The organism is Cardinium endosymbiont of Dermatophagoides farinae (assembly GCF_007559345.1).
Lineage (GTDB): Bacteria > Bacteroidota > Bacteroidia > Cytophagales > Amoebophilaceae > Cardinium.
Window position 1 is genome coordinate 1 of sequence record NZ_VMBH01000001.1, and the last position, 115,343, is coordinate 115,343.

Genomic DNA, 115,343 nt, shown 5'->3' on the forward strand with positions numbered 1-115,343 from the left:
CATTTATCTGGACTTACATCAGGGGCTAACTCGGCCAATGATATATCCTTCCATGAGGATTATGCAGAGATGTTGGGCTATACGGAAGAGGATATTGACAACCTATTTCTTAGCAAGGATAGAATTGTTCATCCAATACTTGAAAGATTGAATAGAAAAAATACTCAGGAAGAAAAGTACACGTTTATTCAATTAAAGCAAGCATTAAAAGATTATTATAATGGTTATTGTTTTACAGCTGATAAAATGGTAAGCGTTTATAATCCAGATTCTATATTAAGATTCTTCTATGCAAAAGATTTTGAGAATTCCTGGTTTAACTCTGGTAGTCCTACCATCCTATTGCAACAAATGAAGCAAAATATACATCGGTTTAATATGGATTGGGATAAATGTAGTTTCCCAATAGATAAGATCAGGTTTAAACTCGTACATCCTTCTCTTCATGAAATGCCTTTGCTACCCTTGATGTACCAAACTGGATACCTTACAATGGATCTTGACCCATCTCATGTACAGGATAAAAATAACCTGACTTACTATTTAAAGTTTCCTAACCAGGAAGTAAAATCTTCTTTAAAGCTTATATTAGCTGATTTTATCGTTCAAGCGCACCAGGAAGCAGGAAAGGCATGTAGCGCATCTGTTTTAGATGCTTTAAGAAAAGAGGCATGGGTTTCTTTTCTTAACATCGTGCGAAGCGATTGTTTAGCAAAAGCGGGTTACCGTTTTTTAGATAAAACCGAAAAAAGCTTTCAGGGTACTTTATATGCGTTTCTCAATGGTGCTTTCCATGAAATGCATCATACAAATGCTAGCGCCGAAAGAGATAGTGCAATAGGCCGTTTGGATATCGTTATGGAAGATCAGTACAATGAAAAAAAAACTGTATATATCTTCGAGCTAAAAGTAGACAAACCAGCCTTAGACGCTCTGGAGCAAATACATAGTAAAGATTATAGCATTCAATATGGAACCTGTCATAAAAAGGTGCTTATAGGCCTAACATGCGATGCTATAAAGCTCAATATTATTGAGGCAACTATTGAAATACATCAAAAAGATGATAAAAATGACTTTCAACTGATGCCACCTAAAAATTTTGCCGTTAATTCCATTGGTTATTTTCAAGAAGTAACATCAAAAGGTATAGAAGCCTAATACTTCTTTTTTACCATCTTGATCTATGCCTAATAACCTGAGTTCGGGATTTAGAGTATTGAAGAAAAATATTAAAAAAAGCCCCTTTGTGTTTTAAATTTGGAAGTAAAGCTATGAACCAAATTAACATTACCAAAGAAGCCAATTATGAGTTTAGCAAAATTAGTTGAAACATATTACGTTGTAGATGAATTTCTCAAAGAATTCATTCCATATATTGAAAAACGCTTGTTAACCAAATCGAAAAGAAAACCCACTAGATCTTGTTCACTGAATTTGAATGAAATAATGACCATTATTATGGCGTTTCATGTATTCGGATTCAGGAATTTTAAGTCCTATTATATTCATTTACAGCAATTTCATACTCGTGATTTTGGAAACTGGTGAGCTATAAACTGATTTACAATATATGTAATCCAAAACTCACGTTAAATTATTTTTTTATAGCGTTTCTGTTGAAACTTCACACCATTATAGTCTACCTACCACAACGGCCTCATACTATAGACCTGTCACAATATCCTAACAGTGCAAAATGTTAATGATAGTTAGTAAGACTGTCTCTATTATTGCATAATAGCATTTTTAAGTTTTAAATAGTATTTAAGCAAACAAAAATACATATATTTAAATGGCATAGATGTTAGTTTTAAGTTTGATTGCTATAATGTATGCAATTACTTGCTATAATATATGTAATATAGAACTGATTGAAAATTATGATACAAGAAAAAAAAAGAAGATATATTGCGGTATTTGATATTGATGATGCATTATGCCGAGTGATTGAACAAACAGAAAAGATAGAATTATTAAAAAAGTATAGTCCAGAATGTCCAATTATTACATACATTCATAATGGGGATAGGTTTAAAGGTGAGTATACACATATTTTCTCACCTTATCTAAACATTTTATTCGAATATTCAATAGAAAAAGGGGTGCGTATTGCATTTTTTTCTTCTGCTATTAAAGAAAGAAACATATCGGTTATCCCTGAATTACTGATCTCATTTTGGGATGAAGCCCAATATCAAAAATTAAAGTCAGGCAGACAATTTGATATTTTCTCTCGAGAAGATCTGCGTTATTGTGTAAAAGATTTAAGTGTAGTGATCCAAAAGGATGAATCATTGTTAGATGCTGTTTTAATAGAAAACGATCCTAGTTACACTGCTTATGATCAGGAGCCATGTATCTATGTTATTGATTTATTTTCATCATATCTAAAGGAAAGGTGTAAAGAAGAGGAAAACTTTTATCATTTTTCAAAAAATAGTTCGTATTATATTATTGGATTATTTAAAACTCATTTTGAGTACAAAAAATATAAAAATTTACCTTTCAGAGTAGGATTAGATCAGATTTTACCAACAGATCGAAAGGAATATTATAGTTTTTTTAAAGAACATCCATTTGCACATAAAATGATGCGTATAGGCTTAGAAGAGGTACAAAAAAAAGTGCCTGATGCTATATTATACAAGTCCATAGAGGTTGCAGAACAGTCACCTATTGCTACAGATCAATCAGAAGTCAAAATTTCTAATGAAACCAAATATGAATCCTTTGTCAGGAATTTGATCATAGGGAATATACCGTTATCCATTCGCTATCTATCAGAGCATTTGTTTGAAACGTTTGAATGTTCTCAGATCACAGACGAAAAACAGCTAGCAGAATGTTATCAAAGCACGATTTTGAATCTAATAGAAAGCTTGAATGTCATAGATGATATAACCATTGAAAATGGAGCTAAAATCTATGATGTATTCATTACATCTACAAAGAAATCTGAGAATTGGCATAAGCCAATAGCCGTGTTACTATCACTTATCTATGAACCTAATGAAAAAGAACTGGAAAACACCGCTAAAATAGCCCTGCAGGATATTCAACCTCAAGTTGATATGAAAACATCATCAGACCGTTATATATCAATAGTAGGTGTAGGGATTGCTTTTTCAACTAATTCTTTGTTAGCTGCGTACACTTTATATAGAGTGTGGAAAGGTTAATTTAACAAATATGTACAACAGATGGACAAAACTACAGTAATAAATTATGACCCCAAAGGAGATTTTTTCAGATCTTAAGTCTATATTTTTTTAAAAAAATAATAATTTACCCTAATATATTTTTTTAATAAAAAGTTATGTCCAATCACTCAGGAGGTTATCAGTTAAATGATGTATTAATATTATTAGATTCCTATCAATTTTTTGAAACTCTTGAAAAAGAAAAAATCCTATCTCTTATAAAAGGTATACAGAAAATAGGAGAGGAACATGATTGCAATAATGGAGAAACACTAGATAGTATAGGAAAAAAACTAGGAATCTGCTACTATTGTATAGAATTTGCAGATCAAATGGATGACTATGGTATTTGTACTAAATGTAATAGACTGAAGAAATAGGACAAAAATCTTTTACTTTATTTTCTGTATGGTTTAGTTTCAAAGTTATAAAATAGAACACTCAGATGGGCAGAAAAAAAATTAGGCATTTTAGTTTGGAAGAAAAGACTAAAATAGTATTAGCCTTACTACAAGAAGATTTAACGTTAGTTGAGCTATCGTCCAAATATGGCGTCACTAGCAAAACGCTGCAAAATTGGAAACGTCAGTTTTTAGAGAATGCCTCTATAGCCTTTGATCCATCCAAGGTTGTTAGTGTGTATAAAGAAGAAATTAGTGCACTTAAGCATCAAAATGATGAACTTGCAAAAGCCTTAGGAAAGACTACAGTTGAGCGAGATTGGGCAGTCGGAAAGCTAAAGAGCTTGGATTCCTTAAGTAGTCGGACTCTGTTTTTGTGTGCGTTCATCCAATGGCGTCAACTTAAGGAATTGTTTGATTAACAGATTCTTCTAAAAACATGATGTCGTTTTGGCTTGTTGACCTTATCCCGGCTATATAATCGTCCGGGTCGTATTTTAACTTTAGCCCTTATACAAGCTCTATCGAAGAGTGCTTGAAAGCTTTTAGCCGAACAACGACCAATAAGCACAAATCTTCTTGAAGAAATTTATGATCATAAGGTATCAGCTGCTGAAATAAATTCCTGTATACCTTATTAGGCATAGATCAAGATGGTAAAAAAGAAGTATTAGGCTTCTATACCTTTTGATTCTACTTCTTGAAAATACCCCATAGAGTTAATAGCAAAGTTTTTACATGGCGTCACTTGAAAAGTATGTGACTCATCGCGTTGATGTACTTCAATAGCTGCCTCTGTAATATTGAGTCTTGTAGGATCGTATTTTAGACCTATAAGAACTTTTTTATAACATAAATCATATTGAATGCTATAATCTTTACTATGTATTTGCTCTAGAGCGTATAAAGGTGGTTTATCTACTTTTAACTCAAAAATATAGATAGTACTTTGATCATTATATTGGTCCTCCATAACGATATCTGTACGCCCTATGCCACTATCTGTTTCAGCACTGGCCCATGTATCATGGGTGGTATGGAAAGCACCATTCAGAAAGGAATATAAAGCACCCTGAAAGCTCCTTTCTGTTTTATCCAGAAAACGATAACCTGCTTTGGCCAAACAAGCACTACGAATGATGTTAAGAAAAGAAATCCATGTTTCTTTTCTTAAAGATTCTAAGATAGAAGTACTACAAAGCTTTCCTGTTTCTTGTTGTTTTTGAGCGATAAACCTGGATAAGATCAGCTTTAAAGAGGATTGAACTTCTTGATTAGGAAACTTTAAATAATATGTTCTATTATGCTCATTATCAAGTTTATCTATACATTCATCTTCTAAATGATCTTTGACAGGATCAAGATCCATGGTAAGATAGCCTGTTTGATACATTAATGGCAGTAAAGGTATCTCATGGATAGAGAAAGCTAAGTCTTTAAATTCGTTTTTTTTAATTGGGAAACTGTCTTTCTTCCAATTAATATCAAATCTATAGATGTTTTTTTGTATCTGTTTTAGTAAGATCGTAGGGTTACCTGAATTAGACCAATAATTACCAAAGTCTTTTTCGTAAAAGAATTTTAGTATAGAATCTGGGTTATAAACCCCCTGCCTAGCACTTCGAGTAAAATAATACCCATTATAATAGTTTTTTAATTCTTTTTTTAATTGATCAGTTGTATAGTGCTTGTTTTCCCTATACTCTTTTTTTATATTGTCTATAATTGGGTGAATGTTTTCTGATTTCCCCTTAAAAAATAAGCTATTTATATCCTCTTCCGTGTAGCCCAACATTTCTGCATAATCCTCATGTAATGATATGTCATTAGCCGAATTAGCCCCTGATGTAAGGCCAGATAAGTGAAATTTAGTTACGCCCGTTACAAAAATAAATTTACAGTCCTTCTGGCGGCTTTTTAAAACTTTGAAAAATGAACTAAGAACAGAAAGCATTTCTTCATACTGCTCCTTTTCGCAGGAAATGAGTGGACTATCATATTCGTCGATTAAGACGATTAGTTGAGATTCATAATTACCACCTAATTGCTGCAGTGCTCTAATCAAGTCACTAAGTGAGTCGTTCACGGTTGGTGACCCAATGATAGGTTGTATCTTAGATTTATCTATATCATAATCATCGGCGATGTCGTATAATTTTTTTACTAAACTAGCCTCCAGTGATAAGCCTGTTTTGAAACTTAACTCAGAAAAGTTCAACCAAATGACCGGATATTTTTTCCACTTATATTTTTTATCTCTATAAATAGCACATGTTTTAAATAATTCTTTATTCCCTTTTGCTATTTGGTCTATCGTATCTAGGAGTAGAGATTTACCAAACCTACGTGGTCTTATAAAGAAATAGTAAGTTCCCTCATCTTCGAATAGTTTAGAAATATAATCAGTTTTATCTGCATAGAATCCAGCCTCTATCATCTGTTTGGCGCTAGATTTTCCAATAGGAATGCGTACACCTCTGGCAGCAATTTCTTGTTGCTCCTCGTTCCTTAATCCTTTATCTCCTTTTTTAGAATCCATATTCTATTACTTTTATTTAGAGGTATATAATCGTGTTACCAACTGCAAGGTAGATAGTTTTTATAGAATTTAATCGACCTGTTTTAGCTGCTCTACTTGTTTAAGAGATAAACCAGTAATACGTACAATCTTTTCTACGGTATCTCCTTCTTGTAGCATTGCTTTGGCGATTGCTATACTTTTCTGCTTTTCCCCCTGTTTTTCCCCTTGGTTAAATATTATGACATTGTTTTCTTTTTGCAGGTCTATTATGTTCTGGAGTTGGGTAATTTGTTCCATAAGGACTGCTTCTGCCTCTGGATTAAGTAAATATTTTGTACTGTATTGTAATTCTTCCATTATATACTGATCCTTAAGTCTATAATAATGATTCGTTTTACCGCTCTTACCTTCTAAGATAAGATGGTCGATCACTTGTATACCCATTATCTCTCCTATACGTATAACATTTGAGGCACCTAAACAACCACTAGGATGATTGTGAATTAGAATAAGGCTGACTGCTTTTTTTTGATAAGGTATATAAAATATATCCTTTAGAGGAACCAATACTCTGTAGGAGGAACCTATACCCAGGAATTCTATATTGACTATTATTTTTTTTATGTCCAGTGCAATCGTCCAGAAATGTTCTTTGGTGAGATCTATTTCCTTATCACGCGTTATAATATGTTGCATTACTCTATGGGCCTCATAAGAGTTATGAATAGCAATCTTATTCTGATTTCGTAGGCGAATAATCATAATCGTTAAGATATAACTTCAATAATAATCAATAAGCATTATACAAGTCTATTGATCTGATCCGGAGATAAACCCGTTGTTTTAGAAACTTTCTCTAGATCATATCCCTCTTTAAGCATAGCTTTAGCTATTTCTAACTTTCCTTCTATTTTACCAATATTTTTTCCCGATTGCTCAGCAGAGGCCATGTTTTTAGCCATATCGCTTATCTCTTTTTTAAGTCTTTTTTCCATCTCATGGCTAGGGATATACTTACAACTTTTATATATCTGATCCATTAATCCATGATCCTTGAAATCATAAAAACTATTTTCTGTAATAATGAGATGATCTAATAGTTTAATACCAACTATCGCTGCTGCTTGGTGTAAACGGTCTGTAACATCTATATCCTCTTCTGAAGGGGTTAAATCGCCTGTTGGGCAGTTATGAATCAGGACAATACCAAAAGCTTTCTTTTGTAAAGGTATACTCAATATGTCTGCCGGTTCATGCACTACTGTAGCATAATTCCCCATTCCACAAAGTTCAAGATTTAAAATACTTGCTCCTTTATCTAAAGCAGCCACCCATAAGTTTGCCATACTGAGATCTGGCTTATCTGGTTGTGATAACAATGTAGACATCAAACCAAAAAGATCATAAGCATCCACTGGAGGTTTGACGGTTCCTTTCTTTTTTTTAACTGACATAATGGTAAAGAAGTAAGATAAGTATGCTAATATGAGATATAACTCAACTAATTTTTCTATATTTTAGTTATTTAATCAAATAAATAATTATTCAGTTAAATAACTAATTCTGTCTGCTACGTATCGAAAAACTTCTTCACATTTTTTAGTTAATCCAATATAACGTGTTTCCGTAATCGATCTACCCATCTTAATGATGTCTATCCAGGATCTATGCTTCACTGATTTTCAATTGTTCAATCGTACCAAAACGAGACACATAAAACCAGAAACTCATTGTTTTTAGTATATCAGACAATATGTACACCCTTTCTATCCTACTTCTTGAAAATAACCAGTAGCATTAACAGCAAAGTTTTTAGGTGGCATCACTTGAAAGGCATGTTGCTTATCACGTTGGTGTACTTCAATAGCTGCTTCTGCAATATTGAGCTTTACAGGATCATATTTTAGGCCTATAAACACTTTCTTATGGCATAAGTCATATTGAATGCTATAATCTTTACTATGTATTTGCTCCAGGGCATATAAGGCTGGCTTATCTACCTTTAATTCAAAAATATAGACGGCGCTTTGATCATTATATTGGCCCTCCATAACGATATCTGTACGCCCTATGCCACTATCTGTTTCAGCACTGGCCCATGTACCATGGGTGGTATGGAAAGCACCATTCAGAAAGGAATATAAAGCACCCTGAAAGCTCCTTTCTGTTTTATCCAGAAAACGATAACCTGCTTTAGCCAGACAAGCACTACGAATGATGTTAAGAAAGAAATCCATGTTTCTTTTCTTAAAGATTCTAAGATAGAAGTACTACAAATCTTTCCTATTTCTTGTTGTTTTTGAGCGATAAACCTGGATAAGGTAAGTTTTAAAGAGGATTGTACTTCCTGATTCGGAAACTTTAAATAATAGTCCGTTGGATTTTTATCTTCTCGTGTGTCATCTTGAAATCCATTAGGATCTAGCGTAAGATAACCCGTTTGGTACATTAAAGGGAATAAGGCTATTTCGTTAAGAGCGTTTGCCAGGTTTTCAAAGTCTAGCTGATTGATGGAAAAGCTAGAGTTATCCCAATGGATCGTAAATCTATCGATATTATTTTTGATTTGTTGTAGTAAGATAGCAGGATTACCAGAGTTGGACCAATAGTTACCAAATGATTTATCTCTAAAGAATTTTAATATAGAGTCTGGATTATAAACGCTTACCATTTTATCAGCTATAAAGCAATAACCATTGTAATAATCCTTTAATGCTTACTTTAGTTGGCTAAATGTGTATTTTTCTTCCTGGATCTTCTTCCTGTTAAGTTTTTCAAGTACGGGATTAACAATTATATCCTTGCTAAGAAATAGGATATCTATATCTTCTTCCGTATAGCCCAACATCTCTGCATAGTCCTCATGCAAGGATATATCATTGGCAGAATTCGCCCCTGATGTAAGTCCAGATAAATGAAATTTAGTTACGCCTGTTACAAAAATAAATTTACAATCCTTCTGACTGCCTTTTAAAACTTTAAAAAACGAACTGAGAACAGAAAGTATCTCTTCATAATGATCTTTTTCACAAGAAATGAGTGGACTATCATATTCATCGATTAATACAATTGGTTGAGATGCATAATTACTACCTAATTTTTGCAATGCTCTAATCAAGTCACTCAGTGTGTTGTTGACGGTTGGCAACCCAATGATAGGTTACATTTTAGATTTATCTATATCATAATCATCGGCGATGTCGTATAATTTTTTTACTAAACTAGCCTCCAGTGATGAGCCTGTTTTAGCACTTAACTTTGAGAAATTCAACCAAATAATCGGATATTTTTTCCATTTATAGGTTTTATGCTTATAAATATTACAACCTTTAAATAATTCTTTATTCCCTTTTACTATTTGGTCTATGGTATCTAGGAGCAGAGATTTTCCAAACCTACGTGGTCTTATAAAGAAGTAGTAAGTTCCCTCATCTTCGAATAGTTTAGAAATATAATCAGTTTTATCTGCATAGAATCTAGCCTCTATCATCTGTTTGGCGCTAGATTTTCCAATAGGAATGCGTACACCTCTGGCAGCAGTTTCTTGTTGCTCCTCGTTCCTTAATCCTTTTATCTCCTTTTTTAGAATCCATATTCTATTACTTTTATTTAGAGGTATATAATCGTGCCACACACTACAAGGTAGATAGTTTTTATAGAATTTAATCGACTTGTTTTAGCTGATCTATTTGTTTAATAACCTGAGTTCGGGATTAGATTATTGAAGAAAAATATTAAAAAAGCCCCTTTGTGTTTTAAATTTGGAAATAAAGCTATGAACCAAATTAACATTACCAAAGGAGCCAATTATGAATGTAGCAAAATTAGTTGAAACATATTACGTTGTAGACGAATTTCTCAAAAAATTCATTCCATATATTGAAAAACACTTGTTAACCAAATCGAAAAGAAAACTCACTAGATCTTGTTCACTGAATTTGAGTGAAATAATGACCATTATTATAGCATTTCATATATTCGGGTTCAGAAATTTTAAGTCCTATTATATTCATTTACAGCAATTTCATATTCGTGATTTTGGAAACTTGGTGAGCTATAAATTGATTTACAATGAGTCTTTAGTTTTAAGTGTGTAAATATTTTTTAGGTTGTTTATTTACATAAACTAAAATAATTTACACACTTAAATGGACAGACCCTCTATCTATTACAAATTTTTGCAAACAGTGTATCTTAAATACGTTTTTCTTGTTTTAAACGATTCCACTCTCGAATAAACAAACCTGTTCTTAAAGAATTATCTGAAATAATAATCTCCTGTAGCTTACAGGTTTGAAGAATTACTTTAATAAGGCTAGCTGATAAAGGAATTAGTTTTAAAAAAACAGGTTCAATAGAAAGCTTTTTTTGCCAAATATGTATAGGCGTTGTTTGTATAACTTGATAAATTTTAAAAAACTGTTCTGCAGAGACACTTTTTATATTACTACTTGTTTGAGTGGTTAAAAGGTTATAGTGGCATTTGTATAACATGAGTAATGTGCGAAAAGCACCAGAGCTTCCAATGAGTTGACGTGGTTTATACAGCTTAGTTTGAACAAAAAGCGGCGCTAACGCAGTGCAGTAGTAGGTTTCTAAACGGTCTACTTGGAGGGGGTAATAGGGTCACTATAGACAAATTGAGCAGCAACACGCCGTATGCCTAGTGCAAAACTTCTTTCCCATAGTGGTTTTAGATGGTCAAAGATAATGCACTCAACGCTCCCACCTCCTATATCCATAATTAAACCATAACCATCTGTTAATGTAAAACATGCACTAATACCATCATAAATTAAAGCAGCCTCCTCTATACCAGAAATAACTTCTACTTGAATGTCGGTTTCAAAACGAATGGCTTCAATAACCTCAGCTGCATTAGGTGCATCTCGTAAGAGACTTGTGGCCTTTGCAACAATAAAGTGCACCCCATCTATATCCAACCTTTTTTTAATAGCTACGAGGGTATCTACAATATTTCTTTGTTCCTCTAATGAGATATGCATGGCATACAAAGGCTGTTGTACCATAGCTTTGGTAACTTTTTCTTCATAGAGTACGGTATAGGTTTCCTGATCAATTGCGCCTACTAAAACGTTTATAACATTTGTACCTAAATCAATAACAGCTAACTTTGACATATCTTTAAGCTTAAAAAGCTGTTTTTATTGCTTATTGTATTGAATATTGAATAAAGCAAGCTAAATAACTATTTTCTTTTCTAAAAATGAGATGCTCCATTTTAGATAAAATGTCATATCAAAGGTTATCTTATTTACTATTCTACCATAGCCTGGAATAAAATAGTTCGACAGCCGATCATCATTGTTTTCCTTGCAATGCAAAAGATGGGCTAGGCCAAACTGCATACCTCCATAAATTTGAGGCAGCAACCTAAGCTCAGAGCCGCCAACAAATTGAATCCAACCTGCTACAAATGGCTTAGCGGGTATCTGGCCATTACAAAATGTAATAAGATCAAATCTGCTTTGCCCGTAAGCGATACCAAAATAAGCATTGGTAAGCTGGTTGAAGGCTATTACATATAAAAGGGCGGCTACACCATACCTGCCTTTTGACTTATACTTTAATTGATTGCCACAGGCTATATCTTTAGGTTGATACGTGGCATACCCAAGGTCAATAGATAGCTGTATGGGTCCAGAGAAATCGAGGTCCACCCCTCCTTCATAACGCTTTTGTCCACCAGGCCAGAAATTGTATAGGAGTGCCAACCAGTTTATTCTTACCCCAAACTGCTGTAAAAAGGGGGTATAGCTAGGTGTATGGATGGGTGTAGCAACAAAAAAGCGCTGCAAAAGGTCCATCACATTGCTATGTGCTACTTTGGCCAATGGTAAGGTGTTTTTTTCAAGCTGTTCACCAGCTGCTTCCAAAGATGCATCAGCTAATTCCAAGGCAGGGTCTGCTTTTTCTTGGAGACTATCAGCTGGAATGCCACTATGTGGGCTTGCACGCATAACGGTAACACTTAACCATATATGGGTAAGGATAATGAGTAAGGTTCTTATTTGTAATGCAGATTGCATGGTTACTATATCAATATTTAAGTGTAAACTCAATGGTTATCTTCAAGAATGGCTGTGACCCATCTCTCTTTTTGATGCATATCCTTATATAGGGATATTTGCTTAAAATTTGCCAGGTGTAGCAAATCTACAATCTTTTTACCTAATGCCTCATTGATTTCTAAACAGAGTGTGCCATTTGGACTTAAATGACGGGCTGCAAGTTGAATAATCCGTCTATAGAATAGAACGTGGTCAGCATCCTCTACAAACAAAGCCAAATGGGGTTCATAGTCTAGCACATTGGCATGCATCAACGTTTGCTCTTGCATGCGCACATAGGGAGGGTTGCTAACCATTAATGACCAATTGGATGCAGGCAGTGGGTCGGTTAGGATATCAAACTCTATAAAACGAACGGCTACACCGAGCTGTGCAGCATTATAAGCAGCAACTGCTAATGCCTCTTTACTGATATCAATAGCAGTTACTACCGCCTCTGGAAACCGCTGCTTGAGGGTAATGGCAATACAACCACTACCTGTCCCTATGTCTAGGATAGAGGTGGGATTTGTAAGATGCTGCATTAAAAATGTTACCCATTCCTCTGTTTCTGGCCTTGGAATAAGTACAGCAGGGGTTACCTTAAAATGGTTGCCAGCAAAATAAGTAGACCCAATAATGTATTGAATGGGCTCCTGCTTTTTTAATCTATTTAAGGCCTCTACAAGCTTTTGCTGCATAGTAGGGGAAAGGGTACACAATGGATTGAGCATATAGTCGGCGACATCAACGTCTAAATAGGCATCCAACAGCTTTTGAATGATAGCACGGCATTCTAGTTTGTTTGGTATGGCCAACGCTAGCGCTTGGCACAATAGATCTGAGAGCACCCGAAGTGGTATGGAAACCATAGCGGCTGGTGCATTAGAAAATAGATTCATTGGATGCTTGCAATACACTTTGCTGGGTTGATAAAATGGTCTACTGCGACTACTTGGTTTTTTCTAGCCTATAATTTAAAGTAAATATAAAAAGTTAATCTATTTGAGGCCTACAGACAAATCTCAAAATGACAATTTAGCAATCTAGCGATGAAAAAAGTTCAATAGACCTTCTGCAAAACCTATTTGTGATCAGCAGTTTTTAGGAGAAGCGCAGTCGAGCACCGCAGAATACTAAATGTATTTGAGGAGCATAGACAAGTGCCAAAATTGCCATTTAGCAATAGGGTTTGCAGAAGGTGTAATGGTATAAGCTGTGTGCGCCTATGGCTAAGGTGTATAAAGCATAAGACCTTCTGTAAATGGTCTAAAAGAGACGAAGTGCTTACTATTGCATGATCTAAAATTAGTAAGTTTGAATTGGTTTTTGTAATATTTTTTATAATATTGCGATTTGTGTTTTTACCATCTAGCCATTATCTATTATGTTCATGCATAGACATAATCAATCCAACCTGGTGGCCTATGAGGAGGGCAAAACTGCTATTTTAGTAGCCCTTGTTACCCCCCAGCAACCTTGGGCTAAAACAGAAGAATATCTTACAGAACTAGCCTTTTTGGCAGATACCTGGAGATTGAAAATTGTTAAAAAATTTATCCAAAGGTTAGACTATCCACATGGCGCTGCTTTTGTAGGCAAAGGAAAACTAGAAGAAATAGCTGCTTTTACAAAAGCAGAAAAGATTGCGTATGCTATTTTTGATGATGAGCTTTCGCCCTCACAAGCGCGCAATCTGGAAAAAGTACTCTCCTGCCAGATACTTGATAGAAGTTTATTGATTCTTAACATCTTTTCTATGCGTGCCCAAACCAAACAAGCGAGAACACAGGTAGAATTGGCACAGTATCAATATTTATTGCCAAGGCTGACCAGAATGTGGACCCACCTCTCGAGTCAAAAAGGGGGCAGTGCAGGCATGCGTGGCCCTGGAGAAAAAGAATTGGAAACGGATAGAAGGATTATTCAACACAAGATTACCAAGCTGCGTGAAAAATTAGCAAGCATCACACAGCAATGTATAACCAGACGTAAGGGGCGGATTGATTTAGTTCGTGTTGCATTGGTAGGGTATACTAATGTGGGGAAGTCTACTTTGATGCAGCTGTTATCCAAGTCAGATATTGTGGCTGACAATAAACTATTTGCTACAATAGATGCGACTGTGCGTAAGGTAGTATTAAATGGCCACGCTTTCTTACTAACGGATACGGTAGGCTTTATTCGCAAACTACCTCATACACTGGTGGAGTGTTTTAAGTCTACATTGGAAGAAATTAAAGAGGCAGATTTGTTGCTGCATATAATAGATGCATCACATGATAGCTTTCAAGAGCAAATAGATGTAGTCAACCAGACTTTAAGGGAAATAGGTGCAGATAATTTGCCAAGAATTTTGGTATTCAATAAGATTGACATCATTGAAGAAAACAAGGAAAGTATAGCAGAGGTTAGGCAAGGGATAGGTGAAGTTGCTTTAAGAACAGAAAGATATAGTAGCGATATTGGTGGGTATCCTGCAATTTTTATCTCTGCAACAAAAGGGTTACATATAGATCTTTTAAGAGAAGCGATTATAAAAGAGATAGAACGGGTGGAGGGAAGCAGATATATAAAGGTTAGTTATTAGCAAGGAATTTTTATCCTTACTTTTTGCTTAAAGTCAAAACGCTGATGGAAAAAGTTCCTGAAAGCACACCTCCTTACTGATTTATCCAGATCTAGTATCCAGGACCTTTTATAGACTTTTTCTGGGCTCTTTACAGCCTATTTAATGGCTCTGTCCATTCAAAATCTACTATTTCTTTTTATTTTACTTTTGACGATATGCTGTATTAGATCATTGCTTAACTTTTCAGTATATAGCGCTGCAATAGCTTCTTTATCCTTTTTAGAAACCTCTTCTGAGGCCACTTGAAGCCTATTGATTCGCTCTACCAACTTCCCCATAGTCATGATATTGTTATTTTTTAGGCTTTCTAGTTGAAAATACTTAACCGGGTCATTTTTGTAAAAATTAGGATTAGATAGCGTTTTATCTATCTTTTTATTTTGAACCTCTAGATTTTTAATCTATTCTTTGTAGATGGGGATCAGGCGATTATTGCATTCTTTAGCTGCTATTTTGATTTGATTTGAGTGATGCAATTCTCTTTGTATATCAGCACAAAGTCCATTTAAACTTTTTGGGGGCTTTTCGCTTAGGAAATTATTCCTTCTATTGATGCAAGAATCTAGCCCACCTAAGAGGGACTTTTTTATGAAGTATGAAAAAGAATAATCTCTTCTAAGCTTACTGGTGTTATCCACACTAGGTATATAATCACTCGGATTGAAGCTAATACCACTTATTTTTTCTGATATACCTAGCACTACTTTACCATATTTAGCGTCAGAAAGGTCTTTAAATAATAATTTACTTTGGTTTTTAATAGAATTAGCTTGTTCTACACGCTCTTTTAATTTTCTCATGCTATCAGCTGCATCCTTCATTTGTGCTAAAACATTACTAGAAGTGTCTACTTGTTCTTCCATTAACTGGGCTGTCTTTTCTTCTGGAGATAAACCCGGAATCCACTTTTTTAATCCATTAGGAAGAATTTTATTAAGCCCTGATTTTATCTTAGCGCCTATACTTGCAGTAGAGGTTAAAGGCAATAATAAGCATAAACCTATTAATCCATATTTTTTTATATTCATTTTTCTATTGGTTTAAGGAGTACTTTTCTTCTATTTTCTATGGTTACTTTTTGCTCATTTTTAACCGATTTAATGCCATCTGCTACCATTCTGCTGATCTCCCTGATCCAAGAATGGCTACTGCTACTAGCTGCGCTGCTGAGCAATTTGTTTTGGGCTTGGTCGATGAAAGGATGTAAATTTTCTGCCAACAACCCAACCATATAATCTGAGTCATACAAACCTATAGCAACTGGAATGGCATTTTTACCAAATTCAGCTGTTTCTAATTTGGAAAAAACCCTTTCTTTGCCAAAAGCAACGATGCCATAAAAATGCACCTTTTGGTATCTCTTGACCTTTGTAAGAAAAAGCTTCTTTAACACGTATTTTAATACTTCTCCCATGTTTAAGTGCTTGGCTCCCATACACATAGCCTGAAATAAAACTATTTTTTACTTTTAAAGTCTTTTTTCTGCCTTTTCTTTCAAAGGCTATTGGGAAGTAGTTTTTCTCCTGTTTTGGAGCAGGAACTGACTTATTGACTTTTTGCACTACCTGCTTAGGCTTAATGGCAACTTGTTGAGATGATTGAATAGGTTCCAGTACAGCAGACGCTGGTTCAACTTTTGATACCTCTTGATTGATATTTTTTGCCATATCTTCAAACAAAGAACAACGTTTCTGATCCGATTGAAAACGACCAGCTCCTTTAATTCTTTGATTCGTTTCTTTGGTAATCGATAAAGGTTCTGCTTTTTCGAGTAGCTTACAGGGTTTATAAGGAGGGGCTACAAAAAAATCATGCCAACTTTTTGTCTTGCTCACATCCCTTAGCATAACCCAAATACAAACCAACAACCCAGCCAATCCAAAACCTACCTGCTTTTTGTTCATGGGCATTAAACTTCTTCTTTAACCAAACAGGGTATACTTAGCAATAATCTATTTGGTAGATTCAAGCTTAAATCTCTACGTCCTTTTTTCTCTTCAAAACGAACGACTATACCTGATTTTTCTACTTTGTGTCTAATAACAAAAACCATTGGTACGATTGCTCCTGGAGCTACTACCATGCGCTTAGGCTTTAATTTAATAGGAATGGGTGTTTTGTCTTTGTTATTGCCTAAAAAGTAAACATTACCTGCTTTGTAGTGATAAGGAGAATTATTTTTCAATATAAATTTTAAAATAATCTCTTCCCCTGTACTAATGGCATGGCTCAAAAAAACAGCCTACTTTTTGTTTAGTTTGATGGAAACGCCTAATATTTGATTCTTCTTGCGCTACATATGCTAGAGCTTTTGTTAAACTTTCGGTTAAAGGTCCATCTATCTCCCATTTTTCTTCTTTTGCTATCTGTTTAACCTTATGATGGGTAAGATCATACATCGGTTGTATCCCAGCATCATAGCTAACTGTGCCATAGAAGACATCAACTTTTTCATTCTTTTTGCCTTCATTGGATAGATAAAATACCGTAATCGTGGTCTTACTGGTTCCAGGGTGTTTGACCTTGACTTCTAAAAACCTACCCTCTTCTTTGGATACATACTCTTGATCTCCATTGCCAAAAGAAATCTTTTCAATGGTACCACTTAATTCTAATAAAGTGGGATATTTATCAGAAACTTTGATATTCAATGCAAAAGAAGTATAATAGAACATCAAAAATATTAAAAAGCTACTTTTCTTCATTGTTTAAAAAGGTTAGATCGGTGATCATTAACCCATATGGATTTTTACTACACCTAGCCGTTGGTTGCATTTCTAATGCAATCCCTTGATGGTAAGTATGGGTTTTGACTTTCCTTGGCCAGTTAAAAATTTTAAATCTGTCTGAAAGTGGAGCTCTGTCCTATATGGATAGGATGATGTATCAGTAACTAGGTGTTTAATAGCAACCGTAGTTACCCCATTAGACTCCTTGTATACCTGAAACAAACTATCATCAGAAAATAGTTTTTTAAAGGTAACTCTAGATGCATTATTCATCACGGTTAAGGCGCGTTCAATGTTTTCCTGGTAGTTGTTTTCGCTATGGGCAAAGCCATCCTGGATGAAACGAATAGAAAAGTTTTCTATTTCAAAAGCTTCTCTACTGTTAGGAGTAGGATTATCTTTTCTTATACCCACATGTGTCCCTTCAAGGGTAGCAAAATAAACCAAATCACTTCTGTGCTGTTTAAAGACCAAATAGCCCAAAAAAGAAGATAAACCTCCTAAGGATACAGCAATAAAAATGACCAAGAAACGCAATAGGTTAATGATATTCCCATAATGATAACTGTTTAGCTTATTAATAGCTTTATTATTTTCCAACGTCATATTATTATCTATCATATTTTATGTATCGTTCCGTTTTCCACTCATACCACCAGCCGCCAGTAATAAATCAACCACTTCTTCATGCCGATCTTCTGATGCAATATCAAGAGCTGTTTTACCCCATTCATTTTTTTCATTTACTAAGATACTTGGTGTTGAAAGTAGGGCTTTAGTTACCTTTACATGTCCGTTTGCTGATATCATATGCAGAGCTGTTTCACCATATTTATTTTTCACATTAATATCAACACGTGGATCTGAGCATAGCGCTTTAACAACCTCTAAATGACATTCATTTACTGCTCTATGAAGAGGAGTATATCCAAGAGAATTATCTTTTTCATTTACTAAAATATTTGGTGTTGAAAGTAGCCCTTTAACTTCCTCTATACGATTGTGTTCTGCTGCACGATGAAGAGCGGTTTCACCATATTTGTCTTTATCATTGACGTCAGTTTGACCTTTTTCAAATGATTTGTATTGCTCACCATTGCGATGTTTAAATTCAGGTCCATCATTACAGGAAGCAGTAAGAAACGAAAGGAAGATATATATTCCTGTAATTATATAAGAATATATAAAGTATGATGTGTTTTTTATGCGCATAATCATTTCTATTTATTTGTTTAAATAATTTATTATAAATTACGTTTTTAATTGTATAACCCTTTTTCCCATTAACTGGCCTTACGCAATAAGGCATCATTTATTTTCTGGTTACTGTTTCCTTCCGTTTTAGTAAACGGCTAGCTCCGTAAACTATAAACTGATTATTAGTCTTTGCTTCTCCTAGCGTAAAAAGACTGTTGCCTACCATATTGCCTATATATAGAGCAGTGAGTGGACCTACCATAAGATACATCAGGCAAGTAGCAATAGCTGCACCGATACCATCTATATTGTTGAACTCTAAGCAAATCAATGAATAGTCTAGTAAATCAATCGTTACACCCCACATTAAAAAAGAAATTAGCATATTGAACCAATAACCAACTATCCCGCTAAAATTGCCTGGTAAAAGGCTAGCAACAATGGCCAAAGGACCAACCTGTAAGGTGAATAGGATTGCTTGATGACGGAATATAGAGATGCTTAAACCCATCACCTTAGATATGGATTTGAACAAGCCAGCAGTCCAATTTGAAAATACATTTTTAATCAGCTGCCATATACCAATCTCAGGATATTCTGATAAACCATCCGGTTTAACCAAATCATGCCAATCAAACCCCTTCATAATCAAAGCAGTTAGTTTATCTAGCATATGAAAAATATCCAAATAAAACTGCAGCAGTAGAAAGGTAAGAGTCAGTGTTAACAGACTGGTATAACAGGATTTTAACAACTCGGAACTGCTTAAATGATACTGAAAATAATAGACCATTAAACGTATCAATAAGAAAGGTAATAGCAATAACTTAACCATTCCAACCATCTTGGTAATGGCGATATCCACCATTAGGTTTTGTGCTTCTAGATTAGATGATGAAGATAAAATACCTTGAAAATGATTAGACATAATACTTTTGTTTAGTATGGTATACCCATTCTGCAATGCCATCTTCAATGTTGCCATGTTTTTTGGTCAAAGCAGCTATTTTATTTCTTTCCGATGGAGCAGAGGTAAACATGGCATGTTCCCAAAGAGAGGGTTCTAGTAACCATACATGGCTCTTTCCCATTTCTTTAATAAAGATTTCTCTATAACCACCTGGACCATTTTGTCTGCGAAGGCTGGCATATTTTGACATATCTAAGTCATTCATACCTAAAAAGGAACCAATCTCTTCCCTGCTAGAGGATTTTTCGTTGTATAGCAGAATAAAAGTAGCGGCATTGTTTTTAATGGCACTGGCGATCTTAGATGACTTGATTTCTTGAATGTCTTGCGTAATGATGCGAATAGAGGTTTTTGTCTTTCTACCTTTCCTATAAAAAGATTCTATATGCTCGCTAGAAGCATCATCCAAATTCGTCCAACCTTCTTCAATATCTATAAACTTGATGGCATCTGGATGTCCAGCTACCATCTCAAAAGCAAAGTCAAAAAGAATCTGAACGACTAATGGATAGAGTTTGCTATTGTTTTTAATAGTTTCTAACTCAAAACAGACCAATCTATGGTCGACTAAATAGTCTTGCGATAATGCATTGAAATGATCTTTGTAGATGCCATGCGCAAATGGCTTTAAAACAATAAAAAATTCCTGAAAAGGGAACAATTTTTCTTTTTTTAAGATCAATAATAGCTTTCCCATTAGCCTCTACCAATGCTTGTAAATAATCATAAAATCCCGTTAAGGTAGGGATAACTGCTTCTGATAAATCGCTATAATAGGCACTAATCCATTCAGAAAGTAGAGATTTTTCTACTTCACTCATAGGATTTTCATTCAGATCTCCCTTCCACATTTTGCCAATGAGTTGAACCAGAAAGATGATTTTGCTGCTATCTGGCAGGTATCTGCTTGACCCGTTAGCTGGAAATAAAAAAGGATTTAATCCTAAAGATTTTTCTGCACTGAGTTCAATATATTTTCCACCTAAAGCGCTAAATAAATGACGATAGGTTCCGCCACTGTCAATGACAATCACTATATGACCTGCTTCAAATCGATCTTTAATCATTTTGCCATTAAAAAAGGATTTTCCAGATCCAGAAGGGCCGAAAATAAAGGCATTTTGGTTGTCTAAATCGGTATTAAATGGGTTGAAATAGATCGGTTCTCTGTATCTATTGGCTAGCAAAACACCTGCTTTATAGCCTGTGAAGGGGGTGGTACTATTCATATGGGCAACTGCTGTTAACAAAGGAATAGGTATACGCCTATATACTTGATTGCCATTTCCTGGTAAAGCCGTACAAAATAGATTAGCGGTATCGATGGTTTCTAGATATCCGCGCATGCCTATCCTGGAAAAAGCAGCTAGTACCTGGGAACTATATTGATGAAGCCTGTCTAAATCAGTCATACCAAAGGGTATGACTAAAAAAGATAAATAGACAATGGTTCATCACGTTGGCGAAGGGTTTGTTCGAAATCGGCCATTTCACTACGTATATGCTTAATATTTTGAAGCTTTCGTTCATCTAGTTTAGTGGCTTCACTCCAGGCAAATGCGTTGAAATGTTTTTTCAAAAAAGATTCAGAGTCGATCATACGAATGACTCTAGAAATGATATGAGGAAAATTTAAACTACGTCCGATCCCTTTTGTTAAAGGGACAGATACGCCTTCCATTGTGGCCAAATTTATCCAGCACTGTATAGCTAGGTTCAGAAGCACTCTCCATTAAAGAGATTACTTGCGCTTTTCTACCCGCCAATAGGACACATTCCCTATCTTTGACCAAACCGCCATATAATGTGCCCTCAGTATCTTCAAAGTTTAAGGACAAGCATCTATGTACCAGTCTAGAAAATTCAATAGCAGAAAGAGGGGTTAAAGGAAGATGGGTAGATACACTTTGAAGAAATTGGGATGCTTCTTTCTTAGCTATTGTTAACCGCTTTGCTAAATGGGCAAATGGGTTTTTACTAAAACTTTTTGTCTCATCTCTAGAATAAAAAGTAGAGAGTGGCGCATATTCACTATAAAACCCAGGAAATGAAACTATCATATAGGACTCATGGCGCAGTATAGAACGACCCTCTGTATGCATGACCTGTTTTTGTGTAAAAAAATCAAGTGCATCACTATCTATGGATGGATGATGCCAACTATCTGGCCAGTATATGTCTACCTGTTGTAGCAGACTGTTGCAGGGTAATACCTTCATGCTATTAGAAAGCATAGTAGTCCAGTCTATATAATGCTGCTCTGTGTACTGTTCCTGAAAGGCTAAAGAGGCTTTAAATGGAACAGAAATAGTCCCATCTGCAGTTATAGCCATATCATCATGAAAATCTATAGAAGGAAAGACCCTACTTAAGTCTTCTTTCTTGTCTTTCTTTGAGAAAAGCATTTATTTTAAATTTTGTCCTAAAATTATCTACGGTCACATGCAAAAAATGATAAGCAAAAAGACTTGATAACCAAGTAGGATTACTATGTCTTAGAAATATTTTTACCAAAAAAGAAACAATACCCATTAAACTGGTTAAAGAGATGGTCCACATACGGTTGTAGTGCAGCTAACCTTCACAATAACACGAAATAATATAGGTCAGGCAGCAAATGCCTAGCCAAACTAGCGCTTCTGGTAGAGAAAAAGGGCCTAAAAAGCTTTTCTCTTTTAAATAGGGATTATGAACTAATTTTTGCATGGAAAATTATATTTTTATCTGATTTACAGTTTAAAAAAATTAGAAATCATATCATACAAAGGGCCAACTGACGAAAAAAATACAATGGAGTGAGGCTATAACACTTTTTTTAATTAAATCTGAAAAACAGAATTTGGTAAACCAAAAAAATAATTCACAGACTTAAGTGGCTAGAAAGGCCGTTCTGGGATCACGTTTACAATCCTTATTCCGCTTCTTATATTTCTTATAAATTTTATAGCCGCCATAGGCTACACAGCTTACACCTCCACCTATTATCGCTGATGGAACTACTATAAAACCGGTCAATGTCAATGCGTATAGTAGTGTTGAGCTACCGACGATAGCCCCTATGGACCCTGCAGCATCTAACCCCGTTATGATAGCTGCCGTAGCAAAACCCACATTACCTCCCACTAATTCGCCAACCACTACGCACTCTTCTTTACGATTACCTAGCTCCATTTTATATTTTTTATTTTTTAATCTCTGCATACCCTCCTTCCTTGTGGTTTTTACCACTTTACTAGTGTGTATTATTGTTTTTGATATACCCTCCTCATTGCGCGTGTTAGCACTACTGCGATTGTTCATACAAACCTTATGGTTTAAAGAACATGCTGAAATATTCGATAAAATACAGATTATTACCGAATGCCAAATAATGAAATGTTTCATGCTCATAATAAATTATTTTTGTTTTTATTATAATTATGTACCAGTAAGTATGCTAGATAATTACCATTTATTATTATAGCACTTAATTTTCTATTGAGCAATACTTTCAATCATCTGCATCGATACATTTCCGAATACGCTACCATTTATGTCAATATACCACTACAGCTGATGGGCAAGCTATAGCAATCGAACAAAACGCACGCACTTGGAAAAATATGATGGAACATAAAATAAACAAATGGATAGATTACGCAGCTGCTCATGCAGTAACTGAAACAGGTCACTAGATAGGTAAAAGAGGAATGCTAAAAAAAAGGTTAAAAAATTCAAGAAAGTTCAGAACAATTTGATAAAAATTGATTAGATTCATAGATAGAGCCATCTGGTAAAGAATAAAAATAAAATAGACACCATTTAATTATTTTAATTATTATATCATGAATCGATTTGAAGAGTTAAAAACATTAGTACTTTCATTAGAGGATGAGTTTCATAAATTCTACGAGAAAGACAATAAAGCAGCTGGAACAAGGGTTCGTAAGGGTATGCAAACATTAAAAAAAATCGCACAAGAGATTCGAACAAATGTGTCGATATCGAAGGCGTCCATAGCCAGTCCAAAGGATTCAGATGGTAAACAAGCCTAACAAATCATGTTAAAAGCCAAGGTATTGTGTATACTGCCTTTTGCTTGATGAAAGGAGTTTTTATCTTACTTTTTTCTTGATTAAAAAGCAGCTAAAAAAACAATCAGGCGCTAATAAATAAAACCGCCACAAGTGCACCCTTACAGTTGGAAAAACAGAAGCTGCTCCGGAGCCCTCTCTGCAGACTGTTTTTCTTTTCATCTGTAAGCTGCACTTTTTAACCACAATTTTTTCCAAGTCCGTCTTCTTGTCTTATCCTGGGGCTAACATGGCCATACGGCTGAATGAATGACCTATCCTTTATTTGATATATTTCCAATCCCCCGAATTCAAAATTATTAGGTTTTTTTATCAAAATTTATTATAAATGAAATAATAATACTATTACAATATAGTATTATGCAAAATTATGCAAGCAGTCTACTCGTAAAAAGGGAATGAAGTATTGGACTATCTAGCATAATTACTGGTAAATAACTACAACCAATAACATGAATTCATTATGATTGCGAAACATTTCATTATTCGGCATTCGATAATAATCTGTATTTTATCGAATATTTCAGCATGTTCTTTACATAATAAGGCTTACATGAATCAATCATCTTTTAAGAGTGATGTGCGTTATAGAGGTAATAGTAACAATAGAGATAACGAGACGATTTCTTTAATACAGGAGGAGTCTACAATTCAGCAGGCAAAAGGGACACAAAACGGGTTATTAGTCACCCCTAACGGGTTAACACTCACTCCTAAAGCGCGGTCTCAAGCAAACGGTGCAGCGATTGGCACAGTTGGAGGCTTGATGATTGGGGGGGTACTTGCGCCGTTGTTTCCGCCCATAATACAGGTAACGACCTTCATAGGAGGTTGGGGAGGTGCCTGGATAGGGGGTCTAATGCACAATAACTAAGCCAACAAACCTAAGCAAGAGGCACCAAACGAGAATGGTTAACTATTACAGAAAGGATGATGTATCCTACTGTTTCTCGTCATAAAAAAGTTGTGGTTAGAAAGCACACCGCTACAACTGAAAGGAAAAACCGTTCAATTGTAGCCAGAGGGTAGCTTCTGTTTTCCTGGTGTGCTTTCAACAACTTTTTTCAAGGGCGCTTGCGTTTTTGTTACTTTTTTATCAAAATGAAGATTCCATCTATTCTGCTGTTGCATTCGCTTTAGCAGAGACTAAAACATCATAGGCTTTTTTAGAGTTTACAACCAAGTTTTCATAGCGCCGCATACCGGTTCCAGCAGGAATCAAATGACCTACAATAATATTCTCCTTTAAGCCTTTTAGCTTATCATACTTGGCACTAATACCAGCATCACTCAACACCTTGGCTGTTTCTTGGAAAGAAGCTGCAGATAAGAAACTTTCGGTAGCCAAGGAGATTTGTGTAATACCTTGCAGCTTTGGTTGCGCAACGGCCAACTCTACCAGCCTTGCTTCTACAGGAAGCAACCCTTGCTGCTTCAGCTTATCATTCTCTTGCAGCAGCCTACTAGAGGAAACAAATTGCCCTTGTTTAAATAATTTAGAATTTCCAGGATTTAGAACAATAGACTTATCACGAATCCTATCATTCTCTTCAAAGAATTTAACCTTATCAATAATTTGCCCATGCAACATGGTCGTATCGCCTGGATCAATGACCTCTACCTTACGCATCATCTGCTTAATGATGATTTCAATATGTTTATTATTGATTTTCTCACCTTGTAAACGGTATACGTTTTGCAATTCGTTCATGATGTATTCCTGTGCAACCAATGGTCCTTTTGTAACCAAAAGGTCAGCAGCAGCTACTGCACCATCCGTAATCACCTCCCCTACTTTCACATAGTCGTTGTCTTGGACCAAGATATGTTTAGACAATGGAATCATATACTTGACCTGTATGCCCTCTTTAGATTCAATAAAAATTTCTCTATTGCCTCTTTTAATGCCACCATAGGTTACCACGCCACTTAACTCACTAATAAAAGCAGTATTGGCAGGCTTTCTGGCTTCAAAAAGCTCCACTACACGGGGCAAACCACCTGTAATGTCTCGAGATTGATTAATGATACGAGGAACCCTAGCCAGTACCTCTCCTTTATGGACTTTATCGCCTATTTCTACGGCCAACTGTGCTTTTACAGGAAGTGTATAGGAGGCAATGGTTACACCGGCATCATCACATAAAACCACACTTGGATGTTTGGTTTTATCCCTAGACTCAATCATTACTTTGGCTTTACGGCCTGTTTGCTCATCAAACTCTTCTTGATAGGTAATACCCTCCTCAAGACCTAGGAAATTAACAACCCCATCTTGAGTAGCCAGTAATACAACGTTATAGGGATCCCAATGGTAGAGCTCTTGATCGTAACTGACCATTTGATTGTTTTTTACCTTAAGATGGGAACCATATGGCAAATGGGTACTGGTTAATACTTTTCTTGTATCACTATCTAAAATTTGCAGCTCAGCCGAACGGCTCATAACGACTTCTACAGCCTGGCCACTTGCATCTACATAACTTGTAACGATCAGGTCTTCAAAATTGACAATACCTGCATACTTTGCTTTGACCTTAGCATCAACGGTAACATTAGAGGCAATACCGCCCACATGGAAGGTTCTCATGGTAAGTTGTGTACCAGGCTGCCCAATAGATTGTGCCGCAATAACACCCACTGCCTCTCCAACGGATACCATATTACCTGTAGCTAAGTTGCGACCATAACATTTTACACAAACACCTTGCGATAAATCACAGGTCAACACAGAGCGTACAAAAACCTCTTCTAAGCCAGCTTCTTCTATGCTAGCAGCCATTTGCTCATCAATGCCACCTCCACAGGCAACCAATAAGGCGCCTGTTTGGGGATGCAAAATATCTTCCAAAACCACACGTCCCAGAATACGTTCTGAAATGGACTCAACTACTCTATTTTCAACTTTTACAGCAGTTACACGAATGCCTTTAAGGGTACCACAGTCTTCTTCAATAACGGTTAAGTCTTGTGCTACATCTACCAACCTTCTGGTTAGATAACCTGCATCAGCTGTTTTTAAGGCGGTATCAGCCAACCCTTTTCTCGCACCGTGTGTAGCGATAAAATACTCAATTACATTCAGTCCTTCTTGGAAGTTAGAGATGATAGGGTGTTCAATAATCTCGCCTACTGCGCCTTGTGTACTCTTTTGAGGCCTACCAATCAATCCTTTCATACCGCCTAACTGACGAACCTGCTCACGGGAACCTCTTGCACCAGAAATCATCATCATGTAAACGGAGTTAAAGGCATCTTGGTCTTGCTCTAACTGCTCCATCAGTTGATTGGTAATACGGGTATTGGTTCTGGTCCAAACGTCGATAACTTGATTGTATCTTTCATTATCGGTTATTAAACCCAACATATAATTACCCCAAATGGACTCAACCTCTGCAGTGGCTTGGGCAATTAACTCATGTTTATTGGCTGGTATCTTTACGTCACCCAGCCCAATGGTCATGCCTGCCTTAAATGCGGTATTAAAACCTAACGCTTTAATATTATCTAAAAATTCTACGGTAACGACTGTACCAAACTTACTGTACATATCTGTTACAATGCGCTGCATGTTCCGCACATTAAGGGTTTCATTCACAAATGCCATACCAGCTGGACAACATTCATTAAATACCACTCTACCAACTGTAGTCTCTATTAAATCAGCATCTGCATGGGCAGTAGGCAGACGCAGCTTAATATAGGCATGCTTAGAAACTTTTTCATGGGCCAATGCAATCAATACTTCTTCAGGGGCATAAAAGACCATGCCCTCTCCTAATACTACATCATCTGGGGTGCTGCGTTTTCCCTTGGTTAGATAATGCAATCCTAAAATCATATCACGAGATGGAATGGTAATAGGAATACCGTTGGAAGGATTCAATACATTATAGGATGCGAGCATCAGCAAGGAGGCTTCGGCAATGGCTTCTTGTCCAAGGGGACATGAACGGCCATTTGATCGCCATCAAAATCGGCATTGAAAGCGGTACAAACCAAAGGATGCAATTGAATGGCTTTCCCTTCAATCAATTTAGGCTGAAAGGCTTGTATCCCCAATCGGTGGAGGGTTGGTGCGCGGTTAAGCAATACAGGATGACCTTTGAGTACATTCTCTAATACATCCCAAATAACAGGATCTTTTTCCTCTATTAATCTTTTGGCAACTTTTACCGTTTCTGCTACGCCACGCTCTATAAGCCTGCGTATGATAAAAGGCATAAATAGCTCAACGGCCATCTCCTTTGGTAGCCCACACTCATGCAACCGCAACTCAGGCCCTACTACGATAACAGATCTACCGGAGTAATCGACGCGCTTACCAAGCAAGTTCTGTCTAAAACGACCCTGCTTGCCTTTCAACATGTCTGAAAGGGACTTTAATGGTCGAACACCCTCTGAAGCAACAGAATTTACTTTACGAGAATTATCAAATAGAGAATCTACAGCCTCCTGTAACATACGCATCTCATTGCGTATGATGATTTGAGGTGCCTTAATGTCTAATAGCCTTTTAAGCCTATTATTCCTAATAATAACCCTTCTGTAGAGGTCATTTAAATCAGAAGTAGCAAACTTACCACCACCTAGTGAAAAGAGCGGACGGAGCTCAGGAGGAATCACCGGCAATATCCGCATCACCATCCATTCTGGACGGTTCTCTACTTTTTTATGGACATCCCTAAAGCCTTCTACAATCTTTAGCCTTTTAACGATTTCTAAACGACGTTGTTGAGAAGCATCGGTCAGCAATTGTTCTCGTAAATCAACTGAAAGCTTCTCTAAGTCAAGCCCTTTTAAAACGGCTTCAATGGCTTCTGAACCAATTAGGGCAATAAACTTATTGGGATCCGAGTTGCTGAGTAATGCATTATCTGGAGGCAACTGATCTAAAATATCCAAGTATTCATCCTCGGATAGCAGATCCATAGCAGCTATACCATCTTCCTTTTTGATACCAGGTTGAATCACTACATAACGCTCATAGTATACAATTTGTTCAACTTTTTTAGTAGGTATGCCGAGCAGATAACTAATTTTACTAGGCAGCACCCTAAAGTACCAAATATGGGTTACGGGTACCACCAATTCGATGTGGCCAACACGTTGCCTACGCTGCTTTTTTTCTGTAATTTCAACACCACATCTATCGCATACAATGCCCTATAACGAATGCCTTTGTACTTACCACAATGGCACTCCCAATCTTTTACAGGGCCAAATATGCGCTCACAAAATAACCCTTTGGTTTCTGGCTTATGTGTCCTATAGTTAATGGTTTCTGGCAGGGTCACCTCTCCTGATGAACGAGATAAAATCACCTCTGGAGAGGAAAGACTGGCAATAATACCAGAAAACTGAGTAGATTGTGCCCTATTTCTTTTAAACTTCATATGGTTAAACTTGCTAAGCGATCATGTCAAAATCATGTCAAACTGGCTATTACGATACATTATACAAGTGTAATTTCAAGACCTAGCCCCCTTAGTTCGTGAATCAATACATTAAATGATTCAGATAAATTAGGTTTTGGAATGTTATTGCCTTTTACAATTGCTTCATAGGCTTTAGACCTGCCGACTACATCATCTGATTTGGTATTGAGCATTTCTTGTAACGTATAGGCAGCGCCATATGCTTCTAATGCCCAAACCTCCATCTCACCAAATCTTTGACCTCCAAATTGGGCTTTACCACCTAATGGTTGCTGGGTAATCAAAGAGTAAGGACCTGTGGAACGGGCATGCATTTTATCATCTACCAAATGGGCAAGCTTGAGCAGATATACTACACCAACTGTCACTTTTTGACTAAATGGAATACCGGTCCCTCCATCATAAACGGTTGTTTTACCAAAAGCAGGTAAGCCAGCTTGATCCAATTCATTGGAAATCTGATCTAAAGCCATACCTTCAAAAATAGGATTGACATAGCGTTTTCCCAATTGATAACCAGCCCATCCTAGTACTGTTTCATAGAGCTGACCTAAGTTCATACGAGAAGGCAATCCGAGTGGACTCAATACGACATCTACCGGCGTACCGTCTGCTAAGAATGGCATATCTTCTTGTGGTACGATCTTACAAACAATACCTTTATTTCCATGCCTTCCAGACATTTTATCGCCAACCTTTAGCTTTCTTTTTTCTGCAATATAGACCTTAGCTACCTTGACAACCCCTTTGGGTAACCCATCCCCTGCCTCTAATGTAAACCTTTCACGTTTAAAACGTACAATACATTCTGTGCATTTTTTAATATAGTTGGCTATAATACGCCCGACCAGATCATTTTTAGATGAATCAGCCGTCCAATTAGTAGGCAACAGATCGCCAATTAGATTGGCTTCTGCCGGAACATTATAAAGGGACTCATCTCGGTACATATTTTTAGCAGGGAAGAGCTTTTCAGTAATTAACTGAGTGGTAAGCTTGGTACCTTCTGGAATAATCTCATCGCCAAATTGATGATAAATACCACTGGTCACTACTCCATCTAAAACAACGGATAACTTTTTAATGGCTATGTCACGCAATTTTAGCAATTGTTTGGCATGTGTCTTTTTTAATAGCTCCAGCTCTTTTTTAACTTTCTCTTTACTTTCTTTATTTCTTTCAGGACTAGAGAAAATTTTAGTATCGATGACAATACCTTCCATACCAGATGGAACCCTTAAAGAGGTATTCTTTACATCCCCTGCTTTATCACCAAAAATAGCTTTCAAAAGCCTGGCCTCTGGGGTAACATCTATCTCGCCCTTTGGGGTGATTTTTCCAATTAAGATATCTCCTTCTTTAACTTCTGTGCCTACTTTAACAATGCCATGAAGGTCTAACTTAGCAATCGCTTCTTCACTAACATTTGGAATTTCATTGGTCAACTCTTCTGCACCAAATTTGGTGTCCTTTATCTCCAGCACAAATTCTTTGATATGAATAGAGGTAAATACATCATCCCGAACAATACGTTCAGAAATGACAATACCATCTTCAAAAGTATACCCTTGCCAGGATAAGAAGGCTACTTTTAAATTTTTACCCAGCGCGAGCTCCGCATCCTTAGTAGCATAGCCTTCGCAAAGGACCTGGCCTTTTTCTATACGACTGCCTTTAGAAACGATTGGCGATAGGTTAATACAAGTACTTCGATTGGTACCTCTAAACTTATCCATGGAATAGGTTACGGAAGCTTCATCAAATGCAACAAGGGCTTCGTCTTCTGAACGATCATATTGGACCACAATTGTATTACTATCTACATAAGTCACCAGACCATTTCCCTCTGCAGTAGGCAACCCTCTAAACTCTTTGGCTACTCTTTTTTCTACACCGGTACAAACAATGGGTACATCTGGCCGAATCAAAGGAACGGCCTGACGTTGCATGTTAGAACCCATCAACGCACGACTGGCATCATTGTGCTCCAAAAATGGAATCAAAGAAGCAGCAACCGAAGCAATTTGACTACTGGATACATCCATATAATTCACCTGCTCTGGCTTTACAAGGGATACTCATCTCCATTGCGGACTTTAACACGGCTATCTAGTATAGCGCCATTTGCATCTAAACGCACATTAGCTGGGGCAAAATTAGCATTTTCTTCTTCTGCAGCATTAAGGTAACAGATTTCACCACTCAGGTTAACTTTCCCATCTTCTACACGCCTATAAGGTGTTTCAATAAAGCCCATGTTATTTACACGTGCATACATACAGAGCGAGGAGATCAAACCAATGTTTATACCCTCTGGTGTTTCAATGGTACATAACCGCCCATAATGAGAATAGTGTACGTCACGGACCTCAAAACCGGCACGATCTCTAGAAAGTCCACCAGGCCCTAGCGCAGATACCCGGCGCTTATGGGTAATCTCTGCCAGTGGGTTCACTTGATCAATTAACTGGGAAAGTGGATTGATGCCAAAGAAAGAATTGATAACAGAAGAAAGTGTGCGCGCATTGATTAAGTCTGCAGGCTTAAATAGCTCATTGTCTCTAATGTTAATGCGCTCACGAATGGTTCTAGCCAAACGAGAAAGCCCCACACCAAATTGGGTAAAAAGTTGCTCACCAACAGAACGAACCCGGCGATTGCTTAAATGATCAATATCATCTACTTCTGCCTTACCATTGACTACCTTGATGAGGTAATGAATAATTTGTATGATATCTTCCTGTGTCAAGACACAAGTCTTTACTGGAATGTCTAAGTTTAATTTTTTATTGATCCTATAACGGCCTACTTCACCTAGGGTATATCGCTTGCTGCTAAAAAAAAGGCTTTCTACCGTTTCACGGGCCGTCTGTTCATCAGGGGGTTCCGCATTACGCAACTGACGGTAAATTTGCTCTATTGCCTCCTTGGTATCATTGGTATTATCTTTTCCAAAGGTATTATAGACTAGGTGATAGTCGGCATAAGCTGCTTCTGATTTATGCAAGATAATAGAAGAGACACCTGAAGATAGGATGATTTCTATAGCAGCTTCGTCCAATAGCGTATTGCGCTCTACAAGGACTTCATGGCTTGCGCGTACATATTCTTCACCAGTTTCTTCATTTACATAAGGTTCCTGGCAACTTTCTAAAACCCGAGCAGCTAATTTACGGCCTATATGCTTTTCTAAGACTGCTTTGCTTGCCTCTACTTCATCTGTAAGACCAAATATATCTAAGATATCTTTATCACTACTATACCCAATGGCACGCAACATAGTGGTAACCGGAATTTTCTTTTTCCTATCTAGATAGATATACATCACCGAATTGATATCAACTGAAAATTCAATCCAAACACCTTTAGCAGGAACTACTTTAGCAGCGTAAACATTAGACCCACTAATGTGCTTATTCTGAAAAAAGAAAATACCAGAGGACTTATGTACTTGAGAAACCACTACACGCTCCACACCGCTTAAAATAAAAGAACCCTGATCGGTCATATAGGGCACATTACCAAAAAAAACCTCTTGCTCAACGCCTTCATATTTTCCAGTATGCTCGTCGTTTTGCAGCAAGCGTAACTTTGCTTTCAAAGGGACATCATAGGTCAACCCGCGCTCAATACACTCCCGGGGCGTATATTGGGGAAGCTCTAAATTATAATCAATAAACTCCAGAATATAGTTCCGTTTAGAATCTTCAATAGGAAAATGCTCCATAAAAACTTTATAGAGCCCTTCACTGGTTCTATTTTCTGGACTAACACCCAGTTGAAAAAAATCTCTAAAAGACTTTAACTGGATTTCAAGCAAATCAGTATAATTTGCAGGGGCATCAGCAGAAGGCATATGGCAATTTTGTTTACTAGATTGTTTTTTCTTCACGAAGGTGCTACAAGTTTATAGTTTATAGGAAGCAAGAAAAAGAAAACAGCCCCCGGCTACATTAACATTCAGCAGGCCAAACACTGAAAAAAGCAAAAACAGACAAGATGTATGGCCGGAGCTAAATAGGTAACCTTTAACACCCCAAAAATATAGTATATAGGGCAGCTGCCTACTTCAATTCAACCTCTGCACCAGCTTCTTCTAATTTTCTTTTAATAGTCTCTGCTTCTTCTTTAGGCAGGTTTTCTTTCATCGTGCCTGGTACGCCATCCACAAACTCTTTGGCTTCTTTCAAGTTCAATCCTGTTATTTCTTTGATCAGTTTTACCACAGCCAGCTTAGAAGCACCTGCTGATTTTACAACCACATCAAATGTTGTTTTTTCTGCCACCGCTTCAGTAGGCGCAGCAGGACCAGCTGCCATCATCATAGGAGCTGAAGCAGCAGGCTCAATACCATACTCGTTTTTCAAAATATCAGATAGCTCATTTGCCTGCTTAACCGTTAAATTAACAAGCTGTTCGGCTAAAACTTTTAACTCGGTCATAATTTATAAATGTTTATACAATTTAGTATAGATACAAAAACAGAGAAACTCTCTGAGCCTTCTCTGGAAACGCTACTTCTGCTGGTAATTTGCTCGTCAATCCGGTGCTCAAATCCTCACGTACATCTAGTACGCTGCGGTTTTGCACTCCGTGTCTCCTACAAATTCCTCAGCATAAGCGCGTTTCGAAAGAAGTCTCTTGTTATGCGGATGCTAAAGTTTCCACCACTCCCATTAAACGTTTGCCTCCAGATTGAATCGCAGCCACAACATTTAAAATAGGAGCTTTTAAAAGCATCATGATGTCTCCCAAAATCTCTTCTTTTGATTTTAGGTTACTCAACGCATCCAAGTGCGCTGCGCCAATAAATAGATCACCATGAATAGCAGCAGCCTTTAACACAGGAAGACTTAATCTTTCAGCTTCCAAAAAAGCTTTTAACATTTTTCCGGGGGCACGCCCACTGTCATGGCTAAACAAAATACCAGAAAATCCCTTCAATACACTTGAAAAAGAAGCTGCATGGGCTACACATTTTTCAGATCGCTCAAGCGCCTTCTGTATTAAAGTGTTTTTAGCTATTTGATAAACTATATTTTGCGCAGCACAACTTTTTCTAAATTTGTTTACCTGTTCCACGGTAAGACCCATAGCGTCTACCACATAAAAACAGTCGAAAGTAGAAAATTTTTCCACTAGACTTTCTATAACCTGTAATTTTTCTTCTCGTTTCATTTTTCTAAAGCCCAAGGGCAATGCTCCTATCTACGAAAAAGCCTCTACTCATCGTGCTAGAAAGACTAATACTATTTATATAAAGCCCTTTTGAGGAGGCAGGCTTTAACTTAACAATCGCTCTTAACAACTCTGTGACATTCTCTACGATCTTTTCCTGAGCGAAAGATACACGGCCTACACTGGTATGTACAATGCCATACTTATCCACCTTAAAGCTTACCTTTCCACTCTTTACTTCTTTCACCATCTTAGCCACATCCATGGTTACGGTACCTACCTTAGGATTAGGCATCAACCCACGAGGACCTAATATTTTACCCAGCTTACCGAGTTTAATCATAACGGTTGGCATGGTGATAATGACATCTACATCTGTCCATCCTGCTGTTATCTTCTCTATATAGTCATCTAACCCTACATAGTCGGCACCAGCCTGTTTGGCTTCTTGTTCTTTATCAGCTGTACAGAGCACTAAAATTCTGCAGGACTTACCTGTTCCATGTGGAAGGGATACGGTTCCCCTTACCATTTGATCAGATTTTTTAGGATCTACACCCAAACGAACCGCAACATCCATGGAAGCATCAAACTTTGTAAAAGTATTTTTTTGCACCAGCTGCACGGCTTCAGTTAGGTGATAGACCTCTTTGGAAGCACTTGCTGCACTATGTGTATTCCTTTTTTGAATGGCCATTTTTATATCTTTTATTTAACCCAAGGCTTTTTATTTAACCCAAGGGGCAGTACCTTGTACCGTAACGCCCATACTTCTTGCTGTTCCAGCTACCATACGCATGGCTGCATGTACATTTAAGGTATTTAAGTCTGGAAGCTTATCGGTTGCAATTTGCGCAATCTGCTCCCAACTAATACTGGCTACCTTACGCCTATTGGACTCAGGAGACCCCTTTGTAATCTGGGCAAGCTTCATAATAGCAATAACAGCAGAGGATGTTTTAATGATAAAGTCAAAGGACTTATCTTGATAAACGGTAATGATTACAGGTATAATTTCCCCTTGTTGATCCTTTGTTCTAGCATTAAACTGCTTACAGAACTCCATGATATTGATACCCTTACTACCCAATGCCGGGCCTACTGGCGGAGATGGATTGGCTGAACCACCTTTAACCCGTAATTTTACATAACCTAAAACTGGCTTAGACATAACTTATATGAATTTTAAGAGTAGACTTCTTTCGAAACGCTAACTTATGCTGAGGAATTTGTAGGAGACACGGAGCGCAAAACCGCAGCGTACTAGATGTACGTGAGCATTTAAGCACCGGCTCGGACCCCTGGATCACCGCGCAAATTACCAGCAGAAGTTAGCGTTTCGCAAAAAGTCTATTAAAAAAGCTTTTTAACCTGCGCATAACTTAACTCTACAGGGGTACTCCGCTCATCAAAAATTTTAACAACAACATTTAACGTTTTCTTTTCTTCAAAAATTTCTTGTACTTTTCCAGAAAAGCCTGCAAAAGGCCCATCTATGATTTCAACTACTTCTCCTAAAGAAAAAATAGCGCTTAACTTCAGATGGCTAGGCTCAAGACTATTGGTTTTACCTATAATGCGATCAACTTCCGTTTGACTCAATGGAACAGGTGCACTACGCCACCCCCTAACACCTAAAAAACCCAAAGCACCGGTTATACTTTTTAGCAACTGTACAAGAAGACCATTTGACAAGTCTGCCTGCAAAAATATATAACCAGGAAATAAATGTCTATTTTTTACATATTTTTTCCCAGCACGAACCTCATATACCTTTTCATAAGGTATCAACAGCTCGCTAACAATAGACTGTAAATTGTTTTTTACAAGCTCTGCCTGCAGATTAGCCTTTATTTTTTCTTCTTGCTTAGCGACTACTTTAAGCACATACCACTGTAACGCATTCATTCAACTCGTCCATTTTTTAAAAAGCATTATAAAACCACACAAAAGCTTTTTTTAAAGACCAATCCATGAGCCCAATAAGAAGCGCAAATATCAAGGAAGCTACAAGCACAAGCATAGCACTACCTTGTAACCTATAGTAAGAAGGCCAAGTAATCTTATACCTTACTTCTTGTATCAGATTCTGTATAAATATCTTTGCTTTTGACATATTATTTAATGCACGGGTGGAGAGACTCGAACTCCCAGCCTATGGTTTTGGAGACCACCACTCTACCAGTTGAGCTACACCCGTATTGTTTATACCATAAAATTAAAAGCAAAACCAAACCGCTTTAAAGCGCGGGATAAACAAACAACAAGAGAAAAAACCAAAACGAATTATTCAATAATTTCAGTAACACGCCCAGCACCAACTGTTCTACCCCCTTCACGAATTGCAAAACGCAACCCTACTTCCATGGCAATACTGTGAATAAGCGTAATCTCCAAATTAACATTATCACCTGGCATAACCATTTCAATTCCTTCAGGCAGCTTTACTTCACCTGTAACATCTGTTGTTCTAAAGTAGCACTGTGGCCTATATTTATTAAAAAATGGTGTATGACGGCCTCCTTCTTGTTTGGTTAATACATAGACCTCTGCTTTAAACTTACTATGTGGCTTCACGCTTCCTGGCTTGCAAACGATCATACCGCGCTGAATAGAAGACTTATCAATACCACGCAGCAACAGCCCAACATTATCACCAGCTTCACCTCTATCCAAATTTTTACGGAACATTTCCACGCCTGTAACGGTAGAAGTCAACTTATCAGCCCCCATACCAATAATCTCAACAGGACTACCTGTAGTAATTACACCCTTTTCAATTCTACCGGTTACAACGGTTCCACGACCTGTAATCGTACATACTCCCTCTACAGGCATTAGAAAATCTTGATCTACCAATCGTACAGGAAGCGGAATGTAAGTATCTACTGCCTCCATCAACTCCTCAACCTTGGCTTCCCACTGCGGCTCATCATTTAAAGCGCCAAGAGCAGAACCATGAATAATAGGGGTGTTATCACCATCAAACTTATAGGCACTCAAAAGCTCCCTAATCTCAAGCTCTATCAATTCAATCATTTCAGGATCATTTACTAGATCCACCTTGTTTAAGAATACCACAATACGTGGGACACCAATTTGGCTAGCCAAAAGAATATGCTCCCTCGTTTGGGGCATCGCACCATCTGAAGCCGATACTATAAGAATGGCGCCATCCATTTGGGCAGCACCTGTAATCATATTTTTAACATAATCCGCATGACCTGGGCAATCCACATGGGCATAATGCCTATTTTTGGTTTCGTATTCTACGTGGGCAGTATTAATGGTAATACCTCGCTCCTTCTCTTCTGGGCAGCATCAATGGCTGAAAACTCTTTTTTCTCTGCTAACCCTGCTTTAGCCAAAACGGCAGTAATAGCAGCTGTGAGTGTTGTTTTTCCATGGTCAACGTGGCCAATTGTACCAATGTTTACATGGGGCTTTAACCGATTAAATGTTTCCTTTGCCATAGTTTATAATTCTTTAGATTTTTCAATATAATAACTTATTCACCCAATATATTTTTGGATTTACCCAAAATTAACCTCTTTAGATCTATTCCAAAATGGAGCCAATGACGGGACTTGAACCCGTGACCTCTTCCTTACCAAGGAAGCACTCTACCACTGAGCTACACCGGCCCTATAGAAACCAAAGAGCGGGAGACGAGGATCGAACTCGCGACCTGAAGCTTGGAAGGCTGCCGCTCTACCAACTGAGCTACTCCCGCTTTACCATAGACTGCGTCTACTACCGCCTAGTGGGGAGAGAAGGATTCGAACCTTCGAAGCTTACGCAACGGATTTACAGTCCGCCCCAATTGGCCGCTCTGGCATCTCCCCTAAAAAAAAGATAGAAAAATAGCATAGCCACTATGCCAAATAATTCAAGCAAGTCTACGAAAAATATTTTGCCCGCGCAAAAATAAAATAAAGTAAAATACAATCAATAAAGGACTTGCTTTAATAATTTAGAAGCACCAGACCCACACGCCTACTCGTAAAAACGATCTATAACAGATCTACATAAATACCAAGGGAGAAAGGCTTGAGTGAATCGGAACCACTAGGACCTTGCTTTTCCTCAAAAAGGGAGGTACAATAAAAAGCGCCTGTTAACCCAAAACGACCATACCCAACCCCAGCTTGAAACGCCCAAGCATAGGGCTTAAGATTAAAGCTTCCCTCCTCAACGCAAGAAGCAGCTGAATCACCAAATTCTTTGTATTCGACAATGGTAGAAGCAGATCTACGAAAGCCAAACTTAACACCCAACCAAGTATGAAACCCTGCCTTAGGATCATCTAAAACACTATTAAACCGCAACCTAAGCAACAAGTCAATAAAGGAAATTTTAATAGCAGAATAAGCATATTTTTTATCCGAAGTATTGTCTAAATCTTCACAATCTGTATGCGACTTTGTCTTTCTTTTAAGCGTTGGATAAGCCGTTTCATCACCACGCTTTTCACCAGCAAAAGGATAGAACAAGCTACTCCAACCAATCCCTGGACAAAGGGCAAAACGAGATTGATTGATGCGAATGGCATATACAAAAGCCATATCTTTACGAAGCAAACTATTCCAATCTATTTTTTTCATCTTATGAAACTTTCCAGATGAATTGTCCCCTAGATTGTATAAGTAATCCATTCTTACAGAATCAGTGATAAAACTAAGATAATTTTCCACAGATGACAGATAAATATCAGAATCATCGTTTGCTGTGTTTTCTGTGGGTACAGGAGCAGGAGCAGCAGGAGCAGGAGCAGCAGAAGCAGAAGCAGAAGCAGAAGCAGAAGCAGAAGCAGAAGCTGCATCATCTAAAGGAGCTGCATAGCCAACATAGGAGGCAAGAAAAAAGAATAATAGCGGAATGATTTTTTTTTTCATGTAGGTTAAAGATATTATAAGGGTATAAATGCTACTTAACAAAGGTACTTTTTTTTTTAAATATGTCAAAACATTACCTTGAAATAAATTTTTGTTTATTAAATTTGCATAACCACCATTAAAGGGTAGCCCCTTTTTGAAACCTATTTGTGATCAGCAATTTTTAAGAGAAGCGCAGTCACCAAAATACTTAGATGTATTTGAGGGGCATGGATATGGACAAGCTTCGACACCAAAATTGCCATTTAGCAATAGGTTTCAAAAGGGGGCTAATGGACTTGTAGCTCAACTGGATAGAGCACTGCACTACGGATGCAGCGGTTAGGGGTTCGAATCCCTTCAAGTCCACAAGGTCATTCATTGAAGGGTGTGGGCTTAAAGCTTCCACCCTTAGTAAATCTTTCTAAAGGGATAAGGAGGTTTTCTATTCAAGCAATCAATGCTGTCAACTTAAGGCATTTATATCACATTTTTTATTGATCACGAGGATGATGCCTATCATTTATATCTTAAAGTAGTAAGTAGTACATTATAAGTAGCTTTTTTATTGATCACGGGGATGATGATGCCTACCACTTTTTGCTTGATCAAAAAGCGGACAAAAAATCAAGCGCTGATGAAAAAAATTGCGGAAAGCGCACCTTACAGCTGAAAAAACAGGAGCCGTCCTGCAACCCTCCCTGCAAACTGTTTTTCTATTCATCTGTAAACTGCACTTTCTGATCGTAACTTTTTCCAAGGGCGCGTTTTTACTTGTCGTCATACGTTTTAGGTGGTCAGAAGACTGAAAAAATAGAAGTTATTAAGTTATAACTTATAATACGCAATCAAGCAATCAAGTTAAGACCTTAGTGTGCTGGTGGCCGCCAATAAAGGAATGCGGCGCTTCAGAAAAGGGAAAATCTTCTAACAATTTGTTTTTCAGCGGATCAGAAAATCAGCCTGTTCGAAGCCCGTGAAGCGGGCAAGCTCTGATTTTTCCGCTGAAAAATAAATTGTTTCATTATCTTTTTTGTGTGCCAAAGGCCTTTATCGGCGGTTACTAGCAAAGAGAATACTAAAAAGGCCTTTATCCAGCGGCCACTAGCAAAGAGAATACTAAAAAGGTCTTTATCCAGCGGCCACTAGCAAAGAGAATACTAAAAAGGCCTTTATCGGCAGCCACTAGCAAAGGAAAAACTACAGTTGTAATGCGTGGAGATAAGACCATAAGCGGAGGGCTTGGGTGTCTGCAGTTACTGCGCGACCACTGTGCCGAGTTGTTTGGCAATACTGCACTCGGAAGCTTTAAGCAATTGGTGGACTTGCAGTAATGCTACTTCCTCATCTGCAGATAATTCTTGTTTGAGTGTTTCTCTGTTTTGTTCAATAAGCTCTTGTACCAAGCGAATCTTTAGCCGAAGGATCACTTCTAAACTTATTTTTTGTGCATGCTGGCCCTCTTCTATGGTATAAATGCCATACTTTTTGATCCAAGCTTCACTAATGTCATGAGGGGAAGCGGTTAAATCAATGGCTATTTTTCTAATGGTTTCCTCCTTACTATCCAAACAACACTGCATATCTACTAAGCCGCCTTGCTGGAATACCGATTTACAGTATTCAAAAAGCACTTTGCAATCAGTAGATCTAAAAGCTACATCACCTAGTTCTAAGAAAATATATTGATACAACCACCGTTCCTCAGATAGTTTGGTGGCACCATAGGTCAACAAAACACGCATAATTTCTCGCTCATAGGCTTCAATACTTGCGGTAAGCTTACTGGTCAAAGGAAGATTTTTTTGATCTATATATGGGTTGCTTTTTTGTCTACCATATTGCTTGGGAAATGTTCTTTTTTGCTGCCATACGGGAGTAGTTGCATGACGCAATGCATGATAGGTGGTAAAAAGCAGCTCCTCCTCTATAGCAAAAAGCTTGCTGCATTTTTTAAGAAATAGAGCCCCTTCTATTTCATCTGGAATGGCTACCACGCTTTGCACAATCTCGCGTATAGCTCTTGCTTGCGCTACTGGGGTCTGTTCAGTAGACTGGTTTAGTAGAAAACTAGCTTTAAAGGTAATAAAGTCTTGAGCAGAACAATTGATATAGTGATTAAATGCATCTGTTCCTACCTTACGCAGGTAACCATCTGGATCTTCTCCTGAAGGCAGTAAGATGACTTTTACTTCAAATCCTTTTGCTAAAAACTTGTCTATACCACGAAAAGCAGCCTGAATACCAGCTTGATCTCCATCAAAAACCAGTGTAACCTTAGTGGTAAAACGACATAGGGCGTCTATTTGTGGTTCGGTCAGTGCCGTGCCAGCAGAAGCGACTACCTGCTCTACCCCTGCTTTATGAAAGGCCAATACATCCGTATACCCTTCTACCAGATAACAATTATTTTCCTGCTTAATGGAATGCTTGGCAAAAGAAAGGCCATATAACAACCTCCCCTTTTGGTAGATAAGGGTTTCGGATGAGTTGATATACTTAGGGCCATCTACCTCCTTAGACCTCTTCGAAGACTCGATTGCTAAATGGCCATTTTGGTCTCTACGCTCCTCACATACAGCCGAGTATGCTGGCGACTGCGTTTCTCCTAAAAATTGCCCATCAGAAATAGGCTTGGCAAGAGGTGCAATAGCTATATGACGCGCACCAAAGGCAACGACTTGTCCACTGCTATTGTGAATAGGAAACATCAGCCTGCCTCGAAAACGGTCATAAACTTTGGTGCCATTTTGGACCACCAGCCCGGCTGCAACCAATTGTTCCAGCCTTACTCCTTTTCCTATGGCAAATCTATAGAATGCATCCCAGCTATCAAGGCTATACCCTAACTCAAACTTTTTTGCTATTTCAGATGGAATGGCCCGTTGGGCCAGATAAGTTAGGGCTACTTTAGCTGCTTCTTCATGATGCCACAATAGATTTATGTAATAATCTTTAGCTGCATTCAATAGAATATAGAGGCTTTCTTTTGCTTGGTAATCCTGATGCGCGCCATCTGTGGCTGATGTAATGGGTATACCGTATCTTTGGGCAAGGTAGGTAATCGCCTCTATAAAGGTAGACCCTTCTATCTGTTGTATAAAGGTTATAATATCCCCAGAAGCATCGCATCCAAAACATTTATAAAATCCTTTCGCAGAAGAAACTGAAAAAGAGGGAGTATGCTCATCATGAAAAGGACAACAAGCCCAAAAATTTTGTCCTTTTTTTTTAAGGGGCAAAAAATCAGCAACTACCTCTTCAATACGTGCAACACGCTGAACAGCTTGAATGGTTTCTTGACTAATGATCATAGCAGCCAGAATGAACTAAATACAAAAGGAATGGTTAACTTTAGACCTTCTTCAAAACCTATTTGTGATCAGCAGTTTTTAGGAGAAGCGCAGTCGAGCACCGCAGAATACTAAATGTATTTGAGGAGCATAGACAAGCTTCAACACCAAAATTGCCATTAGACATAGGTTTTGCAGAAGGTCTTTTTTCTAAGGCGCATTTTCTCTTTACTGCTTAGCAGTAGCTACTGCTATTTCCTTTCAGTTGACGCTACTGACTTGAATAAAATAAATACAAAATTAACTACTCTTGCAAAAAATCCAAAAGCTTTTGTAGCCAAGCAGACGGGCTAACTAACTATCTTTATCTTTGTCTTGCCTTTTACTTTTATCTTTACAAATCTTTAGTGCCTTTCTGGCGGCTTTTTCTAAGGCCATTCCTATTTCTGGGTCCAAGTATTTATTGGCTAAGTTAACATCTATAGAAAGGGTTTCTTGCGCCATATGTACCACCTCTGGCAAATGGGTATAGCCTGAAGCATGACGTAGATCATAGAGCCGTTCGGCCAATTTGATAAAGAGCACAGAAAGCTGTACTTGCTCTTCCTTGATCGCTTTCTCTAATCGATTTTCCAGACAAAGTAAGGAAGGATGATCTAACGCTTGGTGCTTATCGATACCTAACACATTCAATACAAAAGCATAAACACCCAAATTATAGTGATCCCTCACATAAGAAAGGGGCAAACAAGTATGACGGACCAATTCATAGAGCAAAGAGGCATAAATTACTTTAGGAGAATTAAAAACCCATTCTACCACCAACTTGGCAATCCCTACCACACGTACATAAAACAATTGACCCGAGGCATGCCGCTTAAAGCCAAAGTGTTGCCGCAGTAATAAAAGTAAACCGGAAATGGTACCTAGATCAATAGGATCCATGTCATGCGAAAATTGAGCAACATGGTCATGGAACTGCATCAATTCCATCATGGAATCAGCTTGTTCTTTAGGAGTAACAGGGGTTTCTGAGGTTAGGCAATCTATAGGTAGTTTAGTGGTCATCTTATCACGAATTTCTATAACATCAACAGGCAATACCAGCAACATAGTGGGATCCTGCACTTGAACAGCATATTCCAAATAGCCATAATGGGCACCCACAATACTAGCTATGGTTTCTTGTTGAAGATCTATGGATGGTGGTACATCTTGTTCTCCTGGGGAGGCCGCAGCATCCTCCCGCTCTTCATAAAGGTCTTTTGACTTTAGGAAGCAGTTGAGCAGCGGTAGTAGCCCGACTGATTACTAAAGCCGTAGCTTGAAAAAACATAAATGAAGGATAACTGCTCTCAATCAGATCTACTTGCTTAAACTGCAAAATAGTGGTATGCAGTTGTATTTTAACAAGTGGTGTAATACCGCCCTCTAGCTTACCAATACGTAAAACAGCTTGCATCAATAAGTAGATTACTTGATGGATATCGCATATGATATAAGAAGATGGCCAGCCACTAGGCTCTTGTATATGCTCTACAAACAGCTTAGGCGGATGCGCCACCTCTTGAGACAAAGTAAACTCCACCTTACGCATCAGCTTATCTAACGTAATCTTAGCAGGCCGCAGGAGTGCATGATCTTTGGCCTTTGCTCTTCTATTGAAATAGGAGACCCAATCATATAGTTTATTGATAATACTCTGGAAATCTTGCTTATAAAGGGGCATGTTGCCATCTAAAAGTGAGACAGATTGTTCAATTTTACCTATTACTTGTTCTAAAATAGAGCCATAGCGCTTAGAGAAGAGAGATTAAAGTTTGCAGATGGAGCCATAGACAAATCATAGAGAGACTCCTTTAGTTTTTGGGATAGCCTAATCTTGTTTTGATTTTTTAAATAAAGATTCTGAGCCATATAACCACCTACTTTGACTTTAAAATAAATAATAATCGTAACCACTAGTAGTGTGACCATAAACAACGGAAATAAAGCGGATAATACAGAGAAGGGCAATCGAACAGCAATAGGATAAAGGGTTACGAGTAATACAGTTACTACAACCCTTATGCCCAGATAAATCGGCAATACCCATAAGATTACAGCATAATGGGCCAAGGATAAAGATGCACTAAAGATCGGGTCAGCCAGATGCTACCAGTACCAAAGTAGATTTAATGGAAGATAAAAGACGCAACCTATTAGCCAACATAAGCCAATCAACCAGCCTGGATTGGTTTGGCCAAAGAAACTTTTATAACGTGTAAATACACCGTAAGATGTAAAAAGAGCACCCAGCAGACCTTGGCATATCCCCAATAGACACGATCTGGTTTAATAAACCAATAGCCCAGAATAGCAGTAGCAATCATATAAAGACCCGTTAAGCGCAACGTACTATCGCTGGGCCTTAGCCTAGCCAATGTAACTTTTCTATTGGCCCATGCATTTTTAAGCGCCTCTTTTCGCTCCGCGCGCTTGCGCGCATAGGCTTGTTGCATTTGCTTAAACCCGTTATCCGGTTCAACCCATCCCACGCTTTTCGGTTGTTTGAGTAGATAATGGCCAGCCATCATAGCCAAGCCATTGACTACCATAGCAAGGAAAGAACCATCCATACTTGTTAGCGGTTCAACCCATTTTTTCCAGACTACAATAGTGCATACACCTGTCGCTATGCCAATCAAAGCGGTACGTGAGGTGCCTCGAAAGCCAAATATGGCCAATATAAAGGGAGCAGTTACCGTAGGTACAAAAATAGCAAGCCCCAATAGAGCAGTTGCAATAGGTCATTGCAGTAAAAAGCTACGATCATAGCGAGTAAACCTACCACTAGGGTAGCCCATCTTGCTATTTTAAGCTGCAGCGCATCAGTGATTTCTTTTTGATTGTATAGGCTTTTCACGATATCATGGCTGGCCATAATCGCACAAGCATTTAAAGAAGAATCAGCTGTAGACATCGCCATAGCCAGCAAACTAATGGCAAGAAATCCTTTAAAAATAAGCGGAATATGGTCTACTAGATGGCTCCAAACCTCTTCTTTTGATAAATCGGGTGCGCCTACAAAAGCAAATAGACCAATAAGAATGATAAAAATGGATATAACAATGCTAAAGATGGTAGTATAGGAAAAAACTTCTTGCGCCTGCACGGGACCAGAAGACATATAGACCCGCTGCATAAGCTGAGGCAGTATAGAGGAAACGATCAAAGATAGCAGCAATAGAAACATACCCACTAGTTGGGTATTAAAATGGAATAGATTACTGAATTGAAACTTAGCTTGGCCTTGTAACATAGGAAGGATGTTTGAAACTGGCTGATCTACCTTCAGAAAAATAAACCAAGCTAAAAGCGGAATAATAATGGCAAAGGTTATAAACTGCAATACATCTGTAAAGGTAACCGCACGAATGCCACCAAATGTAGAATAGAAAGTAAGCAGTAAGGTAGCAAGGATAGGCATTATATAGGGATTAGCTACCTTTAAACATATGCCAATAGCCTGGGACATTACAGTAATCTGCATGGTAATAATAACGATAGCATTACAGATGCCAACTATAGCAGCTATCATCCTTGGATATCTACCATAAAATATTGCCTATGGTCTCAGCCATAGAGAAGTGCTGCATAAACGGCCCCATACGCAAGGCTAATCTACCAACAGCCCACAAACCAAAAGAGGATAACAACATAATAACGATCCACCATAAGCCAATACGATAGACATACTCAACATTACGCACTAGCCCTCCACCTCCATACAAAGTAGCCAACACGGTAAAAACTAGGGTAGCAGTAGTAAACTGTTTGTTACCTACTGCATATTCTCGAAAGGTGGTCTTTTGCCTGCTAAAACAAATACCTACCAGCAAGGTAAATACCAAAAAAGCAGCTACTATAAATATAGACATGTCAAAATGTATCATACAAATAAGCTGTTCATAAAGATTAAAAAATAGTTATATAGCCAACATTGATTTTTATAATAAGAATTTTTTATTAAAAAAAACAAAGAAAGGAAGTATTTGTATTACTTTTTACTTGATCAAAAAGTAGCATAAAAGTCAAGCACCAAATGGTATCACTATACAAAGCGTTGGCGAAATACTTCATAGAGTATGATGCCAGCTGCAACAGAGACATTAAAAGAAGCAATAGGGCCTTGCATAGGAATGCAAATATGATGGGTAGCCTGTCTTAAATGCTTTACCGCTATACCAGTATCTTCTCCGCCTACAATCAGTGCAATAGGTAATTTTAAATCTACTTTATATAGCAACTGTGCGGCCTGTGCATGGCAAGCGAGTATGGTCAATTCGCTTTCTTGTAAGTAACGTAAGGCCTTACTTAAATCAGCTACGCGACAGATGGGCAATGTTGCGAGTGCACCTGCTGAGGTTTTCATAGCTGCACCAGCTAGTGCAGCACTGCCTTGTGTAGGCAATACCAAAGCATCCACATCCATACAAAGGGCAGTACGGGCAATGGCTCCTATGTTATGCACATCCGTTACCCCATCTAATACAACTAGTAACGGGGCTTTGCCTTTTTCAAAAGTAGCCTGCACCACAACGTCTAAAGGGGTAAAGGCAATAGGTGAGACAACCGCTACGACACCTTGATGGTTGCCACGCGCCATACGATCTAATTTTTCAACTGGCACATAACTAAAAGGAATTTCATGCTTACGCACAAGGTTGTATAGCGCCTTTGAGCGGGCCGTTTTAATATTGGTTTGAAAAAAAACTTTTTCAATGGCTTGGCCAGCAAGTATGGTCTCTATTACTGCCCTAGAACCAAAAATAAAGCTTAATGGAGCAGCAGCTGCTTTTTCAGAAAAGGAAGCCATAATAGCAAGGGAACTTGTATGCTGCTTTTTGCTTGATTCAATAAGTAATCCAAAAAAATCAAACCCAAAGCAAAGCAGGGAAAGTTGCGGGGATAGGACTCGAACCTATGACCTTCGGGTTATGAGCCCGACGAGCTACCAACTGCTCCACCCCGCGATAAAACCTTAAGAATCAAGCGATAAAATTTATCCGTATGACCAATACATTTATCTGCATTACCAATAAAATTTATTTGCACCGCCACTAAATTTATTTGTATCACCACTTGAATCATTACAAATTTATATGCTTTTTTGTAATATTGCAAATAGATTATTCTTATATTTTTATGTCTAAAGATAAAAACGATTATAGGTCTGGTTTTGTAGCCATTATTGGCAAACCCAATGCGGGCAAATCTACTTTAATGAATTTATTGATAAATGAGCAACTGGCCATTACTCATTCAAAGGCACAAACGACACGCCATAAACTCCATGGAATCGTTTCTGATGCGCATGCCCAAATTATTTACATAGATACACCAGGCCTTATTGCACCTGCTTATCCCTTGCAAACGGCTATGATGGAGGCTGTAGAGGTTGCGCGTGCAGATGCTGATTTAATCATCTGGCTGGTAGATGTAAAAGACCTAGAACAGGCGCTTTATGAAAACCATACTAAAAAACCGACCCTATTGGTGCTGAATAAGGTTGATTTAATCACAGCCAATCAGCTCAATGCAACAATGGCCTATTGGAAACACCATTATCCAAAGTTAACCATTATACCTATATCAGCTATAAAAAATGAAAATATCGACCGGCTCATCAGGCATATTGTTGCATGCTTACCCAAGCATCCTCCTTATTATCCAGAAGCAACGCTAACAGATAAGCCAGAACGTTTTTTTGTACAGGAAATCATACGTGAAAAAATCCTAGACCAATACCATCAGGAAATACCCTACAGTGTAGAAGTGGCAATAGAGGATTTTAAGGAAATGGAAAGCTTGATTAAAATTCGATCGATTATACATGTAGAAAGACCAACCCAAAAGGGGATTATAATTGGTCAGCGAGGAGCGGCGCTAAAAAAGTTAGGGATAGCGGCCAGACAAGCATTGGAAAACTTTTTTCAGAAGAAAATCTTCCTGGAGCAGCATGTCAAGGTTACGCCAAACTGGCGTAAAAGTGGATTGCTGCTTACACGATTTGGCTATCCAACTATTCCAAAAAAGAAAGATTTAAGATAATGGACCGCTTTCGAAGGCTATTTGTAATGAAGATTTTTTCTCTTACTTTTTACTTAATCAAACGGATGATGCCTACCACTTTTTGCTTGTCATTTTGGGGCAGCGTGGTCATACAGCTGAATGGACACCCTACAAATTCCTGACCACAAGCGAATTGAAAAAGAAATCCTTTCAAAGCAATGGATCATACCCACTCCCTCCCCATGGATGGCAACGAAGCAGCCTACGTAGGGTAAGCAAGGTGCCCTTTCGGATGCCATACCTGGAAAAAGCTGCCTTTGCATAACAAGAGCAACTGGGTTGAAAACGGCATACAGGAGGGAATAAAGGTGCCACGCAATGCTGATAAATGGAAATAGCAAAGCAACAAAAACGGCTAAGGAATTTGGAAATTTGCATATCCTTACAAAAATAGTACCCATTCAAGGTAGTGGTAAAAAAGGCATTTTTATGCTATTTTTTGCTTGTTTTTTCTCTCTCGATTCATGCAACAAAGCCACTACAAACCGGAACCATTTGATTTTTCTGCACAGAATGAATAACTTTGCTAATCTTTTCTAAACTAGCATACCTAGTATAGAGGGATCTATATATAGATAGCAGCCCTATGCATGCTAATCTATAGAAGTTGTTTTAATCCTTAACCTTTTAACATTAAAATAATAAATATATATGATTTATAAAAATTCAACGCTTATTCGTTCAATTATTGCGGCATCTTTCTTACTCAATACTATAGCATGCAGCAATAGCGGTGGAAACCATTGGGGGAGGTCACCAATGAGACAATCACGAACAAAGAAAGAGAAGAAACGTATAAAGGAAACAATGAAAACGCAAAAAGACAGAAAGATGACGAACTAGCGACGCTAGTTAGACAAAAAGCAATGCAAGACAATATAAAAAAAGGTGAAGTAAAGTAAATCTAGATTTAGATGATCAAATTCCCTTAGGACATCACCTTAAGGGGAAATATTTTATTGTAACTATGTGTATGGGCCATTAGTATGGCCCATTGCTACTGGTCGCCGATAAAGGACTTTGCTACACAGAAAAGATAATTAAACGATCTGTTTTTCGGCGAGAAGATCTGCAAGCCCTAAACAGCAACTACCCAGCAGTATGGATAAAAGTATAGACCTTTTTTCCCTCCTTAACATAGCTGTTATGTTTCTCTATAGCTAGCTGAGTCGTTGGAGTTATATAACCCAGAATTTCACCATTTTTTTCTTTATCCTTCAGGAACTTTTTTAGTGACTCACTTACACCTAATTTACCACCTATTCCTGTAGAAATAATAAATATGGCTTGTTTAGGATCAGGATCTTGTTTACGATTAAGTTCTATATCCAACAATTCTTTAAAAAACACTTCAGGTACACCATCTTCTTTATTATAACGACCATTATCATTAAACCTATGTTTTATCGCCTCTAGGGTTTTAGGAAAATTTTTCTTTGTTAGGCTTCCATAAAAATTAGGAGTTAAGACCCAGTATTCTGAATTGGTGCCTATAATATTGTTTTCAAATTTTGTAAAAAAATCATTTACCTTAAAAGGGGTTTGATGAGGCGCAGGATGAAAACGCAAAGCCTTGAAACCACATTTGGTAATCGTACACTTCTCTTTATCCAAATTATCCTCTGAAATATTCCACACAGCCATTTGGGATGGCCAACTTGATTTTTTTGTTTTTCCGAAGGGCAAGATGATGCCACCAATAGGACTAACGGAATAATAGCCATTACAGGCTTCTTCAAGAAGGATAACAAGGATATAAAATAACGCATCAACAAAATTGAAAAATAGAGCGTGGTAAAAAACAGTGCACTAAACCTGAGTGCTTCCCCAAATCTAAAAAAAATAAGTCAAAAAGGAAATGTAACCTTGCTTTTTGATCAATTAAAAGGTAAGCAAAAAAATCAAGCTGTAGACCTTCTGCAAAACCTATTTGTGATCAGCAGTTTTTAGGAGAAGCGCAGCCGCCAGAATACTAAATGTATTTGAGGAGCATAGACCACAAAATTGCCATTTAGCAATAGGTTTTGCAGAAGGTCTTGTTTTCGCTATTCAAAGGGGTAAGTAAATAAAAATCTATTTGCAACTCCATATAAGCCCTGGTTTTTTAGAAAAAAAGACGTACTATTGTGAAATAATATTCAGTCTATTGCCAGAATTTCCCTGTAACAATAGATTAGCTTTCCTAAAAGCGGGCCCATAGCTCAGTCGGTTAGAGCATCTGACTCATAATCAGCAGGTCCCAGGTTCAAGTCCTGGTGGGCCCACATCGTTTACCAATAGACCTTCTGCAAAACCTATTTGTGATCAGCAGTTTTTAGGAGCAGCGCAGTCGCCAGCATACTAAATGTATTTGAGGAGCATAGACCACAAAATTGCCATTTAGCAATAGGTTTTGCAGAAGGTCTAAATTTATAGCGCCCTAGCTTTATTGTATTGTGAAGCCTCGCTTGAGCCATTTTTTTATATTTAACGTTTAAACCCGTCCGCTTGTAACAGTATCCGCTATTGTGTTTTCCGACAGCTATAAACAGGCACCGATTGCCATTTATGATAGTGGTATAGGTGGTTTGGCCATTGCCAGGGTCATCAAAGCAGGCTTACCAGAGGAGTCGATCCATTATATCGGAGATACTACAAACCTACCCTATGGTGAAAAGCGCGCAACGGCACTACGTGGCTATATTGCGCAGGTAGTAAACTTCTGCTTGCATAAAGGCTATAAGCTGCTGGTAATGGCTTGTAACACTGCCACTGCTGCTGCAGATGGTTTTTTGCCATCTTACCTTAAAACCGTAGGCGCAGACATGAATATCATTAATGTCATTGACCCAGTAATCACCTATATCACTGAAAACAACCGTTACAACCAGATAGGTCTTATAGGTACAACCTATACCGTAACACAGGGCATCTATGCAGAACGCTTGCGTACCACTGGCATTACCCTTACTGCGCTGGCCACTCCCCTACTGGTTCCTATGGTAGAAGCTTGTTTCAATGGTGGCAAGATAGATCATCTTTTATTAGATTGTTATTTAAAGCAAATCGGAGCTATAGATGCGCTGATCCCAGCTTGTACCCATTATATCTTTTTAGAAAAAGCCTTAAAAAGCTTCTTCAGCAGACGCTATGCAAAAAAGATTGAAGTGATCGATGTAGCAAAACTTACCGCATTAAACGTTAAAGCATGGCTAACTGCAGCAAACCTTTTAAACAACACCAAAAAAAAACGACCCGATTGTTTTATGGCAACTACACTAACCCCAGCTTTTAAAAATGCTACTAAAAAACTATTTGGCGCAACCCCTATGGAAATAAACCTGGCAGACGCTACTAGATCAGGAGATTTTAAATGCATGGATGCATCGTGCAAATAGCGTCTCTATTTGACTTGCTTATACTTATACTGTTTATACCATCTATCCATAACCATTGGTAAAATAGAGTAACCATAACAACTTCATAACCAAATGTTCCAGTTTAATTTTGCCATTTACCTCACCATCTTACTTTCTATCGTTATTGGTTGTGATAATTGCAAGAAACTTAGTGATACCACTTTTACAAGCTCAAATCAAGGCAATACCAAACCACTAATTGCCTTGTTTCATGGGTTGGGCTCCGGTTCCTACGCTTTTGATAAACTGGTACCTGAACTTAAGAAAGCTTTTCCTAGTGTTGAGGTGATTGCTTTGACCAGTTTAGAGAACGGTGAAACTTACTCTTCTTCTATAAGAAACCAAGCTACTATTTGCTTCGACGATCTTTTAAAAAACATATCTATCTTACCAAAGAGACCTACTCTACTAATAGGGCATAGCCAAGGTGGTCTTTGTGCTTATAGTATGTATTATATATACAAGAAGCGATTAAACGTAAAGGGGATTATTACGCTAGCCACGCCATGGGAAGGGGCACCTGCCCTTAATTCAGATCACAGACCGTTCTTAAAACGTTTGCAACATCCTCATGTAATGAGTGAAATGCAAGAATTTTCAAGAGCCCGTGGTAAAGATGCCAATTGGCTTCAAGAAGATCTTATAGAATGCGTAAATAAATTCCAATTTTCAGGTTGTAGTAAAGGAGCTGGCGATTTAAAACCAGGAAGCGAATTTTTAAACTGGGTTCAAAAAAGGCTTCCTAGTGCAGAAGTTCCTATACTAGCTATAGGAGGGGAAGGAAATGACTTTAGGGTATTCCTACCTGAGGAAAGCGATAATGACTTTAAAGTTTTACGTAACCTATGGACCAAAGTTATAGTGGGCCAAACGCATCATAACAAAGCACATGACATGATCGTTCCATTGTATAGTCAACTTGCAGAAAATATCGCACCGTATAACAGTGAAGATTGCACAAAAGATAACAGTGTAGATTTCACAAGATGTACTATTTCAGATGCCATTCATGATGGCTTTTTAGGGCTACCCGCTAAAAAAGTGTCCAAAAATATACTCCACCATCCTGAAATGTTCGAAAAGGTTAAAGATTTTGGCAAAAAGGTATTACACCCGCACGATTCAAAATTGCAGCAACCACAAAATTTGGCAGCAGAGGCTGCTTGACAAACCATTTTTCCAAGGGGGTATTGTTGTTTGTTTCTCGGGTAGCGTGGCCATACAGCTAAGCCTACCCTACAGCTCAGCCCAAGCCTGACGTACAAATTGCGCCAGGGAACGAATATGGGCACTGCTAAAATCAAAAGCAACTCCAGCGGTTTCATAGACTGTACGCATGGATGCGGTATGGCCTAACTTTAATGCATTTAGGTAATGATCCAATGCTTGTTTGGGGTTTTCTTGTGCATGCTTCCATACGCCAATGGCACCAAGTTGCGCAATGGCATATTCAATGTAATAGAAGGGTACTTCAAAAAGATGGAGTTGTTTTTGCCATAAATGGCGCTTTACCTCCTCATAACCGGTCCAGTCGGTTATGCTATCTGAAAAGTTACTAAAGATACGGTCCCAGTTGTCTGCTCGTTCTGCTAAGGTATGACCGGGATGTTCATAGACCCAATGTTGAAAAGCATCAATAGTAGCCATCCAGGGTAAACAACTGATCACATGGATCAAATGGTCTTTTTTGGCACGGTTGAGCGCTTCTTGACTGGTAAAGAAAACATCCCAATGGGGCATGGTAAGCAACTCCATAGACATGGAAGCCAACTCTGCAATCTCTGATGGACAATGCTTAAAAGCATTTAAGGTCAAGCCATGTACTAAAAAAGAATGAACGGCATGGCCGCCTTCATGAAACATGGTCAACAGGTCACTTAGAGTGGAAACGGCATTCATAAAAATAAAAGGTACCCCGCTCTCATCTAATGGATAGTTGTACCCACCAGGTGCTTTTCCCTTCCGGGAAGCTAAGTCCAAATGACCCATCTCTTGCATGGTACGCAAACAATCTCCTAAAAAAGGATCCAACCGCTCAAATACCGTAATCGTTTTCGCAACCAGCTCTCCCACATCAGTAAAGGGACGCAATGGCTTTCTGCCCGCTATATCTACTGCATGATCAAATGGTTGCAGTGTGGCCAAACCTAGCTGCTTTTTTCGATCTGCTGCTAGTTCATTGAGTAGCGGTACGATTTCCTCTTTGATCGCTACATGAAAGGTAAAACAATCCCCTGGAGTGTAATCAAAACGATTCATGGATACAAAAGCATAATCTCTAAAATTCTTGAAACCAGCATTTATGGCCAATTGATGGCGTTGTTGAATCAACTTTGAGTAGAGTGCATTCAGTGCATCTTTATCTTGTAACCTCCGTTGGCATACCTTATCATATACCTCTTGTCGAAAAACCCTATCTGTAGATTCTAAATGGGGTGCAGCTTGCTGCAACGTGCAAGTTTTTCCAGCTATCTCTACCATCATCGCACCTGAAATCACACCAAATTGCGTTGTATTAAGCTGAATCTCGGCCTGAATGGGTATATTTTCCACTCTGTAACAACGCAATTGATTTTCAATCTTTCGAAAAAAGATGTCATATTGGGTTTCCTGACGCAATAGATCAACCCCTTCTGCACCTAAAACTTTTTGATGCAATTGATCTGTAACAGCTGCTACATGAGGCGCTATGGCAGTAATATAGTATTCATAACGACTTTTAGCAGTCAAATCAGTAGTATCGCAAGAAGTATGAATGTAACGCCATCCAGCATCTTCTTCTAGCACCCCCTCTAATTCGCTTCAATCGGCTAAAAACTGCTTGAGCCCATCCAATGAAGCAAGGGTTCTAGCAAGCAAATCACTATAAAAAGGTTGAATAGAAGCCCAATCTGTTATAGCATAATCTACTGGTAAAAAAGTACGAATATATTTTTGAATCATTGTATAAAATTTATAGATTATATTTTTTAATAATTATTTTATTTGTAAATAACAAACTAAATCCTTCAATATGCTGTATAGTATCCTTTTAATTTTTATTCTTTCCTGTAGTCAATCAAGTTATATTATATGTATCACATGGTTCCTTGGCTAAGATCTATTACCAAGCCTACAAAAAAAAATTATGCGCATGATGCGCAACCCTCAAATTATCCGGACAACTATCCTATACAAGGAGAGTCATCTTATCCATTACATACTGCAGTCTCTCAAAATGAGCTTATTAAGGTTCAGATCATACTAAATGAAGATAAACTTAAATATAAAAATACAGATAGACCCTGCATAAGGGTTAACCAAACAGACAACGAAGGTTATCTTCCTATACATTGGGCACTGAACAAAAAATTCTCATATAAAACTGGAAGGGCAGCTGATAACAACTTAAAGATACTGAAGTTACTGTTAAAATATCCTAACAGCAGCCAAGGGGATAAGCAGAAGATGACGGTCCTCCATTGGGCAACAAAAAATAACCTTCCAAATTCAGTAGCGCTAATATTGGAGCAATATAGAAACAAACTTCCAGATTTTATCAATCAAAAAGATCAAGACGGGCTTACTGCGCTACATTATGCAGTAGACAAGGATGAAAAAGAAGAATATAGAAAAAAACGGATCCAAATATTGAATACACTATTAAATGATCCTAAGGTTCAGATCACAAAAATAGATAAAGATGGCAAGACTGCTTTGCACCAGGCAGTCATAAACAATAATCTAGAAGCTGTAGAAGCAATATTGGAATATTGTAGAAACAAACCTGAAGACCGCACCAATCAAAAAGATCAAGAAGGCTTTACTCCGCTACATTATGCAGTGGATAAGGATCAACAAGGGGCAATATAGCCAAGCACATCTCCAAATATTGAATACACTATTAAATGGTCCTAAAGTTGATAGCATGGAAACAGATAAAGATGGCAAGACTGCTTTGCATTGGGCAGTGGCAAACAATAGCCTAGAAGCTGTAAAAGCAATATTGCAATATGCTAAATCAAATTTGCAATCATATAAAAATTTATCAACCTGAAAACGCATATAGACACAGAAAAGGGTGAAGGCGGTTGTGCTGCTATATATTGGACAACAGGTCCAGCATGTTCAGCAGAAGACGAGTAGTCTTCTCGAACAATAAGTTTAGAAATATTCAAGTTATTACTGCCTGAATGGAAAATGGGTGAGCAAGATAGCCAGGGGAATACCATTGCGCATTGGATCGTTGCGCGAGGCCGCAATGATATGCTTAAGGTGCTCATTGAGTATAAAGTTGACCTGAATATAGAGGGTAAAAAAGGGGAAACTATTTTGCATGCCATGATAACAGCAATGGACTATGCCATAACCAAAGGGGATTCTCTGCTGATGCAATACCTATACTACAAAAAAGATAGTATACTGAATCAGCTATTAAGCTTACCACCATCTAGGATAGATTTCAATAAAGAAGATCAATTCGAATATACCCCCCTAGCATTAGCACTGAAGCTTAACCTTTACAAAGAAATTATTGAAAAATTAAAAGAAAAAGAGGAAGAGGGCTTACCTTTTAAAAAAAGGAAGAAATTTAAAAGCGCTCATGAAAGCTAAAAAGGATAACAATTCAGAAAGACTTGCTAAAACCATTTGAATAATCCTTTCGTTATCCTATATTTGTACGTATTTATAAAGCATATAGAAGCATGGCAAGAATTTGTGATATAACAGGGAAAAAGCCCATTGTAGGGAATAATGTATCGCATGCAAATAATAAAACCAAGAGATGGTTTTATCCAAATTTGCAAAAGAAGCGTTTTTATATTCCAGAAGAGGGTATTTGGATTCCATTGAAGGTTTCTACTTTTATTATCCGTACCATTAATAAAAAGGGAATTCATGCGGTGTTAAAAGAGGCCAAGCAGAAGGGGACGCTGTCCAAGAAATACCACTGGTTGGTCTAAATGGCAATCACTTGAAATCTCATAAAAAGTAGTAAAGCAAAATGGCAAAGAAAAAAGGCGGTAGGGTTCAAGTAATCTTAGAGTGTACAGAGCACAAAAGCAGCGGAATACCGGGTATGTCGCGCTACTGTACGGAAAAGAACAGAACGACTACTACTGCACGAATGGAACTCAAAAAGTATAATCCTATACTCAAACGACATACCCTTCATAAGGAAATTAAATAATCATTAACTATGGCAAAGAAAGTAGTAGCAATCCTTTCTAAAGGAGATACGGTTAAGTTGACCAAGCTGATTCAAGTAAAAAGATCAGCAAAAACAGGAGCTTACACTTTTCGCAGCAGAATTGTACCCTCTGAAGCAATAAAAGAGATTCTATCTAGCAGGGCATAGCCATGCGTATTTTTTAGCTATAGACCGCTTTCAAAACCTATTTGTGATCAGCAGTTTTTAGGAGAAGCACAGTCGAGCACCGCAGAATACTAGATGTATTTGAGGAGCATAGACAAGCTTCGACGCCAAGATTGCCATTAGAAATAGCGTTTTGAAAGGGGTCTTATCCTATTTGTTTATTGCCTAGCATGACCATTGGCTAAGCAGACTAGTTACTTGCTATGGGTATTTTTGATTTTTTTTCTAAGCGGGCGGCCTCTAAAACGCATTTAGTGGAAGAGCTGTCCAAGACACGTCAGTCTTTTTGGAGTAAGTTTTCTAAAATTATTGCTGGCAAGTCTACGGTTGATAGTGAGGTATTAGATAGGTTAGAGGAATTGCTGATTGGTTCAGATGTGGGCGTATCTACCACGCTTAAGATTATAGCTGCTATAGAACAACGTGTAGCACGGGATAAATACCTTACCACAAATGAGCTAGATCAAATTTTACAGTCTGAGACTGAGCAGCTTTTACATATTGCGCCCAGCACCCCGCAGGATCCTATTGCACCCACTCATCCGCATATCATACTGGTAGTAGGGGTAAATGGTGTAGGTAAAACTACCACTATTGGCAAACTGGCTGCACAGTTTATAGGTCAAGGAAAAAAAGTGACGCTGGGTGCTGCAGATACCTTCCGTGCAGCAGCAGTAGAACAGCTTACCATTTGGGGCAATCGTGTAGGGGCAGAGGTGGTAGCACGAGCGATGCAGTCAGACCCTTCTTCTGTTGCACATGAAACGGTACAACAAAGCATACGGAATAATACAGATGTGGCCATTATAGATACAGCCGGCCGATTGCATACCAAAGTACATCTTATCAATGAACTCGCTAAAATTAAGCGAACCATCCAAAAGTGCCTTCCTGGTGCGCCACAAGAGGTATTACTGGTACTGGATGGTACAAATGGGCAAAATGCCTTTCTTCAAGCGGAAGCTTTTACAGCTGCTGTAGCCGTAACCGGAATCGTTGTAACCAAACTAGATGGAACCTCTAAAGGAGGTATGGTGCTGGGCATAGCAGATCAGTTTGCTATTCCAATTAAATATATCGGTGTAGGCGAAAAAATCGAAGACTTAAGGCCTTTTGATCCCCATACATTTATTAGTTCTTTATTTCAGAAATGGTAAATTGAGCTAAGGGGTTACCTCTTGCTCACTATATTTACTGGTTAAACTAACATCTCCAGATTGTTTACGAACGAGATCATAAGTTACGTAAGCAGTTAGAACTGACTTTCCAGAAAAAGCAATACCGCATCCTATTACTTCTTTTACATGGGGATATTGTAATAACTCCGTATGATAGGCTTGTTCTTCTATTTGCGCTAAGGCAAGTTTAGAGGCATTTTCTAGTTCTTCTTCTTTCCGAACTTGCTTAAATTCTAATAGCAGCGCTTTTAAACCTTCTTGTTTAGGGATTAATAGCAGATCATATCTTCCAAAGCCACTTTCTCGATTCGACCGTATATAATGGGTTCTACCCAAGCTGGCTAGCATAGCCAAAACAAAGCCATGATAGAAACCCTCTGATTTTCTTGCAACATGGGTATCAAAACAACTAACACTTTGCAATAAAAAGCATCTTAATGCTTGTGTAAAACAAGGTACATTACCAGTTATCAAGTGATCTAAAAAAGATTCATATTCATCTACTTCATCAAATTGATTACTGAGCCATTCTCTAAAAAAACGATTATAAAGCGTATGTACTTCTTTATTAGGAATCAACAGTTGACAATCATGTAATCCATTATATTCATTAAAGGCAACAGTCTCAAACTTTAAATAGCCAGCAAATAAGAGTAAGCTCCATAAAGCGTTATCATCTCTTCCTAGTAAATCAAAAGATAGGTGTTTATCTATCGGTACAGAAAATGATGCTCCTTGCATCAATCGCTCAAACTTAGACTTAATTCCTGATCCAGAACGAAACAATAGTTCCTTAACTAAATCATTATTACCCGTGTTTACCCAGTAAACATCAAAACGACCGGATCTATTGATGCAAGAAATAATAGACCAGGGATTATACATGACTAAACCACCTACCTTATAGCCATTATACCAATTTCTTACTGCTTCCATAGAAGTACCAAGATCTTTTGCCTTAAATAAAGATTCAACTTCTACTTCTCTAAAACCAAAATGGCTACTATATGCGTCATCCAAAATAGTATAGGTCTCTAGATTATTCAAACCAGAAAGCATACTATCTTTGGAAACACGTAATATACCGGTTAAAATACCTTTCTCTAGTGCAGTATTGTCTTTTAAAGCAGCGCTAAATAGATTACGCATCAATGCCACCATAGCATCCAAGTATGCCTTATTGCCATAAGCTTTATTAAGTGGCGTATCATATTCATCTATTAGCATATAAACCTTCTGACCATGGTGTTGGTAAAGGCATTGACTTAATAGTTTTAAAGCATTTTCTAATACTTGTTGATTGGCTTGCCTATTGCGAATCACATAGAGTTGCTCTAATTGTAACGCATTGATTTTATCACTTGTAAATAGATAGAGATGGAAGCTATAAAGTTCGAGTATCAATTCATAGACCGCATTATAAGCCCCTTGAAAATCAGCTGCGTTCACATCTTTAAAACTGATCATAATAACCGGATGCTTGCCTTGATGTTCCCTAACATACTTACCACCTTCTAACTTGCCAATGGCTAAATCATCAAATAAACCTGCTGTAGTGATACCATTCAATTCTGATGCAAAAAAATGTTGCAGCATAGACATATTGAGTGTCTTACCCCAACGACGAGGACGCGTAATTAAGGTAACCTCATCACCGCTTTTGAGTAAATCAGCAATCATGGCTGTCTTATCACAAAACAGGTAATCATTAGATAGTAACTTATGAAAGTTACTGACACCAATGGGTAATTTTTTCATGATTAGAAATTTTAAGGTTTATTGGAAATGGATGGCATATCCTGCTTTTTTTAATTTAGGAAATGTATAATCGTATTGCACATTACAAGGTAGTAATGCTTAACCAATAGCCTATAACCCAAAGCTACAACATGGCCTCTAGATAGCCTTCTGGAAGCTGTATGGTAACCTTTTTTTGCATTTCATCCACATGAATCAAAAATGGCTTACAATAAGGAATCAATAATTCTTTCGCAAGGTAGTTAACGGCCATCATATATTGATCCCGCATACAATATATGGCTTCTATTTTACCCAATTGGCCCAATACAACTTCTTCTACGAGGCCATCTACTAAACTATAAGGCAGCGTAGCTTGCACCCATTTGGGTTTCAGGGTGATTGGAAGGAATAAAGGTAGATTGCGGAGTGCATAAGCTGCTGTTTTGGATTGAATAAGATTTAGGTGTACAATCGTTTTTTGCTCCGTAGAGATAATATTTTTAATGGAATAAGGCACTTTTATAGCATCTATCTCTACAAAAAGTGCGGGTAGCTTGACCAATTCAGTATGGTTGAATGGATATAGAAATGAAGCAACTAGACCGCCGTCTATTCCAATTGGTTTTTTAAATGAACCAATTTGAAAGTATTGCTCATTTTGAATGGAGTCGTAAAAAAGTGCTATGGGATATAAGGACATGTTTCAAAGGAAACTGTTTTTCTATTCATCTGTAAGCTGCACTTTCTGATCGCAACTTTTTCCAAGGGCGCGTTTTTTAAAACGTCACTTAGTCGGTATCTGTTCAAACCAGTGGTAAAAAGGCATTTATATCACATTTTTTCTTGATCACCAGGATGATTATGCCTACCACTTTTTGCTTGATCAAAAAGTGGACAAAAAATCAAGCCCTGTGCAAAAAGTTGCTAAAAGCAGCGCTTAGAGCTGGAAAAACAGAACTCGCCCGCTATGCGGGCTCAGACATGCTGTTTTTCTATTCAGCTCTAAGCGCTGCTTTCTAAACGTAACTTTTTACAATGGGCGTTTTTCTTTTTTTGGAGTATAACATTGCCAGATGGCTGAATGGATACCGCACACAAACTGATTACCTTGAATGGAATGGATTATAGGCTACTTCATAATGACTTTATTACAGCCCTGCCCCTACTATTAAGGGCAAACCTACGTCATCATAGCCTTTTCAAGGCATACTTTTTTTTCATAATGTGGAGCTGGAGGGAATCGAACCCTCGTCCGAACAAGAAAACCGCAACGCTTTCTACATGCTTAGTCGCTGTTTATTGTCGGCGCAACCAAGGTCAGCAACAGACCTAATGTTGCACTTATACGCGGTTATGCTTTATGCCACCATCACGTACCTGGTGACACTAGTTCCATGCATCGATGCCCCTATGCTGATCCCATAGAACAAAAACCAGCGGGACATATCCTTCTTAATCTATCGATTAAGCAGCCAAACGCAATGCGTCAGCGCCTTCTTCCTCTTCTTCTTCTCGTTTTCTTCTTAGACTTAAAGTAAGAGTCCAGGCCTTAGGAAGGATAATAGGCAGACCATCGTTGCCATTTATGCACTGTGTAAGTTTGATATGAGAGGTAATACTTACAACACCTCGCATGCTTACATTGGATTTAACCTTCCCGTCAATTCCAGTCAACCCCAATGTGTTGTACACCTATTATTGATATAATCACCTAAGGTTATATCAATTTAATATTTTTTATTGGCTTCACAAAATCTTTAGCAAAAAAAAGGAGGCCTTGGCAAGGTAGGGATCTAGATCAAATCTCTCTAGATCGTTCTAAATCTCTTTCTTTAATAGCCTGACGCTTATCATATAGTTTTTTACCACGTGCTAGGGCAATGGCTAGCTTAGCAAACCCGCGTGGGCTGATAAACAATTCTATAGGAATAATGGTAAGCCCTTTTGCTTGGTTTTTAAGTAGTTTTTGCAGTTCTTTTTTCTGTAACAACAACTGACGGTCACGTTTTTCTTCATGATTATAGATGTTACCATGGCTATAGGGGGCAATATGCATCCCCTTGATCCAAAGGGCCCCTCGATTGAAATAACAATAGGCCTCCTGAAGCGATGCTTTGCCCATTCGAATGGACTTTATCTCTGTACCTTGTAAAATAAGGCCAGCAGTATACCGATCTAAAAAGGTATAGGAAAAATGGGCTTGCCTATTCTTAATGCAAACTTGTAATGGGGTCTTCTTACCTGACATAGGTTTAATAAAGAAAATAGTCTGTATGGTCTTATATAGATGGTCCAAATCTAAAAAATAAAATTGTAAAAGACGCGATACACAAGACCTTCTGCAAAACCTATTTGTGATCAGCAGTTTTTAGGAGAAGCGCAGTCGAGCACCGCAGAATACTAAATGTATTTGAGGAGCATAGACAAGCTTCGACACCAAAATTGCCATTAGAAATAGGTTTTCCAGAAGGTCTACAATAGACTACTACAAGCCAAGTGCTTATGATCATATCACCTGGCCAAATCAGTAAATTTTAAATGGGCAGTATCGCATTCTATAAAATTATACTATATTGCAATAGTTTCTAAAAAACACTAAAATAGTTTTTATATACTGCCATGATACAAAGACCTTGGGTGCAGCATTATCCCGCTTCAATCCCAGATACAATTGATACTTCTAGGTATAGCTCACTCGTCCATTTCATGGAAGAAATTTTTGAGCAATATAAAGACCTGCCAATGTGTGAAAACATGGGCAAAGTGCTGAGTTTCCATGCAGTAGATAAGTTATCTAAATCTTTTGCAGCTTATATTCAGCAGCATACCAATCTATCAGTAGGATCACATGTAGCCATTCAGCTACCCAATCTATTGCAATATCCGATTGCTGTATTGGGCATGTTGCGTGCTGGGTTAGTAGTAGTCAATATCAATCCGCAGTATACCCCTTCTGAAATGGCCTACCAGCTGAAAGATGCTGGTGTACGCGCGATCGTTGTACTGGAAAACTTTGCCCACAAGCTGGCTGAAATCTTGCCAGATACATCTATTCAAACCATTATCGTTACCAAAGTGGGTGATATGCTTGGCTCGATAAAAGGGAAATTACTCAACTTTGCCATCAAACATATTAAAAAACTGATTCCTGCTTACCACCTGCCACAAGCCATCTCTTTTAAGGAGGTGTTAGCAAAAGGGAAAGAGACTATTTTTCACCCTGTTGCCTTAAAATCTTCCGATACTGCTTTTTTACAATATACAGGTGGAACCACAGGGGTATCAAAAGGAGCCATGCTATCGCATGGGAACCTTACCGCTAATTTCCAACAATTAGAACCTGTCATGCGCCTTTTCTTAAAGGAAAAAGAAGAGCGGACAATGATTCCACTGCCGCTTTATCATATTTTAGGATTAGGCAGCCTATTTGCAATGGCTAAGCTAGGCGCAAAATGTTCACTGATTACAAATCCTAGAGACATCCCAAAGTTTATAAAAGAATTGCGGAAACGTAAGCCTACTTGTTTAATAGGCATTAATACATTATTTGAAAAGCTACTGGCACATAAAAATTTTAAAAAACTAAAGCTTACTGCTTTAAAGCTTACCATAGCAGGTGGCATGAAAACGCAAGACAAGGTTAAAAACCAGTGGGAACACCAAACCGGAAGCAAGCTGATGGAAGGGTATGGACTAACGGAATGTTCGCCTGGTGTCTCCACCGATATGATCAATGGCATCCACCATATGCCGCTACCTGGCACATTTGTAATCATAGCGGACGAAACAGGTAAAGAGGTGCCCTATGGAACAGCTGGAGAACTACTCATTAAAGGCCCCCAACTGACGCAAGCCTATTGGCAAAAACCGATAGAAACAGCAAGCGCTTTTGTGAATGGATGGTTTAAAACAGGCGATATAGCCACTATGGATGAAAATGGATTTGTATCTATTGTAGACCGCAAAAAAGATATGATCAATATTTCTGGCTTTAACGTATACCCCAATGAAATAGAACAAACCCTCATAGGGCATCCAAAAGTATTAGAGGTAGGTGCTATTGGCATAACTGATGTCACACTAAAAGAAGCCATTAAGGTTTTTATTGTGAAAAAAGATGCAACGCTTACCGCTGAGGAAATCATAGCCTATTGTAAAGCCAAAATGACCCGCTATAAGGTGCCTAAATATGTGGAATTTTGTAATAGCTTACCCAAATCGCCTATAGGTAAAATACTCAGGAGGTTGTTAAAGGGATAGATCAAAGGGTTTATATGCTATACTATTTATTCAAGTATCTACATGCTGCCTTTCAATGGCCCGGAACAGGTCTATTTAAGTATATCTCTTTTCGAGCGGCTATGGCTACGCTTAGCTCTTTTACCATCATTTTTCTAGTAGGACAGCGCTTTATAGGCTACTTAAGCAAAAGAAAGATAACGGAATCCAATCGAGCATTGGGATTTAATGAAGCCACAAAGAAAATCAACACCCCTACTATGGGGGGGGACTTATTATACTGGCAACCGTGGTGCCCACCTTGCTTTTTTCAAAATTGCATAATGTATATATAGTCCTACTATTAATAACTACTATTTGGATGGGATTAGTTGGCTTTTTGGACGACTACATCAAAGTATTTAAAAAGCAAAAAAATGGGCTCAATGGATGGATTAAACTATTAGGCCAAATAGTCTTAGGCCTTATTGTAAGTACTACGCTTTATCTGCATAAAGACGTAGTGATACGTGAGCTACCTACAATAGCACAGGAGCTATCTATTGGTGTAGCCACTCAAGCGACTCCCTCTGGATATAACGATATAAAATCCACCAAAACAACCATCCCTTTTTTAAAAGGCAATGAGCTGGATTATGCACAAATAACAGCCTGGTTGCTGGGCAATGCAAATTATACATGGATCGTTTATATGGCCATTGTAGCTTTTATTATTTCTGCTGTATCAAATGGCTCCAATCTAACAGATGGCCTTGATGGATTAACGGCTAGCACCTCTGTAATCGTTGGTACTACACTAGCCGTCCTTGCTTACTTATCTGGCCACATTATATTTGCCAAATATCTAAATATCATGTATATCCCAAATTTGGGAGAGCTTACTATATTTTGTTGTGCATTTGTGGATCATGTATGGGCTTTCTTTGGTACAATGCTTATCCTGCACAAGTCTTTATGGGTGATACAGGCAGCCTAACGATTGGCGCCATTATTGCCGTAGTAGCCATTTGTATTCGAAAGGAACTGCTGATTCCCATGCTATGTGGTATCTTTCTGATGGAAAACCTATCAGTGATATTGCAAACCAGCTATTTTAAATTTACCAAAAAGCGTTACGGAGTGGGTAGAAGAATTTTTAAAATGGCACCACTCCACCACCACTATCAGAAGTTAGGATGGCATGAATCAAAGATTGTAACGCGGTTTTTAATCCTTAGCATTTTATTGGCTATTGCTACCTTGGTAACCCTAAAAATCAGGTAAAAATTAGCATCTATTCAAGTCAGTATGGAATCTTTCTCTTACTTTTTGCTTGATCAAAAAGTAAGCAAAAAATCAAGCGCCCTTTGGAAAAAGTTCCTGAAAGTGCAACTTTCTGATCATAACTTTTTCCAAGGGCGCGGTTTTACTTGTTTTGGGGATAGTAGTGCTAAAAGAAAGCAAGTGGCTAATACAAACAACAGCTATCATGTGGGCATCTGACAGCAATCACCGATTAGGCCTAAATCAATTGGGTTAAAGTTTTGCTTACAGAGCGGACAGGAAGGTTTATTGAATTGGTAGAAATATTTTAGGCAGAGGGATCGGCACCATTTGCATAGGGAAGGAAGACAAGGAGAAGGAATCTCATGAGCAACCCATGCCCTGATACATTCATCATGAAAGACATGCGCAGGATGACATGGAAGAACTATCAAACTACCTTTCAGGCGAGATAAGCATATAGGACATTCGTTTGCCTGTTGTTTGATCTCCTCCTTTAACAACTCTTTCTGCGCTGTATTTAATTGTGCAATTAAACGCTTCAGTATTTCTACAGGATTCACTCGAAAATTGTGCGATTGATCTAGACAAGCAAGCATATAAGAAAAAAACTGTACAAACTGTCTAGGGACAATTTGAGCAGCTTGCAATTCGGATACAAAAACAAGCGCATCAGAAAAACACTTTACAAACTGGATAAGAACACTTGAGGCAGTTTGTAATTTGGCTATAGCATTAAAAGCAACAGAAACAAACTGAAACATACAATCGCTCATACATGCTTGTTTCTGTTTCATTTTTTGTTCCGTCAACGCTCCGCTCATGTAAGCAGTTCTAATATAATTAGCTAGATCATCCTGTAGCTTATTTAGAATTTTACAAAAATTAATGATCAGCTTGCGCATCAGCTCGCGTTGATCATCTGATAGATCTACCTGATCATAGGTAGTACTACGCATTGCTTGAAGACGAAAGCTATCTTCTTTTTCAGATGAGCTGCACGCTTCCTTTTCAGACCAACCAGATGACTCACTGCCACTAGAATAGACAGCTCGAACCGTTTTCAAACAACAGCCTCCATTAAAAATGATGCAACCCAACAGCGCTACAATGGTAAAAAGTTGCCTTGAGTATGTTCTATGTTGCATATAGCCTATTGACTTATACCTTAATTGGTTTGGCTTGCCTATCTGTTAAGCAGATTAGGTTACCTCTTGAATGCTAAAAAAGTTGAACAGTTGCTCAAAGCAACGCCTACTAATTAAAAACAGTTAATTTTTTGTATTTAAAAAAATATTTTGATATAACCAAATTAAGCTTAAAAAGCTGGGCCGTCTATTCCAATACAATAGACCTTCTTCAAAACCTGTTTGTGATCAGCAGTTTTTAGGAGAAGCGCAGTCGCCAGAATACTAAATGTATTTGAGGAGCATAGACCACAAAATTGCCATTTAGCAATAGGTTTTGCAGAAGGTCTAATTAAAATACAAGCTTCCCTTATACAGGATCCGATTTATCCAGGCAGCTATCACATGCTCCTCCCCCATTATAATCCTGTTGAGCCAACGTCTCCACTTCCTCTTCATCATCCTCTTCCTCTAAACCATTCTCTTCCAGAGGTTCAAGTATCTCTTTTTCTAACACTCCTTCCTTATTATCCTTATTATCCTCCTGTTCCTCTGCATCATTCGTCAAAGGATCAAGTGAATCTTCTACTAATCCTAGCGTGCCTCCCTCATCATCCTCTTGTTCAGCCACCGTCACTACCTCTTCTGAATCATTCTGTGCAACAGGTTGAACAGGTATTTGTTTCGTTTCTGTATTCACCTCCTATCTACATTCGATACTTCTTTACCTAGCCCTTGCCCAGACTTTTTCTGATCCAGCTCCTGCGGCATCGGATTTGGCATTTCTGGAGCCGATTTTTTGTTCGGATTTATATGTATAAATTCCTCATATACAACCACAAAAGATGAACACAGATCTGTATCAGTTGCTTGTAATACCTTGATAGAATCATCTAATGGGAGTTCCCGATCCACTTCCACCGATGGACTGGATGGCGGCGGTGGTGCATAACCACCACTCCCCCTCTCTGCCCTTTATCACATTTCGCTCCTGCATCTACATCCAAAACCTTCTGAACTGGATCTGAGGATGTATTACTATCTTTGTTTTTAGCTGGCGTATACTCAGAGAGATGCGCTTTCCCAGCGCTACTATCTAGATTATCTTTAGGTGGCCAAAATTTGTCTTGAAATCTTTCGAAACAACTCTTTCCGCTTAAAACGAGCAAACCAAACAACACTAGCGTGTAAACAATATGTCTGGAATAGGTTTTATATTGCATATAGATTTTGATTTATAATTTTGAGACATCTTGCCTAACTGCTTCAAATTAAAAAGCAGCGCCTTCACTGCAAAAAATACCAGTTATTACTAGACCTTCTGCAAAACCTATTTGTGATCAGCAGTTTTTAGGAGAAGCGCAGTCGAGCACCGCAGCATACTAAATGTATTTGAGGAGCATAGACAAGCTTCGACACCAAAATTGCCATTTAGCAATAGGTTTTCCAGAAGGTCTAATGAAATTATAAACGAGTTATCCTAGCTATAATTCTAATCATAAAATTCCACCTTAACAAATAAGTTTTAAAAAGCAACCATCCACTTAAAAAAGTAAAAGCTAGCCTTGAAAAAAAAATATTTTTAAACGTAGTATTTCACTGGAATGGTTGTATACATAAAGAACTAATGGTTGAGCAGCTATTGTGAATCATCTCATGATCCTGTAAATTAGCAGCTGTCGTAGTTCCAAATGGAAAGCTACCTTTCACCCATTCGCAAATCGCAAAAGTAGATGGCCCTATTACCCAGTCTTGTAAAAGGCATGCGCGACTACAGCACCCTTCAGGTTCAGCGGCGCAATTATATGCTTTCTGTTATTCAGTCTATTTATGAATGCTATGGCTTTGAGCCACTAGAAACCCCTGCACTGGAAAGCCGTGCAACCCTTATTGGAAAGTATGGCCAGGAAGGGGAGCAGTTGATGTTTAACATACTCAAATCTGGTAATTTCCTAGAAGGAATAGAAACAAGCGCTACAGATTACAAAAAATTGAAACCGCTCATCAGCGATAAAGGGCTACGCTACGATCTAACGGTGCCCTTAATGCGTTATATTGCAACGCATCAACATGCATTATGTTTCCCATTTAGACGCTATCAAATACAACCTGTATGGCGCGCAGATAGGCCCCAGAAAGGCCGCTATAGAGAGTTTTTACAGTGTGATGCGGATATTATCGGGAGTAACGCTTTATTATGTGAAGCAGAAATCTTAAAATTAATCTACGATGTATGCACCAAACTGGGCATACGAGATTTTTGCATCAAAATCAACCATAGAGGTGTGCTATCGGCTATTGCTGATCCAGAAAAAGAAAAAGTATTTTGTACCATTGTAGATAAATTAGACAAAATTGGTTGCAAAGAAGTTATTGCTGCCTTAGCAGCAGCAGGCTTTAGTAGCGCAACAGTTGCATCACTTACGCTATTGCAAAAATTTAAAGGGAACAATAATGAGCTATTGGCACAGCTGGCAACAACTATTGGCCATACAGATGCAGGAGCAAAAGCCATAGAGGCATTAAAAAGCATACAAACGCAAGCGCATGCGCTTGGCCTACCAGATGGCATCTGTTGTATTGAACCAACCTTAGCAAGAGGGTTGGCTTATTACACTGGACTCGTGATGGAACTAACCGTGGCTGGTACACCACTAGGAAGTCTAGGTGGAGGGGGAAGGTATGAAAACCTTGGAGATCTATTTGGGACAACTGGATTGGTTGGTGTAGGATTCTCTTTTGGAATCGATAGGCTATATGACCTGATGGAGGCACAAAACCTCTTTGAGCCGATTGCCACCTACACAATAGAGGTGCTGCTGGTCAACATCGAAGCAAAAGTCGAGCCACAACTGCTCTACCTATTGAATCAGTTGCGTCTAGATGGGTTTAAGGCAGCGCTATATCCTGAACGGGTAAAAATAAAAAAACAACTAGCTTATGCCGATAAAAAAAATATCCCTTTTGTGATAATACTAGGAGAAACAGAATCCGCTATGAACCACTACACGCTAAAAAATATGGAAACAGGGGTACAAGCACATTATAGCTGGCCTGAACTCTGTGCCGCATTAAGAAGCGCCTTAACATGTTAGCTATGGATGCACTTTGGACCATTATTATTGCTGCACTGGCTGGTATCAATTGTGCTTTAGTAGGCACCTATTTGGTCTTGAGAAAAATAGCCATGATGGGAGATGCCATTGCCCATTCCACACTACCAGGTATTGTATTGGCCCTTCTGATAACTGGCTCTAAAAATTCGCCTATATTAATCGCTGGAGCAGGTATAACAGGCGTACTGGTGACCTTTTTGATCGCATTTTTAGAAAAAAAAATAAAGATACAGGCAGACGTTGCCATAGGCATCAATTTTACTTTTCTCTTTGCTTTAGGTGTTATTCTCATCTCCTTTTTTAGCAGAAAAATAGACTTAGACCCAGAGTGCAGCCTATATGGAGAACTGGCAACCGTTCCATTAGATGTTTGGCGAACCGCTAGTGGTGTAAACCTAGGCCCCAAAGCATTTTATATTCTGTCAGCCGCTTTAATGGTCAATTTAACCTTTCTGATCATAGGGTATAAACAGCTATTTGTAAGCACCTTTGATCCACAATTTGCCCAGAGCATTGGCATACACACGACCCGTTGGCACTACTGCTTAATGGGGATAACCTCGTTGACAACCGTTGCTGCCTTTGAAGTAGCAGGAGCGATTTTAGTGGTTGCCCTTTTAATTGTTCCAGCTGCAAGCATATATTTGGTTACAAAATCTCTTAAACGTTTATTACTTTATAATGTATTCTTTGCTATATTAACCGCCATTAGCGGCTATTATATCAGCTTCTGGTTGAATAGCTCTATGTCTGCTACAATGGTTACCATAACAGGATTGTTATGCTTAGTTGCTTTTGTATTTTCCAAAAATAATTAAGATAATCACGAGTAGGCCAGGTAAGGAAGCGATCTGGATCATCCAGTTTTGAGGAAGTATTATTTTTATTTCATTAAACCATTAAACCAATATATACCATGCATATAACCGGAAGATTATTTGAAATTAATCCACCACAACAAGTATCTGAATCATTTAAAAAAAGAAGTTTTGTGGTAGAATATGTAGAGAATCCGCAATATCCAGAATACATCTCCTTTGAATTGATTCAGGACAAATGTGACCTATTAGATGGCTTTACAGAGAAAGACGAAATAACGGTTCATTTTAATCTACGGGGCAGAAAATGGACCAATCCAGAGGGTGTTGTGAAATACTTTAATGCTTTGCAGGTATGGCGTTTAGAAAAAGCTAATAAATCAAATGAAACGCCTCATCCATCTCCTACCGATGTAGAGGATGATTTGCCGTTCTAAACATAAGGAATTGTTATTTTTACTTTTTTCTTGATAAAAAGATTTGTGTCTTACCTTTTGCGTGATCAAAAAGTAAGCAAAAAATCAAGCGCCCTTGGAAAAAGTTGCTGAAAGCACAGCTTACAGATGGAAAAACAAGAGCCGTCCTGCAGCCCTCCCTGCAAACTGTTTTTCTATTCATCTGTAAGCTGTGCTTTCTGATCGTAACTTTTTCCAAGGGCGCGTTTTTGCTTGTTTTTCGGATAGTAGTGCTAAAAGATTGAATGGCTACGATACTAGAGGGTCATAAGCGGAGGCACACTAAGAGTCTATAACATAGTTGCAGTAATGGATGGTATGCGCAGCTTTCAGCGTAAACTTTACCAATGCTTTTTAGTAATAATGGCGCTCAGATCAATGGATAGCATATGGATACCATTATGATAAACTGATATTTTTTCTTATTTAAATTTATAGTATTTATTAGAAGATTTATTAAAAAAAAGTATAAATTTGCAGTGTAAGGGATGGTCCCATCTAGGCTTCTAAATAAAAATAGGGATTAGAAGCAGTAGCCGGCTCATTCTATTTTTTAATTGTATATTACATATACCGTGCACTTAATAGGAACAAGGGCCCCTATCTTTAGGGCGCCTGCTGTGATAGATGGTGACAAAGTCATAAATGACTTTTCACTGGAGCAGTTTTTAGGAAAAAAAGAAGTACTCTTTTTCTTTTACCCAAAGGATTTCACTTTTGTCTGTCCTACTGAATTATTGTCCTTCCAGCAACATTTACCCCAATTTATAGAACGCAATGTAGCACTGGTTGGTTGCTCTACCGACACAGAAGAGACCCACGCTGCTTGGTTAGACACACCCAAAACAAAAGGAGGCATCACCGGCGTAACCTATCCATTGGTTGCCGATACGAGTAAGACCATTGCTTCTAACTATGGTGTTTTAGGGGGGGACTGGAGCTACAATGAGCACAATCAATTGATTTTCACAGGAATTCCTGTAGCTTATCGTGGAACTTTTTTAATCGATAAAGAAGGCATCATACGTTATATGGCCATCAATGATTTGCCACTAGGCAGAAATATTAGTGAAATACTACGTATTATTGATATGTGGCAACATGTCATTCAGTTTGGAGAGGTTTGTCCAGCGAACTGGGCAAAAGGCAATATGGCCATCCAAGCTACCACTGAGAGTGTATCCAACTATCTAACCCTAAACACAGAACTATGAAAAAACATGATCAACAGCCTATAAAAACATTTTACAACACCATAAAGTATCTGACCAGTTTTAATTTTATACTTTATATTCTAACTAAATAAAAAATACAATGAGCACGAAAAAAGAATTTGGCAACATGCGTGGAATGATATTTCCCATTCACAAAAGTGAGTTACGTAAGTTTTTGCCAATGGCCTTTATATTTATCCTCATATCTTTCTGTTATGCGCTTACACGCTCCCTTAAAGATATGAATATCCTCAAGGAAATGAATGCTACAGCCATTTACTGGCTAAAAGCAGTAGCCATTACGCCTAGTATGATTTTCTTTACCGTTCTTTATGGAAAAGTGAGTCGCTCTACAGGTAGGGATGGGAGGTTCAATGCAGTTATGATTTACTTCCTTGCTTTTTTTACCCTTTCACTGGTTTTTTTACTTCCACAAAAAGAGCTATTGCAACTCAATACACTCTCTAAACTGCTTGAAGCAAAGTTTCCGAGTCTTATAGGGCTTTGGGGAGCCATTTGCCATTGGCCTATTTCCCTCTTTTATATTCATGCTGAGGCTTGGGGACTTTTGCATTAAGTGTAGTGTTTTGGACCTTTGTAAATGAGATTACTGCTGTAAATCAAGCTAAAAGATTTTATAGCTTTTTAAGCATGTTTGCTGCTGTTGGGAGCATTCTGGCTGGATTTATTCTTAAGCTGGATAATGTGCGTACCAATTTCGATCAAGGTTTAAAGTTTGTGATTATAGCGATTATTTTGATTCTAGTAGTATACAACTACTTTACTTCAGATATAAAAGCCAATCCAGCTTACTATCAGATTGAACAAAAGCCTAAAAAAGTCAAGGTAAAAATGTCTTTTATAGACTCTATGAAGTTCCTAGCTCGTTCTAGGTACCTGATGCTGCTTTCTATATTGGTGATTGGTTACGGATTAGTGATTGCGCTTTTTGAAGCAGTACAAAAAGCACAAATCCAGCAATATGTAAAAATTACTGGAGACAATACCATTTATGCAGGTATCTATTCAGACCAACAAATTGCAGTAGGGGTGCTATCTATTTTAGTAACGCTTTTCCTGGCTACGCCTATACTAAAAAGGGGATGGCGCTTTGCGGCATCTGCTACACCGGTTACAGCATTGGTGATGACGGCTTTGTTTTTTACCTTTCTTCGATTTGGTGATGCTTTGGATGGTTTTTTAAAGAGCTTTAACGTGACTGCTTTACATCTTTCGGTTCAAGTAGGGCTCTACAATGTGGTTTTGATCAAGTCGGTTAAATATGTTCTTTTTGATCCAACCAAAGAAGCAGTCTATATTCCATTGGATGAAGAAACTAAGGTACGTGGCAAAGCAGCTGTAGATGGTGTAGGCTCTCGTTTGGGAAAGAGCTTAGCATCTGTATTGGTTACTACTATGGCTACGCTACTTGGTGGTGGTGATATCGCCAATATTCGTACGCCTATTGTGCTGATGATTATAGCTGTGATTGTATGTTGGCTTATAGCAGTTCGAACCCTAGGAAGGCTAAAAACAGCAGCTGAAGAGAAACATGAAGTAGAGGTTACAGGTGCCAAAACGGTACAAGTAAGTAAATAATTTCTACTTATTGCTTGATCAAAAAATAAGCAATACATTAAGCCCCTTGGAAAAAGTTGCAAAAAGCATGGCTTACAGCAACGCTTTCCAAGGGGAATTTTTTATGCTTACCTTTTTCTTGATAAAAAAGTAACAAAAAATCAAGCGCTGATGGACAAAGTTCCTGAAAGTGCAGCTTACAGATGGAAAAACAGAACGCGCCGCGCTACGCGCGGCTTCAAAGGAATCTGTTTTTCTATTCATCTGTGCTGCACTTTCTGATTATATCTTCCAAGTAGTTTCTATATCCTTGATCTGACCTAATACCTTCAGTTATATCTAATCTATCTAATGTTTGATTGAGATAGTAGGCCCTGAATTATTATGTATTTATTTGTTAATGAGTATAAAAATGGTCATGTTTACATATATAAAGTAACCAAATTATGCTTAATTTTAAGTTGTCCAACCATTTCTTTACTCTAGGACTCATGCCTTTAGCATATAGAGATAAGATCTTATCATCTAGACCAGGAATTCTTGTTTGGCGCTTGGGCAATAAAATAGGTTCAAAAGTGGATGCTCTATATCTCTGGGAACCTCAACTGATATAACCCCATTATCAGTGATAACTTCCTTGGTAGATAAGCCATTACGTGCATTTTCTGAATCACTACGAGCATATTTATTATAACCTAAATGGGAATCCATTTCTGATTCTAACGCTTTTTCTACAAGACGCTTGCTTAACTGTTTGAGTAAACTTCCTTGATCAAAAAGGGTCGATAGGTCTACGCCTGAGTCTAGCAATACATCTATTGCTTTGCTGATGACATCTTTGGCTCTCTCTTTTCTTTTCATTGTTGTAAGTGCTTAGTTTACGTAAATATACAACCTCAAAAATATTTACATACTTAAAACTAAAGACTCCACAGCTCCGATTTTAAAAGGCTAATTTCTCTTTGAAGTAGGCTAATTTCTGATCTTAAGCAACTAACTAACGATCTAATAAACTCCATCTAATGCATAGATATAGACAAACGATAGCTAAACCTAGCAATTTAGCCAAACTTTAACAACTGCCTATGACCACTACCGTGAACGGAAACAGCAATCATTTTGATTTATAAATTTTTTACAATACACTTGCAAATCGGGTTAAGTTTTATCATTTGTATTTTAAAACTTAAACCTATTTTTTTTAAATTAAAAGTTAAATTTACTATTATGAGTACTATTATATTAAAAAAGCTATCCTTAGATAGAATTTTCTATACAATATTATTGACCTTATTGCATATAGGTTTTTCAAATTGCAATATATCAAAATCGCGTATGGACCAAGATAAAGGGTCATCAAATAACAGTCCTTCAACTATTTCAAATGATCAACCAAGTACAACAAACAAGAAAAATAGTTTAATATGTATCAATATTGATTCTTTTCTTATTGATTTTTTTTCCCTGGGTCCTAATGGGAAGAGATAAAAAAACAAAAGCGTCTTGCTAATATAATCTCACGCAAGGGTAAGCCCAATTTTTATGTTTATATGAATGACACTCTCCCGCCTCGTTATGAGCAATACAAAAATAAAGATTATGACCAAAAAGCTGTAATAGGAACAACCGAAAATTTATTCGGCGACAAAAAGATTAGGTTTCGAGACGAGAATGGTCTAAAGCAATTTATTAATAAATTATTAAACGAAGGACATAAAATTGCCATTACCACTTTTTGCGGATTTCCTCATGCAATAATTAGTATGTCTAGAAAAATTGGGATTATCTAAAGATCAGATAGCAAACATACCTATAATAGGAGGATTTAAGGGATCGAATGAAATAACACGATTCGGTGAAAGTCATTCAAATTTAAATGCACACTTACGCGAAGCTTGGAGGGTATTATTTCCTAATGAACGCATATGTCAAGCTAATATTGTGCTAATAAGTAACAACATAGATAATTTTAGTGTGACTAATGGTGAATACCGGTGTATCCACATATGCGACGAAGAATCAGCTATCAAGGCTTGTTCGGGAAAAACGTCTTCTTTTTCTAATTCTATAGAAAATGGATTTTGGGATAAAGTACATGATCTAATAAAAAATAAAAATTAGCAAGGTACCATAACGAAATTTTCTCCTAAAATATTTTTCATAAAAAACGCATAAGATGCGTTTTTTATGAAAAAACATAAGAAAAATTTACATGTTAAATTAAAAACTGAAAATCAATTAAATAGTATTCCAATACATTCCTTAAGTTGACGCCATTGAGTGAACGCATACTACAGAGGGCGCGTTTTTGCTTGTTTTCCGGATAGTATGGCCATTGGTATATAAATCCCTGATGATTTAGATTTACTAACGGTTAAATCTTACGTTTCATTAAATGAAATTATCCACCTACACAAACGCATGGTTTTTGCGCTTACTGTTTGTAGCATCTATGCTTATATGGTTTAGCAGGCTATATCTATCGAATAAAGCAGCTGTAGTTTACCAAGTAACGCCATTAGATGGTGCAGACTCCAGGGCGCTAATGGATGCAGCCACTTTAGGGAACAAAAAACAGGTAGCGGCGCTGCTTAAGAAAGGGCTACCTATCAATACAAAGGATCAACAAGGAAATACTGCATTGATCTATGCAGCCCAAAAGGGGCACGAAAAAAGCGTACAACTATTAATCGATCAGGGGGCCCTGACCGATCATAAGCTAAAATTCTGGTTACATCAAAAAATATTATTATGGGTATATTCCATACGAAACAAAGCTAGAAAATTACGCTAGCTGGCATGCTGGATGTCTAGCTGAGACATGGTCATTGAGTATTTCCGACCTTCAAAAGGTCCTCTATACAGGAACGAGATAAACCAGTAAGAAGCATAATATCTTCTATAGGATAACACTTTTTAAGCATAGCTTTAGCTATCTCTATCTTACCCTCTATCCTACCTTCTATCTTTCCCTTTTGAAGGCCCATTTGTTCTCCTTCTTGTCTTAATGTTTCGGCTACTGACATTGCAATTTTCTTTAATTTTGGGTTAGATTGCTTGATCGTTTCTAGTAAATCTGGGTTATTATCCAATTTTAACATATATAAAAAACTGCATCAGCATAGCTAATATAATCTTTTTCTAAAAAATCGACAATTAAATTTATTCGATCAGCAAACCATTGATTAAACGAACGGTAGATGCCCTGTTTAAGCACCATCGCTGCAAAAGCAGCCTTTTTATAGTTAAGCAGATCATTTTCAGATGTACTATACAAATCAACCAAATGAAAACGGTCAAACATATACGATTGAGCTAATTCAGGATCTGAAAACATTGATAATAGACTATTTGAACCTTTATATACTTTATCGCCATTATAGATGCATACATTTAAGATAACTGGAAGGGCCATATTTCCATTTTCTTTTAGGTGTTGACGTATTAACCGAACATTGTATTCTAGAAATTTTAGTGGCATATAGAGGTCCTCAGTCGATTGATGTTCGCATAAAAATATAAATAACCTTTTTGACCATTTATATTGGTTCTGAATACTAAATCAGATTCCCCTCTTCTACCAACTGGATGATCAACAAAGCTTTTATCCGTTAAATGCAACGCTTCCTGATCTATTTTACTAAGTAGGTCAGAAGATATATTAGCAGATAGAAAATCTAACATAGCTTCTTTATTACAGAAGGTGTTCTTAAAGACCCTATCATGGGGCTGATGCACCGAATCTTTCTTATCCTTTTTCTTGTCTTTTTGCTTACTCATGTGATCAATATTTTACAAAAAATTAGTAGAATTAAAAATAATGCTATTTCTGAAAAATAAAATAATACTTCGAGCACGTTTTTTTCTTAAAAAGCCATATGGCTCAAAAGTTTATTGAAAAATTAGACCTTCTGCAAAACCTATTTGTGATCAGCAGTTTTTAGGAGAAGTGCAGTCGCCAGAATACTAAATGTATTTGAGGAGCATAGACCACAAAATTGCCATTTAGCAATAGGTTTTGCAGAAGGTCTAGTGTAGATTCAGAGGTAAGATGGACAAAAAAGCATCTTTATTTTACTTTTTCTTGGCAAGAAAGTAAGCAAAAAATCAAGCGCTGATAAAAGCACAGCTTACAGATGGAAAAACAGGAGCCGTATACTACGAACGCTTTGTTGAATGGTATTTTTGTTTAAGCCCCACCATAATCAAAGAACCAATGGTAAGCAATAAGTTGGTTAGCAGCAAGGGCTTATCAGCAGTCATGGCAGCATAAAGGCTCCAGCTAACGGAGGAAACAGTTAGATTCAAGAGCATCAACATGGAGACGTCATGAACAGATTTAGTTCTATAGGACTGGATAATCTGAGGAAGAAGTGACATAACTGCTGTAGATGAACCTATAAAGGCCACAGTATCTAAAAAGGAAATAGCACAAAAATTCATCGATACAACAAGAAGAATTAGCATCTATTTTGTACCAGGAGCGGGGATCGAACCCGCATGGCCTAAGGCCACAAGATTTTAAGTCTTGCGTGTATACCAATTCCACCATCCTGGCGAAAACGCCTGCCACTTTTTGTTTGATCAAAAAGTGGACAAAAAGTCCAGCCTTGTATTAAAAAGAACACGCATTAGACCTTTTTCAAAACTTAATTTATAATGGTAATTTTGTGACCTATGCTTCTCAAATACATCTAGTATTTTCTAACTGCACTTCTTCTAAAAATTGCGCACCACAAATAGGCTTTAAAAGAGGTCTAGCTTAAAAAGTTAAGACGAGCGAGAAACGGGACTCGAACCCGCGACCCCGACCTTGGCAAGGTCGTGCTCTACCAACTGAGCTATTCTCGCTTATAGGCTACACAATAGGTCGAATTTAGGTAAAGATTCTTTGTTTTCAAAATAGCTGCCCATTTTTAGGACTAGTTTTTAATGCTTTTAACCATATTTTTAAGTTCATTCAATTTTAATAAGGCTTCTACTGGAGCAAGGGTATTGATATCAATAGCATCTAAAAAGGCTTTAAACTCGGTTAGATCTTCGTTTGGACCAAATAGTTTGAGCTGATAGTGCGCTTTTGGGATCTTTTCTACAGGCATTTTGCCACCTACCACCGATAGGTGTGCCAATACTTCCCTGGCCCTTTCCACAATAACAGCGGGCATACCGGCCATTTGAGCAACATGAATGCCAAAGCTATGGGCACTGCCCCCAGCTACTAGTTTATGTAGAAATAGAATCTTCTGATCTATTTCTTGTACCGCTACATTAAAATTCTTAACCCTAGGAAGCGCTTTTGCAAGCTCATTTAACTCATGGTAATGGGTAGCAAAAATGGTTTTAGCCCTATAATCAGGATGATTATGTAAATATTCTACCAATGCCCAGGCAATAGAAATGCCATCATAGGTACTGGTACCACGTCCTATCTCATCCATTAATACCAAGCTACGATGGCTAAGGTTGTGCATAATACTGGCTGCTTCAGTCATCTCCATCATAAAGGTAGATTCCCCTTGGGCCAAGTTATCTGAGGCACCTACTCTTGTAAAGATTTTATCTACTATGCCAATGTGTGCCCAAGCTACTGGCACAAAAGAACCGATTTGGGCCATTAATACGGTTAGGGCAACCTGACGCAATAGGGCTGATTTACCAGCCATATTAGGCCCTGTAATGACTATGATTTGTTGTGCGGATGGATCTAAGCTAATATCATTAGGCGTATAGGTTTTATCTACTGGTAGCCGCTGCTCAATAACAGGATGTCGGCTTCCTTTAAGATGCAGTAGGGTGCCATCATCTATAATAGGCTTGGTATATTGGTGCTGAACGGCTTGCCTGGCAAAGGAAAGATAGCCATCCAATTGCGCAATATACTTTGCATTGGACTGAATCTGTGGAATATATGCTACTGCTTCCGCTACTAAGGCTTGATAGAGCTGCTGCTCCAACAGCTGTGCCGCTTCTCCTGCATGTAGGATCTGTTCTTCATACTGTTTTAACCCTTCGGTGATGTAGCGTTCGGCACCTGCTAGGGTTTGTTTGCGCATCCAGTCTGCCGGTACTTTATTTTTATGGGCATTGGGCACTTCAAGGTAGTAGCCAAATACACGGTTATAAGAAACCTTCAGCGAAGGAATATGGGTCCGCTGGCTCTCCTTTTGTTGCAGCTGAACCAAATAATCTTTACCCTCGTAAATGATTGTATTAAAGGCATCCAACTGATCGTTGACATGTGGCCGAATGAGTCCGCCTTGATGGGTGAGTATAGGTGGATCATCTTGAAGGGTATGGCCGATGCTTTCCACCAAAGCAGCACATCCATGGAGTTGTTCATTTAGTTTTTGCAATAAAGGAGATTCGGTAGCTTGTAACGTGGTTTGTATGCATTGCACTTGTTCCAATGCCCTTTTTAGGGCTACCATTTCCCGTGGATTCACTCTACCCACTGCTACTTTGGAGATAAGCCGTTCTAGGTCACCTATTTGCTTGAGATGGGTGACCAATAATGCTGCCAACTCGGTATCCTGTACAAGGTATGCTACTATATCCAACCGTTTTTGAATAAGCGCCACCTCTTTAAGCGGAAACAGCAACCATTTTTTAAGCAATCGCGCCCCCATAGGGGTAACCGTTTTATCTAGTATTTCAATGAGCGAGGTCCCCCCTACCTGCTGCGGCACCATTAGTTCCAGCGCTTTAACGGTAAATGGATCCATCCAAACATAATGATGTTCCTCTAGGCGGACAATTGAACGAATGTGTTTGATTTCTTTATGTTCCGTTTCCGATAGATAGTGTAAAATAACCCCAGCCGCTACAATAGCCACCGGGTAATCTGCGATGCCAAACCCTTTCAAAGAGTGGGTTCCAAAATGGCTATTCAGCAACCCATAGGCATAATCAAACTGAAACACCCAATCTTCCAGCGCAAAGGTATGCAAATCACCTTTGGCAAAATCATTCCATGGTCGCTGCTGTTTTTTATTAAAAACAACTTCAGATGGCGCCAAGTGGTGCAATACCTTCTGCATATAATCCGTCTCACCTTGCGTTACAAAAAATTCCCCCGTAGAAAGATCTAAGAAGGCCATACCCAGCACTGCTTTGTCAAAAAAAATAGATGCTAGGTAATGATTCGCCCTTTTATCCAGCACCGCGTCACTAAGAGAAAGCCCAGGCGTCACCAATTCCGTAACCCCTCTTTGCACAATACCCTTGGCTTGTTTAGGATCCTCTAATTGATCACAAACCGCTACACGGTAGCCAGCTTTTACCAATTTAGGCAGATAAAGATCTAAGGAATGATGCGGAAAACCAGCCAATTCCACACTAGCAGCCGACCCATTTGCCCGCTTGGTAAGCGTAATACCTAAAACTTTACTAGCCGTAACCGCATCTTCCAAAAAAGTCTCGTAAAAATCACCGACCCGAAAGAGCAATAATGCCCCAGGATATTTTTCTTTAATGGCAAAATATTGCCGCATTAATGGCGTTGGCGCAACTGGTTTTGACATAGAAATGTAAAAATATAGTTTAAAACTAAATTAAAGTGTAGTAACTTTGGCATAGACGCAAGGATCCAAAGACCTTCTGCAAAACCTATTTGTGATCAGCAGTTTTTAGGAGAAGCACAGTCGAGCACCGCAGAATACTAAATGTATTTGAGGAGCATAGACAAGCTTCGACACCAAAATTGCCATTAGAAATAGGTTTTGCAGAAGGTCTCAAGTTTACAACCGCAATCTAACTTAAAATTGTAAAACATTCAGCTGTAATTTAGTTTTTTTAGCCTGAATTCCTTATAATGCAGTAAAAGGCTTCTCGTCAGTTTAAATACAGGGGGGCGTGTGATCTATTAAAAAAATTCAATCAAAAAAAATTATGAAAGGGTTTAATATAAAGAGTAGATGGTCTGGTTTTTTGGCAAAGGGGATAAAGGCTTTATTGCTATTGCTTGTGTTGCAAGCTGACTGTTGTGGCCTTAAGTGGGGGCAAGGTGGAATAGCAGCTCATACAGTAAACAAGATGAGTGATGAACAGTTTAAAGACACAGTGGGGAATATTGAGGATGTTAGTTATTGGATGGATGACAAAAAACGGCTCATGTTTTATGCTGCGGCAAAGTACGGTAAGCATATTAAATTACAAGAAATACTAAAAAAGTATATCCAAAAGGTAAAAGACTTCGGGTATAAACATAAAAATGAAGAATTTATTAACACACCTGACTTAACAACAAAAAAAACAGCTATTGAGGAAGCTATAAGAGAAGGACATATCGACGTAGTTAAAGTTTTTATCAAATTCGCTGGAGATGCATACAAAAACTTTATTCATATTGATATTAATAAAGTCGGCAAGGGTGGAACTACATCCTTGGTAGCGCTTCAAAATAAACAGGCTAAAATAGCTAAAATTTTGTTAGAACAGCCTGATATTGACATCAAGACGATAGATTCAACTTCAGGTGACACAGCCTTGCATTTAGCCATTAAAAACAAGGACAAGTACAAGGACATAGCAAAAAAACTGATTACTCGCTTTAAGGAAGAGGCCCCAGACTTATTATTTGCACAAAATAAAGATGGAGACGCACCGTTGCATTTAACGATGCAATATAAACTACGAGATCAACAATCAAATATGCAACCAGATAAGGAAAGTGTATCATTTATATTAATTAATGCAATTCCTAAGGAAAAACTTTGGATAAAAAATAACCAAGGTAAGACTGCTTTAGTTCTAGGGATCGAACATGAACACAAGGATACGGCACTGTTGATCCATGAGATGTCATCTTTAAACGAAATATTTAAACTACTGGATAAAATTGCTAATCCAGCTAAGGCAGCTTTTTTTATTGCAGCACTTTATCGAATAGGGCAACTAAAAAATGCAGATTCATCTAACGTAGTGCAGAAAGTGAACAATTTTTTGAAAGAAATAGTTACATCGAAGAAGCCTATCTATGTATCCAACATGGGTTCAGAGCCCACCTCTAATAAGGAAATTAGAATTGCAATGTTTGCGTGTGCTATAAAATTTCTAAATAACAACCTAGGAAAAGAGGAATTAAAGCCTATTTTGGAGACTATTTTAAATGATATTAATAAACGAGAGGTTACACGTAGGGTACAAGGCGGAATCAGTAAGAAATATGCTGATAAATTGCGCAATATAGTCAATTCAAAAGGTTCTTCAACACCAAGCCAGGATACCATAAAATCAATAGAAAGTCCTGCTATACCTATAGCAATGCCTGCATAAATCCAACACTACTTTCAATAAATAAAACCAGCCTTCCAATTTTTCTATCACCTAGAAAAACTGGAGGATTCAACTGAAAAACCACGTTATAGGTTTATATGTGCGGTTTCAACAGAGGCGGTACAAGAAATAATTTATACAATTATAAAGGTAGCGCTTGCTTATAAAAGATAAACCTTTAGCGTTATTATTCCTTTCCATTATGGGTTCCTTGGCTGCATCCGGCTGGTCTCCAATCCACAGGAGAGGCAACGAGATGGTTCTGGATTTTAAAGCCCAGAACTGCCTACAAAAGATGTAAGCCTTGTATAGGCTAAGAAGAGATCGAAAAACTTAATGACCTAGTTAAGGCTTGCATAGAGAAAAGAAAGCTGGCCCAACAATTGGGCAGCAACCGGGGTAGACCTTATAAATATTCAAGAGACCTTCTGCAAAACCTATTGCTAAATGGCAATTTTGGCATTTGTCTATGCTCCTCAAATACATTTAGTATGCTGCGGTGCTCGACTGCGCTTCTCCTAAAAACTGCTGATCACAAATAGGTTTTTGCAGAAGGTCTATATTATAAGCAGGCATAGAGAATAAGGCGAATAATTAGTTGAAAAAATCATTTTAAAAGACTATATTTGGCACCTAGTGCTAGGTCCTTTGCACCATACATATTAAGTTGCCCCTGGGCAAAGGGCAATTTAGCATACAAAACAGTAACTAAATAGGTTACATCTAAAAGATTTAAGCTAACTTGTGCGACACTTAGTGCTGCTTTCGATTCAGTAAATAACCAAACCACCTATGACTATGCAACATAACACACTTCTATATCGCTTTTTTTTTGACCCGCTTGCACATGGTATTGCCTGTATGGTAGTGGCCTACCTAGTTGCACCTGCTCAATTTGTAAAAGTAGTCTATCAAGAAACAGGCCAAAGCTATTCTGCTATTATTACAAATTGTATACGTGCTAAAAATTTTAAATTCTTCTTTTCTGGAGCACATATTTATGCACTGCGACAGTTTATAGCGGCTTTAGCTTTTGGGGTCTCACAATGGCTTTTTCTTTGCTCTACTGACTATTATCCGATAACCAATTTTACGCTATTGGTGATCTGGGAGTGCTTCTTAGCTGGAATGGTAGAAACGGTTGTGACCATATATAGCGAAACAAAGGAAATTGCTGCTAACAAAGGGGCTTTAATGAAACGAAAAGAAAAGGTTATGGATGTCTTAACCCCAATCCTATTAAGGAATATATTAAGTGCCTCGGCATGTATATTGGCCTATGAATTTACAAAGGATATACATGGAATATGGATGAATATGGTGGTTAGTACTTTGTTGGGTATAGCTGTATCTGCTTTAACGATGCCATTTGACTTGATCGCTACACAGAACTGCGGATCAGAAGTGCCTATGACTTGGATCGGTCGATTAAAACATAACATTACAGTAGAAAAAAATTTTCTTGCAATCTTTAATGGGCTAACCATGCGCATTGTGCAAATCGTTCCCTATTCTGTTGCCCATAGCCTTGTGATGCTTTTCTTGGGACAATCATAAGAAGGGGTGTGTATGCTTTTTTCCTGAGCAAAAGAATAGACCTTCTGGAAAACCTATTGCTAAATGGCAATTTTGTGGTCTATGCTCCTCAAATACATTTAGTATGCTGCGGTGCTCGACTGCGCTTCTCCTAAAAACTGCTGATCACAAATAGGTTTTGCAGAAGGTCTAATAGCGATGCATGCGGGAACCATTTAATAAATTAAAAATCAATATGAAACAAGTAAGTGCCCTACTAAAAAAATGGCATCCTACCCACTGGCGCATTAAAGGTAATGGGCTGCAAAAGTTTTTTTGTATGGCGATCTTAATGTTTCTGATCTTACTGAACCAAAACTTAATTCGTGGCATAAAAGATAGCCTTGTGGTTACCTTAATAGGGGCGGAAGTATTGAGCTTTATTAAGCTATTTGTTGAAATGCCCGCAGGTATTTTATTTGTAGTCATCTATACCATCTTATGTAATAAGATGACTACAGAAAATATCTTTAGGGGCATTATCCTTTTCTTTCTCTTTTTTTTTATGCTATTCGGCTTTTTTTTGTTCCCTTATCAAGAGCTATTGCACCCTGATCCTTGTATGGTAGATGATTGCATTAGCCTTTACCCCCACTTTAAATGGTTTTTTGTTATGTGGGGCAAATGGACATTGGTACTCTTCTATATGATAGGTGAACTTTGGCCTATGATCGTTTTTACGCTGCTCTATTGGCAACTGGCCAATAAAATAACCAAAACGGAAGAAGCGGGTCGATTTTATTTCTTTTGTAACTTGGTTGGACAAGCCAATCTGCTGATCTCTGGTAGTATCATGGTCTATTTTTCTAGTAGCGATCATTTTTTATTGCCTTTCCTAGGTGTAGATAAAACGGAAACAGCACTGAAAATAGCTGCGCTTATGGTAATCGTTGTACTCTTGTGCCTCTTTATCCTATTTTTACACAGATATATTGAAAAACATATCGTCTATGGGCAAACCATACAAGCCAAGAGACCTACTACCCTACAACTGGGGCTATATAAAAGTTTTAAGATGATTTCCAGGTCTAAATACCTTGGATTGATCTGTGTATTGATGATCTCTTACTCCATGGTTATTCATTTAATAGAAGGACTTTGGTTCCACGAAACGAGTCTTTTATATAAGAAGGATCCTACAAGTTTTATTACCTATCAAGGCAAGGTCTTATTCTGGACGGGTATTTGTACGCTTATTTGTTCTTGCCTAGGTAGTGCGATTATTCGGAAGCTCAGTTGGTTAGGTGCTGCACTGGTTACACCTATTGTAACGCTTGTAGTGGGGAGCTGTTTTTTTCTTTTTATAATCGCAGCCCATTTTAACTTTATATCAGATGCTATAATGGGTATATCAACTTTAGCTGCTATCGTAGCGATTGGTGGCCTACAAAATGTATTGGCTAAAGGAACAAAATATTGTTTTTTTGATGTCACCAAAGAGGTGGTCTATATCCCTTTAGATCGTGAAATGGGCACAAAAGGAAAAGCAGCAGTGGATATATTAGGTGGGAAAATAGGAAAATCTGCCGGGGCCGCTTTGCCAGTGATCTGTTATACTATTTTTCCTGGTGCAAAACCAAATGAGTTAGCGCCATTTTTAATGGTAATGTTTTTTGTAATTTGTATCATTTGGATTACAGCAGTTGGCATGCTCTCAAAAAAATACCATAGCTTGATAAGAAAGACAGACTGCCTGATGCTCAGCCAAGATTAGATAAATTATATCAAGCCACAAAGTAATCTACATTTAAGCCTATCATCATGCCTAAGCAACAGAGCAGCATGAATGACCTTGACCATTAGCCTTTGAACAAAAAAATCAAATCTTGTATCTTAAGGCTACAACTGGCACACTAAACTTAACTGACAACTATAAAGCCTGAGGCGATTGCAATAAACATTAATTATTATAAACCTAACATCTTCTCATCATGAAAAAATTACCAATTGGGGTTAGTAACTTTCAAGAGTTGGTACAAGGAGATTATCTTTTTTGCGATAAGACAGCTATGCTTTCTGAATTTCTGAGCAAAGGAGATAAGGTTACCTTAATTACGCGTCCCCGTCGTTGGGGAAAGACACTAAATATGTCTATGCTGCAACATTTTTTTTCTTCACAAGTGGATGGGATAGGTACAGCAGGTTTATTTGATAACTTAGCTATTGGCAAGATAGAAAAGGGTAAATACCTCGAGCAATATCAAGGTAAGCATCCGGTTATTATGCTAAGTTTTAAGGATATCCATACAGATAATTTTCAAGGAGCCTATAACAAAATAAGCAAACAGATCGCTTTTCTATTTAGCTCATTTGAATACCTACTAAAGAGTACAAAACTCAATACGGTAGCGTTAAGAACTTTTCAAGCTATTATCAATCAATCTGCCGACCAGGAGGATCTAGAGGATGCGCTCAAACTATTAAGCCAATGCCTCTACCAACACCATCGTAAAAAGGTCTATATGCTAATAGATGAATACGATACACCACTCAATAAAGCTTATGGTAATGCGGCATACTTGGAGGCTATGGTCGCATTTATGCGCAACCTATTTAGCGCTGCTTTAAAAGACAATAATGCACTAGAAAAAGGGGTATTAACGGGAATATTACGTGTCTCTAAGGATAGCATGCTATCTGGATTGAATAACCTAGAGACCTATACCTTACTAGATGAAGCCTATAGTTCCCATTTTGGTTTTAGTGAAACAGAAGTTTCCGCTTTGTTTAAAGCAAAAGATTTGCCTACCTCTATGGAAGCAATAAGAAATTGGTACAATGGGTATAGGGTAGGGAACTTGGTGATGTATAATCCTTGGTCTATTATTTCTTGTATCAATAGATCAGGTTGTTTTGATGTTTATTGGGTGAATACGGGTAACAATAACTTAATCGAACAAAAGGTACTTTCTGCTCATTATGAGATAAAAGCGAAATTTGAACAATTGATGCGAGGGGAGTCTTTAGTTGTATCTATCAACAGACATATTGCTTTTGATATTTTAGATAAAGATGATACATCTTTTTGGAGTCTTTTATTATTTGCTGGCTATTTAACCTTTGAAACAAGTAATTTAAGCGCCTATACGAGTCTATATGACTGTACAGTCAAGGTTCCTAATTATGAAATATGGCGGCTCTATAGCACATTTTTTCAAGAATGGTTCGTCAATCAGTTTGAGAGAAGGAGTCAATATGATTCTTTTTTGAAACATTTGGTAGCTGGTGAAGTTGCTGCTTTTGTAGCACAACTGAGCTATTTCTTACGAAGCAGTGTGAGCTATTTTGATACCAAGCAAAGTAAAACATCAGAAAGTTTTTATCATGGTTTTGTCTTAGCAATGCTGGCCAGTTTAGGTAGAACCCATTATATACGCTCCAATAGAGAAAGTGGCTTGGGAAGATATGATGTATTAATCATTCCTAAAGAGGATACCAAGGCGCTGCTATTGGAATTTAAGCAGGTACGTAAAGAAGAAGAATTGGAACCTGCAGCTAAACTTGCCTTATCTCAAATACAAACACAAGCCTATTATACGGAATTATTGCAGTATCCTTATGTACAAAAAGTCATAGCATGCGGTATTGCTTTTTCTGGGAAGTCAGTTGTAGCTGCTTACGCGAATTATGATTTGGCTGGTAAACAAGCTGGTGATGTTATTTTAACGGATAGATAAGGAATTTTTATCCTTACTTTTTGCTTGATCAAAAAGTAACAAAAAATCAAGCGCCCTTGGAAAAAGTTGCGATCAGAAAGCACACCTTACAGATGGAAAAACAGGAGCCATGCTGCAGCCCTCCCTGCAAACTGTTTTTCTATTCATCTGTAAGCTGCACTTTCTGATCGCAACTTTTTCCAAGGGCGCGTTTTTCCTGCTTTTAAGCAGTGTTGCCATCTGGATGAATGGATACGCCTGGTTTAGTGAACATTACAGATTCGGCTCCTAAGGTAACTGAGCCCCAAGCTCTGGATGGTCCTTATTGGTAAATTGCGGAAACTATTGTGTAGATTCAACCAAAATCATTGAAAAATCTTTTTCTACCTTGCTACTTACATGTTCCGGAACTGCTTCCTTAAACGTCTCGAACATATTTTCGAACTTAGACTGTTGCTGTTCTAGTTTGCCGATAACACACTCTAGCTTTTGAGGGGATAACTCCGCACGGCATATCTCCTGAAAACTTTTTATGAATTCCTCAATTTTCGGCATAAAACCCATAATTAAGGTATCGACGGAGTTTTGCTGGATCGACTCCAGTAATCCCATAAATGCTTCAGGTAGTTTTTCTTTCATACCTTCTTTAGATAGTTGTTCGTTCATACCCTTGGTCATAGACTGTTTTATATACTGGATTATACTATTTTTCAATTTGCCTTGCGATACTGCTTCGAGCCTTTGACTCAGTGTTTGCGGTTTCTTCTTTCCACAACTGCCACTCATACATACTACCGCAGACAAAGAAAATAAAACTGTTGTATATCTACTGTTATAGGAATATTTCATATTGGGATCTATTTATTTTAGGTTTTTTTAAAAAAAATTGATTAAATGGCCACACCTCCTGGTCTATAAAAGAAAAGCACAAATTTAATAAAAATAAATATGAAAGCCTAGATTGGCTAGTTAAACACTAGATCTATAGCCTTTCTTGTATTTTTGCTACACCAACTTGAGCGGTGGTATAGATTTTATAAACTTATATCTTAATAAATTAGCATAAGGTTTCTGCTAAGTTTTCCCTGATAGATGCTAGCCGCATAATGATCTATAGATTCGCCTATGAAGCTTCTGATTAAAGACAAATTAAAAGGAGATCCCATCATATGGGGCATTGCATTTCTGTTGTCTAGCCTAAGTATTCTAACCGTCTACAGTGCGTCTAGTTCTTTGGCCTTTAGACAAATGCACCACAACACGGAATACTATTTGCTAAGGCAAACCTTGCTGATAGGTGCTGGATTGGGTGCGATGTGGGTAAGCCATCGGATGGATTACCGCTACTATGCTGCAATTGCTAAAATGGCGCTTTGGATGTCGATTCCGCTGTTACTAGTAACTTGGCAGTATGGTGTAAAGCTCAATGAAGCTTCCCGCTGGCTAAACATTCCTTTTATCAATAAATCTTTCCAACCATCAGACCTAGCGCAACTTGCGCTTATCATACGAATCGCCCATATGCTGGCCAAACAACAAAAAAATATTACTTGCTTTCGATCTGCTTGTTTGCCTATGTTAACCTGGTCTGGCCTGATCAGTGGCTTAATTGCTTTGACCAATTTCTCTAGCGCAATCCTACTATTTGGTACTTGTTTGGTGCTGATGTTTATTGGAAGAATCCCTATTAAATATTTACTGATTATTGTATGCGCCGGCACCCTAGTTGGAGGCGGCGCATTGGTCTGGGGACAACGTGGGGGCACAGCCATCAAACGAATCGAAAATTTTCTTCAAGGGAACCTCTCCTTTCAAGCTGAACAAGCTTACATCGCTATTGCAACAGGTGGACTTACTGGTAAAGGGCCCGGTAATAGCACCCAACGTAACTTTTTACCCCATCCCTACTCCGACTTTATTTATGCCATCTTAATCGAAGAATATGGCCTTATAGGAGGTATATTCGTGATGATGCTCTACCTGGTTTTGCTCTATAGAGCCATTGCTTTGCTGCCTACAGCAACGAGCTATTATGGAGGCATCTTAGCTGCAGGTATAAGCTTGCTGCTTGTCTTTCAAGCTTTATTAAATATGGCCATCGCAGTAGGCCTTGGTCCCGTTACAGGACTGCCACTACCACTTGTAAGTATGGGTGGTACCTCGCTTGTATTTACAGGCGTCGCACTAGGCATACTGTTAAGCATCAGCCAAGGAGAAATTGATACAGAACTACGGATTTTAAAAAAAGAAGTCGCTGGGATTCGCTATAATAAATACAAAAAAATCCCAAATGATAAGATAGCGGAGGATTAAAAATGTTTTAGAGCTATTTTTTTTGTATATTGTCAGGATTCCAATCTTACTGCTGTAAACTGGAATCATTCTAAAAAGAATAATTTTATTTTTCTTTATTTTGCCTTTTTGTGCGTATTTTATTTTTAATACGTGCTTATGTTTTAGTGATCAATGGATAGTAATAAGTTAGTAGAGTCATTTGCGGAATTTGCCAAATCTAAAAATATTGATAGGCCCACGGTCATACGTATTTTAGAAGACGTATTTCGTGCGGTTATGATAGGAAAGTTTGGAAATAGTGATAATTTCGATATCATTATCAATCTTGATAAAGGAGATTTGCAGATTTGGCGTTTTCGTGAAGTTATAGCCGATGATGCAGCAGACGCAGGTGCGCCTAACAAAATACCGCTTTCGGAAGCTCGAAAGATAGAAGCCGATTTTGAAATAGGAGAAGAACTGTCTGAGGAAATTAAAATTTCTGACTTTGGTAGAAGGCTCATCGTCACTGCTAAGCAAATGCTGATACAAAAGATTCGAGAACTCGAGAAAGAGGCGCTTTATAATAAATATGAACAGCTGGTGGGTTGTTTGGTTTCAGCTGAGGTAAACCAAATTTTAAGTAAAGAAATCATCTTACTAGATGATGAAAACAATGAACTTTTTTTACCAAATTCAGAGCAAATACCTAAGGATCAGTTTAAAAAAGGAGAACACATCCGCGCGGTGATTTGCAGGATCACATTTAATAATGGCATTCCTCGCGTGATTCTTTCTAGGACATCGCCGCTTTTCTTAGAAAGGCTATTTGAAAATGAGATTCCAGAAATCCAGGATGGGCTTATTGCCATCAAAAAAATTGTAAGGGATCCAGGGGCACGTGCTAAAGTAGCGGTTGAGACTTTTGATGATAGAATTGACCCGGTTGGGGCTTGTGTAGGCATCAAGGGTTCCCGTATACATGGCATTACCAAAGAGCTCCAATATGAAAACATTGATATTATTAATTATACAGACAACTTAGAATTGTATATTGCGCGTGCGCTAAACCCTGCATGTATCAATCGAGTCGAACAAAATGATGACAGGGTCTCCGTCTACTTGGACCCTGATCAAGTGGCACTAGCGATTGGGAAAGGAGGCCAAAATATTAAACTAGCAGGCTTGCTCATTGGTAAAGAAATAGATGTCTATAGAGATATTCCCACGCATTTAGAACAGCATGATATTTTGCTTACTGAGTTTAGCGATACCATTGAGCCTTGGATTTTGGAGGAATTGCATAAAGTTGGGTTGGACTCAGCTAGAAGTGTTTTAGCCTTACCCAAGGCAACCCTTGAGGAACGTGTTGATTTGGAAGAGGAAACAATAGATGAAATCTATGCTATATTAGATCAGGCGCTGAATAGTTAACCTAAATATTGCCTTCTAGGTAGAGAAAGATAGCCCATGAATGAAGAAAAAAACATGCGACTTAGCCAAGTGGCTCGAAGGTTAAATGTAGGAACAGAGACGATTGCTTCTTTTTTAGCCCAAAAAGGGTTTGTAGTAGACAATAAGCCTAATGCTAAAATAACGGCTGAACAATTTAATCTACTGGCTACTGAATTTATTTCAGCTGGCGTGGATAAACAAGAAGCTGCGCATGTAACCATCGGGAAAACTTACCCAACGCTTTCTGCACCAGCTGGTAAGCACAATAATGTAAAAAGCAAAGAACAGGGTAAGAAAAAGACAGAAACGCAAGCAAAAATCCAAAGAGGTCCAGAAGGGCATACTGCCCAACCTGCTCATTATGAAGCTTCTATTCCTGTTTTGCCTGGTTTAAAAACGATTGGCAAGATTGATTTGGCTGCTGAAAAAATCAAAGCTGAAACGCAGCCTGCTGCGCCTGACGACGTGGCAGAACTGCGGGCAGTAGCCTCCGATGCGCCATCGCCTTCCAGTCATTCGGACCAAACAACGGAACAAGCCCCTGCTAAACCAGATAAAATAAGCTTTTCAGAGCCACTTAAAAGACCTACTATAGTAGACAAAATGACGCTACCTGAAACTACGTTAAGAAGGCACCACCATAGCCGCGGAACGCCATCACAAAAGCTGAATGGCTCCATAAAAAGTGCTAAAATAGGAACCACAAGGCTACAAATTAGGCCAAAAAGTTCGGTAGAGACGGCCCATACACCCAAACCGATAGGTGGTAAAAAAATAGGATCATTTAAATCTAACGCAAGCGCTGATGCCTTGCGTAGAGAGAAAGCGCAAAAACTAGGTCTAAAAGAGCAAGAAGGCGTGTCTTCTCAAGAAATAGAAAGCCAAATAAAAAAGACCTTAGCCAAATTGAATCAAGGCACTGGTGATGGGGCACGCTCCAAATATAAAAGAGATAGGCGCAGTGCCCACCTAGAAGCTGAAGAAAAGCGCCAACGCCAGGAAACAGAAAAAGTTTTAAAAATAACGGAGTTTATTTCAGCCAATGAGCTCGCTTCTTTTATGGACATTACGGTAAATGAGGTGCTTTCTACTTGTATGTCTTTAGGTATGATTATATCTATCAACCAGCGTCTGGATGCAGAAGCCATTACCGTTGTTGCGGATGAGTTCGGCTATAGCGTAGAATTTGTTGATCTACATGAAGAAGAAACAGCTAAAGATATAGAAGAGTCCAGTGGTGAGCTGGTAGAACGTCCGCCTATTGTAACCATTATGGGCCACGTAGACCACGGAAAAACTTCATTACTGGATTATATTCGTACGACAAAAGTAGCTTCAAAAGAAGCTGGTGGCATTACCCAGCACATTGGTGCCTATGATATTCTTACCGATCAAAACAAAAGGATTGTCTTTTTAGATACACCCGGCCATGAGGCTTTTACAGCTATGCGTACCAGGGGCGCACAGGTAACCGATATTATTGTGATTGTAATAGCGGCAGATGATAGCATTATGACGCAGACCAAAGAGTCGATTAGCCATGCCCAAGTAGCGGGTTGCCCTATTATCATTGCCATTAACAAAATGGATAAACCGCAGGCCAATGCAGAAAAGGTTAAAGAGGATTTAGCCAATTTAAATATCTTAGTGGAAGACTGGGGAGGGAAATACCAATGCCAAGAGATTTCAGCCAAAACAGGGCAAGGGGTCAATGAGCTTTTAGAAAAAATTCTTCTGGAAGCCTCTCTATTAGATTTGCAAGCAACGCCTTCTAGAAAGGCTAAAGGTACGATTATTGAGTCTTTCCTAGATCCTGGTAGAGGCTATGTATCAACTGGAATTGTACAAGATGGCACCCTACGCGTGGGTGATATTGTACTAGCTGGTGTCTATTATGGCAAGGTAAAAGCAATGTTAAACCATCAAAACATCGCGCGCAAAACAGCTCCCCCTGCAACACCTGTTCAGGTCTTAGGGCTAAATGGTGCTCCCAGAGCAGGCGATACCTTTCGTGTGATGAGTAGTATAAAAGAGGTAGGCGAGTTGGCCCAAAAGAAGCAGCAGTTGTTGCGCGAGCAAGCATTGCGTACCAAATCCCACCTTACCCTAGATGAAATTGGGCGCCGCTTGGCTGTAGGAAACTTTAAAGAGCTGAATATTATCATCAAAGGGGATATGGATGGCTCTATTGAGGCACTAGCGGATGCCCTGCTGAGGCTATCACATGAGGAAGTAGAGGTGAATATCCTACATAAATGTGTAGGCGCTGTTTCAGAGTCTGATGTACTTCTTGCTGCTGCTGCTGATGCGCTTATTATCGCCTTTCATATTAAACCATCTGCACAAGCTAAAAAATTAGCCGAAAGAGAAGGAGTGGCCATCAAACAATACTCTATTATTTATAGTGCAATCGATGATATACGTGGTGCCGTACAGGGACTTTTAGCGCCTACTATAGAAGAAATTCCTACCGGTCGAGCAGAGATTAAAAAGATCTTTACCTTTTCAAAAATTGGCAATATTGCAGGATGTCAAGTAAAAACAGGCTTTATCAAACAATCCAATCCGGTACGCGTCATCCGGAAAGATGAGGTAGTATTTACCGGTTCCATCCATACCATAAAGCATGGATTAGAGGAGATTAAACAGGTAAAATCTGTTTCTGAATGTGGTATACATATTAAAGGCTTTGATGAAATTGAGGTGGGCGATATTATAGAAGGATTTGAACGAAAGGAAATCAAGAGAGAGCTTTAGATTTGCTACTTTTTGCTTGATAAAATGGATTTGTATGATACTTTTTGCTTGAGACCTTAGGGTGCTAGCTGCCTCCGATAAAAGCCTTTATCGGAGGAAACTAGCAAAGCGCACACTACAATAGAAATTGTTTTATAGTCTTAAATTATGGGATTTTTTATATGCAAATCTGACGTAGAGGTTAAAGTTATTTCAATTTTAATCTTTTGGGGCATTCGGTGGGTATATAAGCAACTCGCTGATTCAGATGGTTCAACGGTCCATAAGGAGCTAGATGAAGATGAAATAGAATATGAATATGAAGATGAAGATAAACCAAAGGCTATTCCTCCTATTGCAACCATGCCAATCGCTAAAAAAGTGGCGCATCATACACCTCAAGCCACATCTTTGGTAGTAGTTGAAAAGCCCCGACGATCCCAATCAGCGGCAATAAAGGAACGCAAATCTTCCTTTGGCAACAAACGAAAGTTATTTAGAAATGCATTGCTTATGAATGCACTGATGCATCGAAAAGATTTTATAACCTAAACTATTAGCCATTGAGTGTATAATGTACCCCCACTGAACCCATTATTACAGATGAAAGCCCCACCTGAACCATCCTTTACAGAACATCTGGTTACCGTTACAAAGGAACATGGTAGCCTTCGTATAGACAAATTTTTATCAGAGGTTCTACAAATCAGCCGCAATAAAATTCAAGAAGCTATTGCTGGTCAAGGGGTTTGCGTTAATAACCTGCCGATTAAGTCCAATTATCTGGTGCAACCTGAAGACGAAATAGTAGCCCATATACCCAAACCCATTGACCTAGCAACCCTTACACCAGAAGCCATTCCATTAGACATTGTATATGAAGATGACCACCTACTGGTTGTACATAAACCTGCCCAGATGGCTGTACATCCAGATCCAGCCCATCAAACCGGCACACTAGCCCATGCCCTACTATACCGCTATAACCACCTGCCTTTAAAAGACAATATGGCTACCAGGCCTGGCTTGGTACATCGGATTGATAAAAATACATCCGGTCTATTGGTAGTAGCCAAAACAGAAGCAAGCTTGGCAGCTCTGGCCCGTCAATTCTATAACCATACCGTAACAAGAAGCTACTATACATTGGTCTGGGGTAATCCTAAAAATGAGCAGGGTACCATTGCTATCCATATAGGCAAAGACAGCCACAACCATCAAAATATAGCCGCTTTCCCAGATAACCAACAAGGCAAAAAAGCGGTTACCCATTATCAAGTCATCAAGCGGCTACACCATGTTGCCCTTGTAGCCTGTCAGTTAGAAACCGGACGTATCCATCAGATTCGCGTGCATATGAAACATATAGGCCACCCTGTCTTTGGAGATCCTCAATATGGCGGCGATGTAATCGCTAGTGGCCAACGCTATGCCTCCTATAAGGCGTTTGTGCAAAACTGTTTTAAAATCATGCCCCACCAAGCACTCCATGCAGCTGTTCTTGGCTTTAACCACCCTGTAACAGCCACACCCATCTCCTTTGAAGCCCCTTTACCAGAAAATTTTGTTAAGTTATTAGCAAAATGGGAACGATATATAGCATCGCATCATGTTGCACAAACTAAAACATCAGATCAAAATAAGCCTTCCATTTTTCTAATAGAGAAAGCAACGGCTTACTAGCCATTATTGTACTGATGCTACTTTTAATCATTGCACCTAATGTATATATATATAAATTATACTACAAGTGTTCAAGTAAACCATTAGACCACAATGCCAACATTGCACTGTTGGAAAAAAACCTAACCCTATTGCAAGAAAATGCCCGTAGGGTAACCCTGATTGACATCAACACAGCTACTGCAGCACAGCTGCAAACAATAGCAGGCATTACCCAACAACTTGCCTGTAGAATCCTACGGTATAGAGACAAATTAGGCGGATTTGTTTCATCCCAGCAATATAAAGAGGTATATGGTCTATCGCACCTGCTTCAAGTAAGATTAATCCAATGCACCACTATACACGCACCATATAGCCCTAAAAAATTATCCTTAAACCAAGCCACCTTTAAAGCCTTGGTTGCTCATCCTTATATTGCAGCCCCTATGGCAAAAGCTATTATAGATTATAGAAAAAAGCAAGGAACCTTTACCACGCTGCGTGCCATTCAAAGGCTACCAGGGTACGATGCCGATTGGGAAAATAAAATACGGCCTTACCTCACCCTTTAAGCCGCCCCCTATTTAACTAATTTTCTATCCATAGACCTTCTGCAAAACCTATTTGTGATCAGCAGTTTTTAGGAGAAGTGCAGTCGAGCACCGCAGAATACTAAATATATTTGAGGAGCATAGACAAGCTGCGACACCAAAATTGCCATTAGAAATAGGTTTTCCAGAAGGTCTCATCTTTAGGAGGCATTTTGATTTTTAACTAAAAATACTTACCATAACAATTATTTGATACACCAGCTAACCATTTTTCAATAGACCTTCTGCAAAACCTATTTGTGATCAGCAGTTTTTAGGAGAAGCGCAGTCGCCAGAATACTAAATGTATTTGAGGAGCATAGACCACAAAATTGCCATTTAGCAATAGGTTTTGCAGAGAGTCTAATCTTATTTTAACAACTTTCTTTATGATATGCTTTAATATACCACTATATATAGTGGCAGCTTTTTTAGTATTAACTTTAGTGGTAGGTCTCTACTTTAGTAGAAAAAAAACCACCTTTCAAGAATATGCAGTAGGCAATAAACAGTTTGCTACTGCTACTTTAGTAGCTACCGTATTAGCTACTGCTTTTGGAGGAGGAAGCCTGGTGCGTGAGGTACAGGCTACCCATGAACTTGGCGCATGGTGGATTACCCTTTCACTGCTAGAGGTTCTTGGTCTTTGGACTATTAGTAGGTTAGCATTGCGTATGGGTCCATTTATGGGGCACCTATCTATGGCAGAAACGCTAGGTAGTATCTATGGTAAGTATCCAAGAATTATAGCTGCTGTGGTTGGTATTTGTACTTCAGTCGTTATAATTACTGGACAAATTACTGTAATGTCCAAAGCCATTAGCATCTGTATCAGCTTGGTAAACCCTTTTGTAATTCCCACTCTAGCTACCTTGCTCCTTATTTTCTATTCCACCTTTGGAGGTATCCGCGCCATTACCTTTACAGATGTCTTACAGTTTCTAACCTTCTCCGTTATTATTCCTCTTTTAGCTTGGTTTATGTTTGTAAAAGTAGGTAAACCAGTTGCAGAAATTGTTCCTATACTACAAGGTCACACTAAATTTCAATTTAGTAACGTATTCCATTTTAATACGCAACTAGCGTCTATGATTCTACTACTTCTATCTTTGGTAGCGTTTTATATAACCCCCCTATATATACAACGCTTGTACATGGCCTCTAGCCCTGTTCAAGCTCAAAAAGTTTTTTCATATGCTAGTGTTTTTCAATTTGTTATCATATCGTTTATAACACTCATCGGTCTATTTATTTTTGTAGATGCACCAGATTTACCGAAAGAAGCGGTTTGGAGCTATCTAATAACTCATATTCCGACTTTTTTTAAAGGATTTGTTTCCATTAGTTTGCTCGCTATGGCCATGTCTACAGCTGATTCTTGCTTAAATTCCTGTGCGGTTATGGTAAGCCATGATATCTTAGAAAGTATGCAAAGGGAAACAAAAGCCGCTGATACACATCAACTTAAAATAGCAAGATGGACCACGCTAGTGGTTGGGCTATTATCTATGCTGCTAGCCTTTCGTTGTCAAGATCTGTTGGAATTAATGTATTGGGGTCTTGATTGTGCTGTACCTATAATTGTTGCTCCTTTTATCTTAGCTATCTTTGGCTTTCGAGGAACTTCCTGCACCGCTTTGATCGGTATGGCTACAGGTGTATTCACTATCTTATCTTGGAACAAATGGATTCAACCTGCAACAGAGATGGATGGTTCCTTTCTGGCTGCAGTAGCCAATGGCCTGGCTATGATGGCTGCTCATTATCTACTCAAACAACCAGAAGGTGCAGGCTGGGTTGGCCCGGATCACCAGTTTAAACAAATACAACAAGAAAATGCCCGTAAGCGTGCAGAACGCAAAGAAACCATCAAAAACAGTTGGGCCAATAGAAAAGCTACTTTGACTAAATTGGTACCCAGTGATCGCACTTTGCGTTTAACAGGCCTCTATATCATCACTACTGCTATTCTGCGTTATTGGTTTATTAAGCCAGATCGCATCTGCTGTGCTATATATCAAGTCCTTGTGGGTGCACTTTTCACATCTTCTAAAACCTTCTTTAGCAAAGTAACTCCGGCCTGGTTTATCAGCCTAGGTTGGCTAATAGGGCTAGCCATTTACCTTCCTTTTAACTTGATTTGGGGTTGGTTCCATTCCATAAACCCGATTTTTACCGCATGCTTATCTTTGACGCATTGTGCTGTAATCCTATGGGTACTGCCCCTCTACCTGGCTATAGGTGTTGTAGCAATCGCATTATTAGGCTCCATTTATCCTATTGCCACAGGATTCCCTTTTCCAGTATTATCCTCTCTATTTCCGCTATTTATAGCGGCTCTATTGCTATTTGCCATTATCATTTGCCTTAAAGTCAAAATACGTAGCTATACAAGCCAAATTCTTTACCTAAAAGATCAAGAAAAGGTTAGAGAAACCCAAAAGCTAAAAGCATCTCTTTACGATTCCGCTATGGTGCCTGCTGCGGTTGGTAAGACCAAAGGCTATGGCTCTATTTTAGCGCAAGTCATTCGTAAAATTGAAGACTCTATCTCATTCTTAGATGGCAGCACACCTCTTTATAAGCAAGACTTTCAAAGTATTATCAATAAATTCTATGATTGGGTGGACTATTTTAATAGAAGAGAAAAGGCAAAAGAACACGCACTACTACAACCTACTAAAATTAGTTTGAATAAGCTGATGCGTAAGGTAGAATTGGCTTTATCTCAGGAGGTAACCAATCCGCCTAGGTTACTGATGGAAAAGATAAGAGGCCCTAATAAGGAGCCCTGCGATTATATCATATGCGATATCAACCAAGTAACCTATTTATTGGCTCAGGCTGTTTTACAGGTTGGTAAGCTAGAAAGCGCTCCAGTTGTCCGCATACAATTGCATCCCACTACTTTACAATTTAAACAAGTCGATCCTATTGACAGCAGCAATCATATTTCCATAATTTTTCAAGCCACTGCTCTAGTAATAAGCCAAGCTACTACCGAAACCCTTCCTAAGGTTAAAGACCGCTATAGCGATGAAATAGATGCGATAGGACCTCAAAGTAAACAATCAGCCTCCTCATTCATAGATCTGCAACAGGAAACCATATCCAGTATTGTTGCAGCCCACTATGGCTACTTGGAAGCGCCTGTTCATCAACAACCACCCACTATGCTGCTGGTACTGCCTAATGACATCACTGAAATTCTAAGTAAGATAACAGCCAAGCTGCCTATAGATTGCTTAACCTTAGAAACCTCTGTTACGCCTAAGGAACAAGCTGATTCCATGATGGCACTCATGCAGTTCCATGACTATGTCTGCAAATCTTCTTATAATAAAGACCCTATTGACCTAAAAACGATTTCAGGATTGCTTTTATTGTTGCGACAGCATTTTGGTTTTAAGCGACATGCTTCGGGTCAATTGTTTTATGTTCGCGCGGTAGGCATTGCGGAATTAGTAGTAGAATGGGTTTTTCATTCTCCTAAAGTAATTTATGCCGCTTTGCTCTATGAGTTGGTGCGCCATACCTGTTTGCCCCTTTCTTATGTCAAGGAACATTATAATTTAGGCGTCTATGCTTTTGTATTGAATGTGGTCAGTATAGACAAGCGCCAAGCATTAGACCATCCTTCGCTGCTCTATGTACAGAATCGTTTAAAAGAAGCAATTAAAGAAGAACATATACAGCTTTCTGTTCTTTTCATCAAACTGGCCGAACGGCTCTATGACTTACGTCATGCAGCAGGCTACATCCATCTAACAGAAGTGCACCATATGGCGCAAGAAACACTCGCCATAGATGTGCAGTTGGCCCATACATACTTAGATCCAGAAATAGGAAATGCATTAGAAAAAGCAGCTAAAGAGGCGCTAGAGGTCTGTAAGCAGACAGCCAAAGATCAAGACTTGAATAGGCCGCTTGCACAACCTATCTCTAGTGAATGAAAAAGTTGATCACATAGATCCATGCTATTGTTCCCTAGACCTTCTGCAAAACCTATTGCTAAATGGCAATTTTGTGGTCTATGCTCCTCAAATACATTTAGTATTCTGGCGACTGCACTTCTCCTAAAAACTGCTGATCACAAATAGGTTTTGCAGAAGGTCTCCTAATATTTTCCCTAAGTTCACACCATAATCTAAAGAGGTAGGCTCCTTTTTAGAGCGGTTTGATTATATTGCAACTAATCAACCACTCAAATCAATCATTATGGTTCAAAAAGAACAAGTCATAGAAGCCATTAAACAAGTTTATGACCCAGAGATACCGGTAGATATCTATGAACTAGGGCTTATTTACGACATTACCATTTTACCGCTTAATAATATTGAAGTCTTAATGACGCTTACGTCTCCTAACTGTCCAGCGGCAGATATTATACCTAGTCAAGTAGAAGAAAAAATTAAAGCGATAGAGGGGGTACACGAAGTAAAGGTTCACCTTACCTTTGAACCGCCTTATACGACAGACCGAATGTCTGAAGTAGCCAAATTAGAATTGGGATTTGCTTAATTTTGCCCTGCTGGATCTAGCCTATATCTTTTATTTTTCTTTTGTTTATTGAATGGCTCAAAATAATTATAAAATTCAACCAGATGCACCGAAAAAAAAGGCTGCATCAAACCGGTCTATAGTAGACCAACGCATCAAAATAACCATTGGGTTTTTTCTACAGGGGATTAGTATTTTTCTAGCATGCGCCTTCTTTTCTCATCCGATGCATGGCGCTAAAGACCAGCATATTATTGAATCTATCCAAACATTAGGCATCAAAGCATCTAGTCTGGCCATTTGTAACTGGTTGGGCCTTACCGGTGCCTTTGTAAGCTATTATTGCATGCATGTATGGTGGGGCATTACTGCGTTTATCTTTTTACCTTTCCTATTTTTAATGGGCATAAAAATGGTCACACAAAAGATTTGGCCCAACCTTTCTTTATTGAAAGTGATGATGGCTTCCATTTTTCTTGTCTTATGGTTCAATATTTTATTAGGGTATCTATACACACTCTACCCAACTGCTACCCTACTGGCTGACCATCTAGGAGGGGTTGCCTATGAGCTTGGCACCTTGTTTAAAGGATTGTTAGGCTATGGTACTTTTATCTTTCTTTTTATTACTTTGATTATCTTTTCGGTACTATGCTTTAATATAACCTCTTTACCAAGGCCATTCAAAAAGGCAAGAAAAGAGGATGGATGGTTGCTAGATCAGGAAGATAATAGGTCAAACGATCCATCAGAGAATGGGTCACTACCTAGTAAAAAAAAAACGAATAATATAGAAAGCCCAACTACCGACTCAGATGATAGAAGCGACGAAAGTGATCTAGCAAGTAGTGCCAAAAGCAATGTAGATTTTGAAGTAGTGGCGCCACAGCCAGCCGCTAAAAGCTTGCTGAAACCATCGCCATCTGCTGCACCCACCACACTCCCTTTAAAGCAGCTTACAAGTGAAAACTACGACCCTACCTTAGATCTATCTAACTATAAATATCCCTCTTTAGATCTATTAGAGCGGTATGAACAAGCACAGCTATCTGTTACACAAGAAGAACTGGCTATCAATAAAAACAATATTGTACAAACCTTACAGAACTTTAAAATCAATATAGCTAAAATAAAAGCTACCATTGGCCCAACCGTTACGCTCTATGAAATTGTACCCGAAGCAGGGGTAAAAATCTCCAAGATAAAAAATCTTGAAGATGATATCGCATTGAACCTAGCTGCGTTGGGCATTCGCATCATTGCCCCGATACCAGGGAAAGGCACCATTGGCATTGAAGTACCCAATAAAAATAGAGAAATCGTACCACTTCAGGAGATGCTTGCTTCTGAAAAGTTTTTAAAAGGGAAGATGGATTTACCCATTGTATTGGGTAAAAGTATTTCGAACGAATTGTTTATTGCAGATTTGGGCCGCATGCCCCATCTACTGATTGCAGGTGCCACTGGCCAAGGCAAATCTGTAGGGCTGAATGTGTTACTCACCTCTTTGATTTATAAAAAGCATCCTTCGCAATTAAAATTGGTCTTGGTAGACCCTAAAAAGGTAGAACTTTCTTTATACAATCGACTAGAGCGTCACTTTCTAGCCAAATTACCGATCAGCGAGGAGCCGATTATCACAGAAACCAAAAAAGTAATCCATACCCTGAATTCTTTATGCATTGAAATGGACCACCGCTACGAGCTATTAAAGGAAGCAGGCACCCGAAATATTAAAGAATACAATGAAAAATTTATAAAAAGGATACTGAACCCTCAAGAAGGCCATCGGTTTTTACCCTATATCGTATTGGTTATAGATGAGTTTGCAGATATGATGATGACAGCAGGCAAGGAAATAGAAGTACCCATTGCCCGGTTGACCCAATTGGCACGTGCCATTGGCATCCATCTGGTCTTGGCTACACAAAGACCCTCTGTAAATGTAATTACCGGTATTATCAAGGCGAACTTTCCCGTGCGGGTCTCCTATAAGGTAAGTTCACGGATTGATTCTAGAACCATTTTAGATGCCAGTGGTGCAGAACAGTTGGTAGGCAATGGTGATATGTTGCTCTCTATGAATTCCGATATCATCCGATTACAAGCCCCCTTTTTAGATACGGCAGAAGTAGAACGTGTCTGTAGTTATATTGGTGGGCAACCAGGCTACCCATCTGCCTATCTATTACCCACTTATGATGAGGAAGATAAAGAGGATAGTCTAGACTTACAAGAGACAGATCCTTTATTTGAAGAAGCCGCACGGCTGATTGTATTGCATCAACAAGGAAGCACTTCCTTGATTCAACGGAAGCTAAAACTAGGCTATAACCGCTCTGGAAGACTAATAGACCAATTAGAAGCAGCAGGCATTGTAGGCCCCTTTGAAGGGAGTAAGGCTAGAGAGGTTTTGGTAACAGACGAAGCAAGCTTAAATGATATCTTAGCTAGGTTGCCGCAGAAAGCATAAACTCATAAGCAACAGATCTTCTGCAAAACCTATTTGTGATCAGCAGTTTTTAGGAGAAGCGTAGTCGAGCACCGCAGAATACTAAATGTATTTGAGGAGCATAGACAAGCTTCGACACCAAAATTGCCATTAGAAATAGATTTTGCAGAAGGTCTAACGCCCTATTATTCTGATTGGCGTGGCACCATTTTGTTAGCATTTGATCCATATATTTTTTATAATAGATTTATAGAACAAGTTCAGTCTTATCATTAAGGTTTAAAACTTTTTTCAATAATTAAATTTATTATTATGGGCGCTATTATATATTAATAAAGGTTGTTTATGCCATCCTATTGTCCTTATTGCATATAGGTTTTTCCAATTGCAGCATCTCAAAATCGGGCATGGGAAACTGCTTTTCTAATGAATTATAAGCTGGAAATTCAAATACTGAAACGCAAACATCAGAAGATAAAACGACTGTTAATATGTATTTATGATTCAGCTATAATGCATGGCCCTATACGCGATATTATAAAAGATGGGCTACGAAACAACAATATTCAGAGTATAGAAAAAGAATCTGATATATATCAAGGCAAGCAAGTGTTACTAAACTCAGATACTAACGCTATCCCTATATTCCAATACCCTAACCCTAACAAAGAAAACGAAACTGCAATTAATACAGTTAAACTTTTATTCAAGAATCATAAACTAGAAATGAATGATCGAGTTGGAGCAAAAAACTTTATTACTTGCTTATTAGCGCAAGAACATCAAATTGCCATTATCACGCTTTGTCCATCATTTCTTCATACAACAATAGCACTCCTAGAAGAATTGGGATTGACTGAAAATCAGATAAAAAATATGATTATAATGCGCCCTAATTCGAGAAACCATCGATACAGTATCGAAGAACTTCAGCGGTTAACTAATACAAAGAGTAACAATGTTAAAATAGTACATAGTAACTTCAACGGATTCCTAGCAGGAAACGGCTATACAACTTTCAACAAGCTTAACGCTTCGTTAACTTGGGGTAAGATACTCAAAAAATTAAATAAAGCTAATGCAAAAAAAAATGATTTTACAGCTAGCCATATAGATAGCAAGCGCCAATCGAATCCTAACCAAGCATCAGGTGACCTAACAACAGGCAAATCTACTTTAAGTAATTTTTCAACTATTGGAGATCATAGAGCCAATACGCTAGAGGATAAAAAACGGTTAGTATGCCTTAATATTGATACAATTATGCCAAATAAGGAACATAACTTTTTACATAATGGCCTAAAGCATCTAAACCTTCCTTCCTACATGAAAGATGACAGCCTTTGGGTTACAATCAACGGTAGGACACGCCCATTAGATGTTATATCTACGGCCTATGCAAACTATAATAAAGACTATAGTAAAAAAGAGGTAGAAGATCAAACTAGATGGTTACTACAAAAGTTTGATATAAAATCGAACGACTATATCGAATTTAGAAATCTTGTCAATGGCCTATTACAGGCAGGACATAAACTTGCCATTATCACTTTTAACGATTACCCTGATTCAATACCAATATTATTACAAAAACTTGGCTTGACAGAAGATCAGATAAACAGGATACTTATAATAATAGGAGGCTATGCTCAAAGGAGTGATAATTATGCTAAGGGTAACATGGACCATATAGCAAAAGCTAAGGAGTTAACTGAAACTGATACAAGAGGTAATGCCAATGTTATACTAATAGATATAATAGTCGACATAATATTGAGGTAGTAAAAGAGCGTGGTATTAAAATTTTCCATGTGGACTCTACCTCCGGTCGCCTGCCTACAATAGAAGATTTAGGAAAGTTAATGTCTCAATAGATATGATTAGCAGCACTATAATCAAAAAAAGCCCCTGTAATGTAAAAAGTTGGGATAAGGAGCCGCCCTGCAGCCCTCCTTGCAAACTGTTTTTTCTTTTTATCTATAAGGTGCCACTTTCTGATCGTATTGCGGGGTAGTAGTGCCACAACATTGAACGCACACGTTTAATGAACATTTCCAACGGATGGACATGTATTGAATAGATGGACATATCCCAGAAAAAGTCTACATAAGCTCGTGAATCTGAGAACGAGATAAACCAGTAAGGAGAATAATATCTTCTAACGGATAGCGTTTTTCAAGCATAGACCTAGCGATAGTAATGGCTTTTTCCTTTTCTCCCTCTAGCTTACCTTTTTCCTGCCCTATTTGGATACCCTCGTCCCTATATTTTTGTGCTATAGTTCTCATAATATCTTCTTTATCTTCCTTAGGAATGTGTTCCCTGATAATCTTTTCTAATTCTGGATACTTATCTTCAGTCAACTGACTATCAGTATACCATAAAAAATTCCTTATGTAAATATAACCTTTTTCCTTATCTAGTAGAATACATGATTTAAAGTTTTCTAGAAACTCACTTCACAATTTAAGTATATCACGGGCATGTACATACTTCATAAAATATTCCATCATGCCGAGATGCGCCTTTTTTTTAATTTCATCATCTGGCATAGCATACAAATCTACTAATTGATAATCACCGCCCATAAACTCTTTAGCAATACTAGGTTCACTAAACAACTCCCATAAACTCCTTGGGGCACTAAAAGACTGATTTCCATGATACACAACCATCGGAATGATTAGTGGAAGTTCTGATTTCTTTTTCGTCTTATGTCTTTCAAGTAAAAGAAACATATATTTCCATAACTTAAAAGCTATCCAATAATTAGGACTAACTTCGGCTTCAATCAGGACATAAATGAAAGCTTTTTTATTATTTTTCGTTTTGATAGAGCATACTAAATCACTAAATTTTTGCTTTAAATTATCCTCTACATACGATTCTTTTTCTATTTTAAGCGTGTTCATATCCAATAAATCTTTGCAAGGTTCTGGTAAATAGTGGCTTAGAAACTCCTGTGAAGCTATTGGATCAGCAAGGATTTTTTTGGCAAGTCCATCATGGTGTAACCTTTTTGTCATAAATATAACTTACTAAAAAGTATGTAATAGTATTGCACTAAATAACAATTCTTCTAACTATTATTTTCTTTTTTCTTAGTGTTAATAAGCGCTAATGCTTGTTTAGCTGCTTTTTCTAATGCTTTTCTTATCGCTGGGTCTAAGTATGTATGGGCCAATTGCACATCTATGGCCAGTGTTTCTTGGGCCATATGGTGTACCTCTGTTAGATGGATATAGCCTGCTGCATGACGTAAGTCATAGAGCCGCTCGGCGAGTTTGATGAAAAGAACAGAAAGCTGTATGTGGTCTTCCTTAAGCGCTTCTTTCAATCGGTTCTGTACATACAGCAAAGAAGGATGGTCTAAGGCTTGGTGCTTGTCTATACCTACTAATACCTACTACATTCAATACAAAGGCATAAACCCCTAGGTTATAATGTTTCTTGATATATGAAAGGGGCAAACAGGTATGGCGCACCAACTCATAGAGCAAAGCGGCATAAATTACTTTAGGAGAATGAAAAACCCAGTCTACCACTAATTCGGCAATGCCTACCGCGCGAACATAAAACAATTGACCCGAAGCATGTCGCTTAAAGCCAAAGTGCTGCCGCAATAATAAAAGCAAACTTGAAATCGTCTTTACACCAATAGGATCCTCTTCACACAAAGACTTGCAAACATAGTCATGGAATTTCATTAAGATTACCATAGATCGGCTTGCTCTTTTGGGGTGATCAGCGTTTCTACCGTCAAGCAATCTATAGGTAGTTTTGCGGTCATCTTATCGCGAATGGCAACATCATTAGGCAATACCAATAACATGGCCTTAGCATCAACAGGAGGCTTGAAATAGCCATAATGGGCAGTTACAATACTGGATAGGGTTTCCCGTTGAAGATCTATCAATGGTGGCGCCTCTTGTTTCCCTTGAGGGGCATGTATTTACATCAGCATAGCACGCATCCACCTTGGGAAGGCCATCAGCAGCAGTACTAGCTTGGCTTACTATCAAAGCTGTAGCTTCAAAATCGATAAAGATAGGAGCGCTATGGTCAATGGCGTCAGCTTGCGTAAATTTCAAAGTAGTGCCATGGAGTTGTATGCGCACAACTGGAGTGCTTTCTGGCTTACCAACTCGTAAAATAGCCTGAACCAATAAATAGACTATTTGATTGATATCACATACAATATGAGTAGCTAACCTCCTGCTCGGATGATGCATGCTTTCTACCAGTAGCCTAGGCGGATTAGATACCTCTTGGGACAAAGCCACTTCTACCTTACGGATCAGCTTATCAAAGGTAATTTCAGTAGGCTGGAGCAAGGCATGTTTTTTTGCCTTTTCCCTTCTATTGAAATAGAGTACCCAATCATATAGCTTATTAAAAATACTCTGAAAGTCCTGTTTATAAAGAGGAATGTTGTCATCTAAAAAGGAAATAGATTCCTCAATTTTATGCATTACCTGCGCTAAAATAGTGCCATAGCCTTTGTCCTTACCAACCGCAACAGTAGCAGGAACCATAGCCAAGTCATAAAGCGATGCTTTTAGCTTGCGGGATTGTCTAATCGATTCTTGATCTTTTAGATAAAGAATTTGGCTGGTACAACTACCTATTTTTACCTTAGAGCAAATAATAATGACAAACAGCAATAAACTGGCTATAAATAGCGGAATAAAGAAGATAATAGTGCGAAAGACAATCCAATAGCAATAGGGTATAGCACCACTAATAATGTGGTGGCTACCACCATTACACCCAAATAGAGCGGAAACAGCCATAAGATTAAGGCACAATGGGTCAAAGATAGGGATAGACTAAAAATCGGATCTACCAGATACCACCAGTGGCTGGTCAGATTTAAAGGAAGATAAATCGCCAAACCCATGAACCAACATAGACCAATCAACCAACTTGGAATGGACCTGATACCTTTAGCAATATCATAGAAAAATGGATAACCCAAACAACACGCTGCTCCAAAGAGTTGCAATATAAGCCAACAGCCATGATTGCTGCTAGGCGCTATAAAATAAGCCAGCAAGCTGGTAATGGCAAGATAAAATCCCATACATACCATTGTAGTATGGCTGGGTACTAACTTGATTAAGGTAAATTTTTTATTGTCCCAACCATTTTTAATGGCTTCTTTCTGTGCTGGTCTTTGGCGTGCACCTGCTTGTTGCATCTGCTTAAACTCATTATCTGGTTTCACCCAACCGCTATTTTCTGGCTGCTTGAAGAGATAGTGAGCAGCCATCATCGCCAAGCCATTGGCTACCATAGCAAGGAAAGAGCCATCCATACCTGTAGAAGGTTCTACCCACTTATTCCAAGCCAAAATGGTCAGCACACCTACAGTCATGCCGATTAGGGCAGTACGGGCACTGCCTCGAAACCCAAAAATGGCTAAAATAAAAGGGGCAATTACTATGGGAACATAGCAGTTAAGCGCCCAATACATGAGTATCAATAAATCACTGCAGTAAAAAGCTAACGCCATTGACGATAAGCCTATCACCAATGTGGCCCACTTAGCCAATCGAAGTTGATTCACCTGCGCAAGTTTTTTAGAACCCCGTAGCTGCTCTAAGATATCATGGATGGACATAACAGCAGAGGCGTTTAAATTAGAATCAGCTGTAGACATAGCCATAGCCAGTAAACTAATCGCAAGAAAAGCTTTAAAGATAGGAGGAATGCTATTGACTATATAGGCCCAAATTTCTGTACCTACTAAATCCGGTGTGGCTACAAAAGCGAATATACCTATCAATATTATAAAGCTCCATATAACCGCACTACAAATGGTAACATAAGTAAACACGCTTCGAGCTTGGAGTGGACCAGAAGCCATATAGACCCGTTGTATGATAGATGGATACATACGACCTACCAGAAAAGATAACATCAATAATAGCATACGCATTAGCCCCGTACTGGAATAAAACAAGCTATTAAATTGAAATTTAGTATGTCCCTGTAGCAGGGAAATAATTTCTACAGTGGACTTACCTGTTTTAAGAAATATAAACCAAGCAAGCAGCGGAATAATGACCGCAAAGGTTATAAACTGTAATACATCAGTAAAGGTAACGGCACGAACGCCTCCAAAAGTGGAATAAAAAACAAGCACTAAGGTAGAAATAATCGCAGCTATTCTAGGGTCAACTGTATCTATACACATGGTAATAGCCTTGGACATTGCAGTAATCTGCATCGTAACTGCAATGACAGCGTCACAGACACTAACCAAAGCGACCATAACCCTTGGATACTTACCATAAATACTACCTATCGTTTCTGCTATAGAGAGATGCTTCATAAATGGCCCCATACGTAAGGCTAGCTTACCAATCAGATATGCATCCAAACAGGTTAACAAGGTAACGGCTATCCACCAGAGGCCAAGATTATAAACAGATTCTACAGTACGCAACAACCCGCCTCCACTATAAGCAGTAGCCAATACGGTGGCTACCAAAGTAGCTGTAGCAAATTGCTTATTCCCCACAGCATGCTCCCGAAAGGTGGTTTTTTGCCTACTAAAGTAGATACCTACCACCAAGGTTAACAACAAAAAAGCCCCTATAAGGAGAATAGAGATATCAAAGCAGATCATATAACAAACAAATTAAGAAGATTGATAAAGAACATTAGATCAGCATCTATAATATAATGATACCATTTTTTTGTATCAATCAAAAAAAAAGAAGCCGTATGCTTACGCATGGGTTAACCCGATTGGCCTTGACGCAGTTGTAAAAGTGCTTCAGCTGCTACAGCTTCAGGCTGACTTAAACGAATGGGAATGGGTAAAATGGGTGACAACAGCTTGTTTCCCTGTTTATCATCAGAAAAAGACATACGACTTACTTCTTCGCGCGTAGGGGATACAGGACGAAATTCATATGGCGCAGGTGATTCAGCTTGCTTATCTCCATTTGTTTGCTCTAGACCATTAAAGATGTGCACAATTACTGGAGACTGGAGGCTATAGCTATGATTAGGATTGGAACTATGTTTAAGTTTCAACAATTTATTAGCCTTTGAATAAACGAGCGTTTTACCTCTCTTTATATTACTTTTTTTAATTAGTTTTTCTTTGCTGAGGCCCATAGATGATTGATGATGGTACATATAACTAGGGCATTCTATTTTATTTATTACACCCAGTTAGTTCCACTGTACAAAAACATAGCAGCGCTATAAATGGACTGATTGGCATGTTTCTTTATAAGCAATGCATGTACTACTTTTTACTTGATAAAGGAGTATACAAAAAAATAAAGCCCTGTACAAAAAGCTGCAACTTTTTATACAGAGCTGTTGCCGGTCGGCTAACTGGTCAATATGCTTTCATTATGAGAGGTTTCTAAACCAGACCCATACCCTTCGTCTGGTTCGCTATCACCATTGTCTTTGCTAACATCTTGATATATTTTGCTACCATATCGGTTCTTGATATAAGAGACGAGTTTCTTGCGTTGAGCTACATAGTCTCTAACGTCTTTTGAATCGCTACCATATTTCTCCTCGATATAGGAAAGATGTCTTATATAGGCCACGTACTGAATAACTTTATCTGAATCTATAGGATATTGCTTCTTGATATAACTCCAGACTATACCACGCAGTTCAGCACCATACTGCTTGCTAATTATATAGCCATCTTGTATGTCATCAATTTCCCGCACAATGGTGTTAAGCTGTTCAAGATCTAAGCGAACAGGTAAAGCATCTAAAATAGTTTTAAACATTTTGCTACCTTGAACAAATACGGTTGAGATTTGGACCTTACTATTATTCAATAACTCTGCAAAATCACTATGCTTACGTAAATAAGCACACGAAAATACAGAACCTCTCTTACAAGTTTTAAACAACTCGGCAATTGCCCGATCTGCATCCAACTTATCTATTATTCGAGCAAATACTATTCTAAACATTTTTGGACTCTTGTAACGAGCAGTCAAATGCATTGGTGTTCTACACTTCTTATCTTTCATAAGTAACCCCTTTAAAGGAAGCTTTTCTGCTAAGAACCTTAGGGCATTAATATCACCACGTTTAATGAGTAGATGCAGTACGGTGCTTCCCGTTTCATCCTGCATATATAAATCCTCTAGCGCAGGCGTATGTTCCTTCAATAGGAAATGAACTATTTTTTCATGCTTATACCTAAATGATAGCGTATCCTTATGCTTCAGTGCCAACATTAAAGCCTTGACCACTTCCTTAGAGGTAATGGATGGATACTCCTGTATTAAAGATTTAACCAATAGAAAATTACATTTTTTTACAGCCTCGAAAAAAGCATTTTGCCCATTGAAGTCAGGCGATTCTTCTGAAAGTATTTTACGTGTTTTTTTCTGCAGCTCCTCCAACTTAACACTATCTAATACCTTACCTTGGGATGCAGGTAATTGATGCCAGTAACCATAACAGGGCTTGCCAAGAGCAGTCACTCCCTGCCCCTTATTACTTACACAAGATGTAGTTTGTACAGCAACTAAAAGTGACAAAGCCGCAATCTTTTTTGAGGCGCATCCGCAGGACTTAGGATGATCCATTTTTTTGCAATATTTATCCATTGTTTTGTTTTTTTTTAATGATAGGATACTACTCCCCCCGCTGCACTTACCCAACAGATCCGGTTATATAGACACGCCAAAATGGTACGAATAGACCAATCAAGGCAGAGGAATCACCGTAACGAATAAGCAGCAGCCGTTTGGCAGTAGTATGCTTTTGAACTTAATTGAACTTGTTTGAACTTGGGTTATGAAGACCCTAGACCTTCTGCAAAACCTATTGCTAAATGGCAATTTTGTGGTCTATGCTCCTCAAATACATTTAGTATTCTGACGACTGCGCTTCTCCTAAAAACTGCTGATCACAAATAGGTTTTCCAGAAGGTCTAATACCACTCAAACCATAGTGTAGTATACTATAATTTATGTTATAATCAAAACCTGAAATGGTTGTCCGTCGTACGTTCAGCACTGTGACAGAAAACGCGTTTTTTCTAGTTTTTTACTAAAAATTTAGGGCAAAAAAATTAGGCGTTTATGATAAAAATTTGTCCTAAAATCATGTATGTGTTCAATATTATAGCCATAGTAGGAAAATGCCCCTGTAAAAAGTTGCGATTAGAAAGCAGAGCCGTAATACTAGCCGCAAATAAGGAAAAACGCGCCCTTGAAAAAAGTTACGATCAGAAAGTGCAGCTTACAGATGATTAGGAAAAACAGATTCCTTTCAAGCCCGCGCAGCGGGCGGTTCCTGTTTTTCCATCTGTAAGCTGCACTTTCAGCAACTTTTTTCAAGGGCGCTTGATTTTTTGGCTACTTTTTTATCAAGCAAAAAGTAGCATACAAATTCCATCCCTTCCCTACTTCCCTACAATAACATATACATCTTCTTTTTCTCGCTTCATATAATATTTTTCACGCGCAAGCTGTTCTAAGAAATCAATATTATGCACCAATTCTTTTTTGTCTTTTTTGATTTGCTGAATCTGAACAGTATAATCGACTACATCTGTTTGCAATTTTTGCCAGCGTCTGTACAACCTACATTGTTCAAATACATTTTGATCATCAAAAAAGAGCATCCATAGCGCAAATAAGATGGTTGAAACAAAATAAGGATCTAATACTATTTTTTTAATGGGCTGAATTGTATTTTTATAGCGCATAACAAGCCAAAAAGGTAAGGATAGATGGAGAACAAATCGCTTTAACCTACACTACCTTCTAAGGTAAGTGCCAGTAGTTTTTGGGCCTCTACAGCAAACTCCATGGGCAACTGGTTGAGTACTTCTTTGCAGTAGCCATTGACAATAAGTGCAATGGCGTTTTCATGATCAATGCCACGTTGGTTACAATAAAAAAGCTGGTCTTCGCTAATTTTAGAGGTAGTGGCTTCATGCGCTACCTTCCCGGTTGGGTTTTTTACCTCTATATAAGGGAAGGTATGGGCACCACAACTATTGCCAATCAATAAAGAGTCGCACTGAGAAAAATTAGTAGCATGGGTTGCGCCAGCTGCAAGCTTGACCAACCCTCTATAGCTATTGCTGGACTGGTCAGCTGCAATGCCTTTGGCTACAATGCGACTCTTGGTATGCTTACCTAAGTGAATCATCTTTGTTCCTGTATCTGCTTGCTGTTTGTTCTTGGTGACTGCTACAGAGTAAAATTCACCGACTGAATGGTCGCCCTTTAAAATGCAACTAGGATACTTCCAGGTAATGGCTGAGCCTGTTTCTACTTGTGTCCAGGAAATTTTAGCATGCGCACCGGCACAAAGACCTCTTTTGGTTACAAAATTATAGACTCCGCCTACACCATCTTTATCGCCTGGATACCAGTTTTGCACAGTAGCATATTTTACATGGGCGCATTTTTCAGCATAAATCTCTACTACAGCGGCATGTAACTGGTGCTCATCCCGCATAGGGGCGGTGCATCCTTCTAAGTAGCTAACATAGGCATCGTCTTCCGCTACAATTAAAGTGCGCTCAAATTGACCGGTATTGGTGGCATTGATCCGAAAATAGGTAGAAAGCTCCATAGGACAATGGACGCCCTTGGGAATGTAACAAAAGGAACCATCACTAAATACAGCAGTGTTAAGGGCAGCAAAGTAATTGTCAGTCATGGGGACTACCTTGCCTAGGTATTTTTGAACCAAATCGGGATGGTTTTGAACCGCTTCAGTAAAGGAACAAAAAATAATGCCTAGCCTGTTTAAGGTGTCTTTAAAGGTAGTTGCAACGGAAACACTATCCAATACCACATCCATGGCTACACCGGTTAGCCTTTTTTGCTCCTCTAAGGAAATCCCTAAGCGCTTAAAAGTGGCCAAAAGCGCTGGATCAGCCTCTTCTAAGCTGTTTAACTGCATTTTCTGCTTAGGTGCTGCATAATAAATAATATTTTGGTAATCTATAGGCGGATAGCTAACCTTTGCCC

At 38.3% G+C, this 115,343-nt stretch carries 110 protein-coding genes, 9 tRNA genes, 1 other RNA gene and 9 pseudogenes (1 of these 129 running past the window's edge); 47 read left to right on the top strand and 82 right to left on the bottom strand.

The genetic code is table 11. From position 1 onward, the window contains the following. The 5 genes and pseudogenes from FPG78_RS00005 to FPG78_RS00025 form a co-directional block, all read left to right on the top strand. On the top strand, nucleotides 1-1,161 hold a 1,161-nt coding region (locus tag FPG78_RS00005; protein WP_186292348.1), incomplete at its 5' end, for a PD-(D/E)XK nuclease domain-containing protein. Between the two features lie 147 nt (nucleotides 1,162-1,308). Beyond that, nucleotides 1,309-1,560 (top strand): annotated as a pseudogene (locus FPG78_RS00010) (IS982 family transposase); the annotation flags it as partial. A gap of 323 nt (nucleotides 1,561-1,883) precedes the next feature. Then, complete coding sequence (locus FPG78_RS00015; RefSeq protein WP_144086060.1) at nucleotides 1,884-3,182, top strand: hypothetical protein; 1,299 nt, start codon at nucleotides 1,884-1,886, stop codon at nucleotides 3,180-3,182. Between the two features lie 137 nt (nucleotides 3,183-3,319). Next, on the top strand, nucleotides 3,320-3,583 hold the full coding sequence (locus tag FPG78_RS00020) for a hypothetical protein (RefSeq protein ID WP_144086061.1): 264 nt from the start codon (nucleotides 3,320-3,322) through the stop codon (nucleotides 3,581-3,583). A gap of 65 nt (nucleotides 3,584-3,648) precedes the next feature. Further along, complete coding sequence (locus FPG78_RS00025) at nucleotides 3,649-4,026, top strand: transposase (RefSeq protein WP_223261901.1); 378 nt, start codon at nucleotides 3,649-3,651, stop codon at nucleotides 4,024-4,026. On the opposite strand, the pseudogene FPG78_RS00030 reads toward FPG78_RS00025, so the two are convergent. The 7 genes and pseudogenes from FPG78_RS00030 to FPG78_RS07350 form a co-directional block, all read right to left on the bottom strand. Next, nucleotides 4,023-4,175 (bottom strand): annotated as a pseudogene (locus FPG78_RS00030) (IS4-like element ISWosp8 family transposase); the annotation flags it as partial. The gene FPG78_RS00025 and the pseudogene FPG78_RS00030 overlap by 4 nt on opposite strands. Nucleotides 4,176-4,274: 99 nt before the next feature. Further along, a complete protein-coding gene (locus FPG78_RS00035; protein ID WP_144086062.1) occupies nucleotides 4,275-6,143 on the bottom strand; it encodes an AAA family ATPase in 1,869 nt (622 codons plus the stop codon). 69 nt (nucleotides 6,144-6,212) lie between these two features. Then, a complete protein-coding gene (locus FPG78_RS00040; RefSeq protein WP_144086063.1) occupies nucleotides 6,213-6,887 on the bottom strand; it encodes a JAB domain-containing protein in 675 nt (224 codons plus the stop codon). Nucleotides 6,888-6,925: 38 nt separating this feature from the next. Then, a complete protein-coding gene (locus FPG78_RS00045) occupies nucleotides 6,926-7,579 on the bottom strand; it encodes a JAB domain-containing protein (protein WP_144086064.1) in 654 nt (217 codons plus the stop codon). A gap of 312 nt (nucleotides 7,580-7,891) precedes the next feature. Continuing rightward, the gene (locus FPG78_RS00050; RefSeq protein ID WP_144086065.1) at nucleotides 7,892-8,362 is read right to left on the bottom strand and encodes a PD-(D/E)XK nuclease domain-containing protein; all 471 of its coding nucleotides are present in this window, start codon (nucleotides 8,360-8,362) and stop codon (nucleotides 7,892-7,894) included. Continuing rightward, complete coding sequence (locus FPG78_RS00055; protein WP_144086066.1) at nucleotides 8,254-8,796, bottom strand: hypothetical protein; 543 nt, start codon at nucleotides 8,794-8,796, stop codon at nucleotides 8,254-8,256. Before FPG78_RS00055 ends, FPG78_RS00050 begins: the two co-directional genes overlap by 109 nt. Nucleotides 8,797-8,841: 45 nt before the next feature. Then, nucleotides 8,842-9,759, bottom strand: a pseudogene (locus FPG78_RS07350) (AAA family ATPase). A 175-nt stretch (nucleotides 9,760-9,934) separates the two neighbouring features. Between FPG78_RS07350 and FPG78_RS00070 the strand changes: the two are divergent. After that, nucleotides 9,935-10,183 (top strand): annotated as a pseudogene (locus FPG78_RS00070) (IS982 family transposase); the annotation flags it as partial. Between the two features lie 136 nt (nucleotides 10,184-10,319). On the opposite strand, the gene FPG78_RS00075 reads toward FPG78_RS00070, so the two are convergent. The 4 genes from FPG78_RS00075 to prmC all read right to left on the bottom strand — a co-directional run bounded on the left by FPG78_RS00075 (nucleotide 10,320) and on the right by prmC (nucleotide 13,068). Further along, nucleotides 10,320-10,619: a hypothetical protein gene (locus FPG78_RS00075; RefSeq protein WP_144086069.1), complete on the bottom strand. Its 300-nt coding sequence runs from the start codon at nucleotides 10,617-10,619 to the stop codon at nucleotides 10,320-10,322. A 110-nt stretch (nucleotides 10,620-10,729) separates the two neighbouring features. Then, complete coding sequence (locus tag FPG78_RS00080; protein WP_144086070.1) at nucleotides 10,730-11,266, bottom strand: Ppx/GppA phosphatase family protein; 537 nt, start codon at nucleotides 11,264-11,266, stop codon at nucleotides 10,730-10,732. 60 nt (nucleotides 11,267-11,326) lie between these two features. Continuing rightward, a complete protein-coding gene (locus FPG78_RS00085) occupies nucleotides 11,327-12,208 on the bottom strand; it encodes a DUF6048 family protein (protein ID WP_144086071.1) in 882 nt (293 codons plus the stop codon). Then, nucleotides 12,205-13,068: a peptide chain release factor N(5)-glutamine methyltransferase gene (gene prmC, locus FPG78_RS00090; RefSeq protein WP_223261902.1), complete on the bottom strand. Its 864-nt coding sequence runs from the start codon at nucleotides 13,066-13,068 to the stop codon at nucleotides 12,205-12,207. Before prmC ends, FPG78_RS00085 begins: the two co-directional genes overlap by 4 nt. Before the next feature lie 515 nt (nucleotides 13,069-13,583). Here prmC and hflX point away from each other — a divergent pair. After that, nucleotides 13,584-14,786: a GTPase HflX gene (hflX, locus tag FPG78_RS00095; protein WP_144086073.1), complete on the top strand. Its 1,203-nt coding sequence runs from the start codon at nucleotides 13,584-13,586 to the stop codon at nucleotides 14,784-14,786. A gap of 158 nt (nucleotides 14,787-14,944) precedes the next feature. Here the strand turns inward: hflX and FPG78_RS07020 are convergent, their stop codons facing one another. The 14 genes from FPG78_RS07020 to FPG78_RS00155 form a co-directional block, all read right to left on the bottom strand. After that, a complete protein-coding gene (locus tag FPG78_RS07020) occupies nucleotides 14,945-15,106 on the bottom strand; it encodes a hypothetical protein (RefSeq protein WP_186292352.1) in 162 nt (53 codons plus the stop codon). A gap of 123 nt (nucleotides 15,107-15,229) precedes the next feature. After that, nucleotides 15,230-15,856, bottom strand: coding sequence for an SIMPL domain-containing protein (locus tag FPG78_RS00100; RefSeq protein ID WP_144086074.1), 627 nt, complete (start codon nucleotides 15,854-15,856; stop codon nucleotides 15,230-15,232). Further along, nucleotides 15,853-16,221, bottom strand: a complete 369-nt coding sequence (gene traM / locus FPG78_RS00105; RefSeq protein ID WP_420888382.1) for a conjugative transposon protein TraM — start codon at nucleotides 16,219-16,221, stop codon at nucleotides 15,853-15,855. The genes FPG78_RS00100 and traM overlap by 4 nt, the downstream gene beginning before the upstream one ends. Next, complete coding sequence (locus FPG78_RS07025; protein ID WP_223261903.1) at nucleotides 16,112-16,732, bottom strand: hypothetical protein; 621 nt, start codon at nucleotides 16,730-16,732, stop codon at nucleotides 16,112-16,114. The genes traM and FPG78_RS07025 overlap by 110 nt, the downstream gene beginning before the upstream one ends. Nucleotides 16,733-16,737: 5 nt before the next feature. After that, nucleotides 16,738-17,061 carry a hypothetical protein gene (locus tag FPG78_RS00110; protein WP_144086076.1) on the bottom strand — a complete coding sequence of 108 codons (324 nt, stop codon included), beginning with the start codon at nucleotides 17,059-17,061 and terminating at the stop codon, nucleotides 16,738-16,740. Further along, nucleotides 17,045-17,533 carry a hypothetical protein gene (locus FPG78_RS00115; protein WP_144086077.1) on the bottom strand — a complete coding sequence of 163 codons (489 nt, stop codon included), beginning with the start codon at nucleotides 17,531-17,533 and terminating at the stop codon, nucleotides 17,045-17,047. The genes FPG78_RS00110 and FPG78_RS00115 overlap by 17 nt, the downstream gene beginning before the upstream one ends. A gap of 72 nt (nucleotides 17,534-17,605) precedes the next feature. Next, a complete protein-coding gene (locus FPG78_RS00120) occupies nucleotides 17,606-18,178 on the bottom strand; it encodes a hypothetical protein (protein WP_144086078.1) in 573 nt (190 codons plus the stop codon). Nucleotides 18,179-18,181: 3 nt separating this feature from the next. Further along, a complete protein-coding gene (locus FPG78_RS00125) occupies nucleotides 18,182-18,769 on the bottom strand; it encodes an ankyrin repeat domain-containing protein (protein ID WP_186292357.1) in 588 nt (195 codons plus the stop codon). 100 nt (nucleotides 18,770-18,869) lie between these two features. Beyond that, on the bottom strand, nucleotides 18,870-19,739 hold the full coding sequence (locus FPG78_RS00130) for a hypothetical protein (protein ID WP_223261904.1): 870 nt from the start codon (nucleotides 19,737-19,739) through the stop codon (nucleotides 18,870-18,872). Beyond that, nucleotides 19,675-20,385, bottom strand: a complete 711-nt coding sequence (locus tag FPG78_RS07910; RefSeq protein ID WP_144086081.1) for a TraG/VirB4 family ATPase — start codon at nucleotides 20,383-20,385, stop codon at nucleotides 19,675-19,677. Before FPG78_RS07910 ends, FPG78_RS00130 begins: the two co-directional genes overlap by 65 nt. Next, nucleotides 20,282-21,136 (bottom strand): VirB4 family type IV secretion system protein, encoded by an 855-nt coding sequence (locus FPG78_RS07915; protein ID WP_144086082.1) that lies wholly within the window; start codon nucleotides 21,134-21,136, stop codon nucleotides 20,282-20,284. The genes FPG78_RS07910 and FPG78_RS07915 overlap by 104 nt, the downstream gene beginning before the upstream one ends. A 14-nt stretch (nucleotides 21,137-21,150) precedes the next feature. Then, a complete protein-coding gene (locus tag FPG78_RS00145; protein WP_144086083.1) occupies nucleotides 21,151-21,405 on the bottom strand; it encodes a hypothetical protein in 255 nt (84 codons plus the stop codon). Next, the gene (locus FPG78_RS00150; RefSeq protein WP_144086084.1) at nucleotides 21,362-22,129 is read right to left on the bottom strand and encodes a hypothetical protein; all 768 of its coding nucleotides are present in this window, start codon (nucleotides 22,127-22,129) and stop codon (nucleotides 21,362-21,364) included. The genes FPG78_RS00145 and FPG78_RS00150 overlap by 44 nt, the downstream gene beginning before the upstream one ends. 463 nt (nucleotides 22,130-22,592) lie before the next feature. Then, nucleotides 22,593-23,024, bottom strand: coding sequence for a hypothetical protein (locus FPG78_RS00155; protein WP_144086085.1), 432 nt, complete (start codon nucleotides 23,022-23,024; stop codon nucleotides 22,593-22,595). A 524-nt stretch (nucleotides 23,025-23,548) separates the two neighbouring features. Between FPG78_RS00155 and FPG78_RS00160 the strand changes: the two genes are divergently transcribed. Both FPG78_RS00160 and FPG78_RS00165 read left to right on the top strand, forming a co-directional pair. Beyond that, nucleotides 23,549-23,758, top strand: a complete 210-nt coding sequence (locus FPG78_RS00160; protein ID WP_144086086.1) for a histone H1 — start codon at nucleotides 23,549-23,551, stop codon at nucleotides 23,756-23,758. A 592-nt stretch (nucleotides 23,759-24,350) separates the two neighbouring features. Beyond that, complete coding sequence (locus tag FPG78_RS00165; protein WP_144086087.1) at nucleotides 24,351-24,671, top strand: hypothetical protein; 321 nt, start codon at nucleotides 24,351-24,353, stop codon at nucleotides 24,669-24,671. Nucleotides 24,672-24,911: 240 nt separating this feature from the next. Here the strand turns inward: FPG78_RS00165 and rpoC are convergent. The 14 genes and pseudogenes from rpoC to FPG78_RS00240 all read right to left on the bottom strand — a co-directional run bounded on the left by rpoC (nucleotide 24,912) and on the right by FPG78_RS00240 (nucleotide 39,308). Next, nucleotides 24,912-29,193, bottom strand: a pseudogene (gene rpoC / locus FPG78_RS00170) (DNA-directed RNA polymerase subunit beta'). Nucleotides 29,194-29,252: 59 nt separating this feature from the next. Beyond that, a pseudogene (gene rpoB, locus FPG78_RS08545) lies at nucleotides 29,253-33,091 on the bottom strand (DNA-directed RNA polymerase subunit beta). A gap of 208 nt (nucleotides 33,092-33,299) precedes the next feature. Then, complete coding sequence (gene rplL / locus FPG78_RS00180) at nucleotides 33,300-33,677, bottom strand: 50S ribosomal protein L7/L12 (RefSeq protein WP_144086088.1); 378 nt, start codon at nucleotides 33,675-33,677, stop codon at nucleotides 33,300-33,302. A 202-nt stretch (nucleotides 33,678-33,879) separates the two neighbouring features. After that, nucleotides 33,880-34,413 (bottom strand): 50S ribosomal protein L10, encoded by a 534-nt coding sequence (rplJ, locus tag FPG78_RS00190; protein ID WP_144086089.1) that lies wholly within the window; start codon nucleotides 34,411-34,413, stop codon nucleotides 33,880-33,882. A 4-nt stretch (nucleotides 34,414-34,417) separates the two neighbouring features. Beyond that, nucleotides 34,418-35,110, bottom strand: a complete 693-nt coding sequence (gene rplA, locus FPG78_RS00195) for a 50S ribosomal protein L1 (RefSeq protein WP_144086090.1) — start codon at nucleotides 35,108-35,110, stop codon at nucleotides 34,418-34,420. Nucleotides 35,111-35,140: 30 nt separating this feature from the next. Continuing rightward, entirely contained in the window at nucleotides 35,141-35,584 is a 444-nt protein-coding gene (gene rplK, locus FPG78_RS00200) for a 50S ribosomal protein L11 (RefSeq protein ID WP_144086091.1), read from the bottom strand. 182 nt (nucleotides 35,585-35,766) lie between these two features. Continuing rightward, on the bottom strand, nucleotides 35,767-36,321 hold the full coding sequence (gene nusG / locus FPG78_RS00205) for a transcription termination/antitermination protein NusG (RefSeq protein WP_144086092.1): 555 nt from the start codon (nucleotides 36,319-36,321) through the stop codon (nucleotides 35,767-35,769). Between the two features lie 16 nt (nucleotides 36,322-36,337). Then, nucleotides 36,338-36,529 (bottom strand): preprotein translocase subunit SecE, encoded by a 192-nt coding sequence (gene secE, locus FPG78_RS00210; RefSeq protein ID WP_144086093.1) that lies wholly within the window; start codon nucleotides 36,527-36,529, stop codon nucleotides 36,338-36,340. An 11-nt stretch (nucleotides 36,530-36,540) separates the two neighbouring features. Next, nucleotides 36,541-36,613: transfer RNA gene (locus tag FPG78_RS00215), tRNA-Trp, on the bottom strand. Nucleotides 36,614-36,699: 86 nt separating this feature from the next. Beyond that, nucleotides 36,700-37,886, bottom strand: a pseudogene (gene tuf, locus FPG78_RS00220) (elongation factor Tu). Between the two features lie 96 nt (nucleotides 37,887-37,982). After that, nucleotides 37,983-38,057: transfer RNA gene (locus tag FPG78_RS00225), tRNA-Thr, on the bottom strand. 16 nt (nucleotides 38,058-38,073) lie between these two features. Beyond that, nucleotides 38,074-38,146, bottom strand: a tRNA-Gly gene (locus tag FPG78_RS00230). Nucleotides 38,147-38,177: 31 nt separating this feature from the next. Then, nucleotides 38,178-38,258 (bottom strand) — tRNA-Tyr (locus tag FPG78_RS00235). Nucleotides 38,259-38,426: 168 nt separating this feature from the next. Next, nucleotides 38,427-39,308, bottom strand: a complete 882-nt coding sequence (locus FPG78_RS00240) for an outer membrane beta-barrel protein (protein ID WP_186292359.1) — start codon at nucleotides 39,306-39,308, stop codon at nucleotides 38,427-38,429. Between the two features lie 274 nt (nucleotides 39,309-39,582). On the opposite strand from FPG78_RS00240, the gene FPG78_RS00245 reads away from it, so the two are divergent. Further along, a tRNA-Arg gene (locus tag FPG78_RS00245) sits at nucleotides 39,583-39,656 on the top strand. Nucleotides 39,657-40,543: 887 nt separating this feature from the next. Here the strand turns inward: FPG78_RS00245 and FPG78_RS00250 are convergent. Continuing rightward, nucleotides 40,544-42,601: a DNA primase gene (locus FPG78_RS00250; protein ID WP_144086095.1), complete on the bottom strand. Its 2,058-nt coding sequence runs from the start codon at nucleotides 42,599-42,601 to the stop codon at nucleotides 40,544-40,546. Between FPG78_RS00250 and FPG78_RS07920 the strand changes: the two genes are divergently transcribed. Further along, nucleotides 42,587-42,715, top strand: coding sequence for a hypothetical protein (locus FPG78_RS07920; RefSeq protein WP_255431669.1), 129 nt, complete (start codon nucleotides 42,587-42,589; stop codon nucleotides 42,713-42,715). The genes FPG78_RS00250 and FPG78_RS07920 overlap by 15 nt on opposite strands. A 219-nt stretch (nucleotides 42,716-42,934) precedes the next feature. Here the strand turns inward: FPG78_RS07920 and FPG78_RS07365 are convergent, their stop codons facing one another. The 8 genes from FPG78_RS07365 to FPG78_RS00265 form a co-directional block, all read right to left on the bottom strand. Then, nucleotides 42,935-43,747 carry an HD domain-containing protein gene (locus FPG78_RS07365; protein ID WP_223261905.1) on the bottom strand — a complete coding sequence of 271 codons (813 nt, stop codon included), beginning with the start codon at nucleotides 43,745-43,747 and terminating at the stop codon, nucleotides 42,935-42,937. A gap of 85 nt (nucleotides 43,748-43,832) precedes the next feature. Beyond that, entirely contained in the window at nucleotides 43,833-44,309 is a 477-nt protein-coding gene (locus tag FPG78_RS07370; RefSeq protein WP_223261906.1) for a hypothetical protein, read from the bottom strand. A gap of 50 nt (nucleotides 44,310-44,359) precedes the next feature. Further along, the gene (locus tag FPG78_RS07375; RefSeq protein WP_223261907.1) at nucleotides 44,360-44,698 is read right to left on the bottom strand and encodes a hypothetical protein; all 339 of its coding nucleotides are present in this window, start codon (nucleotides 44,696-44,698) and stop codon (nucleotides 44,360-44,362) included. 101 nt (nucleotides 44,699-44,799) lie between these two features. Further along, nucleotides 44,800-45,351 carry a hypothetical protein gene (locus tag FPG78_RS07380; RefSeq protein ID WP_223261908.1) on the bottom strand — a complete coding sequence of 184 codons (552 nt, stop codon included), beginning with the start codon at nucleotides 45,349-45,351 and terminating at the stop codon, nucleotides 44,800-44,802. After that, a complete protein-coding gene (locus tag FPG78_RS07385) occupies nucleotides 45,321-46,160 on the bottom strand; it encodes a sodium:solute symporter family transporter (protein ID WP_223261909.1) in 840 nt (279 codons plus the stop codon). The genes FPG78_RS07380 and FPG78_RS07385 overlap by 31 nt, the downstream gene beginning before the upstream one ends. Nucleotides 46,161-46,170: 10 nt before the next feature. Further along, nucleotides 46,171-46,515, bottom strand: coding sequence for a hypothetical protein (locus tag FPG78_RS07390; RefSeq protein ID WP_223261910.1), 345 nt, complete (start codon nucleotides 46,513-46,515; stop codon nucleotides 46,171-46,173). Between the two features lie 158 nt (nucleotides 46,516-46,673). Next, the gene (gene rlmB / locus FPG78_RS00260) at nucleotides 46,674-47,438 is read right to left on the bottom strand and encodes a 23S rRNA (guanosine(2251)-2'-O)-methyltransferase RlmB (protein WP_144086096.1); all 765 of its coding nucleotides are present in this window, start codon (nucleotides 47,436-47,438) and stop codon (nucleotides 46,674-46,676) included. 84 nt (nucleotides 47,439-47,522) lie between these two features. After that, nucleotides 47,523-47,595: transfer RNA gene (locus FPG78_RS00265), tRNA-Met, on the bottom strand. Between the two features lie 172 nt (nucleotides 47,596-47,767). On the opposite strand from FPG78_RS00265, the gene era reads away from it, so the two are divergent. Continuing rightward, nucleotides 47,768-48,673 (top strand): GTPase Era, encoded by a 906-nt coding sequence (gene era, locus FPG78_RS00270; RefSeq protein ID WP_144086097.1) that lies wholly within the window; start codon nucleotides 47,768-47,770, stop codon nucleotides 48,671-48,673. Nucleotides 48,674-48,844: 171 nt separating this feature from the next. Here era and yidD read toward each other — a convergent pair whose 3' ends face one another. Next, entirely contained in the window at nucleotides 48,845-49,072 is a 228-nt protein-coding gene (yidD, locus tag FPG78_RS00275) for a membrane protein insertion efficiency factor YidD (protein WP_144086098.1), read from the bottom strand. A 365-nt stretch (nucleotides 49,073-49,437) separates the two neighbouring features. Here yidD and FPG78_RS07395 point away from each other — a divergent pair, with 365 nt between their 5' ends. Continuing rightward, nucleotides 49,438-49,596 (top strand): hypothetical protein, encoded by a 159-nt coding sequence (locus FPG78_RS07395; protein ID WP_223261911.1) that lies wholly within the window; start codon nucleotides 49,438-49,440, stop codon nucleotides 49,594-49,596. Nucleotides 49,597-49,783: 187 nt separating this feature from the next. Here the strand turns inward: FPG78_RS07395 and FPG78_RS00280 are convergent, their stop codons facing one another. Beyond that, nucleotides 49,784-50,380 (bottom strand): hypothetical protein, encoded by a 597-nt coding sequence (locus tag FPG78_RS00280; RefSeq protein ID WP_144086099.1) that lies wholly within the window; start codon nucleotides 50,378-50,380, stop codon nucleotides 49,784-49,786. A 504-nt stretch (nucleotides 50,381-50,884) separates the two neighbouring features. On the opposite strand from FPG78_RS00280, the gene FPG78_RS00285 reads away from it, so the two are divergent. The 3 genes from FPG78_RS00285 to FPG78_RS00295 all read left to right on the top strand — a co-directional run bounded on the left by FPG78_RS00285 (nucleotide 50,885) and on the right by FPG78_RS00295 (nucleotide 53,259). Then, nucleotides 50,885-50,958, top strand: a tRNA-Ile gene (locus FPG78_RS00285). A gap of 243 nt (nucleotides 50,959-51,201) precedes the next feature. Then, complete coding sequence (locus tag FPG78_RS00290; protein WP_186292361.1) at nucleotides 51,202-52,071, top strand: glutamate racemase; 870 nt, start codon at nucleotides 51,202-51,204, stop codon at nucleotides 52,069-52,071. Between the two features lie 93 nt (nucleotides 52,072-52,164). Beyond that, nucleotides 52,165-53,259 carry an alpha/beta fold hydrolase gene (locus FPG78_RS00295; protein WP_144086101.1) on the top strand — a complete coding sequence of 365 codons (1,095 nt, stop codon included), beginning with the start codon at nucleotides 52,165-52,167 and terminating at the stop codon, nucleotides 53,257-53,259. Nucleotides 53,260-53,328: 69 nt separating this feature from the next. Here the strand turns inward: FPG78_RS00295 and FPG78_RS00300 are convergent, their stop codons facing one another. Both FPG78_RS00300 and FPG78_RS08255 read right to left on the bottom strand, forming a co-directional pair. Next, complete coding sequence (locus FPG78_RS00300; protein WP_320411045.1) at nucleotides 53,329-54,879, bottom strand: M3 family oligoendopeptidase; 1,551 nt, start codon at nucleotides 54,877-54,879, stop codon at nucleotides 53,329-53,331. A gap of 15 nt (nucleotides 54,880-54,894) precedes the next feature. Then, entirely contained in the window at nucleotides 54,895-55,035 is a 141-nt protein-coding gene (locus FPG78_RS08255; protein WP_320411046.1) for a hypothetical protein, read from the bottom strand. A gap of 138 nt (nucleotides 55,036-55,173) precedes the next feature. Between FPG78_RS08255 and FPG78_RS00305 the strand changes: the two genes are divergently transcribed. From FPG78_RS00305 to ftsY, 7 genes are all read left to right on the top strand, one after another. Continuing rightward, nucleotides 55,174-55,944: an ankyrin repeat domain-containing protein gene (locus FPG78_RS00305; RefSeq protein WP_186292363.1), complete on the top strand. Its 771-nt coding sequence runs from the start codon at nucleotides 55,174-55,176 to the stop codon at nucleotides 55,942-55,944. After that, nucleotides 55,910-56,128 carry an ankyrin repeat domain-containing protein gene (locus FPG78_RS00310; RefSeq protein WP_144086103.1) on the top strand — a complete coding sequence of 73 codons (219 nt, stop codon included), beginning with the start codon at nucleotides 55,910-55,912 and terminating at the stop codon, nucleotides 56,126-56,128. Before FPG78_RS00305 ends, FPG78_RS00310 begins: the two co-directional genes overlap by 35 nt. Nucleotides 56,129-56,241: 113 nt before the next feature. Then, the gene (locus tag FPG78_RS00315; RefSeq protein WP_338140437.1) at nucleotides 56,242-56,685 is read left to right on the top strand and encodes an ankyrin repeat domain-containing protein; all 444 of its coding nucleotides are present in this window, start codon (nucleotides 56,242-56,244) and stop codon (nucleotides 56,683-56,685) included. Between the two features lie 92 nt (nucleotides 56,686-56,777). After that, complete coding sequence (gene rpmB, locus FPG78_RS00320) at nucleotides 56,778-57,035, top strand: 50S ribosomal protein L28 (protein WP_144086105.1); 258 nt, start codon at nucleotides 56,778-56,780, stop codon at nucleotides 57,033-57,035. Nucleotides 57,036-57,076: 41 nt separating this feature from the next. Beyond that, complete coding sequence (gene rpmG / locus FPG78_RS00325) at nucleotides 57,077-57,262, top strand: 50S ribosomal protein L33 (RefSeq protein WP_144086106.1); 186 nt, start codon at nucleotides 57,077-57,079, stop codon at nucleotides 57,260-57,262. Between the two features lie 9 nt (nucleotides 57,263-57,271). Next, nucleotides 57,272-57,430, top strand: coding sequence for a DUF4295 family protein (locus FPG78_RS00330; protein ID WP_144086107.1), 159 nt, complete (start codon nucleotides 57,272-57,274; stop codon nucleotides 57,428-57,430). Between the two features lie 221 nt (nucleotides 57,431-57,651). Then, the gene (ftsY, locus tag FPG78_RS00335) at nucleotides 57,652-58,605 is read left to right on the top strand and encodes a signal recognition particle-docking protein FtsY (RefSeq protein ID WP_144086108.1); all 954 of its coding nucleotides are present in this window, start codon (nucleotides 57,652-57,654) and stop codon (nucleotides 58,603-58,605) included. A gap of 6 nt (nucleotides 58,606-58,611) precedes the next feature. On the opposite strand, the gene FPG78_RS00340 is transcribed toward ftsY, so the two are convergent. The 4 genes from FPG78_RS00340 to smpB form a co-directional block, all read right to left on the bottom strand. Next, nucleotides 58,612-60,384, bottom strand: coding sequence for an AAA family ATPase (locus FPG78_RS00340; protein WP_144086109.1), 1,773 nt, complete (start codon nucleotides 60,382-60,384; stop codon nucleotides 58,612-58,614). Between the two features lie 124 nt (nucleotides 60,385-60,508). Beyond that, nucleotides 60,509-61,066 carry a ribosome maturation factor RimM gene (locus FPG78_RS00345; RefSeq protein WP_144086110.1) on the bottom strand — a complete coding sequence of 186 codons (558 nt, stop codon included), beginning with the start codon at nucleotides 61,064-61,066 and terminating at the stop codon, nucleotides 60,509-60,511. Nucleotides 61,067-61,588: 522 nt separating this feature from the next. Then, nucleotides 61,589-62,044, bottom strand: a transfer-messenger RNA (tmRNA) gene (ssrA, locus tag FPG78_RS00350). Nucleotides 62,045-62,164: 120 nt separating this feature from the next. Next, the gene (gene smpB / locus FPG78_RS00355; protein ID WP_144086111.1) at nucleotides 62,165-62,614 is read right to left on the bottom strand and encodes an SsrA-binding protein SmpB; all 450 of its coding nucleotides are present in this window, start codon (nucleotides 62,612-62,614) and stop codon (nucleotides 62,165-62,167) included. 371 nt (nucleotides 62,615-62,985) lie between these two features. Between smpB and FPG78_RS00360 the strand changes: the two genes are divergently transcribed. Then, nucleotides 62,986-64,626: an AMP-binding protein gene (locus FPG78_RS00360; RefSeq protein WP_144086112.1), complete on the top strand. Its 1,641-nt coding sequence runs from the start codon at nucleotides 62,986-62,988 to the stop codon at nucleotides 64,624-64,626. Nucleotides 64,627-64,640: 14 nt separating this feature from the next. After that, a pseudogene (gene mraY, locus FPG78_RS00365) lies at nucleotides 64,641-65,868 on the top strand (phospho-N-acetylmuramoyl-pentapeptide-transferase). Nucleotides 65,869-66,071: 203 nt separating this feature from the next. On the opposite strand, the gene FPG78_RS00370 reads toward mraY, so the two are convergent. The 4 genes from FPG78_RS00370 to FPG78_RS00385 form a co-directional block, all read right to left on the bottom strand. Beyond that, nucleotides 66,072-67,016: an RING finger protein gene (locus FPG78_RS00370; protein ID WP_144086113.1), complete on the bottom strand. Its 945-nt coding sequence runs from the start codon at nucleotides 67,014-67,016 to the stop codon at nucleotides 66,072-66,074. A gap of 349 nt (nucleotides 67,017-67,365) precedes the next feature. Beyond that, nucleotides 67,366-67,695, bottom strand: coding sequence for a hypothetical protein (locus FPG78_RS00375; RefSeq protein ID WP_144086114.1), 330 nt, complete (start codon nucleotides 67,693-67,695; stop codon nucleotides 67,366-67,368). Beyond that, nucleotides 67,692-67,910, bottom strand: coding sequence for a hypothetical protein (locus FPG78_RS00380; protein WP_144086115.1), 219 nt, complete (start codon nucleotides 67,908-67,910; stop codon nucleotides 67,692-67,694). Before FPG78_RS00380 ends, FPG78_RS00375 begins: the two co-directional genes overlap by 4 nt. Further along, nucleotides 67,889-68,218: a hypothetical protein gene (locus FPG78_RS00385; protein WP_144086116.1), complete on the bottom strand. Its 330-nt coding sequence runs from the start codon at nucleotides 68,216-68,218 to the stop codon at nucleotides 67,889-67,891. Before FPG78_RS00385 ends, FPG78_RS00380 begins: the two co-directional genes overlap by 22 nt. Before the next feature lie 510 nt (nucleotides 68,219-68,728). Between FPG78_RS00385 and hisS the strand changes: the two genes are divergently transcribed. The 6 genes from hisS to FPG78_RS00410 all read left to right on the top strand — a co-directional run bounded on the left by hisS (nucleotide 68,729) and on the right by FPG78_RS00410 (nucleotide 74,197). Next, a complete protein-coding gene (gene hisS, locus FPG78_RS00390) occupies nucleotides 68,729-70,090 on the top strand; it encodes a histidine--tRNA ligase (protein WP_144086117.1) in 1,362 nt (453 codons plus the stop codon). A 2-nt stretch (nucleotides 70,091-70,092) separates the two neighbouring features. After that, nucleotides 70,093-70,929 carry a metal ABC transporter permease gene (locus FPG78_RS00395; RefSeq protein WP_223261912.1) on the top strand — a complete coding sequence of 279 codons (837 nt, stop codon included), beginning with the start codon at nucleotides 70,093-70,095 and terminating at the stop codon, nucleotides 70,927-70,929. Nucleotides 70,930-71,027: 98 nt separating this feature from the next. Next, the gene (locus FPG78_RS00400) at nucleotides 71,028-71,366 is read left to right on the top strand and encodes a DUF3127 domain-containing protein (RefSeq protein WP_144086119.1); all 339 of its coding nucleotides are present in this window, start codon (nucleotides 71,028-71,030) and stop codon (nucleotides 71,364-71,366) included. Between the two features lie 593 nt (nucleotides 71,367-71,959). Further along, nucleotides 71,960-72,598 (top strand): peroxiredoxin, encoded by a 639-nt coding sequence (locus FPG78_RS00405; RefSeq protein WP_144086120.1) that lies wholly within the window; start codon nucleotides 71,960-71,962, stop codon nucleotides 72,596-72,598. 100 nt (nucleotides 72,599-72,698) lie between these two features. Next, entirely contained in the window at nucleotides 72,699-73,175 is a 477-nt protein-coding gene (locus FPG78_RS07925) for an Npt1/Npt2 family nucleotide transporter (RefSeq protein WP_255431671.1), read from the top strand. 5 nt (nucleotides 73,176-73,180) lie between these two features. Beyond that, nucleotides 73,181-74,197: an NTP/NDP exchange transporter gene (locus tag FPG78_RS00410; RefSeq protein ID WP_255431672.1), complete on the top strand. Its 1,017-nt coding sequence runs from the start codon at nucleotides 73,181-73,183 to the stop codon at nucleotides 74,195-74,197. 376 nt (nucleotides 74,198-74,573) lie between these two features. Here the strand turns inward: FPG78_RS00410 and FPG78_RS08355 are convergent, their stop codons facing one another. Beyond that, nucleotides 74,574-74,735 (bottom strand): hypothetical protein, encoded by a 162-nt coding sequence (locus FPG78_RS08355; protein ID WP_420888385.1) that lies wholly within the window; start codon nucleotides 74,733-74,735, stop codon nucleotides 74,574-74,576. Continuing rightward, a complete protein-coding gene (locus FPG78_RS07030; protein ID WP_255431673.1) occupies nucleotides 74,702-75,037 on the bottom strand; it encodes a transposase in 336 nt (111 codons plus the stop codon). The genes FPG78_RS08355 and FPG78_RS07030 overlap by 34 nt, the downstream gene beginning before the upstream one ends. Before the next feature lie 1,567 nt (nucleotides 75,038-76,604). On the opposite strand from FPG78_RS07030, the gene FPG78_RS00420 reads away from it, so the two are divergent. Further along, nucleotides 76,605-76,970, top strand: a complete 366-nt coding sequence (locus tag FPG78_RS00420; RefSeq protein WP_223261913.1) for an ankyrin repeat domain-containing protein — start codon at nucleotides 76,605-76,607, stop codon at nucleotides 76,968-76,970. A 31-nt stretch (nucleotides 76,971-77,001) separates the two neighbouring features. Here FPG78_RS00420 and FPG78_RS07400 read toward each other — a convergent pair whose 3' ends face one another. From FPG78_RS07400 to mutS, 6 genes and pseudogenes are all read right to left on the bottom strand, one after another. Next, entirely contained in the window at nucleotides 77,002-77,277 is a 276-nt protein-coding gene (locus FPG78_RS07400) for an RpnC/YadD family protein (protein ID WP_223261914.1), read from the bottom strand. Next, nucleotides 77,271-77,956, bottom strand: a pseudogene (locus FPG78_RS08360) (Rpn family recombination-promoting nuclease/putative transposase). The gene FPG78_RS07400 and the pseudogene FPG78_RS08360 overlap by 7 nt, the downstream one beginning before the upstream one ends. A gap of 378 nt (nucleotides 77,957-78,334) precedes the next feature. Beyond that, on the bottom strand, nucleotides 78,335-78,643 hold the full coding sequence (locus FPG78_RS00430) for a SemiSWEET family sugar transporter (protein WP_144086122.1): 309 nt from the start codon (nucleotides 78,641-78,643) through the stop codon (nucleotides 78,335-78,337). 8 nt (nucleotides 78,644-78,651) lie between these two features. Further along, nucleotides 78,652-78,734: transfer RNA gene (locus tag FPG78_RS00435), tRNA-Leu, on the bottom strand. A 220-nt stretch (nucleotides 78,735-78,954) separates the two neighbouring features. Next, nucleotides 78,955-79,027 (bottom strand) — tRNA-Gly (locus FPG78_RS00440). A gap of 71 nt (nucleotides 79,028-79,098) precedes the next feature. After that, nucleotides 79,099-81,696, bottom strand: a complete 2,598-nt coding sequence (gene mutS, locus FPG78_RS00445; RefSeq protein WP_144086123.1) for a DNA mismatch repair protein MutS — start codon at nucleotides 81,694-81,696, stop codon at nucleotides 79,099-79,101. 367 nt (nucleotides 81,697-82,063) lie between these two features. Between mutS and FPG78_RS00450 the strand changes: the two genes are divergently transcribed. The 4 genes from FPG78_RS00450 to FPG78_RS00465 all read left to right on the top strand — a co-directional run bounded on the left by FPG78_RS00450 (nucleotide 82,064) and on the right by FPG78_RS00465 (nucleotide 88,701). Next, nucleotides 82,064-83,449 carry an ankyrin repeat domain-containing protein gene (locus FPG78_RS00450; RefSeq protein WP_144086124.1) on the top strand — a complete coding sequence of 462 codons (1,386 nt, stop codon included), beginning with the start codon at nucleotides 82,064-82,066 and terminating at the stop codon, nucleotides 83,447-83,449. Between the two features lie 798 nt (nucleotides 83,450-84,247). After that, a complete protein-coding gene (locus FPG78_RS00455; protein ID WP_144086125.1) occupies nucleotides 84,248-85,006 on the top strand; it encodes a hypothetical protein in 759 nt (252 codons plus the stop codon). A gap of 214 nt (nucleotides 85,007-85,220) precedes the next feature. Next, a complete protein-coding gene (locus FPG78_RS00460) occupies nucleotides 85,221-86,738 on the top strand; it encodes an Npt1/Npt2 family nucleotide transporter (protein WP_144086126.1) in 1,518 nt (505 codons plus the stop codon). Between the two features lie 217 nt (nucleotides 86,739-86,955). Then, on the top strand, nucleotides 86,956-88,701 hold the full coding sequence (locus FPG78_RS00465; RefSeq protein WP_144086127.1) for an AAA family ATPase: 1,746 nt from the start codon (nucleotides 86,956-86,958) through the stop codon (nucleotides 88,699-88,701). 321 nt (nucleotides 88,702-89,022) lie between these two features. Here the strand turns inward: FPG78_RS00465 and FPG78_RS00470 are convergent, their stop codons facing one another. After that, on the bottom strand, nucleotides 89,023-89,529 hold the full coding sequence (locus FPG78_RS00470) for a hypothetical protein (RefSeq protein ID WP_144086128.1): 507 nt from the start codon (nucleotides 89,527-89,529) through the stop codon (nucleotides 89,023-89,025). A 276-nt stretch (nucleotides 89,530-89,805) separates the two neighbouring features. Between FPG78_RS00470 and FPG78_RS00475 the strand changes: the two genes are divergently transcribed. The 10 genes from FPG78_RS00475 to FPG78_RS00520 all read left to right on the top strand — a co-directional run bounded on the left by FPG78_RS00475 (nucleotide 89,806) and on the right by FPG78_RS00520 (nucleotide 106,134). Beyond that, a complete protein-coding gene (locus FPG78_RS00475) occupies nucleotides 89,806-90,993 on the top strand; it encodes an FtsW/RodA/SpoVE family cell cycle protein (protein ID WP_144086129.1) in 1,188 nt (395 codons plus the stop codon). Nucleotides 90,994-91,146: 153 nt separating this feature from the next. Further along, nucleotides 91,147-92,388 carry a transcription termination factor NusA gene (gene nusA, locus FPG78_RS00480; protein WP_144086130.1) on the top strand — a complete coding sequence of 414 codons (1,242 nt, stop codon included), beginning with the start codon at nucleotides 91,147-91,149 and terminating at the stop codon, nucleotides 92,386-92,388. Nucleotides 92,389-92,424: 36 nt separating this feature from the next. Further along, on the top strand, nucleotides 92,425-95,166 hold the full coding sequence (infB, locus tag FPG78_RS00485; RefSeq protein WP_144086131.1) for a translation initiation factor IF-2: 2,742 nt from the start codon (nucleotides 92,425-92,427) through the stop codon (nucleotides 95,164-95,166). A 147-nt stretch (nucleotides 95,167-95,313) separates the two neighbouring features. Next, nucleotides 95,314-95,697 (top strand): hypothetical protein, encoded by a 384-nt coding sequence (locus FPG78_RS00490; protein ID WP_144086132.1) that lies wholly within the window; start codon nucleotides 95,314-95,316, stop codon nucleotides 95,695-95,697. A gap of 15 nt (nucleotides 95,698-95,712) precedes the next feature. After that, a complete protein-coding gene (locus FPG78_RS00495) occupies nucleotides 95,713-96,828 on the top strand; it encodes an RluA family pseudouridine synthase (RefSeq protein ID WP_223261915.1) in 1,116 nt (371 codons plus the stop codon). A 110-nt stretch (nucleotides 96,829-96,938) separates the two neighbouring features. Beyond that, nucleotides 96,939-97,382 (top strand): ComEA family DNA-binding protein, encoded by a 444-nt coding sequence (locus tag FPG78_RS00500; protein WP_186292367.1) that lies wholly within the window; start codon nucleotides 96,939-96,941, stop codon nucleotides 97,380-97,382. A gap of 407 nt (nucleotides 97,383-97,789) precedes the next feature. Further along, nucleotides 97,790-101,353 (top strand): sodium:solute symporter family transporter, encoded by a 3,564-nt coding sequence (locus tag FPG78_RS00505; RefSeq protein WP_144086135.1) that lies wholly within the window; start codon nucleotides 97,790-97,792, stop codon nucleotides 101,351-101,353. 265 nt (nucleotides 101,354-101,618) lie between these two features. Next, nucleotides 101,619-101,921, top strand: a complete 303-nt coding sequence (locus FPG78_RS00510; protein WP_144086136.1) for an iron-sulfur cluster assembly protein — start codon at nucleotides 101,619-101,621, stop codon at nucleotides 101,919-101,921. Nucleotides 101,922-101,973: 52 nt separating this feature from the next. Then, nucleotides 101,974-104,373 carry an FtsK/SpoIIIE family DNA translocase gene (locus FPG78_RS00515; RefSeq protein ID WP_144086137.1) on the top strand — a complete coding sequence of 800 codons (2,400 nt, stop codon included), beginning with the start codon at nucleotides 101,974-101,976 and terminating at the stop codon, nucleotides 104,371-104,373. A gap of 405 nt (nucleotides 104,374-104,778) precedes the next feature. Next, on the top strand, nucleotides 104,779-106,134 hold the full coding sequence (locus tag FPG78_RS00520) for a hypothetical protein (protein WP_144086138.1): 1,356 nt from the start codon (nucleotides 104,779-104,781) through the stop codon (nucleotides 106,132-106,134). A gap of 85 nt (nucleotides 106,135-106,219) precedes the next feature. On the opposite strand, the gene FPG78_RS07035 is transcribed toward FPG78_RS00520, so the two are convergent. The 11 genes from FPG78_RS07035 to FPG78_RS07040 all read right to left on the bottom strand — a co-directional run bounded on the left by FPG78_RS07035 (nucleotide 106,220) and on the right by FPG78_RS07040 (nucleotide 113,370). Next, on the bottom strand, nucleotides 106,220-106,375 hold the full coding sequence (locus FPG78_RS07035; RefSeq protein WP_186292369.1) for a hypothetical protein: 156 nt from the start codon (nucleotides 106,373-106,375) through the stop codon (nucleotides 106,220-106,222). A gap of 79 nt (nucleotides 106,376-106,454) precedes the next feature. After that, complete coding sequence (locus FPG78_RS07405; protein ID WP_223261916.1) at nucleotides 106,455-106,715, bottom strand: RpnC/YadD family protein; 261 nt, start codon at nucleotides 106,713-106,715, stop codon at nucleotides 106,455-106,457. Nucleotides 106,716-106,811: 96 nt separating this feature from the next. Then, nucleotides 106,812-107,378 (bottom strand): Rpn family recombination-promoting nuclease/putative transposase, encoded by a 567-nt coding sequence (locus tag FPG78_RS07410; RefSeq protein WP_223261917.1) that lies wholly within the window; start codon nucleotides 107,376-107,378, stop codon nucleotides 106,812-106,814. 53 nt (nucleotides 107,379-107,431) lie between these two features. Continuing rightward, on the bottom strand, nucleotides 107,432-107,710 hold the full coding sequence (locus FPG78_RS07415; protein ID WP_223261918.1) for an HD domain-containing protein: 279 nt from the start codon (nucleotides 107,708-107,710) through the stop codon (nucleotides 107,432-107,434). Continuing rightward, complete coding sequence (locus FPG78_RS07420) at nucleotides 107,673-108,071, bottom strand: hypothetical protein (RefSeq protein WP_223261919.1); 399 nt, start codon at nucleotides 108,069-108,071, stop codon at nucleotides 107,673-107,675. The genes FPG78_RS07415 and FPG78_RS07420 overlap by 38 nt, the downstream gene beginning before the upstream one ends. Further along, nucleotides 108,065-108,268 (bottom strand): hypothetical protein, encoded by a 204-nt coding sequence (locus FPG78_RS07425; RefSeq protein WP_223261920.1) that lies wholly within the window; start codon nucleotides 108,266-108,268, stop codon nucleotides 108,065-108,067. Before FPG78_RS07425 ends, FPG78_RS07420 begins: the two co-directional genes overlap by 7 nt. Beyond that, a complete protein-coding gene (locus FPG78_RS07430; protein ID WP_223261921.1) occupies nucleotides 108,195-109,016 on the bottom strand; it encodes a hypothetical protein in 822 nt (273 codons plus the stop codon). The genes FPG78_RS07425 and FPG78_RS07430 overlap by 74 nt, the downstream gene beginning before the upstream one ends. A gap of 8 nt (nucleotides 109,017-109,024) precedes the next feature. Then, the gene (locus tag FPG78_RS07435; protein ID WP_223261922.1) at nucleotides 109,025-110,986 is read right to left on the bottom strand and encodes a sodium:solute symporter family protein; all 1,962 of its coding nucleotides are present in this window, start codon (nucleotides 110,984-110,986) and stop codon (nucleotides 109,025-109,027) included. 113 nt (nucleotides 110,987-111,099) lie between these two features. After that, the gene (locus FPG78_RS00535; protein ID WP_144086139.1) at nucleotides 111,100-111,504 is read right to left on the bottom strand and encodes a hypothetical protein; all 405 of its coding nucleotides are present in this window, start codon (nucleotides 111,502-111,504) and stop codon (nucleotides 111,100-111,102) included. A 200-nt stretch (nucleotides 111,505-111,704) separates the two neighbouring features. Continuing rightward, nucleotides 111,705-112,958, bottom strand: coding sequence for an ankyrin repeat domain-containing protein (locus tag FPG78_RS00540; RefSeq protein ID WP_144086140.1), 1,254 nt, complete (start codon nucleotides 112,956-112,958; stop codon nucleotides 111,705-111,707). A gap of 262 nt (nucleotides 112,959-113,220) precedes the next feature. Beyond that, nucleotides 113,221-113,370 carry a hypothetical protein gene (locus FPG78_RS07040; protein ID WP_186292371.1) on the bottom strand — a complete coding sequence of 50 codons (150 nt, stop codon included), beginning with the start codon at nucleotides 113,368-113,370 and terminating at the stop codon, nucleotides 113,221-113,223. Nucleotides 113,371-113,435: 65 nt separating this feature from the next. On the opposite strand from FPG78_RS07040, the gene FPG78_RS07045 reads away from it, so the two are divergent. Further along, complete coding sequence (locus FPG78_RS07045) at nucleotides 113,436-113,609, top strand: hypothetical protein (protein WP_186292373.1); 174 nt, start codon at nucleotides 113,436-113,438, stop codon at nucleotides 113,607-113,609. Nucleotides 113,610-113,758: 149 nt separating this feature from the next. On the opposite strand, the gene FPG78_RS00545 is transcribed toward FPG78_RS07045, so the two are convergent. After that, entirely contained in the window at nucleotides 113,759-114,064 is a 306-nt protein-coding gene (locus tag FPG78_RS00545) for an FtsB family cell division protein (RefSeq protein WP_144086141.1), read from the bottom strand. A gap of 41 nt (nucleotides 114,065-114,105) precedes the next feature. Beyond that, on the bottom strand, nucleotides 114,106-115,343 hold the 3' portion of the coding sequence (sufB, locus tag FPG78_RS00550; protein WP_144086142.1) for a Fe-S cluster assembly protein SufB. The gene runs 211 nt beyond the window's last position; only the last 1,238 of its 1,449 coding nucleotides appear in the window; its start codon lies off the right edge, out of view — the gene reads right to left on this strand; its stop codon occupies nucleotides 114,106-114,108.

Coding starts and splice junctions, on each gene's coding strand:
- FPG78_RS00015 (WP_144086060.1), top strand. CDS start 1,884: ATGATACAAGAAAAAAAAAGAAGATATATTGCGGTATTTGATATTGAT.
- FPG78_RS00020 (WP_144086061.1), top strand. CDS start 3,320: ATGTCCAATCACTCAGGAGGTTATCAGTTAAATGATGTATTAATATTA.
- FPG78_RS00025 (WP_223261901.1), top strand. CDS start 3,649: ATGGGCAGAAAAAAAATTAGGCATTTTAGTTTGGAAGAAAAGACTAAA.
- FPG78_RS00035 (WP_144086062.1), bottom strand. CDS start 6,143: ATGGATTCTAAAAAAGGAGATAAAGGATTAAGGAACGAGGAGCAACAA.
- FPG78_RS00040 (WP_144086063.1), bottom strand. CDS start 6,887: ATGATTATTCGCCTACGAAATCAGAATAAGATTGCTATTCATAACTCT.
- FPG78_RS00045 (WP_144086064.1), bottom strand. CDS start 7,579: ATGTCAGTTAAAAAAAAGAAAGGAACCGTCAAACCTCCAGTGGATGCT.
- FPG78_RS00050 (WP_144086065.1), bottom strand. CDS start 8,362: ATGGATTTCTTTCTTAACATCATTCGTAGTGCTTGTCTGGCTAAAGCA.
- FPG78_RS00055 (WP_144086066.1), bottom strand. CDS start 8,796: ATGGTAAGCGTTTATAATCCAGACTCTATATTAAAATTCTTTAGAGAT.
- FPG78_RS00075 (WP_144086069.1), bottom strand. CDS start 10,619: ATGTTATACAAATGCCACTATAACCTTTTAACCACTCAAACAAGTAGT.
- FPG78_RS00080 (WP_144086070.1), bottom strand. CDS start 11,266: ATGTCAAAGTTAGCTGTTATTGATTTAGGTACAAATGTTATAAACGTT.
- prmC (WP_223261902.1), bottom strand. CDS start 13,068: ATGGTTTCCATACCACTTCGGGTGCTCTCAGATCTATTGTGCCAAGCG.
- hflX (WP_144086073.1), top strand. CDS start 13,584: ATGTTCATGCATAGACATAATCAATCCAACCTGGTGGCCTATGAGGAG.
- FPG78_RS07020 (WP_186292352.1), bottom strand. CDS start 15,106: ATGGGGAAGTTGGTAGAGCGAATCAATAGGCTTCAAGTGGCCTCAGAA.
- FPG78_RS00100 (WP_144086074.1), bottom strand. CDS start 15,856: ATGAATATAAAAAAATATGGATTAATAGGTTTATGCTTATTATTGCCT.
- FPG78_RS07025 (WP_223261903.1), bottom strand. CDS start 16,732: ATGAACAAAAAGCAGGTAGGTTTTGGATTGGCTGGGTTGTTGGTTTGT.
- FPG78_RS00115 (WP_144086077.1), bottom strand. CDS start 17,533: ATGAAGAAAAGTAGCTTTTTAATATTTTTGATGTTCTATTATACTTCT.
- FPG78_RS00120 (WP_144086078.1), bottom strand. CDS start 18,178: ATGATAGATAATAATATGACGTTGGAAAATAATAAAGCTATTAATAAG.
- FPG78_RS00125 (WP_186292357.1), bottom strand. CDS start 18,769: ATGCGCATAAAAAACACATCATACTTTATATATTCTTATATAATTACA.
- FPG78_RS00130 (WP_223261904.1), bottom strand. CDS start 19,739: ATGGCAACATTGAAGATGGCATTGCAGAATGGGTATACCATACTAAAC.
- FPG78_RS07915 (WP_144086082.1), bottom strand. CDS start 21,136: ATGACTGATTTAGACAGGCTTCATCAATATAGTTCCCAGGTACTAGCT.
- FPG78_RS00145 (WP_144086083.1), bottom strand. CDS start 21,405: ATGGAAGGCGTATCTGTCCCTTTAACAAAAGGGATCGGACGTAGTTTA.
- FPG78_RS00150 (WP_144086084.1), bottom strand. CDS start 22,129: ATGCTTTTCTCAAAGAAAGACAAGAAAGAAGACTTAAGTAGGGTCTTT.
- FPG78_RS00155 (WP_144086085.1), bottom strand. CDS start 23,024: ATGAACAATCGCAGTAGTGCTAACACGCGCAATGAGGAGGGTATATCA.
- FPG78_RS00160 (WP_144086086.1), top strand. CDS start 23,549: ATGAATCGATTTGAAGAGTTAAAAACATTAGTACTTTCATTAGAGGAT.
- FPG78_RS00165 (WP_144086087.1), top strand. CDS start 24,351: ATGAATCAATCATCTTTTAAGAGTGATGTGCGTTATAGAGGTAATAGT.
- rplL (WP_144086088.1), bottom strand. CDS start 33,677: ATGACCGAGTTAAAAGTTTTAGCCGAACAGCTTGTTAATTTAACGGTT.
- rplJ (WP_144086089.1), bottom strand. CDS start 34,413: ATGAAACGAGAAGAAAAATTACAGGTTATAGAAAGTCTAGTGGAAAAA.
- rplA (WP_144086090.1), bottom strand. CDS start 35,110: ATGGCCATTCAAAAAAGGAATACACATAGTGCAGCAAGTGCTTCCAAA.
- rplK (WP_144086091.1), bottom strand. CDS start 35,584: ATGTCTAAGCCAGTTTTAGGTTATGTAAAATTACGGGTTAAAGGTGGT.
- nusG (WP_144086092.1), bottom strand. CDS start 36,321: ATGAATGCGTTACAGTGGTATGTGCTTAAAGTAGTCGCTAAGCAAGAA.
- secE (WP_144086093.1), bottom strand. CDS start 36,529: ATGTCAAAAGCAAAGATATTTATACAGAATCTGATACAAGAAGTAAGG.
- FPG78_RS00240 (WP_186292359.1), bottom strand. CDS start 39,308: ATGAAAAAAAAAATCATTCCGCTATTATTCTTTTTTCTTGCCTCCTAT.
- FPG78_RS00250 (WP_144086095.1), bottom strand. CDS start 42,601: ATGATCATTAGTCAAGAAACCATTCAAGCTGTTCAGCGTGTTGCACGT.
- FPG78_RS07370 (WP_223261906.1), bottom strand. CDS start 44,309: ATGCCCCTTTATAAGCAAGATTTCCAGAGTATTATCAATAAACTATAT.
- FPG78_RS07385 (WP_223261909.1), bottom strand. CDS start 46,160: ATGATAGCTGCTATAGTTGGCATCTGTAATGCTATCGTTATTATTACC.
- FPG78_RS07390 (WP_223261910.1), bottom strand. CDS start 46,515: ATGATACATTTTGACATGTCTATATTTATAGTAGCTGCTTTTTTGGTA.
- rlmB (WP_144086096.1), bottom strand. CDS start 47,438: ATGGCTTCCTTTTCTGAAAAAGCAGCTGCTGCTCCATTAAGCTTTATT.
- era (WP_144086097.1), top strand. CDS start 47,768: ATGTCTAAAGATAAAAACGATTATAGGTCTGGTTTTGTAGCCATTATT.
- yidD (WP_144086098.1), bottom strand. CDS start 49,072: ATGCAAATTTCCAAATTCCTTAGCCGTTTTTGTTGCTTTGCTATTTCC.
- FPG78_RS00295 (WP_144086101.1), top strand. CDS start 52,165: ATGTTCCAGTTTAATTTTGCCATTTACCTCACCATCTTACTTTCTATC.
- FPG78_RS08255 (WP_320411046.1), bottom strand. CDS start 55,035: ATGATTCAAAAATATATTCGTACTTTTTTACCAGTAGATTATGCTATA.
- FPG78_RS00305 (WP_186292363.1), top strand. CDS start 55,174: ATGGTTCCTTGGCTAAGATCTATTACCAAGCCTACAAAAAAAAATTAT.
- FPG78_RS00310 (WP_144086103.1), top strand. CDS start 55,910: ATGCAGTGGATAAGGATCAACAAGGGGCAATATAGCCAAGCACATCTC.
- rpmB (WP_144086105.1), top strand. CDS start 56,778: ATGGCAAGAATTTGTGATATAACAGGGAAAAAGCCCATTGTAGGGAAT.
- rpmG (WP_144086106.1), top strand. CDS start 57,077: ATGGCAAAGAAAAAAGGCGGTAGGGTTCAAGTAATCTTAGAGTGTACA.
- FPG78_RS00330 (WP_144086107.1), top strand. CDS start 57,272: ATGGCAAAGAAAGTAGTAGCAATCCTTTCTAAAGGAGATACGGTTAAG.
- ftsY (WP_144086108.1), top strand. CDS start 57,652: ATGGGTATTTTTGATTTTTTTTCTAAGCGGGCGGCCTCTAAAACGCAT.
- FPG78_RS00340 (WP_144086109.1), bottom strand. CDS start 60,384: ATGAAAAAATTACCCATTGGTGTCAGTAACTTTCATAAGTTACTATCT.
- FPG78_RS00345 (WP_144086110.1), bottom strand. CDS start 61,066: ATGTCCTTATATCCCATAGCACTTTTTTACGACTCCATTCAAAATGAG.
- smpB (WP_144086111.1), bottom strand. CDS start 62,614: ATGTCAGGTAAGAAGACCCCATTACAAGTTTGCATTAAGAATAGGCAA.
- FPG78_RS00360 (WP_144086112.1), top strand. CDS start 62,986: ATGATACAAAGACCTTGGGTGCAGCATTATCCCGCTTCAATCCCAGAT.
- FPG78_RS00370 (WP_144086113.1), bottom strand. CDS start 67,016: ATGCAACATAGAACATACTCAAGGCAACTTTTTACCATTGTAGCGCTG.
- FPG78_RS00385 (WP_144086116.1), bottom strand. CDS start 68,218: ATGCAATATAAAACCTATTCCAGACATATTGTTTACACGCTAGTGTTG.
- hisS (WP_144086117.1), top strand. CDS start 68,729: ATGGCCCTATTACCCAGTCTTGTAAAAGGCATGCGCGACTACAGCACC.
- FPG78_RS00395 (WP_223261912.1), top strand. CDS start 70,093: ATGGATGCACTTTGGACCATTATTATTGCTGCACTGGCTGGTATCAAT.
- FPG78_RS00400 (WP_144086119.1), top strand. CDS start 71,028: ATGCATATAACCGGAAGATTATTTGAAATTAATCCACCACAACAAGTA.
- FPG78_RS07925 (WP_255431671.1), top strand. CDS start 72,699: ATGAGCACGAAAAAAGAATTTGGCAACATGCGTGGAATGATATTTCCC.
- FPG78_RS07030 (WP_255431673.1), bottom strand. CDS start 75,037: ATGAAAAGAAAAGAGAGAGCCAAAGATGTCATCAGCAAAGCAATAGAT.
- FPG78_RS07400 (WP_223261914.1), bottom strand. CDS start 77,277: ATGTTAAAATTGGATAATAACCCAGATTTACTAGAAACGATCAAGCAA.
- FPG78_RS00430 (WP_144086122.1), bottom strand. CDS start 78,643: ATGCTAATTCTTCTTGTTGTATCGATGAATTTTTGTGCTATTTCCTTT.
- mutS (WP_144086123.1), bottom strand. CDS start 81,696: ATGTCAAAACCAGTTGCGCCAACGCCATTAATGCGGCAATATTTTGCC.
- FPG78_RS00450 (WP_144086124.1), top strand. CDS start 82,064: ATGAAAGGGTTTAATATAAAGAGTAGATGGTCTGGTTTTTTGGCAAAG.
- FPG78_RS00455 (WP_144086125.1), top strand. CDS start 84,248: ATGCAACATAACACACTTCTATATCGCTTTTTTTTTGACCCGCTTGCA.
- FPG78_RS00460 (WP_144086126.1), top strand. CDS start 85,221: ATGAAACAAGTAAGTGCCCTACTAAAAAAATGGCATCCTACCCACTGG.
- FPG78_RS00465 (WP_144086127.1), top strand. CDS start 86,956: ATGAAAAAATTACCAATTGGGGTTAGTAACTTTCAAGAGTTGGTACAA.
- FPG78_RS00470 (WP_144086128.1), bottom strand. CDS start 89,529: ATGAAATATTCCTATAACAGTAGATATACAACAGTTTTATTTTCTTTG.
- FPG78_RS00475 (WP_144086129.1), top strand. CDS start 89,806: ATGAAGCTTCTGATTAAAGACAAATTAAAAGGAGATCCCATCATATGG.
- nusA (WP_144086130.1), top strand. CDS start 91,147: ATGGATAGTAATAAGTTAGTAGAGTCATTTGCGGAATTTGCCAAATCT.
- infB (WP_144086131.1), top strand. CDS start 92,425: ATGAATGAAGAAAAAAACATGCGACTTAGCCAAGTGGCTCGAAGGTTA.
- FPG78_RS00490 (WP_144086132.1), top strand. CDS start 95,314: ATGGGATTTTTTATATGCAAATCTGACGTAGAGGTTAAAGTTATTTCA.
- FPG78_RS00505 (WP_144086135.1), top strand. CDS start 97,790: ATGATATGCTTTAATATACCACTATATATAGTGGCAGCTTTTTTAGTA.
- FPG78_RS00510 (WP_144086136.1), top strand. CDS start 101,619: ATGGTTCAAAAAGAACAAGTCATAGAAGCCATTAAACAAGTTTATGAC.
- FPG78_RS00515 (WP_144086137.1), top strand. CDS start 101,974: ATGGCTCAAAATAATTATAAAATTCAACCAGATGCACCGAAAAAAAAG.
- FPG78_RS00520 (WP_144086138.1), top strand. CDS start 104,779: ATGAATTATAAGCTGGAAATTCAAATACTGAAACGCAAACATCAGAAG.
- FPG78_RS07410 (WP_223261917.1), bottom strand. CDS start 107,378: ATGACAAAAAGGTTACACCATGATGGACTTGCCAAAAAAATCCTTGCT.
- FPG78_RS07420 (WP_223261919.1), bottom strand. CDS start 108,071: ATGGTAATCTTAATGAAATTCCATGACTATGTTTGCAAGTCTTTGTGT.
- FPG78_RS07435 (WP_223261922.1), bottom strand. CDS start 110,986: ATGATCTGCTTTGATATCTCTATTCTCCTTATAGGGGCTTTTTTGTTG.
- FPG78_RS00535 (WP_144086139.1), bottom strand. CDS start 111,504: ATGTACCATCATCAATCATCTATGGGCCTCAGCAAAGAAAAACTAATT.
- FPG78_RS00540 (WP_144086140.1), bottom strand. CDS start 112,958: ATGGATAAATATTGCAAAAAAATGGATCATCCTAAGTCCTGCGGATGC.
- FPG78_RS07045 (WP_186292373.1), top strand. CDS start 113,436: ATGATAAAAATTTGTCCTAAAATCATGTATGTGTTCAATATTATAGCC.
- FPG78_RS00545 (WP_144086141.1), bottom strand. CDS start 114,064: ATGCGCTATAAAAATACAATTCAGCCCATTAAAAAAATAGTATTAGAT.